Source organism: Aquimarina penaris, from assembly GCF_040786285.1.
Classification (GTDB): domain Bacteria; phylum Bacteroidota; class Bacteroidia; order Flavobacteriales; family Flavobacteriaceae; genus Aquimarina.
This window is the reverse complement of sequence record NZ_JBFMKQ010000002.1, coordinates 783,959-899,301: the sequence shown is the minus strand read 5'-3', so window position 1 is coordinate 899,301 and position 115,343 is coordinate 783,959. Positions and strand designations below refer to the sequence as shown.

At 34.4% G+C, this 115,343-nt stretch carries 73 protein-coding genes (1 of these 73 cut by a window edge); 51 read left to right on the top strand and 22 right to left on the bottom strand.

Annotated features, from left to right (window positions below):
• Positions 1-277: 277 nt before the first annotated feature.
• Positions 278-529 carry a type B 50S ribosomal protein L31 gene (locus ABW637_RS13410; RefSeq protein ID WP_025741669.1) on the bottom strand — a complete coding sequence of 84 codons (252 nt, stop codon included), beginning with the start codon at positions 527-529 and terminating at the stop codon, positions 278-280.
• A gap of 165 nt (positions 530-694) precedes the next feature.
• The gene (locus ABW637_RS13405) at positions 695-1,144 is read right to left on the bottom strand and encodes a hypothetical protein (RefSeq protein ID WP_367585210.1); all 450 of its coding nucleotides are present in this window, start codon (positions 1,142-1,144) and stop codon (positions 695-697) included.
• 330 nt (positions 1,145-1,474) lie between these two features.
• Here ABW637_RS13405 and ABW637_RS13400 point away from each other — a divergent pair, with 330 nt between their 5' ends.
• From ABW637_RS13400 to ABW637_RS13370, 7 genes are all read left to right on the top strand, one after another.
• The gene (locus tag ABW637_RS13400; RefSeq protein WP_367585209.1) at positions 1,475-1,984 is read left to right on the top strand and encodes a DUF4199 domain-containing protein; all 510 of its coding nucleotides are present in this window, start codon (positions 1,475-1,477) and stop codon (positions 1,982-1,984) included.
• A 167-nt stretch (positions 1,985-2,151) separates the two neighbouring features.
• Positions 2,152-2,679: a DUF4199 domain-containing protein gene (locus tag ABW637_RS13395; protein WP_367585208.1), complete on the top strand. Its 528-nt coding sequence runs from the start codon at positions 2,152-2,154 to the stop codon at positions 2,677-2,679.
• 3 nt (positions 2,680-2,682) lie between these two features.
• Positions 2,683-3,630, top strand: a complete 948-nt coding sequence (locus tag ABW637_RS13390; RefSeq protein ID WP_367585207.1) for a glycosyltransferase family 2 protein — start codon at positions 2,683-2,685, stop codon at positions 3,628-3,630.
• Positions 3,631-3,738: 108 nt separating this feature from the next.
• A complete protein-coding gene (locus tag ABW637_RS13385; RefSeq protein ID WP_367585206.1) occupies positions 3,739-5,466 on the top strand; it encodes a phospho-sugar mutase in 1,728 nt (575 codons plus the stop codon).
• Positions 5,467-6,913: 1,447 nt separating this feature from the next.
• Entirely contained in the window at positions 6,914-7,462 is a 549-nt protein-coding gene (locus tag ABW637_RS13380) for an RNA polymerase sigma factor (RefSeq protein WP_445012723.1), read from the top strand.
• Between the two features lie 31 nt (positions 7,463-7,493).
• On the top strand, positions 7,494-8,024 hold the full coding sequence (locus tag ABW637_RS13375) for a hypothetical protein (protein WP_367585205.1): 531 nt from the start codon (positions 7,494-7,496) through the stop codon (positions 8,022-8,024).
• Positions 8,002-8,472, top strand: coding sequence for a hypothetical protein (locus tag ABW637_RS13370; protein ID WP_367585204.1), 471 nt, complete (start codon positions 8,002-8,004; stop codon positions 8,470-8,472). The genes ABW637_RS13375 and ABW637_RS13370 overlap by 23 nt, the downstream gene beginning before the upstream one ends.
• A gap of 57 nt (positions 8,473-8,529) precedes the next feature.
• On the opposite strand, the gene ABW637_RS13365 is transcribed toward ABW637_RS13370, so the two are convergent.
• A complete protein-coding gene (locus tag ABW637_RS13365) occupies positions 8,530-9,594 on the bottom strand; it encodes a WD40/YVTN/BNR-like repeat-containing protein (RefSeq protein WP_367585203.1) in 1,065 nt (354 codons plus the stop codon).
• A gap of 76 nt (positions 9,595-9,670) precedes the next feature.
• Here ABW637_RS13365 and ABW637_RS13360 point away from each other — a divergent pair, with 76 nt between their 5' ends.
• From ABW637_RS13360 to ABW637_RS13320, 9 genes are all read left to right on the top strand, one after another.
• Entirely contained in the window at positions 9,671-10,882 is a 1,212-nt protein-coding gene (locus ABW637_RS13360) for an RsmB/NOP family class I SAM-dependent RNA methyltransferase (protein ID WP_367585202.1), read from the top strand.
• A gap of 120 nt (positions 10,883-11,002) precedes the next feature.
• The gene (gene purL, locus ABW637_RS13355; RefSeq protein ID WP_367585201.1) at positions 11,003-14,704 is read left to right on the top strand and encodes a phosphoribosylformylglycinamidine synthase; all 3,702 of its coding nucleotides are present in this window, start codon (positions 11,003-11,005) and stop codon (positions 14,702-14,704) included.
• A 181-nt stretch (positions 14,705-14,885) separates the two neighbouring features.
• Positions 14,886-16,658 carry an AMP-dependent synthetase/ligase gene (locus ABW637_RS13350; RefSeq protein ID WP_367585200.1) on the top strand — a complete coding sequence of 591 codons (1,773 nt, stop codon included), beginning with the start codon at positions 14,886-14,888 and terminating at the stop codon, positions 16,656-16,658.
• Between the two features lie 192 nt (positions 16,659-16,850).
• On the top strand, positions 16,851-17,306 hold the full coding sequence (locus tag ABW637_RS13345; protein ID WP_367585199.1) for a MarR family winged helix-turn-helix transcriptional regulator: 456 nt from the start codon (positions 16,851-16,853) through the stop codon (positions 17,304-17,306).
• Positions 17,307-17,322: 16 nt separating this feature from the next.
• Complete coding sequence (locus ABW637_RS13340) at positions 17,323-19,728, top strand: 3-hydroxyacyl-CoA dehydrogenase/enoyl-CoA hydratase family protein (protein WP_367585198.1); 2,406 nt, start codon at positions 17,323-17,325, stop codon at positions 19,726-19,728.
• Between the two features lie 80 nt (positions 19,729-19,808).
• Entirely contained in the window at positions 19,809-20,999 is a 1,191-nt protein-coding gene (locus ABW637_RS13335; RefSeq protein WP_367585197.1) for an acetyl-CoA C-acyltransferase, read from the top strand.
• 33 nt (positions 21,000-21,032) lie between these two features.
• Positions 21,033-22,844: an acyl-CoA dehydrogenase FadE gene (locus tag ABW637_RS13330; RefSeq protein WP_367585196.1), complete on the top strand. Its 1,812-nt coding sequence runs from the start codon at positions 21,033-21,035 to the stop codon at positions 22,842-22,844.
• Positions 22,845-23,556: 712 nt separating this feature from the next.
• A complete protein-coding gene (locus tag ABW637_RS13325; RefSeq protein ID WP_367585195.1) occupies positions 23,557-25,818 on the top strand; it encodes a starch-binding protein in 2,262 nt (753 codons plus the stop codon).
• Positions 25,819-25,953: 135 nt separating this feature from the next.
• The gene (locus ABW637_RS13320) at positions 25,954-26,745 is read left to right on the top strand and encodes a sugar-binding protein (protein WP_367585194.1); all 792 of its coding nucleotides are present in this window, start codon (positions 25,954-25,956) and stop codon (positions 26,743-26,745) included.
• A gap of 31 nt (positions 26,746-26,776) precedes the next feature.
• Here the strand turns inward: ABW637_RS13320 and ABW637_RS13315 are convergent, their stop codons facing one another.
• Positions 26,777-28,579 (bottom strand): glycoside hydrolase family 15 protein, encoded by a 1,803-nt coding sequence (locus ABW637_RS13315; RefSeq protein WP_367585193.1) that lies wholly within the window; start codon positions 28,577-28,579, stop codon positions 26,777-26,779.
• Between the two features lie 94 nt (positions 28,580-28,673).
• Here ABW637_RS13315 and ABW637_RS13310 point away from each other — a divergent pair, with 94 nt between their 5' ends.
• The gene (locus ABW637_RS13310) at positions 28,674-30,881 is read left to right on the top strand and encodes a bifunctional alpha,alpha-trehalose-phosphate synthase (UDP-forming)/trehalose-phosphatase (protein ID WP_367585192.1); all 2,208 of its coding nucleotides are present in this window, start codon (positions 28,674-28,676) and stop codon (positions 30,879-30,881) included.
• A 24-nt stretch (positions 30,882-30,905) separates the two neighbouring features.
• The gene (locus ABW637_RS13305; protein WP_367585300.1) at positions 30,906-32,069 is read left to right on the top strand and encodes an MFS transporter; all 1,164 of its coding nucleotides are present in this window, start codon (positions 30,906-30,908) and stop codon (positions 32,067-32,069) included.
• Between the two features lie 20 nt (positions 32,070-32,089).
• On the opposite strand, the gene ABW637_RS13300 is transcribed toward ABW637_RS13305, so the two are convergent.
• Positions 32,090-32,602 (bottom strand): RNA polymerase sigma factor, encoded by a 513-nt coding sequence (locus ABW637_RS13300; RefSeq protein WP_367585299.1) that lies wholly within the window; start codon positions 32,600-32,602, stop codon positions 32,090-32,092.
• Positions 32,603-32,762: 160 nt separating this feature from the next.
• Here ABW637_RS13300 and ABW637_RS13295 point away from each other — a divergent pair, with 160 nt between their 5' ends.
• From ABW637_RS13295 to ABW637_RS13275, 5 genes are all read left to right on the top strand, one after another.
• Positions 32,763-33,932 carry a FecR family protein gene (locus ABW637_RS13295; protein WP_367585191.1) on the top strand — a complete coding sequence of 390 codons (1,170 nt, stop codon included), beginning with the start codon at positions 32,763-32,765 and terminating at the stop codon, positions 33,930-33,932.
• 118 nt (positions 33,933-34,050) lie between these two features.
• Entirely contained in the window at positions 34,051-37,746 is a 3,696-nt protein-coding gene (locus ABW637_RS13290; protein ID WP_367585190.1) for a SusC/RagA family TonB-linked outer membrane protein, read from the top strand.
• Between the two features lie 11 nt (positions 37,747-37,757).
• A complete protein-coding gene (locus ABW637_RS13285; protein ID WP_367585189.1) occupies positions 37,758-39,242 on the top strand; it encodes a RagB/SusD family nutrient uptake outer membrane protein in 1,485 nt (494 codons plus the stop codon).
• Between the two features lie 10 nt (positions 39,243-39,252).
• The gene (locus ABW637_RS13280) at positions 39,253-40,185 is read left to right on the top strand and encodes a substrate import-associated zinc metallohydrolase lipoprotein (protein ID WP_367585188.1); all 933 of its coding nucleotides are present in this window, start codon (positions 39,253-39,255) and stop codon (positions 40,183-40,185) included.
• A gap of 16 nt (positions 40,186-40,201) precedes the next feature.
• Positions 40,202-41,569 carry a DUF4302 domain-containing protein gene (locus ABW637_RS13275; protein WP_367585187.1) on the top strand — a complete coding sequence of 456 codons (1,368 nt, stop codon included), beginning with the start codon at positions 40,202-40,204 and terminating at the stop codon, positions 41,567-41,569.
• Between the two features lie 183 nt (positions 41,570-41,752).
• Here the strand turns inward: ABW637_RS13275 and ABW637_RS13270 are convergent, their stop codons facing one another.
• From ABW637_RS13270 to ABW637_RS13235, 8 genes are all read right to left on the bottom strand, one after another.
• Positions 41,753-43,525 (bottom strand): hypothetical protein, encoded by a 1,773-nt coding sequence (locus ABW637_RS13270; RefSeq protein ID WP_367585186.1) that lies wholly within the window; start codon positions 43,523-43,525, stop codon positions 41,753-41,755.
• Between the two features lie 71 nt (positions 43,526-43,596).
• Positions 43,597-44,805 (bottom strand): DUF4249 domain-containing protein, encoded by a 1,209-nt coding sequence (locus ABW637_RS13265; RefSeq protein WP_367585185.1) that lies wholly within the window; start codon positions 44,803-44,805, stop codon positions 43,597-43,599.
• Positions 44,806-44,808: 3 nt separating this feature from the next.
• Positions 44,809-47,544: a TonB-dependent receptor gene (locus tag ABW637_RS13260; RefSeq protein WP_367585184.1), complete on the bottom strand. Its 2,736-nt coding sequence runs from the start codon at positions 47,542-47,544 to the stop codon at positions 44,809-44,811.
• 32 nt (positions 47,545-47,576) lie between these two features.
• Positions 47,577-48,332: a hypothetical protein gene (locus ABW637_RS13255; protein ID WP_367585183.1), complete on the bottom strand. Its 756-nt coding sequence runs from the start codon at positions 48,330-48,332 to the stop codon at positions 47,577-47,579.
• A gap of 392 nt (positions 48,333-48,724) precedes the next feature.
• Positions 48,725-50,506, bottom strand: a complete 1,782-nt coding sequence (locus tag ABW637_RS13250) for a hypothetical protein (RefSeq protein WP_367585182.1) — start codon at positions 50,504-50,506, stop codon at positions 48,725-48,727.
• Positions 50,507-50,546: 40 nt separating this feature from the next.
• Complete coding sequence (locus tag ABW637_RS13245) at positions 50,547-51,797, bottom strand: DUF4249 domain-containing protein (RefSeq protein WP_367585181.1); 1,251 nt, start codon at positions 51,795-51,797, stop codon at positions 50,547-50,549.
• 4 nt (positions 51,798-51,801) lie between these two features.
• Positions 51,802-54,582 (bottom strand): TonB-dependent receptor, encoded by a 2,781-nt coding sequence (locus ABW637_RS13240; protein ID WP_367585180.1) that lies wholly within the window; start codon positions 54,580-54,582, stop codon positions 51,802-51,804.
• A 1-nt stretch (position 54,583) separates the two neighbouring features.
• A complete protein-coding gene (locus tag ABW637_RS13235) occupies positions 54,584-55,312 on the bottom strand; it encodes a hypothetical protein (protein WP_367585179.1) in 729 nt (242 codons plus the stop codon).
• 469 nt (positions 55,313-55,781) lie between these two features.
• Between ABW637_RS13235 and ABW637_RS13230 the strand changes: the two genes are divergently transcribed.
• A complete protein-coding gene (locus ABW637_RS13230) occupies positions 55,782-57,122 on the top strand; it encodes a M28 family peptidase (RefSeq protein ID WP_367585178.1) in 1,341 nt (446 codons plus the stop codon).
• 33 nt (positions 57,123-57,155) lie between these two features.
• Positions 57,156-58,091 carry an alpha/beta hydrolase gene (locus tag ABW637_RS13225; RefSeq protein ID WP_367585177.1) on the top strand — a complete coding sequence of 312 codons (936 nt, stop codon included), beginning with the start codon at positions 57,156-57,158 and terminating at the stop codon, positions 58,089-58,091.
• A gap of 183 nt (positions 58,092-58,274) precedes the next feature.
• On the opposite strand, the gene ABW637_RS13220 is transcribed toward ABW637_RS13225, so the two are convergent.
• From ABW637_RS13220 to nagB, 6 genes are all read right to left on the bottom strand, one after another.
• Positions 58,275-60,557 carry an eCIS core domain-containing protein gene (locus ABW637_RS13220; protein ID WP_367585176.1) on the bottom strand — a complete coding sequence of 761 codons (2,283 nt, stop codon included), beginning with the start codon at positions 60,555-60,557 and terminating at the stop codon, positions 58,275-58,277.
• A gap of 878 nt (positions 60,558-61,435) precedes the next feature.
• Positions 61,436-62,461, bottom strand: coding sequence for a M12 family metallopeptidase (locus ABW637_RS13215; protein WP_367585175.1), 1,026 nt, complete (start codon positions 62,459-62,461; stop codon positions 61,436-61,438).
• A 52-nt stretch (positions 62,462-62,513) separates the two neighbouring features.
• The gene (locus ABW637_RS13210) at positions 62,514-66,332 is read right to left on the bottom strand and encodes a glycosyl hydrolase family 8 (protein WP_367585174.1); all 3,819 of its coding nucleotides are present in this window, start codon (positions 66,330-66,332) and stop codon (positions 62,514-62,516) included.
• Between the two features lie 117 nt (positions 66,333-66,449).
• A complete protein-coding gene (locus tag ABW637_RS13205) occupies positions 66,450-71,990 on the bottom strand; it encodes a glycosyl hydrolase family 18 protein (protein WP_367585173.1) in 5,541 nt (1,846 codons plus the stop codon).
• A gap of 230 nt (positions 71,991-72,220) precedes the next feature.
• Positions 72,221-74,269 (bottom strand): beta-N-acetylhexosaminidase, encoded by a 2,049-nt coding sequence (locus tag ABW637_RS13200; protein WP_367585172.1) that lies wholly within the window; start codon positions 74,267-74,269, stop codon positions 72,221-72,223.
• A gap of 9 nt (positions 74,270-74,278) precedes the next feature.
• Positions 74,279-76,249, bottom strand: a complete 1,971-nt coding sequence (gene nagB, locus ABW637_RS13195) for a glucosamine-6-phosphate deaminase (protein ID WP_367585171.1) — start codon at positions 76,247-76,249, stop codon at positions 74,279-74,281.
• 362 nt (positions 76,250-76,611) lie between these two features.
• Here nagB and ABW637_RS13190 point away from each other — a divergent pair, with 362 nt between their 5' ends.
• Complete coding sequence (locus ABW637_RS13190) at positions 76,612-79,908, top strand: VCBS repeat-containing protein (protein WP_367585170.1); 3,297 nt, start codon at positions 76,612-76,614, stop codon at positions 79,906-79,908.
• Positions 79,909-79,996: 88 nt separating this feature from the next.
• On the opposite strand, the gene ABW637_RS13185 is transcribed toward ABW637_RS13190, so the two are convergent.
• The 3 genes from ABW637_RS13185 to ABW637_RS13175 all read right to left on the bottom strand — a co-directional run bounded on the left by ABW637_RS13185 (position 79,997) and on the right by ABW637_RS13175 (position 86,619).
• Positions 79,997-81,835 (bottom strand): Ig-like domain-containing protein, encoded by a 1,839-nt coding sequence (locus ABW637_RS13185; RefSeq protein ID WP_367585169.1) that lies wholly within the window; start codon positions 81,833-81,835, stop codon positions 79,997-79,999.
• A 155-nt stretch (positions 81,836-81,990) separates the two neighbouring features.
• Positions 81,991-83,607 (bottom strand): RagB/SusD family nutrient uptake outer membrane protein, encoded by a 1,617-nt coding sequence (locus ABW637_RS13180; protein ID WP_367585168.1) that lies wholly within the window; start codon positions 83,605-83,607, stop codon positions 81,991-81,993.
• 9 nt (positions 83,608-83,616) lie between these two features.
• Positions 83,617-86,619: a TonB-dependent receptor plug domain-containing protein gene (locus tag ABW637_RS13175; protein WP_367585167.1), complete on the bottom strand. Its 3,003-nt coding sequence runs from the start codon at positions 86,617-86,619 to the stop codon at positions 83,617-83,619.
• 238 nt (positions 86,620-86,857) lie between these two features.
• Between ABW637_RS13175 and ABW637_RS13170 the strand changes: the two genes are divergently transcribed.
• From ABW637_RS13170 to ABW637_RS13050, 25 genes are all read left to right on the top strand, one after another.
• A complete protein-coding gene (locus ABW637_RS13170) occupies positions 86,858-87,907 on the top strand; it encodes a sensor histidine kinase (protein ID WP_367585166.1) in 1,050 nt (349 codons plus the stop codon).
• Positions 87,904-88,629: a LytR/AlgR family response regulator transcription factor gene (locus ABW637_RS13165; protein ID WP_367585165.1), complete on the top strand. Its 726-nt coding sequence runs from the start codon at positions 87,904-87,906 to the stop codon at positions 88,627-88,629. The genes ABW637_RS13170 and ABW637_RS13165 overlap by 4 nt, the downstream gene beginning before the upstream one ends.
• Positions 88,630-88,640: 11 nt before the next feature.
• Positions 88,641-90,581, top strand: a complete 1,941-nt coding sequence (locus tag ABW637_RS13160; protein ID WP_367585164.1) for a sodium:solute symporter family protein — start codon at positions 88,641-88,643, stop codon at positions 90,579-90,581.
• Positions 90,582-90,690: 109 nt separating this feature from the next.
• Positions 90,691-92,313 carry a M1 family metallopeptidase gene (locus ABW637_RS13155; RefSeq protein ID WP_367585298.1) on the top strand — a complete coding sequence of 541 codons (1,623 nt, stop codon included), beginning with the start codon at positions 90,691-90,693 and terminating at the stop codon, positions 92,311-92,313.
• The gene (locus ABW637_RS13150; RefSeq protein WP_367585163.1) at positions 92,313-92,855 is read left to right on the top strand and encodes a DUF2867 domain-containing protein; all 543 of its coding nucleotides are present in this window, start codon (positions 92,313-92,315) and stop codon (positions 92,853-92,855) included. The genes ABW637_RS13155 and ABW637_RS13150 overlap by 1 nt, the downstream gene beginning before the upstream one ends.
• A gap of 4 nt (positions 92,856-92,859) precedes the next feature.
• Complete coding sequence (locus ABW637_RS13145; RefSeq protein ID WP_367585162.1) at positions 92,860-93,666, top strand: arginase family protein; 807 nt, start codon at positions 92,860-92,862, stop codon at positions 93,664-93,666.
• 3 nt (positions 93,667-93,669) lie between these two features.
• The gene (locus ABW637_RS13140; protein ID WP_367585161.1) at positions 93,670-94,593 is read left to right on the top strand and encodes a carbon-nitrogen hydrolase family protein; all 924 of its coding nucleotides are present in this window, start codon (positions 93,670-93,672) and stop codon (positions 94,591-94,593) included.
• Positions 94,594-94,619: 26 nt separating this feature from the next.
• Positions 94,620-95,531 carry a hypothetical protein gene (locus ABW637_RS13135; protein WP_367585160.1) on the top strand — a complete coding sequence of 304 codons (912 nt, stop codon included), beginning with the start codon at positions 94,620-94,622 and terminating at the stop codon, positions 95,529-95,531.
• 32 nt (positions 95,532-95,563) lie between these two features.
• A complete protein-coding gene (locus ABW637_RS13130; protein WP_367585159.1) occupies positions 95,564-96,085 on the top strand; it encodes a GNAT family N-acetyltransferase in 522 nt (173 codons plus the stop codon).
• 35 nt (positions 96,086-96,120) lie between these two features.
• The gene (locus ABW637_RS13125; RefSeq protein ID WP_367585158.1) at positions 96,121-96,510 is read left to right on the top strand and encodes a RidA family protein; all 390 of its coding nucleotides are present in this window, start codon (positions 96,121-96,123) and stop codon (positions 96,508-96,510) included.
• Positions 96,511-96,641: 131 nt separating this feature from the next.
• Positions 96,642-97,295 carry a hypothetical protein gene (locus tag ABW637_RS13120; protein ID WP_367585157.1) on the top strand — a complete coding sequence of 218 codons (654 nt, stop codon included), beginning with the start codon at positions 96,642-96,644 and terminating at the stop codon, positions 97,293-97,295.
• A 75-nt stretch (positions 97,296-97,370) separates the two neighbouring features.
• Positions 97,371-97,829, top strand: coding sequence for a cytochrome c oxidase assembly factor Coa1 family protein (locus ABW637_RS13115; RefSeq protein WP_367585156.1), 459 nt, complete (start codon positions 97,371-97,373; stop codon positions 97,827-97,829).
• 271 nt (positions 97,830-98,100) lie between these two features.
• Positions 98,101-99,189, top strand: coding sequence for a hypothetical protein (locus ABW637_RS13110; protein WP_367585155.1), 1,089 nt, complete (start codon positions 98,101-98,103; stop codon positions 99,187-99,189).
• A 9-nt stretch (positions 99,190-99,198) separates the two neighbouring features.
• Positions 99,199-100,629, top strand: a complete 1,431-nt coding sequence (locus tag ABW637_RS13105) for a CHAT domain-containing protein (protein ID WP_367585154.1) — start codon at positions 99,199-99,201, stop codon at positions 100,627-100,629.
• A complete protein-coding gene (locus tag ABW637_RS13100; RefSeq protein WP_367585153.1) occupies positions 100,629-102,923 on the top strand; it encodes a tetratricopeptide repeat protein in 2,295 nt (764 codons plus the stop codon). Before ABW637_RS13105 ends, ABW637_RS13100 begins: the two co-directional genes overlap by 1 nt.
• A gap of 249 nt (positions 102,924-103,172) precedes the next feature.
• Positions 103,173-103,547 (top strand): superinfection immunity protein, encoded by a 375-nt coding sequence (locus tag ABW637_RS13095; RefSeq protein ID WP_367585152.1) that lies wholly within the window; start codon positions 103,173-103,175, stop codon positions 103,545-103,547.
• A gap of 165 nt (positions 103,548-103,712) precedes the next feature.
• Positions 103,713-104,234 (top strand): GNAT family N-acetyltransferase, encoded by a 522-nt coding sequence (locus ABW637_RS13090; protein ID WP_367585151.1) that lies wholly within the window; start codon positions 103,713-103,715, stop codon positions 104,232-104,234.
• Between the two features lie 219 nt (positions 104,235-104,453).
• Entirely contained in the window at positions 104,454-106,604 is a 2,151-nt protein-coding gene (locus ABW637_RS13085) for a molybdopterin-dependent oxidoreductase (RefSeq protein WP_367585150.1), read from the top strand.
• Positions 106,605-106,621: 17 nt separating this feature from the next.
• Complete coding sequence (locus tag ABW637_RS13080; protein ID WP_367585149.1) at positions 106,622-107,158, top strand: sigma-70 family RNA polymerase sigma factor; 537 nt, start codon at positions 106,622-106,624, stop codon at positions 107,156-107,158.
• 58 nt (positions 107,159-107,216) lie between these two features.
• Positions 107,217-108,104: a PhzF family phenazine biosynthesis protein gene (locus ABW637_RS13075; RefSeq protein ID WP_367585148.1), complete on the top strand. Its 888-nt coding sequence runs from the start codon at positions 107,217-107,219 to the stop codon at positions 108,102-108,104.
• A 155-nt stretch (positions 108,105-108,259) separates the two neighbouring features.
• The gene (locus ABW637_RS13070; protein WP_367585147.1) at positions 108,260-109,528 is read left to right on the top strand and encodes an alpha/beta hydrolase; all 1,269 of its coding nucleotides are present in this window, start codon (positions 108,260-108,262) and stop codon (positions 109,526-109,528) included.
• A complete protein-coding gene (locus tag ABW637_RS13065) occupies positions 109,521-110,099 on the top strand; it encodes a YdeI/OmpD-associated family protein (protein WP_367585146.1) in 579 nt (192 codons plus the stop codon). The genes ABW637_RS13070 and ABW637_RS13065 overlap by 8 nt, the downstream gene beginning before the upstream one ends.
• A gap of 70 nt (positions 110,100-110,169) precedes the next feature.
• Positions 110,170-113,487: an amidohydrolase family protein gene (locus ABW637_RS13060; protein ID WP_367585145.1), complete on the top strand. Its 3,318-nt coding sequence runs from the start codon at positions 110,170-110,172 to the stop codon at positions 113,485-113,487.
• A 75-nt stretch (positions 113,488-113,562) separates the two neighbouring features.
• Positions 113,563-114,627 carry a proline iminopeptidase-family hydrolase gene (locus ABW637_RS13055; protein ID WP_367585144.1) on the top strand — a complete coding sequence of 355 codons (1,065 nt, stop codon included), beginning with the start codon at positions 113,563-113,565 and terminating at the stop codon, positions 114,625-114,627.
• Between the two features lie 19 nt (positions 114,628-114,646).
• Positions 114,647-115,343, top strand: the 5' portion of a protein-coding gene (locus ABW637_RS13050) for an amidohydrolase family protein (protein WP_367585143.1). The gene runs 680 nt beyond the window's last position; 697 of the gene's 1,377 nt are visible here — the first part of the coding sequence; it begins with the start codon at positions 114,647-114,649; its stop codon lies off the right edge, out of view.

Genomic DNA, 115,343 nt, shown 5'->3' with positions numbered 1-115,343 from the left:
CAAAAATAAGGACGTTTGTAACAAAAATAATGTGGTTAAGCTATTTTATTTGGAAAATATTACAATACTGAACCCTGAGCGTAGTCGAATGGTTACTCTACTTAATGAATCGCCTCGGCTACGCTCAAGCCTCATTGTAAGTCCGCCCTTCGAGTACCTCAGGGCTCGGTAACATATTAAACTAACTATCAAGCGCCCTGAATGCACTCAAAGCAAAGGGCAATAAAAAAGCCTTTCTACATAGAAAGGCTTCTTATACATATATTGTATAACTAAATTACTTCTTGAATTTAGCATATTTGTTTTTAAACTTGTCAATACGTCCTGCTGTATCGATAAGTTTAGACTTACCGGTATAGAATGGATGAGAAGTTCTAGAAATTTCTAATTTTACTAGCGGATACTCTACACCATCAACTTCAAGAGTTTCTTTAGTATTCGCCGTAGACTTAGTTAAAAAAACTTCATCGTTAGACATATCTTTAAACGCTACTAATCTATAATTTTCTGGGTGAATATCTTTTCTCATTATATTAATCTTTTCTTTTTTCGAGCTGCAAATTTACAACTATTTTATTAAATGCAAAACATTTTTAAAAATAAAGTAAAGAAACTCGAATTCATTGCACTTAGACTAGAAATAGCAGATAGCACTGATTTTTCATCTAGTACTTATGACACCACTAGGTCATTTTTAGTTGCTAGCCCCCCTCTCGGTTACCCAATCTTTTATAGCGCACGCAAGTTCACCATAATTACAACTTCCAGATGAACTCTTACCAAGACTAATTCCTATATCCAATCTCAAGTATTCATACTGATCTGCAATACTTTTAAATTCTTCACCTGTCATATTAATAGCCTCGAGTTGATAATACAAATCCAAAAAGGTTTGTGATTGTTCTCCCAAAAACTCCTGGAACAGCGCTTCAACATCTTGTCCACTCGCAGTTTTTTGAGGTACAGATGTCATAAATTGCTGAAATTTACCTGTTTCAATAGCACTTTTATTAAACTCGATTATCGTTTGTTTAACGAGAAGTTCCTTTTCTTCTTGAGAAATTTCGAGATGCTCTTCATCTTTTGTACAAGATGTAATCCCAATGAGAGAAAAAATAAGAGTAAAAAGTAGTAATTTTTTCATAAACAATGATTTTGTTAATATATTTTACACAATTTAAAAATTGGGGTATGTACTCTAAAAAAGGTTATGATTTTGTTTTCTGTATCATTCTTAACAATCAGAAATCCTCATTTTCAACCCTTTAATCTTTTATGTCTATTTCAAGGTAAAACCCATATTTCACACTTGTTAAGACCATTTTTGTATTACGGAAAAACCGTAATTATTTTGTAAATATACGATAAAAATGTATATTAACCCGATAAAAAGCCGCATTTCTTGCAGTTGCAACATTTATTTATAGTATTACACCGGTAGTTTAACAACTACATAAAAAAACATTTTTGCTATATGAAAGAAACTACTATTTCTGTTAAAAAATACATTTTGATCTATGGGTTTATTCTTGGCCTTATATGGATTATTTATGGGGTTCTTCGTCATATTTCAGACACTAAAACTACAGCAAATTGGGCGTTGTCAATTTTCGAATTATTCCTTCATATTGGAATTATAGCGTACGGTATTTACAGATTCAAAACTAAAAACGATGGTTTTTTAACCTTATGGCAAGCTTTCAAAATTGGAATTGGAATTGTCTTAATCTGCACCCTAATGCAACTAATCTGGGACATTATTTTTGTTAAGGTAATTTCACCAGAAACTATTCAGGACATTATTAATTCGACAAACCCATCGACGTCAACAGCTTCCCAAGAACAAAATGGACTATTAAGTAATGAAAACAACTACCTTTTTAATAGATTTTTGACTGGTTTAATTTTTCATTCAACATTAGGTACTTTAGTGTCATTACTGGGAGGAGCCTTTATGCAAAAAAATCGTGATCCTTTTCATTAATAAATTATTAAATAAATCGTTTTACTTACATAGCACCAACACTACTAAAATTTTTAAGATGTTATAAGGTCACATAACATCAACTCTAAATATATTTCCTTGCACTTGTAACATTTTAGTATCTTTGAGCACTTATGGTTATATAAATAACCCAAACGATTTTAATTATGGAGGATGTAAAAATATCCGCAAAGAAAATTATAATAAATTACGGGGTACTACTAGGAGTAGTATCCATATTGTTTAGTGCCATTATTTACGCTACGGGTATGTATAAAGACCCTCATTGGTCTGTTGGAATATTAGGACTTGTGATCATGCTGGCAGCATTAGTTTATGGGATTAAAGCCTATAAATCTGCTAATAATGGTTTTCTTAACCTTACCGATGCGCTAAAAGTAGGGATCGGCATAGCCTTAATAAGCGGAATTCTTTCTGGTATCTGGAACCTTACATTAACCACAGTAATCGAACCTGATTATTCGGAACAGGTTATGGAAATCCAAAAGGAGAAACTCTTAAAAGAATCTCCCGATATGACAGAAGAACAAGTAGAAGAAGTATTTGCAATTACCGAAAAATTACAAAGCCCGTCAATAAGTTTTGCTATAGGCATTATTGGAAGCCTTTTTATGGGATTCATTATTTCTTTGATAACAGGATTGGTAATGCAAAAGAAACAAGAGTTATATTAACCTATGAATATATCTGTGGTCATACCGCTGCTTAATGAGCAGGAATCACTCAACGAATTATACGATTGGATTGCAAAAGTTATGCAATCCAATTCTTTTTCTTATGAAATTATCTTTATTGATGATGGTAGTACCGATGAATCCTGGAACACCATTTCAGAATTATCAGAAAAAGATCCAAATGTAAAAGGGATTCGGTTTCTAAGAAATTTTGGAAAATCGCAAGCCTTGCATGCCGGTTTTGGTGTTGCGCAAGGAGAAGTTGTAATTACTATGGATGCCGATCTCCAAGACAACCCAGAGGAAATCCCCGAGCTATATGAGCTTGTCGATAAAGAAGGATATGATTTGGTCTCGGGCTGGAAAAAGAAACGATATGATTCGGTTATTGCTAAAAACTTACCGTCTAAATTATTTAATGCCGCAGCAAGAAAGACATCTGGGGTTAAATTACACGATTTCAACTGTGGGCTTAAGGCATACAAAAACATTGTCGTAAAAAATATTGATGTTCATGGCGAAATGCATCGTTATATCCCAGTATTAGCCAAAAATGCAGGATTTACTAAAATCGGTGAAAAAGTAGTACTTCACCAAGCTCGGAAATATGGTAAGACAAAATTCGGGATGAGCCGTTTTATCAATGGTTTTTTAGATCTGGTTACTATTTGGTTTATGTCCCATTTTGGTAAAAGACCTATGCATTTTTTTGGTCTCATAGGTACCTTGCTCTTTATTATTGGTTTTGGTTTTTCATTATACCTCGGGATTGATAAGCTTTTTATAGAAACCAAAGGCAGGTTGATTGCCCAAAGACCCGAATTCTATGTTGCTCTAACTTCGATGATATTAGGAACGCAGTTTTTTCTGGCTGGATTTTTAGGCGAAATTATCTTAACCAGCAAAAGAAGTAAAGAAAGATATAGTATTTCTGAAAAGATACACCTCTAATTATTTTGAATAAATAGTAGTATTCTGCAAGTATTAATACAATATACTTTGTATCCCTAAAATTTTTTACCAAAATTAAATAGTATTTTTGCCACTAAAATTACAAGCATGCAAATCACAAATTCTGATATAAAAGCAAGGGTCGAAGAATGGCTTACCCCTATCTTTGATAACGAAACTCAACAAAAAATTAAGGGCTTACAAAATAAGCCCGAAGAATTAAAAGAAAGTTTCTATAAAGATCTTGAGTTTGGTACCGGCGGTATGCGCGGTATTATGGGAGTGGGCACAAATAGAATCAATAAATATACTTTAGGTAAAAGCACCCAGGGATTAAGCAATTATCTAGTACAACAATTCCCCGATGAACAACCAAAAGCTGTAATAGCTTATGATTGTAGACATAATAGTGACACCCTGGCTCAAATAGTAGCCGATGTATTTTCTGCAAACGGAATTAAAGTTTATCTATTCACCAGCCTTCGTCCCACGCCAGAACTATCATTTGCTGTAAAAGAATTAGGATGTCATTGTGGTATTGTACTAACTGCAAGCCATAATCCCCCAGAGTATAATGGATATAAGGTATACTGGCAAGATGGTGGGCAACTAGTTCCTCCCCAGGATCATGAAATTATTTCTGAAATAAATTCATTACAATATTCTGATATAAAATTTGAAGCCAATTCTGCTATTATTGAAGAGATAGATACCGAAATAGATACTATATTTATTGACCAAAGTGTAAAAAATGGGAGCTTTGTTGCATCTCAAGAAGCAAAAGACAATACAACAATTGTTTTTACCTCTCTTCATGGTACTTCGATTACTGCTGTCCCCGAAACGCTAAAAAAGGCAGGGTACAAAAATGTTCATATCGTAAAAGAACAGGCAGAACCCGATGGTAATTTCCCAACGGTTACATCACCAAACCCCGAAGAACCAGAAGCTTTAGTTATGGCGATGCAACTTGCAAAAGAGGTTAATGCAGATATTGTTATTGGTACAGATCCCGATTGTGATCGATTAGGAATCGCCGTTAGGAACAATAAAGGAGAACTACAGTTGCTAAATGGAAACCAAACCATGCTAGTAATGACTTGGTTTCTTTTGGAGTATTATAAAACGAAAAAAGGGGTCAAAGGTAATGAATATATAGCCTCGACTATTGTATCCACACCAATGATGCGAACTCTCTCTGAAGCCTACGACGTAGAATACAAAGAAGTATTAACTGGTTTTAAATGGATCGCTAAACTAATAAAAGATTATCCGGATAAGCATTTTATTGGTGGAGGCGAAGAAAGTTTTGGCTTTATGGTTGGAGATTTTGTAAGAGACAAAGATGCCGTTACCTCTACCCTATTGGCATGTGAAATTGTAGCACATACAAAAGCCAATAGTAGTTCATTCTATAATTCACTTTTAGAGTTATATACCCAATATGGTTTTTATAAAGAAAATCTTATTTCTTTAGTAAAAAAAGGTATTGATGGAGCCGAGGAAATTAAACAAACCATGGTTACTCTTAGAAGTAATCCTCCTCAATATTTAAATGATGAGAAAGTGATTCTAATTGAGGATTATCAAACTAGCATTGCAAAAAACATACAAGACAATACCGAAAGAACAATTGATATCCCAACATCTAATGTATTGATATTTTATACAGAATTAGGAAGTAAAATTGCTGCAAGGCCCAGTGGCACTGAACCTAAAATAAAGTTTTATATCAGTGTGCAAGAGCCTTTAAAAACGATAGCTCACTTTGATAAAACACAAGACCTGTTAGACAATAAGATAGCTGCCATAAAAAAAGACTTAGAATTAACTTAAAAATGAAATCTTAAAGTTTTAAAATACCTCTCTTACATTAAAAAGTTATTATTTTAAAATAAACGAATGTAGTTCATCTATAAAACAAAACATTTAAGCAATTTTATAAAAGGCGAAATACATTTTAAAACCGCATTACCCGAAAACACAGTAAATTTAATCTGTCGATTATAGAAGTTAGTTAACTATCAGATTTAAAACCAATAAAAAAGAGTGCTTTCGCACTCTTTTTCTTCACACAAATCATCTTAATTTAGGGGCTTACTCTAAAATTAAAACTCACTTTTATTAAAAACTTCCATCTTGGGGGAAATGAAAGCGTTAACTCATTTTTACTTTGTAAAGATACACATTATTTTTAATTCTCCAAACAAAAAATGTATTTTATCTAAAAAAAAAGCACTTTAACTTAAAAAAGCGATCTAAATCATGCGAAAAGTAGTCTTTTACTTACAAATATTGTTTTCTCTTAAAAATAACCTACTAAAGTCTATAAATGAAAAAAGAGTGCTCTCGCACTCTTTCTCTTCACACAAATCATCTTAATTTAGGGGCTTACTCTAAAATTAAAACTCACTTTTATTAAAAACTTCCATCTTGGGGGAAATGAAAGCGTTAACTCATTTTTACTTTGTAAAGATACACATTATTTTTAATTCTCCAAATAAAAAGTGCTTTTTATCTAAAAAAAAAGCATTTTAACTTAAAAAAACAATTAAAACCATTCAAAAAGTAGTCCTTTACTTACAAATATTATTTTCTCTTAAAAACTACGTTACCAAAGTCTGTAAATGAAAAAAGAGTGCTCTCGCACTCTTTCTCTTCACACAAATCATCTTAATTTAGGGGCTTACTCTAAAATTAAAACTCACTTTTATTAAAAACTTTCATCTTGGGGAGAATGAAAGCGTTAACTCATTTTTACTTTGTAAAGATACACATTATTTTTAATTCTCCAAATAAAAAGTGTAATTTATCTAAAAAAAAAAGCATTTTAACTTGAAAAAATGATTTAAATTATATAAAAAGTAGTCTTTTACTTACAAATATTGTTTTCTCTTAAAAACTACGTTACCAAAGTCTGTAAATGAAAAAAGAGTGCTCTCGCACTCTTTCTCTTCACACAAATCATCTTAATTTAGGGGCTTACTCTAAAATTAAAACTCACTTTTATTGAAACTTTCATCTTGGGGAGAATGAAAGCACTAACTCATTTTCACATTTCAAAGATACAAACTTTTTTCAATCAACCAAACAAAAAGTGTATTTTATCTAGTAAAAAAGTGTATTTACCTATAATTTAACATTTATTCTTACATAAATTCCTACAAATATAACTGCAATTAAACTTTTTTTAAACTTAATTAAACCTTTTTTGTGTACATTAGTCTAAGTTAAGATAGGAGTAAAAACTATTACCATATAATCAACATAATTACTATTAACTTTGAATACCCAAGAAGAAGAAAACTTACTTACCACACTTCAAACCGATCAGGATATTAATATAGCCTTTGGTAAACTTGTTCAATTATATCAACAACGCCTTTATTGGCATATAAGAAACATGGTCAAGAACCATGATGATACAGATGATATATTACAAAACGTGTTTATCAAAGTATATAAGAATATTAAAAAATTTAAGGGTGATAGTAAACTTTATTCTTGGCTGTATCGAATCGCAACTAATGAATCAATTACATTTTTAAATCAAAAGGCCAAAAAATATAATATTAGTAGTGAAGAACTTAATCACCATTTAATACAAAATTTAGAAGCAGATACATACTTTGAAGGTGACGAAATACAATTAAAACTACAAAAAGCTATCGCTTTACTACCGCAAAAGCAGCAACAAGTATTTAATATGAAGTATTTTCAGGAACTAAAATACAAGGAGATTTCAGAAATTTTGGAAACAAGTGAAGGGGCCTTAAAAGCCTCATATCACTTAGCAACTAAAAAAATCGAAAAGTTTTTAAAAAATGATTAAACCTTTTTACATTTAAAGAGTCATATAACTAGTGAAAAAAAATAACTTAAATAAAGATAATGGTGGGTTTAAAGTACCAAAAGGTTACTTTGAAAGTTTTGAAGACAAGCTTTCAAAAAAATTAACTCATAGTACTAAAGAAGACTCTATGTTAAGCACCCCTAAAAACTCAGGATTTAAGGTGCCAGAAGGCTATTTTAGCTCTTTCGAAGATGATGTATTGCAAAAAATAGAAGATCAAAAACCTAAAGGAAAAGTAGTTTCTTTATTCACTAAAAGAAATCTCTTATACATTTCTGGTATTGCGGCTATGATTGCAGTTATACTTTCTATATCGATTAATAAAACATCCAGTGTAAATTTTGACGATATTGAAATCGCAGACATACATGCATATTTTAATGATGGGAATATTGAATTAAGTGATGAAGAAATAGCTTCTCTAATAGGAGAAGATGTAAGTTATGCAGAAACCTTCGAAGAAGAATTATTAAATGATCAAGATCTAATAGACTATTTATCAGAAGAAAATCTTGCAGATGAAATTATATTTACAGAATAAAATGAAAAAGATAGTATTACTTATATGTATTGTTTGTAGCGCCTTTGGCTCTTTTGCTCAAAATGGGCCAAGAGAAAGGATGAAAGCCTTTAAGGTAGCGTATATAACAGAACAACTAAACCTAACGAGCAAAGAGGCTCAGCAATTCTGGCCTATTTATAACAATCACGAATCTGTGGTCGAAAACTTAAAAAGACAGGAACGCATGCTCATTAAAGGCATTAAAAGTGCTAATAATGGTCCCGAAGGTTTAAGTGATAAACAAGCTGGAGATTTTTTAGATAAATATTTAGACGCTGAAGAACAAAAATCTCAATCTCGACGAAAACTAATTACGGATTTAAAGAAGGTTATACCTAACAAGAAAATTTTAAGACTTATAAAAGCAGAAACAGATTTTAATAGACGTATTCTAGACAGGATCAGAGAGAGAAGAAAAAAGAATTAATGATTTTTGTATTACAAAGTATTTAACAATAAAAGAGGTCTAAAACACCTCTTTTATTTATTTAAAAATCACTTTTGCAATCCTATTCTTACCAGCTGCTATGGCGATACTATCATTGATAAACCTCAATGTATAAAACCCTTGCTTACTAATTTCTTTCCAATGTTCTCCAGAGTTATTTGAAATTGAAATACCCGTAAATCCAACAGCGACTAATTCTTTACCTCCTCCATTAGGTATATAACGCACACAACTTTTATATCCAGGACCATTTTCGCTAGACATTAGTTTCCAGGTTCTTCCGCCATCTATTGTTATTGCTTTATTAGCACTATTAACTTCTGGTTTGGTATAGTCGCCTCCATAAATAACTCCGTTATTTTCGTCATAAAAATGTATCGAGTAAGCTCCACTTGTAGCGCTACCCTGAACAATAGGAGTTTTAAAAACCTCCCATGTTTTCCCTTTATCAGGAGAATAAAACACCCTAGATTTCATACCTCCAGAAACAATCCAGGTCTTATCCCCTACTATAGAGATATTACCATTACTAGCCGCAAATGCAGCTTCTCCGTCAAAAGTCTTGGGTAAATTAGTACATGGAATTTTATTCCATGTTTTTCCTGCATCTCGTGTGATGATTACAGACAAACAACCATCAGTGGGATCTCCCATAGCAATACCTTCTAAATCATTCCAAAAAGCAATGGCATCATAAAATGCCTTTTCGTGTGTTTCGGTATATACTATTTTTTCTTTTCTATCTTTTAAATCGATCTTTCTTAACCTGGCCGGAGAGCCAATACCAAGGCTAAAAAAAGAGTGATCATTAAAACATATTGCACGTTGCTCTGAAACCCAATTAGTACTTTCTTCAGCTACATCATTAGCATTCAGCTGATTAAGACAACACTCATTAGTAGTAAGGTTTATAAAGCCATATCCTTTATTAAACCCAAAACCTAATAATGTGTCCTTATATATAGATATAGCTCGAACACGTATAGAATCTTCAAAAATGACTTCAATGTCAATATCAGAAAAATTATGACCAACTGTATTCTTCTCTTTTTCACAAAAAATAAAGGTCAAAGCTGTAAACAAGATGATGATCATTCTCATTCTTAATAATTTTAATCAAATATAACTGTATTTGATAACAAAGGTCTACCTTTGCAGACCTTAAAAAATTAATGTAATGCGTTTACACAGAAACCTTGTCTTTGCGGTCATAGATGGATTGAATGAAATATTCAATAAAGGAGCTTATGCAGATAAAGTTGTGCAAAAATTATTGAAACGAGATAAACGATGGGGATCTCGTGATCGTAGCTTTGTTGCAGAGACAGTATATGAAATCGTAAGATGGAAACGCTTGTATGCAGAAATTGCCGAAGTAAAAGAGCCTTTTTCTAGAGAAAATCTATGGAGAATCTTTGCTGTTTGGGCTACATTAAGAGGGATCACATTACCAGATTGGAGACAAATTGAACCCACTCCTACCCGACGTATTAAAGGACGATTTGATGAGTTAATCAAGACTAGAAAGTTTCGAGAATCTATACCAGATTGGTTAGATGTGCTAGGTGAAAAAGAATTAGGAGCAAAATGGGACAAAGAAATCAATGCTTTAAATCAACAAGCTCCTGTAGTATTAAGAGCAAATACTCTAAAAATATCACGAGATAAACTAAGAGGAGTACTTGAAGATGAAAATATAGACACAGAATTTATTAAAGGATACTCTGATGCCCTCAAACTGGTTGAAAGAACTAATGTTTTTAGTACCGAAGCCTTTAAAAATGGATTCTTCGAAGTACAAGACGCCTCTTCTCAATTGGTAGCAAATTTTCTAGATGTACAACCAGGACAACGTGTTGTTGATACTTGTGCCGGAGCTGGTGGTAAAACACTTCATCTTGCTTCTTTAATGGAAAACAAAGGGCAAATTATAGCCATGGACATCTATGAAAATAAGCTTAAAGAGTTAAAAAGAAGAGCTCGAAGAGCAGGAGCACATAATATTGAACCTAGAGTTATCGAAAGCACAAAAGATATTAAGAAGCTTTATGGTAAAGCAGATCGAGTCTTGATCGATGCTCCTTGTAGTGGTTTAGGTGTATTAAGTCGTAATCCTGATGCTAAATGGAAATTACAACCAGAATTTCTGGATACCATTAAAAATACGCAATCAGAAATATTAGAGAGTTATTCTAAAATGGTAAAACCAGAAGGAAAACTAGTATATGCTACATGCTCTATACTACCGTCTGAAAATCAGGAGCAGGTTAAAAAATTCCTTTCCACAGAGGTTGGAAAAGATTTTACATTAATTAAGGATAAGAGAATACTTTCGCACCAGTCTGGTTATGACGGTTTCTACATGGCTTTATTAGAAAGAAAAGCTTAATCATCCTAATTGTTCAAAATTTGGTGGATAACTCTAGTATTGAATCTTAATTTTATGTAAAACTTTACATAGAAAACTGTAAATTTGCTGCTTGTTCAACACAACACAATTATCCAAAAAATGATTCATTTCTTCGGAAACCAAAACGAGAAAGTATTTGCAGTTCAGACCACCAATGAAATCTCAACTTCAGCCATTAAAAAACTTGTCTGGTTATTTGGCAACCAACCTATTATATCTGCGGCGTCTATTGACGCTTTTTTTGTTGGTCCTCGTGCCGCTATGATTACTCCCTGGAGTACCAATGCAGTAGAGATCACCCAAAATATGGGTGTAGAAGGAATCATACGTATAGAAGAGTTTAATTCTGTTGCCAAAGATTTTACCGATTTTGATCCAATGCTCTCTCAAAAGTACAATGGATTAAATCAAGAGATATACACTATTGATATAGAGCCAGAACCGATTCTCGAAATTGATGATATTTCTGCATATAACGCCAGTGAAGGACTAGCACTTAACCACGAAGAAATTGAATATCTCGAAGGTGTAAGTAAAAAAATAGGAAGAAAGCTAACCGATTCTGAAGTATTTGGGTTTTCGCAAGTAAATTCAGAACATTGTCGTCACAAAATATTTAATGGAACTTTTATAATTGATGGAGAAGAACAACCCACTTCGCTTTTTAAACTTATAAAAAAGACCTCAGAAACCCATCCCAATACTATTGTCTCTGCATACAAAGACAATGTTGCCTTTATAAAAGGACCAAAAGTTACTCAGTTTGCTCCAAAAACGGCAGACAAGCCGGATTTCTATCAAGAAAAAGAATTTAATAGTGTGATTTCGCTCAAAGCAGAAACGCATAACTTTCCTACCACAGTAGAACCATTTAATGGCGCAGCTACAGGATCAGGAGGTGAAATAAGAGATCGACTTGCAGGAGGAAAAGGTTCTTTACCTTTAGCAGGGACTGCGGTATACATGACTTCATATTCTAGATTAGAAGAAAAACGTCCTTGGGAACAAGCCATGAAAGAAAGAGATTGGTTGTATCAAACACCAATGGATATTTTGATCAAAGCGTCTAACGGTGCTTCAGACTTTGGAAATAAATTTGGACAACCCCTAATTACAGGATCTGTACTTACTTTTGAGCACGAAGAGCACTTCGACAAGCCCAGTGGAACACCTCGAAAACTTGGTTTCGACAAAGTAATCATGCAAGCCGGTGGAATTGGTTATGGTAAAGCAGAGCAAGCAATAAAAGCCACTCCAGAAGCAGGGGATAAAATTGTCATCCTTGGTGGAGAAAATTATCGAATTGGTATGGGTGGTGCTGCAGTATCTTCTGCAGACACAGGAGAATTTAGTAGTGGTATCGAATTGAATGCCATACAACGCTCTAATCCAGAAATGCAAAAACGTGCTGCCAATGCCATTCGTGGTATGGTAGAGAGTGAAGAAAATACTATTGTTTCTATTCATGACCATGGTGCAGGAGGACATCTTAACTGTCTATCTGAGTTAGTTGAAGAAACAGGTGGTAAAATAGACTTGGATACATTACCCGTTGGTGATCCTACATTATCTGCAAAAGAAATCATTGGTAATGAGTCCCAGGAACGCATGGGATTGGTAATTGGCCAAAAAGATATCGATACATTAGAACGTATAGCAGAACGTGAACGTTCTCCCATGTACCAGGTTGGGGATGTGACTGGTGATCATCGTTTTACTTTCGAATCAAAAACCAAAGGAGATAAACCTATGGATCTTGAGTTAGAGGATATGTTTGGCAGCTCTCCCAAAACCATAATGAAAGATCAAACGATTTCACGCAACTATGCCGAGCTACACTATACTATAAATGATTTTCAAGAGTATTTAGAACAAGTACTGCAACTAGAAGCGGTGGCCTGTAAAGATTGGCTTACTAATAAGGTCGATCGATGTGTTGGTGGTAAAGTAGCTAAACAACAATGTACTGGCCCTTTACAACTACCGCTAAATAATTGTGGTGTTATGGCATTAGATTATACTAGTAAAGAAGGGATAGCAACTAGTATTGGCCACTCCCCTATTTCTGGATTAATCAATCCCGAAGCTGGGAGTAGAAATTCTATTGCCGAAGCGCTAACAAACATTATCTGGGCACCTCTTAAGGATGGGCTAGATTCTATTTCTTTATCAGCCAATTGGATGTGGCCTTGTAAAAATGAAGGTGAGGATGCTAGACTGTATAAAGCCGTAAAAGCCATTTCGGACTTTGCCATTGATTTAGGAGTTAATGTCCCTACGGGTAAAGATTCTTTATCAATGAAACAAAAATATCCTAATGATGAAGTTATAGCACCTGGAACAGTAATTATATCTGCTGCTGCCAATTGTAATGATATCAATAAGGTAGTAGAGCCCGTTCTTCAAAAAAATGGTGGAGAGATATATTACATTAACCTCTCTAAAGACACACACCAGCTAGGAGGTTCCTCATTTGCACAGGTGATTAACAAAATTGGTTCTGAAGCTCCAAATATTAAAGACGCAGCTAGTTTTAAAAAGACATTTAATGTTATTCAAGATCTAATTCGTGATCGTAAAATTGTTGCAGGTCATGATGTGGCTTCTGGTGGATTAATTACTACCCTATTAGAATTATGTTTTGCCGATGTAAACCTTGGAGCAGAACTTGACCTTACGGCTATTGGAGAATCTGATTCTGTAAAATTATTATTTGCAGAAAATTCTGGAATTGTTATACAGAGTGCTCTTAATTCGAATATTGAAGCAGTGTTTTCTGAAAACAATATTGAATTCTTTACCATTGGAAAAGCAAAAGAAGGAACTTCAATTTCGCTCAAAAACGGAAACGATTCTTTTGATCTAAATATCGCAGAACTAAGAAATACCTGGTATAAAACCTCATTCCTTTTAGATCAAAAGCAAACTGCAAATAATTTAGCACAAGACAGGTTTGAAAATTTTGCTAAACAGCCTTTACACTACGAATTCCCAATTCATTTTATGGGAAGAAAACCTTTACTTGACAATTCAAAACCAAAACCAAAGGCCGCTATTATACGTGAAAAAGGAAGTAATTCTGAACGCGAAATGGCCAACGCCATGTATTTAGCAGGTTTTGATGTAAAAGATGTACACATGACCGATTTAATTTCGGGTCGTGAAACTTTAGAAGACATTCAGTTTATAGGTGCAGTTGGTGGTTTTTCGAATAGTGATGTATTAGGCTCTGCTAAAGGATGGGCTGGTGCCTTTTTATATAACGAAAAAGCAAATACTGCCTTAAAAAACTTCTTCAAAAGAGAAGATACCTTATCTGTTGGAATCTGTAATGGTTGTCAGTTATTTATGGAACTTGAGGTCATAAATCCAGAACACAAGGTACATGGTAAATTAGTCCATAACGAATCTGGTAAGCACGAAAGTGGATTTACATCAGTTAAAATTCAAGATAACAACTCGGTAATGTTATCTACCCTAACCGGAAGCACGTTGGGCGTTTGGATTTCTCACGGAGAAGGTAAATTTAACCTCCCACTTCCTGAAGATAACTATAATATCGTGGCTAAATATGGATATAAAGCCTATCCTTCGAACCCAAATGGATCAGATTACAATACTGCAATGCTGACCGACAAAAGTGGTCGACATTTAGTAATGATGCCACATATAGAACGTTCAATTTTTCAATGGAATTGGGCTCATTATCCAAAAGGCAGAAGAGATGAAGTATCTCCTTGGATAGAAGCTTTTGTAAATGCAAGAAAATGGATAGAAAACAACGATAATGTTAAGTTTTAAAAGCTTAAAAGATAAATATATCAACAAAAGCAATAAAAAAATAAGGAGTTATCAAATTACAGCTCCTTTTTTTTATATATTAGAGTTGTGTATTATAAGATTTTTTATAATTTGCGAAACTATGCATGCATAATAGTTATTTGAAACTCTCAAAAACTATTTAGAAATATTAAAACAACTTATGACGACAATTACTAGACTATTTGATTTTCCACATTATCAACTTAAAAAATTCAATTTAGATAAATCATTAATTACTAAATACGATGGCGAATGGATTGCTACCTCTTCTGCAGAATATGTAGAAAAAGCGAACCAAATTAGTCGTGGTCTTTTACGGTTAGGTGTAAAACCTAATGATAAAGTTGCCATCATATCTTCTAATAACAGAACAGAATGGAACATAACCGATATAGGTGTTCTGCAAATTGGTGCACAGGATGTTCCCATTTATCCAACGATTTCGCAAGAGGATTATGAGTATGTTCTAAACCACTCAGAATCTACATATTGTTTTGTATCTGACGAGGAAGTATATCAAAAAGTTAAAAACATTCAAGCCAATGTACCTTCGTTAAAAGAGGTTTTCTCTTATAATGACATCAAAGGTTGTAAAAGTTGGAATGAAGTGCTAGATCTTGGTAAAGACGATAGCAATCAAGAAGAAGTAGAAAAGATTATGGATTCGGTAAAAGAAGATGATCTTGCTACCTTAATATATACATCAGGAACAACAGGTAGACCTAAAGGAGTGATGCTTAGCCATAAAAACGTGGTAAGCAATACATTAGCGGCTTCTACTCGATTCCCTTTGGTTCCGGGTGATATTAAAGCACTAAGCTTTTTACCCGTATGTCATATTTACGAAAGAATGACTATGTATCTCTATCAATACCTTGGAGCGAGTATTTATTTTGCAGAATCAATAGAGGCAATTAGCGATAATCTAAAAGAGGTATCTCCTGAAATTATGACCGCGGTTCCTAGACTACTTGAGAAAGTATATGATAAAATTATTGCAAAAGGAGCTGACCTTACAGGTGTTAAAAAGAAATTATTCTTCTGGGCAGTTGATTTAGGGTTAAAATATGAGCCTTACGGAGCAAATGGATGGTGGTATGAAAAGAAACTTGGTATTGCTCGAAAATTAATCTTTAGTAAATGGCAAGAGGCTCTTGGAGGCGAATTAAGAATAATTGCATCTGGTAGTGCTGCCTTACAATCTAGATTGGCAAGAGTTTTTAATGCCGCCGGACTTAGTGTTATGGAAGGATACGGCCTTACTGAAACCTCTCCCGTTATTTCGGTAAATGACGCTAGAAATAAAGGATTTAAAATAGGTACGGTAGGAAAAATACTTCCCGATACTGAAGTCAAAATAGCTGATGATGGTGAAATCCTTGTAAAAGGCCCACAAGTAATGCAGGGGTATTATAAAGATGAAGAAAAAACCAATGAAGCTTTAAAAGGTGGATATTTTCATACTGGCGATATCGGAGAAATTGATAGCGAAGGTTTTTTACGAATTACAGATCGCAAAAAAGAAATGTTCAAAACTTCTGGAGGTAAATATGTTGCCCCACAAGTCATAGAAAATACAATGAAACAATCACGTTTTATTGAACAAATTATGGTGATTGGTGAAGGAGAAAAAATGCCTGCTGCCTTTATACAACCCAATTTTGAGTTCTTAAAAGATTGGGCAGAGCGTAAAGGTCTACAAATAGGGAGTTCTGTCGAAGAAATGATTGCCAATCAAACGGTAATCGACCGTTATCAAGAAGAGGTTGATGAACATAACGAACGATTTGGAAAATGGGAACGGGTTAAAAAATTCGAACTTACACCAGACGAATGGAGCATCGATGCAGGACACCTTACTCCTACCATGAAGCTAAGAAGAAAAATAATAAAAGAAAAATATACAGAATTATACTCTAAAATTTATGGCTAATTCAATTCACTGATTATAATGTAATACGCGTATAAGCTTAACAGTAAATCAGTAAACTCCTCATTTTATGGGGAGTTTTTTTATTAATTCAATAGAAAAACGTAAATTACTTCAGCTTATCTTAAATTTTTACAATATTTATTATGCATGCATAGTAAATTTTCTTATCTTTACATTCATAATAAATTTTGAATGAGAGAAAAGACAATAGATTATGCGCTTAGAGCTACCTGGATGGCAGTAGCAAAGATGTATAATGAAGAAGCGGGCAAAAAAGGTAGCACTATGGCTACGGGATTTGCTTTGCTTAGTATAGATCCAGAAAGTGGCACTCCTTCAACTTCATTAGGCCCCAAAATGGGTATGGAAGCCACAAGCTTATCACGCACTTTGAAAACCATGGAAGAAAAAGGGTTGATTTTTAGAAAAAAAAATCCTCAAGATGGACGTGGTGTACTTATATATTTAACACCTTTTGGAGTAGAAATGCGCGATTTTTCGAAAGAAGTCGTCTTTACGTTTGATAACACGGTAAGAAAACATATTCCAAAAGAGAAGCTTGATATTTTCTTAGAAGTTTTTCAAACGATCAACGATCTTATAGCATCAAAAAAAATTTATCCAAAACAAGAATCTATAACACCTTAACAACTTTAAGTTAAAAATGAAAAGAATCATTAAAAAAGTTGCAGTCGTCGGCTCAGGGATCATGGGGTCGGGCATTGCATGTCATTTCGCCAACATTGGTGTCGAAGTACTTCTATTAGACATTGTTCCTAGAGAACTAAATGACAAAGAAAAAGCTAAAGGCCTTACTCTAGAAAGTAAAGTAGTTCGCAATCGGTTAGTAAATGACTCTCTTACCGCCGCTCTTAAATCTAAACCCTCCCCCATTTATCATCAAAAATTTGCAAATCGCATCACAACAGGAAACCTGGAAGATGATATTGCAAAAGTTGCCGATGTAGATTGGATTATTGAGGTCGTTGTAGAAAGACTTGATATCAAAAAATTAGTTTTTGAGAATCTAGAAAAACATAGAACACCAGGTACATTAATTACTTCTAATACCTCTGGTATCCCTATAAAGTTTATGAACGAAGGTAGAAGTGAAGATTTCCAGAAACATTTCTGTGGAACTCACTTTTTTAATCCAGCTCGTTATTTAAAATTATTCGAAATTATCCCAGGTCCTAATACCTCTCAAGAAGTATTAGACTTCCTTAATGGTTATGGAGAACAATTCTTAGGAAAAACATCTGTAGTTGCTAAAGATACTCCTGCTTTTATTGGTAACCGAATTGGTATATTTAGTATCATGAGTCTATTTCATATGGTCAAAGATATGGGGTTAACTATAGAAGAAGTTGATAAACTTACTGGCCCTGTTATAGGTCGTCCAAAATCGGCAACTTTCCGTACCGTAGATGTCGTAGGACTAGATACTCTAGTACATGTTGCTAATGGTATTGCAGATAATTGCCCCGATGATGAGCGTCATGAGTTATTTAAACTTCCGGCTTTCATCAACACCATGATGGAAAACAAATGGTTAGGAAGTAAAACCAAACAAGGGTTCTATAAAAAGAACGTAACCGCAGAAGGGAAAAAAGAAATCCTTTCTTTAGACTTAGATACCTTAGATTATAGAGCCAATAAAAGAGCTTCTTTTGCTACGCTAGAAATGACTAAAACTATCGACAAAGTGGTTGATCGTTTTAAAGTATTAGTTTCAGGAAAAGATAAAGCAGGTGAATTTTATCGTAAAACCTTTGCCGCATTATTTGCATATGTTTCTAATCGTATTCCAGAAATTACAGATGAATTATACAAAATCGATGATGCTATGAAAGCTGGTTTTGGATGGGAACATGGTCCTTTCCAGATCTGGGATGCTATCGGAGTAGAAAAAGGAATCGAAATTATGAAAGCTGAAGGTCTTGAACCAGCAGCTTGGGTAAATGACATGATTGCTTCAGGTAGTACTTCTTTTTATACCATAAAAGATGGTGCTACACATTCATATGATATTCCTAAAAAGGCACAAGAAAAAATTCCTGGCCAAGATGCATTTATCATTTTAGATAATATCCGTAAATCTTCTGAAGTTTTCAAAAACAGTGGCGTTGTTGTTGAAGATCTTGGAGACGGTATCCTGAATGTCGAATTCCAAAGTAAAATGAATACTATTGGTGGAGATGTACTTGCAGGATTAAATAAAGCAATCGATCTGGCTGAAAAAGATTTCCAAGGACTAGTAGTAGGTAATCAAGCTGCAAACTTCTCTGTGGGAGCCAATATCGGAATGATCTTTATGATGGCCGTAGAGCAGGAATATGATGAGCTAAACATGGCTATAAAATATTTCCAGGACTCTATGATGCGCATGCGCTATTCTGCTATTCCAACAGTTGTTGCTCCTCACGGCATGACACTGGGTGGCGGATGTGAAATATCACTTCATGCAGATAAAGTAGTTGCTGCGGCAGAAACATATATGGGATTGGTTGAATTTGGTGTTGGAGTTATCCCAGGTGGTGGTGGTTCTAAAGAAATGGCACTAAGAGCTGCAGATCTTTTCAAGAAAGATGATGTAGAACTTAATGTGCTTCAAGAGCATTTCTTAACCATTGGTATGGCTAAAGTATCCACATCGGCTTATGAAGCCTTTGATACAAATCTACTTCAGAAAGGAAAAGATATTGTTGTTGTTAATAAAGACAGGCAAATTGCTACGGCTAAAGCTTATGCTAAATTAATGGCCGAACAAGGATATACACAACCTCCACGTCGTAAAGACATAAAGGTTTTAGGTAAACAAGCATTAGGGATGTTCTTAGTAGGTACCGACTCTATGGAAGCTAGTAAATATATTTCTGAGCATGATCATAAAATAGCGAATAAGTTAGGTTATGTAATGGCTGGTGGAGATTTATCCGAACCAACTCTGGTTACAGAGCAATACTTATTAGATCTAGAACGTGAAGCTTTCTTGTCTTTATGTACAGAACGTAAAACTCTTGAGCGTATCGAGCATATGTTGAAGAAAGGAAAACCATTACGTAATTAGATTACTGGATTGTTGGATTGATAGATCATTAGAAATCCAACCAGTCTAAAAATCGAATAATCTAAAAATCTATTTAAAAAATGAAAACAGCATATATAGTAAAAGCATATAGAACAGCCGTGGGGAAAGCCCCTCGCGGAGTATTCAGATTCAAAAGAACAGATGAATTGGCTGCAGAAACCATCCAACATATGATGAAAGAGCTGCCAAACCTTGATAAAGACCGTATTGATGATGTTATTGTGGGTAATGCAATGCCAGAAGGCTCTCAAGGATTGAATATGGCACGTTTAATCTCATTAATGGGATTAGATTCTATCGATGTTCCTGGAGTAACGGTAAACAGATTTTGTTCCTCAGGAATTGAAACTATTGGTATCGCTACTGCAAAAATACAAGCAGGAATGGCAGATTGTATTATTGCCGGTGGTGCAGAAAGTATGAGTTCGGTACCGATGACCGGTTATAAAACAGAACTTAATTATGATCTGGCCAAATCAGGGCATGAAGATTATTATTGGGGAATGGGTAATACTGCCGAAGCCGTTGCACATCAATTTAAAGTATCTCGTGAAGATCAGGATGAGTTTGCTTATCAGTCACACATGAAAGCTTTAAAAGCACAAGCCGAAAATCGTTTTCAAGATCAAATCGTGCCTATTAATGTTGAGCAGATTTATGTTGATCAGAACGGAAAGAAAGCATCAAAATCATATACAGTTACAAAAGATGAAGGACCTCGAGCTGGTACCAGTAAAGAAGTTTTAGGCAAACTTAGACCTGTATTTGAACTAGGAGGAAGTGTAACCGCGGGTAATTCATCTCAAATGAGTGACGGTGCCGCTTTTGTAATGGTAATGAGTGAAGATATGGTTAAAGAGCTTAATCTCGAGCCTATTGCCAGGCTTGTAAACTATGCAGCAGCAGGTGTTGAGCCAAGAATTATGGGTATTGGTCCGGTTAAAGCTATTCCAAAAGCTTTAAAACAAGCAGGATTAAAACAAGATGATATAGAGTTAATCGAGCTTAATGAAGCCTTTGCTTCTCAATCTCTTGCAGTAATGCGCGAACTTAATATCAATCAAGATATTGTTAATGTTAACGGAGGAGCCATAGCTCTTGGTCACCCGTTAGGATGTACGGGAGCAAAACTTTCTGTTCAATTGTTCGATGAAATGCGCAAACGTGATATGAAAGGTAAATATGGTATGGTAACCATGTGTGTAGGTACTGGGCAAGGTGCTGCCGGTATTTTTGAATTTTTAAACTAAAACAACAGAGCTAAGAAAAAATAATATAAAACGATGAGTACAGAAACTATGAACAAAGATATTCTTAGAGGAGGTCAATTCCTTGTCAAAGAAACCAAAGCTGAAGATGTATTTACTCCAGAGGATTTTTCTGAGGAGCAAAAGATGATGCGTGATAGCGCAAGAGAATTTGTTGACCGTGATCTATGGGCACATTGGGAAAGATTTGAATCAAAAGATTATGCATATACCGAAGCATGTATGAAGAAAGCCGGTGAGCTTGGTCTTCTTGGTGTAGCCGTTCCCGAAGCTTATGAAGGATTGGGTATGGGATTTGTATCTACCATGTTAGTATGTGATTATATTTCTGGTGCTACAGGATCTTTTAGTACAGCGTTTGGAGCACATACAGGTATTGGTACAATGCCTATCTCATTATATGGTAATGAAGAGCAAAAGAAAAAATATGTTTCTAAATTAGCTACTGGTGAGTGGATGGGAGCATATTGTTTAACTGAGCCTGGTGCGGGGTCAGATGCAAATTCTGGAAAAACAAAAGCTGTTTTATCTGATGATGGAAAGCATTACTTAATTTCTGGTCAGAAAATGTGGATCTCTAATGCAGGATTCTGTGATGTAATGATCGTTTTTGCACGTATCGGTGATGATAAAAACATTACAGGATTTATTGTAGAACACGATCCATCTAACGGTATTACTTTAGGTGACGAAGAAAAGAAACTAGGTATTCACTCCTCTTCTACTCGTCAGGTATTCTTTAGTGATACAAAAGTACCGGTAGAGAATATGTTATCAGAAAGAGGTAATGGCTTTAAAATTGCAATGAATGCATTAAATGTAGGTCGTATCAAGTTAGCTGCTGCTTGTTTAGATGCTCAAAGAAGAGTGATCGGAGAAGCAACTAAGTATGCTAATGAGCGTATCCAGTTTAAGACTCCTATTATGAACTTTGGAGCTATCAAAGCTAAGATTGCTGAAATGGCTACCAATACATATGCTGATGAATCTGCAAGTTACAGAGCTGCCAAAAATATTGAAGATAGAATTGCTATCCGTCAAGCGGAAGGAAACTCTCATCAAGAAGCTGAACTTAAAGGTGTAGAAGAGTACGCTATAGAGTGCTCTATTCTTAAAGTTGCAGTTTCTGAAGATGTTCAAAGTTGTACCGATGAAGGTGTACAAATTTTTGGAGGTATGGGATTCTCTGCTGATACTCCTATGGAATCTGCATGGAGAGATGCCCGTATTGCTCGTATTTATGAAGGTACAAACGAAATCAACCGTATGTTAGCTGTAGGGATGTTGGTTAAAAAGGCTATGAAAGGACATGTAGATCTTTTAGCTCCAGCCATGAAAGTTGCCGATGAACTTACTGGTATTCCTTCGTTTGATACTCCAGATTACTCTCAACTATTTGCAGAAGAGAAAGAGATTGTTGCAAAAATGAAAAAGGTATTCTTAATGGTTGCCGGAGCTGCTATGCAAAAATTCGGACCTAAATTAGAAGAGCACCAACAATTATTAATGGCCGCTTCTGATATCTTGATAGAAATCTATATGGCAGAATCTACCATATTACGTACAGAGAAAAATGCAAAACGTTTTGGAGAAGATTCTCAAGAAACTCAGATTGCAATGTCTCAGTTATACCTATACAATGCGGTAGATATCGTTATCAAAAAAGGAAAAGAAGCCATCGTTTCTTTTGCTGAAGGTGATGAACAACGTATGATGCTAATGGGACTTAAGCGTTTTACTAAATACGCTAACCAACCAAATGTTGTGGCATTAAGAACTAAAATCGCAGACAAAATATCTGAAGAGAATGGATATTACTTAGGATAATCATATTGCCCTCCCAATGGCATTAAACTAGGGAGTTGTTTAATTTTGATTTAAAAAACCGCTTTTTCATTGGGTAAAAGCGGTTTTTTTATTAGATGTGATTTTCTTTCAATTCAATTCCTTAAAAAAAGGAGTTCCTATGCTAAATTTGATAAAATTTCAAGGTGTTTTTTTCGCATACAATATCATAAAAAACTAGATTACAATCATTTATATTGCTAATTCAACCCTTTTTTACCACAAAAATTAACAATTTATCAACACGAAAACGTTGTAGTTTAAGACTTATCCTACAAAATTGAATATTTCGTAATAACTTAGTAGAAATTTAACACAAGAAACGCTTTTATAAACAAAAACTACTTATTATGAAATCAAACTCTCCACCAGCGAAAATTTTAGATGTATTTGAAGTCTTTCAATCCAATTCATCATTAAACTATATTCTAGTTTAGATTAAGAATTCATTTAGTATTACATTCGGATTAGTCACCAAGGAAATATTACGATTAGAAATAAATTACTTCTCAGTACATATTAGCATGTTTTGATTACAAACACTGCTTAGAAAGGCAAATTTATTAATATCTAACGCCTTGTTCATCCTTAAAGACTTTCCGATTACCCTCAACGTAATTTCATTCTTACGTATGAATACAAACTCAACATGATGATATCAGCTATCATCAAACTAAACTTAAAAGATTGCAAAATGAAACGAAAAAACGTAAAATCAATTTTAGTAGCTTTGTTGCTTTGCATTCCTTTCCTAGGAATCCAGGCACAAGACGAAGATGTACTATTCCAGGCTTTTGATTGGAATGTACAAAACCAACCGGCTGGACAAACCTGGTACGATGTTGTATCACAAAACAGAAACCTTATCAAAGATGCCGGAATAGATATGATATGGATGCCGCCTCCAAGTAATTCTGCGGCACCACAAGGATATTTACCTCGAGAACTAAACAATCTAAATAGTGCATACGGTACGCAAGCACAATTAATTAATCTGATCAATCAATACCATGCTCTTGATATCAAAGTCTTAAGTGATATTGTAATTAATCATCGTGTAGGTACAAATGATGCTGTTACATTCACCAATCCAGCATGGCCAACCTTTTACATCACAGCAGATGATGAAGGAAGGAATTTCGTGCCCGGCCCTGTAGAATTTAGTATTAACGGAGATTACGTTCCTGGTTTTGCCCTAAAATCTGATGGATCTAACGGAACTTTTGCAGCCGCCAGAGATCTGGATCATAAAAACCCTGCTGTACGAGCAGAAATCATTAAATGGATGAATTTCTTAAAAAATGACATCGGTTTTGATGGATGGAGATATGATTTTGTACATGGATACGATCCCATATACAACAAAGAGTATAATGATGCCACCAACCCATATTTTGCCGTTGGAGAGCTTTTAGAAAGTAGTAGAGTACAGACAAATAACTTCGTTAATTTTGCACAACAATCCTCTTCTGCCTTTGATTTTAACACCAAAGTTAGTTTACAAAATGCTATACGAGATAATAACCTATCCTACCTCAGAGATGGCCAAGGAAGACCTTCTGGGATGATTGGCATAAACCCTTCAAAATCTGTAACATTTTTAGATAATCATGATACAGGATTTGCGCAGCAATGTTGTGGATCAGGATATGTATTCCCTGGAGGAGAAACTAATCTAAGAAAAGGATATGCTTATATTTTAACACACCCAGGTAACCCTGCTGTTTTCTGGACTCACTTTATGGATGGTGGATCAGGAGTGCGTAATGCCATTAAAAACCTTATTACGGCAAGAAAGAGTGTTAGAGTACATTCTGCTTCGACAATTAGTATTGCAGAGGCAAGAAACGACCTTTACGCCGCTTATATTGATGGTAAAAGTGGTACACTAGCAATGAAATTAGGTAGCGGTAATTGGTCTCCAAACGGAAATGGTTGGGTATTACAAACCTCTGGAACCGATTATGCAGTTTGGACCCAAGGTGGAAATACCGGAGGAGGAGAAACTGTTGTTCCATTTACCGTAAATTTCAAGAAACCTAACGGATGGGGCAACAATATAAACGCCTATTTCTTTGATGCATCGGCAAATGCAACTTTACCAGGCACTTCAGGATGGCCAGGGCAACAAACAACAAACATCTCTGGTACACCCTGGTATTCTTATACTGTTAGTCCGCAAGCAGGTACTTCGGCAAATAACATAAGAGTAATATTTAATGACGGTAATGGTAATCAAACCGGAAACTTATCAAGAAGCACCACTGGATGGTATACTAATGGTACCTGGACAAATGCATGTCCGTCTGATTGTAGTGGATCTTCAACTCCAAATCAAGTTACCCTAAATTTCCAAAGACCAAATGGCTGGGGAAATAACACCAATATCTACCTTTATAATAAAGCAAGTAATCAAACTCTTTCTGGCACATCAGGGTGGCCAGGGCAATCTATGAGTAATCTAAGCGGTACTTCATGGAGTGAAAGTACTTTTACATTACCTAATGGGGTATCAACAAATGATGTTGGCGTTGTTTTTAATAATGGAAATGGTCAGCAGACCGTTGATTTAACAAGAGGAACTGATGGATGGTTTAGAGTAACAGGAACTAGTAATGGTAAGAGAACAGGAACATGGTCTGGTAGTTGCCCTAATAATTGTCCTTCTAAAATTGGCTTGGCTCTTACAGAAAAATCGAATAAGAAAACTACAATTTCACCGATTCCTCTTTCTGACAATAGTAAATTATATGTATCAACCTCGTCTAGAGGAGTATTACAAGTAACTGTATCAAATCTTTTAGGGCAAACAAAAACTGTTTACAGTCAAAACACCCCATCAGGAAACCATGCCATTGATATTAAAAGTGGTGATATAAGTCAAAAAGGTATATATTTCTATACTGTAAAGTTGAATGAAAATATACTAAATCAAATAAAGGTTGTTAAAATGTAACCCCCTAACCTCTTTATTTTCTCTTTCAATAAATACTTATTAGAAAGTATGCGGTTGTTACTTATACATGAGTAGCAACCGCATTTTAAATTTTGTTTATTACATTTATACCTAATTATACTGCCAAATCTTACTATGAAAAAAATCATATTCTTATTTAGTATAGCATCTATAATAGGTTGTGCGAAAAGAGAAAAAAGCACGAATATTGACACTTCTATTGCAATGGTATATCAAAACTCTAATGAACAAAATAAAAAAGATCATCAATTAAGAGAAGTAAAAAAAGCAGTTATAGTACCTCGATTAGATGGTAATATGGATGATCCGATATGGAAAGAAGTAATATGGTATGGTTTAGATCAAAAATGGCTTGGGGCTCCATATGAATTTAATGATTTCTTTGGTCGATATAAAATCGCCTGGACCCCAGAAGCATTATATCTTTTAGTAGAAATAAAAGATGACATCTTATACGATCAAAATAAAGACCCTTTAAAACTATGGTGGGATGATGATTGTGTCGAAATCTTTATCGATGCAGATAATTCTGGAGGGGATCATCAATATTCTAACAATGCTTTTGCTTATCATGTTGCATTAGATGGTAATGTTGTTGATCTTGACCAAAATAAAAACCCCGTACTCTATAATAATCATGTAAGCACAAGGAGAGTTACAAAAAATGATGTAACCATATGGGAGTTTGAAATCACTATCTATGATGACACCTATATAGACGGGCAAGTTAATGATCCTGTAGTTTTGAGCAAAGATCAAAAACTTGGTTTTGCCGTTGCCTACAATGATAATGACGGCAGTACAGAACGAGAAAACTTTATCGGTTCTGTTTTTATTCCTGGGGAAGAAAAAAACCTAGGCTGGATTAATGCCGATGTTTTTGGTACTATTATTTTGAAAGAATAAACAAAAAACAACCCCAAACTTCAAAATATGGTTAATGGATTGTTTCCATCAACTCCTCTTCTTTAGTTATTCCGCCAGAAAAGTTTGCCGCAGTTTCTATAAGTGCTAAATGTGAATACGCTTGTGGGAAATTACCCAATAGTCTTTTGGTTTCAAAATCAATATCTTCACTAAAAAGTCCCAAATGATTACTATAAGAAAGCAATTGATCAAAAAGTTTCTGCGCTTTTTCTCGCTCTCCGATCTTGTACAAGCTATTAATAAACCAAAAACTACAAATAGTAAAGGATGAAGAGGGTAATCCAAAATCATCTTTATTCTTGTATCTGTATAATAATCCATCATTACATAACTCTATTTCGGTAGCCTTAACAGTACTTATAAAACGAGGATCTTTAGCTTTTATAAAACCATACGATTCCATTAACAAGGTAGAAGCATCTAAATCAGATACCCCATATGATTGTGCATACGCTTGTTTTTCTTCATTCCATGCATTTTTATATATGTCATCATGTATACGATCCCTAAGTTGTTTCCAACTTTCGTTTTTATTTGTCTTACCAATTAACTCTCCTATTTTTATAGCTCTATCCACGGCTACCCAGCATAATAGCTTAGAAAATGTAAAATGACGTTCTTCGGTTCTAAACTCCCAAATTCCTTTATCCGGTTTTTCCCAATTTACATTAACTATATGTACAATACTCTTACTTATTGTCCATAAACCTTCACTATTATCCAGATCGCAATCAAATTTCATAAACTGCTGATAGATAACATCCATAAGGATACCATAAATATCATTCTGTTTTTGATGGTAAGCAGCATTTCCGATTCTCACTGGGCTTGAGTTTTTATATCCATTAAGATGATCCAATGTTTTTTCGGTTAATTTCTTCTCTCCGTTTATTCCATACATAATTTGGATTTTCTCATCCTTATCAGGTATAATATCAATGATAAACTGAAGAAAACGCTCAGCCAGTCTTTTATGTCCTAAATTAGAGACCACTTTGATTACCATAGAAGCATCACGTATCCAACAAAATCTGTAATCCCAATTACGAACTTCTCCAATCGTTTCTGGCAGTGATGTTGTGGCTGCAGCTAGCACTGCTCCGGATTTATCGTAACTCAATAATTTTAAAACCAATGCGCTTCTAAGAATTTGATCGTTGTAGTGTTTATACGAAGTTGTATTTTCGCACCAATTAAGCCAATATACTCTTGTGCGTTGCATTTTGAGGTAGCATCTTTCGAGAGATTGTTTCAATATTTTTTCGTGGTAACTAATCAAAAAATAGGCATGATTTTCAAGAATAATTTCTTCAGAATTTAGAATAGATTCAAAATCAAGATCAGAGTATAGGTATAGAGTATCATACTTCTCTTCATTAGTAATGCTCTTAATGTAGTCTGTTTTAACTTCAAGATCTGTTTTACCCATCGCATATTCGAGCTTTGGATCATATTTAACTCTAAATTTTGGTTTCCCTGAAATCAATTTTACATATCTCACAATGTCCGATGGGGAATAAAAAGTACCATCACCATTTTTATATCGAGGCATAAAATCTATGAATTCAAAAGCATCAGTCCCATTATTAAACTCGGTAACCAAAATATTCGTTCTATGTATGTACTTTTGAGAGATTTTATAATCATCACTTACTATAATCTCAAAGCTACCACCAATTCGTTCATCTAAAATTTTTGCAAAAACAGAATACGAATCAAAATTTGGCAGACAACACCAATCTAAAGATCCATATTTTGAAATAAGTGCTGCGCTTTGACAATTTCCGATAATTCCATAGTCGAGGTTATTCATAAATCCTAAATTTCTTTTAAATAGCCGTTTTTTTAATCTTCTTTTCCCTAATTTAACAAAAATCAAAAAAAGTTAACCAACTTTAAACCAATTTATGAGTAAAACTATTATAATCTCAAATAGACTACCCTTACAATTAAAGATTCATAATAACAAAATTGAAACAACACCAAGTGTTGGAGGGCTGGCAACAGGGATGAAATCTGTTCACTCCCATAGTAATAGCATATGGGTTGGTTGGAGTGGCCTTACCGAAGAAGAATTTAATCTAGAATTAAAAACCCAAGTTAATACAGCGCTCCAAAAACATCAATGTGTTGGTGTACCGCTAACAGATAGTGATATTGATGGGTTTTACTATGGTTTCAGTAATAATACACTTTGGCCTTTATTTCATTACTTCATGGAATATACCGAATTCGAAAAAGAAACCTGGGAAACTTATAAGTCTGTCAATCAAAAATTTGCTGATGTAGTACTTCAAAACCTTGAGGATGGAGACACCGTATGGATACATGATTATCAATTATTATTATTACCAGGATTAATACGTAAGAAAAAACCAGACGTATCTATAGGTTTCTTTTTGCACATTCCTTTTCCTTCTTATGAGGTTTTTAGAACAATACCGTGTAGAGAAGAATTGTTAGAAGGCATGCTCGGAGCTGATTTGTTAGGATTTCATACCTATGACTACGAACGGCATTTTTTGAGCTCTGTACAAAGAGTTTTAGGCCATGAGATAAATTTTAATAATATACACCTTGATAACAGGATCGTTAAGGTAGACTCTTTTCCTATGGGGATTGATTATAAGAAATTTCATGAAGCCGCAGAATTACATGACCAAAAGGAAAAAAAGGATCAAACCGAAATACAACAAGAGATTGACAAGCACTTAAAAAAAGGTAGTAATCAAGCTAAACTTATTCTTTCGATTGATCGACTAGATTATACTAAAGGTATTGCCAATCGTTTAAGAGCATTTGAGTATTTCCTTGAGAAATATCCTCAGTTTAAAGGCAAAGCAAGACTGGTTATGCTAGCAGTCCCGTCGAGATCTAATGTCCCACAGTATCAACTTTTAAAAAATGAAATTGATCAATTAGTCGGAAGAATTAATGGGCAATTTGCTGAAGTAAGCTGGACTCCCATTTGGTATTTTTACCGTTCTCTTCCTTTTGAAAACCTTATTGATCTATATACCTCTAGTGAAGTTGCTTTACTTACACCAATTAGAGATGGTATGAATCTGGTAGCCAAAGAATATATAGCTTCACGAGTAGATAAAAAAGGGGTTTTGATCCTGAGTGAAATGACCGGAGCTTCAAACGAAATGAGCGAAGCCTTGATTATTAATCCAAATAATTTTGAAGAAATTGCAGACACACTAAAATTTGCTTTAGAAATGCCCGAGGAAGAGCAAATCAAGCGAAACAATGCTCTTCAAAAACGTCTGAAACGATATAATGTTGAAAAATGGGCGAACGATTTCATGGAGTCTTTGAAAGCAACCAAAGACGACACTAAAAAGTATACCTTAAAAAAAATAAGTCACATTATAAAAGAGGAAATTGCGACAAAGTTCAGTACTTCAAAAAACAGGATATTATTCCTTGATTATGATGGAACTATGGTCCCTTTTGAAAAATTACCAGAAAATGCGAAACCAACCCAAAGAGTTTTTGATATCTTAGATGCATTGTATCAACAACCAAACACCAAAGTCATTATTATTACGGGTAGAGATAGAGATACCATTCAAGAATGGTTTGGGCATAAAGAATACACTCTTATAACAGAGCATGGAGCATGGTTAAAAGAAAAGAATAAAGATTGGGAGTTAATGGAGCGGGTCGATAATAAATGGTTCGAATCTATTGCACCCATTCTTGAATCATTTACTGATCGAACCCCAGGGTCTTTAGTAGAAGAAAAAAGGTATTCGTTGGCCTGGCATTTTAGAAACGTTGATCCCGATTTAGGTAAAAAAAGAGCTAATTCTCTAAAAACTACTATTCAGCAATTGATTGCTAATCATAATCTAGAAATTCTTGAAGGAGATAAAGTATTAGAAATTAAGGTAAGTGGAGTAAGTAAAGGAAAATCAGCCTCTAAAATGTTACTTGATGCATCATATGATTTTATTTTTGCTATAGGTGATGATTGGACAGATGAGCATATGTTTAAAGAACTACCCACAGATGCCCATACCGTAAAAGTGGGATTAAAAAAAACAGTTGCTCAATATTATGTAGAAGATATTAATCAAGTTTACGATCTTTTAAACGCATTTAAATAGTATAAACATCTTAAGAAATAGTACATACTCCTGAAACCAAAATTCTACATACTTCCGGTAATTATTCTTTCGCAATTTTTTTGTACCTCTCTTTGGTTCGCAGGAAATGCAGTAATCGATGATCTTGCTACCCAATTTGACTTTGGTTTTAATATTCTGGGTTACCTCCTATCTTTTGTTCAATTTGGTTTTATTATCGGCACATTAACTTTTGCTCTATTAACTCTTGCAGATCGTTATTCGCCATCCCGTATATTTATGATTTGTGCTTTTTTAGGAGGAATCTGTAATTTATCCTTACTTATCCCAAATATTACCGTGTTCAATTTACTAACAGCGCGTTTTGGTACAGGCTTTTTTTTGGCAGGAATTTACCCGGTAGGAATGAAAATTGCCTCAGATTACTATAAAGGTGGTCTCGGAAGAGCTTTAGGATATTTGGTCGGGGCCTTAGTACTAGGAACGGCTTTTCCTCATTTTATTAATGAATTTTCCTGGAGTAGTGATTATACAGCCGTGATAATTAGCACAACACTATTAGCTTTCTTAGGAGGACTAAGTATGTGGCTTTTAGTTCCCGATGGGCCATATAGAAGACCCGCCACCAAATTACAATTAGGAGTGGTTACACAATTATTCAATATTCCGCACTTTAGAAAAGCAGCTTTTGGATACTTTGGGCATATGTGGGAACTTTACGCTTTTTGGGGGTTTGTTCCTGTAATTCTAAAAACTTATGCTAATCGCCAAGGTATTGACCTTCAGATATCATTTTGGTCTTTTATTGTCATCGGAATAGGAGCTATATCATGTGTGCTGGGAGGTTTAATTTCGTTAAGAAAAGGTAGTAGAAAAGTTGCTTATAATTCTCTTTTAGTATCTGGGATACTTTGTTTGGCCTCTCCACTATTTTTTAGTCTATCTCCTCACTTATTTATTGTATTATTATGTATCTGGGGAATGGTAGTGATATCAGACTCACCACAATTTTCTACCATGATAGCTTCCTCTGCACCTCCAGAATTAAGAGGAACTGCCCTTACCATAACGAACTGTATTGGATTTGCAATCACCATTATCAGTATTCAGTTACTTTCTTTTTTAACAGATAAAGTAGATACTACACTCTTATACTTATTTTTAAGTATTGGACCAATTTTTGGACTCTATGCGTTACGAAGGACATAGTGATCATGTAAAACAACACATTAATTAGCGTCTAATGCTTCTTTAATTCTGGTCATAGCCTTGGATAACTGAGCTTCTACCGTTTTTACAGAAACACCTAATTGTTCTGCCACTTCTTTATATTTAAACCCCTGCATTTTATTTAAAACGAAGACTTCTTTACATTTTGGAGGAAGTTTATCAATCTCATCTCGAACTTTTTTTATCTGATTTTTTATAAAATCAGTGTCTTCTTCAATAAAAACTTCTAAAACAGAACTTTTAATCTGTTCAATATAATTCAGCTCTTTTTTATTTTTCTTGAAACTATCTACTAATTCATAATAGCAAGATTTATATAAATAACTTTTAATTGAAGTATTGATATTTAGTTTTTCTCTATTCTTCCAAATTTTGAGCATGACATTCTGGACAACATCCTCTGCTTGTTGTCTATTCTTTGATAAGCTATATATATAAGAGCATAGTTCGTTATAGTGCATTTCATATAAATACCTATATACAAACTCATTACCTTTTTTAAGCTCCTCTATTTGAGTTTTGTTCTCTATAGCAACTTTTTTTTAACTCATTTTTAACCCCTATTCGAAGACAATTAACAAAAACTTTACATAAATAATAAAAAAAGTACTCTTAAAAGTAAGGGTATTTTATTTTTTTCAAGTCTTACTTAAAAATAACCTAATAATTCGCATGAAAAAGAATACAGATTTAGATATAAACCAAATACTAAAATATCTAAATGATGAGATGACAAAAAGTGAACTTGTAGAGTTCGAAAACTTATTGAAATATCAAAAGAATTTAGACCTATTCAAAAAATATAGTGTAGCAAATCATTACGTTCAATTAAGTAAACATGATTTTGATGAACAAAAAGCACTATCATCATTTAATAAACATACCCAAAATACAAAATCTTCGACTAATACACGTAAGAATCGAATCCAAAATTATTTGAAATACGCTGCGGTTTTTATTGGAATATTACTTTCTTCATTATTCTTTGTTAACAATAATCTTTTTGGTCCTGATAAAAACATAACAGAAATAACCTTACAACAAGGGGATGGAAGTTTAGAAACCATAAAAGATGATGATCCTTTTAAAGAAATTAAAAATGAAAATGGTGCTGTAGTAGGTATTCAAGAAAACAATAAACTGGTATACAAAAATGAAAGCATTACCAATCCTGAAGAAAAACTTGTTATAAACACATTACGAGTTCCTTATGGGAAAAAATTCCAATTAGTATTATCAGATGGTACCAAAGTTCATATTAATGCTGGTTCTACCTTAAAGTTCCCTGAAAAATTTATTCCAGGACAAGTTAGAAAGGTAGAATTGTCTGGAGAAGGATATTTTGAAGTAGCACGAAATGAAAAAGATCCCTTCATCGTATCTACCAATGGTTTGAATACTGAAGTTTTTGGAACTAAATTTAATGTTTCTTCATACCCAGACGATACATTTTCGGAAGTTGTCTTAATCGAAGGAAGTGTTGGTGTTTTTAAGGAAGCTAATCGATTTAACAAAGATAGCGGTTTAAAACTTCAACCTAATCAAAAAGCCAGTCTTACAAAATCAAATAAGAATTTAAGTATGTCAACTGTAAAAACCGATCAATATGTTGCTTGGGTTGATGGTATTTTACTTTTCAAAAATGAGAGCTTTGAAAATATCATGAAAAAACTTGAAAGGTTTTATGACAAAAAAATAACCATCAATTACCAAAAAATAAAAACTGAAAAGTTTACAGGTAGGTTTGATGTAGAAAGTATAGAAGATGTATTAACAACATTTAGTAGTAATACACCTTTTAATTTTAGTCTGAAAAAAAGTAAAATAATTATTAATCCCTAAAACAAAAAAATGAGTAAATGATCTACTAAAAAAACAAAATCGAGAAATGCGGCAACATTTCCCGATTTTAGAGTAAGCTAATTTAACAATGGTTCAATCATTAAATCATATTAAAAATATGAAAAAAATAACACAGTACTACAATAATAATGTAGTTAAGTTAAAATTTAATTTAAAAATGAGACTTACAGTACTTCTAATTATAATGTCTCTCTTTAGAATAAATGCAAGTACATATTCTCAAAACACTAAGATTTCCTTAGATGTAAAGGACTTCACCGTTGAGAAGGTATTTGATCTAATCCAACAAAAAACAGAGTTTAAAGTATTTTTTAAAGATTCTGAAGTAAACACTCAGAGAAAGATATCTCTTACTGCTATAAATAAGAGAGTAGAGTATATTTTGGATAGAATCTTTAAAAATACAAATGTTTCATACAAAATAGTAGACAAGCAAATAGTTCTTGTTAAAAAAACTACTAAAACAAAGGTTCCAAAACAACCACAATCTGCTTCTGTATTACCTCAGAATGGATTTGAGATTAATGGTACAGTTACCGATAAAACTGGTTTTCCGATTCCAGGTACTACTATATCTGTTGAAGGAACTTCAAATGGTGTTGTAGCTGATTTTGATGGAAATTTTACAATTAGAGTTTCAGTATCAGATGTTCTTAAAATTGAGAATTTAGGTTTTGAGAGTCAAAAAGTTACAATTACAAGTAAGAGTAAAAAGAATTATACTATTGTACTTCAAGAATCTGTAGAAGCTTTAGATGAAGTGTTAATTACGGATGGGTATAAAAAAGTTGATAGACGTCTATTTGCCGGAGTAGCTACAAGACTAAATCTTGAAGATGTAAAAATTGACGGAGTATCAGATGCATCCAGACTTCTTGAAGGTAGAGATGCGGGTGTTGTAGTAGATAATGTTTCTGGTTCTTTTGGTGCTTCACCAAGAATTAGAATTAGAGGTAACACATCACTTAATGGTAATAACAATCCAATTTGGGTAGTTGATGGAGTAATTCTTGAGGATAATGTAGAACTAAATCAAGGTGATTTAGCATCGGGAGATATCAACTCATTAATCGGTTCTTCTATAGCTGGATTAAACCCAGATGATATCAAAAGTTTCTCTATACTTAAGGATGCTTCAGCGACAGCCTTATATGGTGCACGAGCTAAAAATGGTGTAATTGTAATTACCACCAAAAAAGGTAAAAAGGGAGCGTTAAGAGTAAATTATAGTAATAACTTCTCTTATAGGCTTAGACCAAGATATACTAATTTCAATGTTCTAAACTCTCAACAAGAATTATCTGTATATGCCGAATTGGTTGAGAAAGGACTTGTAGATCTAACTACTGCTCAACGAGCAGAATCTTATGGGGTCTTAGGACAATATTATAATTTAAGACGAACAAACGATGTAGAAATTGGAGCAAACGGAGAATTAGCTGATAGTTATTTTAACAGATATCAAGTAGCTAATACAGATTGGTTCAAAACACTTTTTAATGATTTTTCATTACAGCAAAATCACTCGTTAAGTATTTCTGGAGGTAGTGATGATGCGATCTATTATTTCTCCTTAAGTTACTTAAATGATGAAGGACAAACTATTGGAGACGATGCTCAACGATATACTACTAAATTAAATACAAGATTTAATCTAACTGACAAGTTTTCAATTGGCACCACATTAACCGGAAGTTTTAGAGATCAAAGAGCTCCAGGAACCAATGACAGATCGTTAAATCCCCTTACAGGAGAATTTGATCGTGAGTTTGAAATCAATCCGTATGATTATTCTTTAACCAATAGTAGAAGTGTGACTCCATTCGATGAAAATGGAAACTTAGAATTTTTTAGAAAAAACTATGCGCCTTTTAATATCATACATGAATTACAAAACAACTATATTAATATAGATGTTACTGATATTTCTTTCCAAACTGATTTAGATTATAAGCTAACAGATAATCTAACCGCTAATTCTACGATAAATTATCGTAAAGCAATAACGCGAAGAGAACATATCATTGGTGATAAGTCTAATCAAGCCGAAGCTTTTAGAGCCGATGAAGGTGTTTTAGCTAATATAAACCCTTTCTTATATCAGGATAGAGACAACCCAACACGTCCACCTTTTTCTATATTACCTGAGGGAGGTATAAATATTTATAACGAAGATGTTCTGGATTATTTTTATTGGAGAAATTCTCTTTCATGGAACCCTCAAATAAATGACAATCATCAATTTACATTTCTTTTAGGACAAGAAATCAAAACATCAAATAGGGAAAGTAGAGAATATAATGGTATTGGTATTTCTTATGAGAATGGATACCTTATAAATACTAATCCGGATGCTATAGATCAAGCTATAGATAATGGAGATCAGTACTTTGATATTTCCAATTTCAGAGATCGTTTTGCAGGGTTTTTCTTTAATACAGGATATACATTCAATAACAAGTATACACTTAATGGTACTCTAAGATACGATGGTTCTAATCTTCAAGGGTCAAGTCCAGATGCAAGGTATTTAACTAATTATAATATTAGTGGTGCATGGAATATTGATAAAGAAAATTTTATAAATGCAGATTGGATTAATCTTTTAAAATTAAAAGCTACATATGGGTTATCTGGTGGTAGAGGTCCTTTAACTAGTGCTTCATTAGATCTTAGAGGACAAGTTCCACTGCGCCCTCAGGATATCGAAAGTATTATAAGAATAAACTCATTAGAAAATTCAGATTTAACATTCGAAAAATTAAAAGAGTTTAGTACCGGTCTTGAGTTTTCTTTCCTGAATAATCGAATTGCTGGAGAGATTGGCTATTATCAACGTGATTCTTTTGACTTAATTGGAAACATCAGAACTAGTGGTGTTGGAGGAGAGTCTATTAAAACAGGTAATTTTGCAGATTTAGAAGTTGAAGGATATGAATTTGCTCTATCTACTGTGAATATTAGAGCTAAAGATTTTGAGTGGTCAACTAACATTAATATTGGTTATAACACAGAAGAAGTAAAAGAATTAGAGTTTAATCCTCGATTAGTTGATCTTATTTCTCCAACTGGAGCTCCATTTACTGGTCGTGAAATATCGGCTCTATACTCTGTTCGTTTTGCAGGATTAAATGAATTTGGTATACCAACATTCTTTGATGCCGATGATAATAGGGTAACTAATCTCGATCTTCAAAACAGAGAAGATATTGAAAAGATATTAAAATATGAAGGCCCTACCCAACCGCGAGGAGCCGGTGGTTTTAACAACACATTTACGTATAAAGGTTTTACATTATCTGCCAATGTCTCATTTAAATTTGATTATAAAATCCGTTTAAATAGTAATTTTGCAGCAACATATACCGATTTCAACTCTTTGCCGGGTGAATTAGTAAACAGATGGGTGTTACCAGGAGATGAAAATGTTACAAACATTCCAGCTATTATTGAAAATAGAACTTTAATTTCTGAATTGAACGCTGTAGTTAATGCTAATGGATTAGTTGTGGGAGGAGATAATGCTTATGAACTATATAATAATAGTGATTTAAGAGTAGTTGATGGTACTTATGCACGTATGAGATCTATTGCTCTTGGCTATACTATTCCTTCAAATTATGCAGAAAGGTTAGGTATAGCTTCAGCACGAATTCGTTTGCAAGGAGAAAATTTATTCTTACTCTATTCTGACAAAGACTTAAATGGCCAAGACCCGGAGTTTTTCAATTCTGGTGGAGCTGCGCTACCTGTACCAAAAACAGTGACCCTTTCACTAAATGTTGGATTTTAAAAAGATTAATTATGAAGAATAACACATTAAAATTATATATAGCATTACTACTTCTTACCATTGTAAATGTAGGATGTGAAAATTATTTAGAAGAATCACCAGATGATCGATTAGAATTAGACACCGTAGAAAAAGCTGCCAAAGTTGTAGCTGATGCCTATTCACAAGCGAGTTATGCATTTACAGATATGTATACTGATCTAGCTGGCCCAGTAGGTCCTGAAATAAATGGAGTTGTACAAAACACTGGCGGAAATACTATAAGCATACAGGATATGCAAACCTATACATGGAGTGATGTTAATGAAATCTTCCAAGATTCGCCAACCTACTTCTGGGATCAAACATATGAAGCTATTGCTCAAACCAATGAGGTATTAGCCGTGATTGATAATCTTCAAGGGGATCAAAAACAAAAAGACGCTGTAAAAGGAGAGGCTCTTCTATCAAGAGCATACAACCATTTTATGTTAGTTAACCTTTTTGGGTTACACTATGATGAAAATGCTACTACCAATTTAGGAGTACCTTATGTGCTAGAGCCTGAAACTGAATTCTTACCTAGTTACGAGCGCAATACTGTAGCGGAGGTATATGATCTTGTAGAAAAAGATTTATTAGAAGGATTAGCCCTTATTAACGATGATTTTTTCTTTGGTACGAAAAAATATCATTTCACTAAAAAAGCAGGTCAGGCTTTTGCATCAAGGTTCTATTTATGGAAAAAGGATTATCAAAATTGTAAAAAATACAGTGATCTATTTCTTGGCGGATCTCCTAACATTTATGTAAAAAATTATGACAATATCAAAGGAGCTACACCAGATGATACAGGAGATAATTATAATGATCCTGAAGACGACAGTAACTTTCTGTTGATACAAAAATTTAGTAATCATCAACGTGTTAACAATGGTTACAGGTTAAATTTTTCAGATTTTCAAAATCTATTCACAAGTATATTTGGTGGATTTAGAGAAGATGAACGAACTAGTATAGATGTTTTTAATTTTGGAACCGATGCAGTTCTAATACCTAGATTAAGGGAATTCTTTTTTAGAGAAAATCTTAGCTCAAATTCTGGATTACCTTATCATATCGCTGTAGAGTTTAAAGGAGAAGAGGTTTTATTAAATAGAGCAGAAGCTAATTTATTTCTTGGGGACCAAGCTTCGTCATTAGTCGATATTAATGTGCTTGCAAGAGCAAGATACAATGATAATGAATTTAATGATATTCCAACCATTGTATCATTTTATAATGTCGGTAATGAAACTGAAGGAATTTTAGAATTAATTTTAGATGAGAGAAAGAAAGAGTTCTGGGATCATGGATTACGCTGGTTTGACATTAAACGTTTTAATTTACCCGTAACACACATTGTGCCTGAAAGTGAAGGTGGCGGCACCTTCGAATTAACGGCTAATGACCTAAGAAAAGCAATTCAGATTCCTAGTGATGCATTATCATTTGGACTAACTCCTAACCCTAGATAAAATATTGACTATGAAAACACAAAATATAATAGTACAAAAAATATTATTACTTCTTGTTAGTTTATCAATACTATCAGGATGTGAACGAGAAGAAACTTTAAAGCCAACTCCTATTTTTGAAGCTGGTATAGAAGAATCAACAACAGAACTTGATCAATTTCTAAAAACAGAATTTAGAGATCCTTATGGAAGTGTAATTATTTATAAATTTGTAGATCGCTATATTGATCCATCAAAATCTGCGGTTCCACCTCGTTTAGAAGTTGTACGCCCTGTTGCCGAACTTATCAAACAAGCCTGGATTGAGCCATACAATAAAGCATCAAATCAAGGGCAAGAATTCTTAAGACAATATTTTCCTGGCGAAATTGTAATTTTAGGATCTCCTATATTTAATAGTAATGGAACCATAACTTTGGGAATAGCAGACTCGGGTGTTAGAGTTACTCTTACTCAAGCAAATGAATATGCCCCGGGTAATACAGACTGGATCATACAAACTTTTAGAACCTTACACCATGAATTTGCGCATATTGTAGATCAAAACTTTAATTTTGATGTTGAATCTTTTTACGAAATTTCAGGAGATGATTACACTTCGCCTAATACATGGACTTCACTTATCGAAAATGGAAGTGAAGAAAGTACAACATCAATAGAAAATGCTATAAAACGAGGAATGGTAACCCCTTACGGAACTTCTGCCGTAGGAGAAGATTTTGCTGAAATTATTGCTCGTATTATAACCACTGATCCAATGGTATTTGAAGCTACTTACTTGACTCCAGAAGATTGTAGTGGACAAGGCCAAGATTGTTTAGATAGAAACGAAGGAAGGGCTCGAATACAACAAAAATATGATGCTGTTGTTAAATACATGCAAGATGATGTTGGTATTGATTTATTTGTCTTAAGAGATGAATTTTTAAAAAGTATTAACTAATTAAATTTAGAGTAACATGTTAAAAAACATTAAAATATATACATTATTAGTTATCTCTTTAGGTTTTATTGCCTGTAGTAGTGATAATGAAGTAGAACCGCTATTTGATCAAGATGTAGACAGTCGCGTCGACGAGACTTTAAAAAATTATAAAGAAACTCTTGTTAATTCGGAATTTGGATGGAAAACAGATTATCAACCAGAACCAAATACAGGTATTTATAATTTACATCTTCAATTCAATAACGATAACACAGTCGAAATAGTTTCAGATTATAACAATGGTAATGCTGACTTACCTACTACCTTCAGAGTAGGAAAAAATCAGTTTCCAGAATTAGTGTTTGAAAGCTTCTCTACACTACATAGCTTATTTGAAGCTGAAAGATTTAGGTTAGGAGCAGAATTTGAGTTCATAATTGAAGAAGTTTCAAGTGAATCTATTATCCTTAGAAGCAAAACCGACCAGGGAGATGAAAAATCAACACTTACTTTAGTAAAAGCTACAGCGGTTGATAAGGAAAATGTACAAAAACTTCAAGGCTTAGATGAAAGAGTTGAAAATGGGCATTTAACTAATCTTCCTTTTAGGGGTATGGTTGTTAAAAATGCTAGTGACGAAACTTTGTTTTCGAGTTCATTTTCGTACGATCCACTTACTAGAATAGCAACAATTGTTTACGAAGATTCGGAAAATAATGAAATAACAAAAGAGTACCCAATAGAATTAACCGAAGACGGGTTTAATTTTATTAATCCGATTGTAATTTCTGACAGTGAATTTCAGCTGTTTTCTTATAACTCTGGCAACAATCAATTTGTCGCTAGTAATAATGGTAATACCGCTATTATTCTTCATGATAGCTTGCCTTTATATATAAATAATGATGTTTTTGACATAGGCGAAACATTTACCACTTATATATATCGCCCTTCGTTAGGTGCAAATCCATTAACTTCAACTGGATTTGATAATATCATAAGTCAAATTAATACAGATATTTCTGGATTTGGATTTTCTTTTTTCCAGTTTGTATTGATTACTAACCCTAGTGTCGATGGTAATAACACTCAACTTCTTGTTGATTTTGCCGATCCATCTGGCGCAACTCTTACCGTATATTATGATTTTAAGGCTAAAATTGAAGATAAAAAACTAAAACTAGAATATGTAGGACCAAGTACTGTTGATGGAGTCCCTGGTAATAATGCATTTTTAGAAAGTATAGTACAGCCATTAATTGATTTTTATGGAAATATTGATGGCCTTATTTATACTAATAGAGGCTCGTTTCAATCAGATACTGCTGCATTTTCAAACTTATCAGGAGATTTCCTTAATGCTAATGACGCTTCAATGAGTGTCTATGGTGTTTGGCTATAAAAAGATTAACTCTCTATTGCATTTATGCAATAGTCTATCTAACTCAACTTGCGAAAACCCGGAACTAATGTTCCGGGTTTTTTAATGATGTACCATCTATTGTCTAGAAGTTAACATGATTATCGCATTACATGTAGTTAAGAATGATCGGAAACTTTAAAAACTTTCAGAAAATGAAGGATTTTATTCTACTTTAAAATTTTGTGTAATTGATACTGCATTCCCACTTTTAGTAAGCCCTTGTAGGATAACCTCAAAATCACCAATAATATCGGAAGTATAAAATTCTAATATTATATCCTCTCTATCTATTTCAAAACTAGGAGACCATAACAACTGAAGTCTATAGTCCGGAATTCGATTGTTTTTGTTAGACGTATCATATACTTGTCTATAATATCTTTTCTTTTCTAATAATTTCAAATCATTAAATTGAATAAGGTCTTTCTCTTTCAATTGCCCCCAATAATTTTCTTTTAATGTTTTAATTTCTAAAATACCCTCAAAGACTTTAGTTCCTATATAATATCGATCTTTGATAAATCTAATATTCTTTATTTTTCTTGGATCATAATTGATAACATCTTCATGATCTTGTACAATTCCACCATCAACCAATACCAATGGTAAATAATTAGATTTTGCACTTCCAACATGGTCCCCATAAATACTAAATACCTCTTTTCCTTTTTTATTTTTTCTTATTCGAACTCCTTCAACAACCTCTACAATAGTTTCTTTAATGGTTGAAAACCTTGTATATTCATCTAAATCATAGCTAACATAATCTTTACCATAAAAAGAAGAAATCAGTTGACTTTCTTGTATTGTATCTGGTTTTAAATTATAGAAACTATTTTCTATTTGATTGTAAATACTTCTTTTTGTAATTTCATCTAATGACTTTTGCTTAATTTTAAAAGAATAAAAATCCATTGCACCTGTATCGGTTTCAGGAATAGTATCTATTAAAATGGTATAATTTGTTTTATCCCCATCCTGAACCTCCATCATTACTCTATCTTCATTAAAATGTTGATCAAGACACATAATAAAATTTCCTTTGTTGTCTGTTGATACAATTTTAATATCACTTGCTTTTCCTGAAATAGACAACCCCACATTTAGTTGCGAAACCGAAAAGGTTGAATCTTTTGGGATGATTCTTCCATATATCAATTCTCCTCTCATTTCTGGAAGAAAAATAGAATCTCCTACAGACCTAATAGCATTCCTTTTTGATTTTGAATCAAGCTTAAAAAAATCTTTAGTCGTAATACCTTTTGCTTTTTTAAAATTATCTGTTTTCCTCACAGAAATAGAATAATTCCCCTCGGGTAATTGGTCTTTTTGAATATTAAACCGAACACGACTTCTTTTTGAGTAAACTTTCTTCTCTACAAGAATAGGATGGTCATTTTTAGCCTCAACATTATTTCTGTTTGTTATTTCATTTTGTGTATGTTTTTCTGAAGTTTCTTTTCTATGATCAGTTGACAGAATTTCACTTTGATCTCCTTGATAGGGATTAATTATACTAACATCTCCTCGAAAAAAATCAGATTCTATAGAATTAAGCATCCATTGTGTATATCCTATTAACTTATAATTTCCAGAGGGGATCGAAACCGGAATAAAAAAATCCCCTTGCCCAAGGCCTTTTTCCAGTTTAATTTTATGTTCAAAAACAGATTTACCCTTGTCATCAATAAGTTTAACATAAGCAATTTTACTTATAGTACTTAACAAATCATTCTTGTCATTGACGCAATACAAGCTATAGTATAAATATTCTCCCGCAAATAGTAATGTAGTATTGTAATGTATAAATACATTTTCTTTAGGTATTTGATTATATCCCATTACATCTTCGACTGTTTTTAAAACAGATTTTCGTTGGGCTTGTATACCAATTGCACAGAAAAAAACTATGTATAATAAGGGTTTAATGTTCACACTTTTAAATTTCTGAATATTAGGTTTTAAATTATTAACTATATTCTATTTAACAATTGAGCAACGATGTATTAATCTTCCCAAAAATCTGGAATTGTACTTTGTCCATAAACTGTACAATCCCCACAGCCTCTGGGAACAAAAACATACGTACGCCCACTTTCACTATTCGGATCTCTTATTTCTTCTAAAAATTTAACATTACCAGATCTTATTAACGCCCGTAAACGACTTAAAAACTCATCTTCAGTTTCAGTAGATTCTTGCCTGGGAATAACACGATCACATGTTGGAGAAAATCTTGGTAGATCGCTAATAAGGTCTTCACGACTAAAGAACATACGTTTTTCGGTAACCGATGTCACTTCAAAAAAACCTAAGATACGTTCATTTTCATTTAGGGTTGAAAAAATATTTCCACTCACAAAACCCGGTTGAAGTTGAGAAAACAGACTTTCGGATTCTGAAAAATTATTTATCGTATTATAAAATCCATACGCCTCTCTTGATTGCACAAATTGCCTTACTAAAATACTATATCGATCAGCTACACGAATGTCTTCGGCATCAATAAACCTAAGCAACAATCCACTTACTTTATCTTCGAGTAAACTACTGGTGTCGGTAATAATAATTGTATTAGATGCACCACCATTAAAGCATCTTTCCTGACCATCAGGTCGATTTACATATTCTAACGAGGTGGTTAAATCTACACGAGCCCAAAAATCAGCGGTAATTCTATAGGTTTCTTCGAATTGATAACGGTAATACTGCGAATTTCCTGTTACATCATAACTATCTATTAAAATCCCTACTCCTTCTATCCCATTATTGTTAAACATACGCTTCGGGTATACTTTGTCGATAATCGAATTTTCTGAAGGCAGTACTTGTTCTTCAGACATGTAGACTCCCCCATCTCTAGTCTCAATTGATAATTGATAGTTTTTGTTTGGTTCTGCGCTAAATTCTTGTGTAGATTGATACGTTCCTGGAAATATTTCTTCGAATATGTATACTACATTAGTATTTTCAACTACCTTAACTGTTGCCCCTTGCTCAACCAATGGGCCATCATCCTCAAACTTGTACGTTCTGGAAAGCTGTATTCGATGATATTTTTGTTCATTAGTAATAGAGGCTTTTATAACTAAAATGCTTTCAAAATCTTCGGTCTTAAAATCAAATTCTTGTACACAATTTGATACCATTATGCATAACAGCAGCATGAAAAACATCCTTCTTTTACCCCAAACATACTTATGAAAAGATATCATTTTTTAAAATTTAAAATTATACGTAATTGAAGGAATAGGAATAGAAAAAATAGAACTTTGCAATCCTTTTACTTCTCCATTTTCTGTTACAAAAAATACAGAAAACGGGTTATTGCGACCAAGAACATTATATACTGAAATAGTCCAAAAACCATGAGCAGTTTTTTTCTTTTTATGATTTCCTTCAATATTCAATCCAATATCCAATCTATAAAAATCAGGGATCCTAAATTTATTTCTATCGCTAAACACTGCAAACTCTGCTCCATCAAGACTAAAGTTTCCTATTGGAAAAGTAACAGGCCTTCCCGTTTGGTATACAAAGTTGGTGGTCATGCTAAATCGTTTAGTAAACTTGTAATTGGCCACAACACTAAAATCATGTGGTTTATCAAAATTTGAAGGGAAAAACATACCATTATTTACACGTTCTTCTCGAAACTGGCTGTCTAATTGTAAAAATGATCTCGAATAGGTATATCCCAACCAACCATAGAGTCTTCCTTTTTGTTTCTTAAGTAAAAACTCTACTCCGTATGCTTTTCCATTTCCTTGCAATACCTGAGTTTCAATATTCTCGTTCAATAATATTTCAGCTCCGGTTTTAAAATCAAGTATATTTTTTGATCGCTTATAGAATCCTTCCAAACTTAACTCGTAGGCACTTTCATCTAAGTTTGCATGTAAACCAAGGGCATACTGTTGTGAGCTTTGGGGTTTTATGTTAAGATCAGATAATTTCCAGGTATCAATAGGTGATACCGTAGTATTATTAGATAAGGTATGAATAAACTGAAACGTTTTGTTATAAGAAGCCTTAACAGAAAAATTATCTAGAATCAAATACCTACCAGATATTCTATATTCTGGCCCTCCGTAAGTCTTTATAACTTCATTTCTATCAAAAAACAATGTCTCTTGAATGCTAGCCTCCTCTTTTGGTACTCCATCCAAGAAAACATTTTGAGAACTTTCTCCCAAGGCATTATACATAGAGTAACGAATACCGGCATCTACCTTAATTTTATTTGATACATCTATTTCGGCTCCAAGAAATGCCGCAGACTCTAATGCCCTTTCTTTCTCAATTTTTAGAGGCTCGACAATAGATATGAGGTTAGCTGGTTGTATTTCTCCCGGATTCACTGCATACAACTTACTAGACAGTCCATAATCAAATTTAAGTTTGCTATTGTAAACATTCCTAAATTGAAATTTCACCTCGGTCTCATTAATGCTGTAGCCCAATTCAAAATCAGTATCAATGTCTCCATCGAATTCTATATCAAAACCATAACGGCTGTTAGATAGATTTAGTTTGCCACTGTTTTTTTCATTAAATCTATGATCCCATCGTAGAGAAAATGCTCTGTTTTCATAAATATATAAAGAATCTGAAGTAATACTAAAATCATCCTTACTCCAATATAGTGTAGCTTCTATTTTCGAGTTTTTGTTTATTTGATGATTATATTTTGCAATGGCATCATAAAATGAAGCTTCACTATTTTCTAATGATTCTTCATCTAGAGAATTCAAAATCCAATTTGCATATGCCCCTCTACCTCCTATCATAAGTCCTGCTTTATCCTTAACTACAGGAATTTCAAATAGTAAATTTCCGGTTACAGGACCAACAGAACCTTCAGCCTTAATTTTATCTAAACTAGCATCTTTAGTCTTTAAATCAAAAACCGAAGATAATCTTCCTCCGTATTCAACAGGAATAGTCCCCTTATAAATATTAGCTTCTCCTATGGCAAAAGGGTTAAGGGCCGAAAAAATTCCGAAGAAATGTTGAGGGCTATATATTACTGCATCGTCTAGTAAAATTAGATTTTGATCAGATCTTCCTCCTCTCACATTATACCCTGTCGAAGCCTCTCCCGCAGTAGTAATACCAGGTAATGTTGTTGCTACCTTTAAAACATCTCTCTCTCCTAATGCCAGAGGTATATTTTTGGATTCCTCTACATCGATCTTAGTTTTAGTAACCACTTCATCTACATTCTTATTTATTTCAGATTGTAACACAACTTCATCAAGCAGTTCTATTTTTTCATTAATCGTAAAATCTAATTTACCATCACTATAAATGATTAATCGATTCTTGACCTCTTCCATTCCGAGGGCATTTATTTCAATAATATGACTGCCTGCAATCAATTGCAATTCATAAAATCCATCGGGATTGGTTCGAACACCAATATCATTGCCATTTATTGCGATAATTGCATCAACCAAAGGTTTTTTAGTTTGATTATTTGCAACGTATCCGGATAATTTAAAATTTTGGTTTGTATTTCCTTGTACAGCTTTACCAATCTTGAAAGTTTTTAAAGCCGCCCTACTTGAAGAATATATATCATTTGTAAAAGTTATTGACTTATTATTCAATCCTTTATAATTTACTCTACTATTTGTAAGAGATGTATCTATCAAAAAGCCATCAGGCAGTGTATCATATATAATATTGTTTTTAGTAATAACAACACGGTTATCGAAGATAAAGAAGTTAAGTAGCGTCTCTTTAAAAACAGCTTCAAGTATTGTATTAATATCTACTTCTTTATAATTTCCTGATAATTCTTTATACTCATTAATCCATGAATCTTGGTAAAAAAAGCGATGGTCAGAAATGGTTTCTATTTGTTGTAAAACGGATCTTAGATCTTGATTTTGGTAGGATAATGAAAGTAAAGTATCTTCTTGTTGTGCCCAACTATACTGTAAACTCAAAAAAACAAATATTAGAATCCTCTTTATCATTTTTATAAATTGTTTTTTGAAATTGACAGATAAATAACATCTTCAAGCAATTGTTTCATAAAAGCGTCAGGATTCGATTTTCGTAAACTTTTTTGAGTGCTGTAAAATGACTTTATTCCTTGCTTCACTTCTGGAAAAATAGAAATAAAATCATCTTTACTATTAACTTCATGATAGGTTTGATCGATAAAAAGAATGTACTTATTGTGTGCAGTAAATTCATAATAGATTTTACTCCCTCCTATATCTTCAAGGCGTTTTTTTCGATTTTTTTTATTCTTTTTATATAGTACAAATTGAGGTTGCTCGGTAATGATTTCAAAGAATCCAGAAATTGGATATTTTGGATCTAGAGTAGTATCTAAGCTTACAAATTTATGTTTCTCAATATAAAACGATGTTATCTTATCTGCAATTAATTGAATAACCGAAGTAACAGTGCCCGGTTGAAGGTTTACTATAACTTGTTCTGTTTCTAAATTGTATTTGATTCCTAAATTATAATAGGTTTGTCCATTATAGGTGATCGAACCAGATAGTACCTTATCAGACAGAAAAAAAGAATGCTTATTTTCAAATATTTTATTGATATCGGTATCAATATACTGTCTACCATTATAGAGTCCTGTGCATTCTTCACCCAACATTCTATCAAACCAATCATAATATGCAATCTCATCATCGTTTGCTTGGCCATAAAATAAAAATGGAAGTATTAAAAAAGCTAAAACGCTCTTTTTCTTATAAGCTGAAAACATATCCCCTATCTGTTTGTGTAAAATCAGAATTCTTTTTCTGTATATCCCTCTTCTAAAATTTTAAGAAGTCCCTATAAACTAAGATAAGAGGAAATATTCGAAATTCATGTAGCACACAAAACCTACAACGTTTTCGTGTTAATAAGTTTACTTCAGAGTGTTTTTTAGATTTACCTAAAACTATTCAAAAACAATTGGAAACATCTAATACGAGTATAAAAAAGGAATTTATCCACCATCATGATGGTTATGAAACTTATTTAACACCAATGGTCACTGAAATTCAGATGTTGATTACAGAAGTGATGAATACAGTTGAAAAATGAAAAATTGCAAAAATATTTTTACATCTTAATACTTTCTATAAGGGTATTTATGCATCTAAAAAAATGCTACTCTACCTTAAATTGTTTTTTTAAAGATACCGGAACCCCATCATTTGTAAATCCCTCAAGAGATATTTCATAATCTCCGGCTACATCAGAGGTAAAAAATTTGATTGTTTTAGTATCACTTAAAGTAACGCTAGGTTCCCATAGTAATTGAGATCTAAAATCAGGAATACGATCATAATCATTAATTTCTTGACCATATTGTTGTTTATAATAATTTTTGTGTGCTAACGGTCGTAACAATTCAGTTTTCAATAAATACGCTTTGTTCAAATTCTCAGAATAATTACCTTCAATAGTTTCAAAAATTAATACGCCTTCAAAAATTTTAGTTCCTAAAAAATATCGATCCCTAACCAGACTAATTTTCTTAATCTTTCTAGCATCATACTCCATAAAGTCCTCATGTTCTTGTTCTACAATACCATCTATAATAACTAGAGGTTTATAACCATAATCTTCTTGAGTAGGGTAATATCCTCTAACTGCAAATACTTTATCTCCCCCAGCATCTTTTGTCATCCATACATCATCTACAATTTCTACTATAGTTTCTCTTACTGTAGCAAATCTGGTATATTCATCAAGGCTATATGTGGTATAATGATTTCCATAAAAAGGCAAATAATTACCGGAGTCTTGAATAGTATCTGGTTTAACGGTAAAAAAACTATTATCAATCTGATTATGAACACTGCGATCAATGATATGATCCTTTAATTCTTGGGTTAATTTAAACTTATAAAAATCAAAATTGGGGTAATCAACCTCAGGAATTTCACTAAGCTCAATGCGATAGTCATTTCTATTCTCTCCTAAAACCTGAAACACAAACTCATCTTCGCTATAGGTTTTATTTAAGTTAATCATGAAATTTCCTTTATCATTAGTAGACACAATTTTTATATCATTTGTTTTACCCGGTATAGACATTGCAATTTGAACAGATGAAACCGGAAACGTTGGTTCTTTAGGTATAACTTTTCCGTACATCAATTCTCCACGCATTTCGGGTAAAAAAATAGAAGAGTTTACTGATTTCATTTTATTCTTAATATTTTTAGAGTTCAAAATCGAAAAATCTACCGTAGAAATAGCTTTCGCAGAAACATAAGAATTCTTTTTACTGACCGAGATTGAATAATCACCAGATTGATTAATAGATTCGTGCTTATCAATAGTTAATACTACAGGACTTCTTTTTTTGACAACTTCTTTATTTAGTGCAAGTGTTATCCCTGCACTTACTTTTGACTTTATTATTTGTGATTTAATTGGATTAATATTACCATTGATAGAAGATTCCAAAGAATTATTAGAAAGAATTGCTTTTTGATCTCCTTGGTAAGGATTTAGTATGGTTATATCCCCTTGAAAGAAAAGATTACTTTCTGCATTGAGCATCCATTGTGTATAACCTATCAATTTATAATTTCCAGATGGGACAGAAACCGGAAGGAAAAAATCACCTTGCCCGGAACCATTTTCAAGTTTAATTTTATGTTTGAACACGGCTTTCCCGTTTTCTCCAATAAGTTCTACATAACCTATCTTACTTATATCACTTAAGTGATTATTTTCAATATTTAAACAGTACAACCTGTAATACAAATACTCCCCTGCAAACAACAATGTTGTATTATAATGAATAAACATCTTTTCTTGAGGGATTTGATTATAGCCAAACGAGTCTTCTATTGTTTCTAAAACATACTGTCTTTGCGCCTGAATTGATGATATAAAAAGGAGCAGAAAGAGATATACTAATGGTTTTATTTTCACAGAAATAATTTTACATTAAACATTTTTACAAGTCTTGATTTTATTCTACCCAAAAATCTGGGGGATCACTTTTTCCTAATGCAGTACAATCACCACATTGTCTGGGCACAAAAGTAAAGACACTACCTCCTGGAGAGCCTCCCACGGAAACTAAAAACTTTAATCTATTACTATTAATGACCGCCCTTAATCTTCTACGAAAATCTTCTTCAGGCTCAAAAGGAGCAGGTGCTATTGTAACTTCAAAACATTCGAGTTCAAAACTTGGTAGCTCTTCTCTTAAAATATCTCCTCTATTAAAAAATATCCGTTCTGTTGCTATAGAAGATATCTCAAAATATCCTAAAACTTTCTCATCAGGATTGGTTTCTGAAACTATATTACCTCTAATAAATCCTGGTTGTACTTGTGAAAACAAACTTTCTGATTCTGAAAAATTATTAAGGGTTTCATAAAACTCATTCGCTTCTCTTGATTGCACAAGTTGTTTAACCAAGATGCTATATCGATCTGCAACTTTAACATCTTCGGCTGGGATAAATCTGAATAAAAAGTCAGTAAGCCTATCTTCCGAAAAGTCATTTGTATCGGTTATAATAATTTCATTAGACAGATCATTTCTATAACATATTCTTTCGCCTAGAGGCCTTACTTCAAACACAAAACTAATTTCATCTTCTCCCTCTTCATTCGTTTCTTTAATAGCTCTTACATCAGTTTCTACCCAAAACGGCGCTTCAAACCTAAACGTTTCTTCATATTCATACCGATAGTATTTAGAATTACCAGTAGGATCAAAAGTAGTTACAAATATCCCTACTCCTTCTACCCCTTGGTCATTAGTTATTTGTTTTGCATATACATTTTCAATAGATGTTTGTTGAGGTAATGAGGCTTTATCAGAAATATAGGATCGGCCATCTGAAGTTTTTATGGATAATGTATATTCTTTATCAGGTTGTATGGCAAATTCTTGCTCTGAAATATAGGTTCCGGGAGTTTGATTTTCGGCACTAAAGAGATATTCTACACCAGAACCTTCAATAACTTTGACTGCAGCTCCATTCTCTGGGGGTGGTATACTGTCCTCAAATCTAAATGTTCTTGATAATAGAACTTTTTGATGTTTTACTTCATCGGTCATTGTGGTATTGATAATCAAAATACTCTCAAAACTCTCTGTTTCTATCTCAAAAGGATCCACACACTGAGACATCATACTACTGATCAAAAGCAAAATTAAAATATTTGCTATTTTTTTGTATTTGAATAACCTAATATAGAGTTTCATTATTTTAAAATTTAAAATTGTATGTAATAGAAGGTACCGGGATCGAGAAAATAGAACTTTTTAATCCTTTTACCTCGCCATTTTCGGTAACAAAAAATACCGAAAAAGGATTATTACGTCCTAATACATTATAAATTGATATGGTCCAGAAACTATGAGCCAATTTATTTTTCTTATGATTTCCTTCTATATTAAATCCAATATCTAATCTATAGAAGTCAGGGATTCTAAACTTGTTTCGCTCACTAAATACTGTAAAATCTGATCCATTGAAAGAAAAACTTCCTATTGGAAAAGTTATAGGCCTACCCGTTTGATATACAAAATTTGTAGATAAGCTAAAACGTCTTGTAAGCTTATAATTAGCCACTAAGCTAAAGTCATGAGGTTTATCAAAATTAGAAGGAAAAAAATCACCATTGTTTACCCTTTCTTCTCTAAATTGACTATCTAACTGTATTAAAGAACGAGAATACGTATAACCCAGCCAACCATAAAGCTTTCCTTTTTGTTTTTTAAGCAAAAATTCTACTCCATACGCCTTTCCTTTTCCTTGTAACACCTCGGTTTCTACATTTTCGTTTAATAAGATTTCTGCACCTGTTTTAAAATCTAATATATTATCTGAATTTTTATAAAATCCTTCTAAACTCAATTCGTACGCATTGTCATCAAAATTTTTATATACTCCTAAGGCATATTGTTGAGAACTCTGTGGTTCTATATTAAGATCTGAAAGTTTCCAGGTATCAATTGGTGATACAGTAGTGTTATTAGAAAGCGTGTGTATAAATTGAAACGTTTTGTTATATGACGCTTTTACCGACAAATCCTCTCCTAATAAATATCGCCCGGAAACTCTAAATTCGGGTCCTCCATAAGTTTCAATGACTTCATTCTCATCAAAAGATAATGTTTCTTGTACCGTACCTTCGCTTCTTGGAGTTCCTTCTTGATATATATTCTGTGTACCTGCTCCAAGTGCATTAAAAACAGAATACCTAATCCCTGCGCTAAGAGAAAGCTTTTTAGTCAAATCAATTTCTGATGTTAAGAAAACGGCAGATTCAAGTCCTCTTTCTTTATCAACCTCAAAAGGAGAAATAATAGATTCTGCTCCTTTAGGGTTAATCTCTCCTGGTCTAACATTATATAGTTTACTAGAAACACCATAATCAAAATTCAATTTATCACTATATAAATATTTAAACTGAAGTTTTAATTCTGTTTCATCGATACTATACCCTAATTCAAAATCATCATTACTTTGTCCATCAAATTCGATATCAAATTTATACTGACTATTAGACAAAGCTAATTTACCAGAATTCTTTTCGTTAAATCTATAATTCCACCTTAACGATAAGGCTCTATTCCCATAGACATATAATGAATCTGAAGTAATACTAAAATCATCTCTGCTCAAATATGCCGTTGCTTCTATTTTGGATTTTTCTGTAATTTGATGATTATATTTTGCCACAACATCATAAAAGGATGCTTCACTATTTTGAAGAGATTCGTCATCTAATGAGCTTAAAATCCAATTAGCATAGGCTCCTCGCCCACCTATCATTAATCCAGCCTTATTCTTAATAATAGGTGCTTCTAACAAAACATTTCCTGTAACGGGGCCTACAGAGGCTTCTCCTTTAAACTCCTCAACACTTGCATCTTTTGTTGTTAAATCAAAAACAGAGGATAATCTACCCCCATATTCTGCAGGAATACTATTTTTATATATACTTACATCTCCCAGAGCAAATGGATTTAGTGCCGAGAAAATCCCAAAAAAGTGTTGAGGATTATAGACCACCGCATCATCTAAAAGGATAAGGTTTTGATCTGCTTTTCCTCCTCTTACATTGTATCCTGCAGCTCCCTCACCAGCAGTACTAATTCCTGGCAAAGCGGTGGCAACTTTAAGAACATCACGCTCACCCAAGGCCAATGGTATATTCTTAGATTCCTCTACATCTACTTTTGTTTTTGTTACTACTTCTTCTACATTATTATTAATCTCGGTCTGAAGAAGCACTTCGTCCAGCTGCTCTATTTTTTCATTAATAGAGGTATCATATCTGCCATCACTATATATAATTATGTTCTTTTTAAAACTCTCCATCCCCAAAGAATTGATCTCAAAAACATTAGTTCCAACTTCCAATTCTACTTCATAAAACCCATTGTTATCGGTTACAACTCCAACATTATTACCATTTATGGCGATAACAGCATTAGGTAATGGTTTTTTAGTTTGTTCATTTGTAATGTATCCTGATAGTGTAAAGTTTTGCTTTAAATTTCCTCTAAGTGCCTTACCTATTCTAATGGTTTCTATCCTAACATTTTTAGCAGGGCTTTTACTGGTTGCAAAAACTGGTGAAACCCTTTTATACCTTCTTTTTACCTCTTGTTCAATACTATCTCTCGGTTTTCCGAAAAAGTTTTCAGGAAGGTTGTCATATATAATATTATTCTGGGTAAGAATCACTTTACCCTCTTTCATTATATAAAAATTAAGTACAGTATTCTCAAAAAGATCATTCAATACATCGGTAATCGAAACATTATTATAATCCCCAGACATATCGCTATACTCTTGTAACCAGGGATCAATAAAATAAAAACGATACTCTGTTTGACCTTCTATTTGAGTAATTACAGAATTCAGGTCTAAGTTCTTAAATGATAGCGTGATTAATGAATCCTTTTGTTGTGCCCAAATGCCCGAAACAAACAACAAAAAACTCAGAGCAAAACATCTTCTTATATTAAAATTCATATTATATCGAGGATGAGGATGGATTAACAATTTTTTTAAATAGCCTTTGCATAAACGTGTCTGGTTCTGATTTTCTTAATCTTTTATAAGCCTCATAAAACTGTTTAATCTCTTTTTTATGTTCAGGAAAGATTTTAATTATATCTGCTTTAGCAGTTGTTACCTTTTTATACTTCTTATTCATCAACAAAATATAACTATTTGCACTTGCAAATTCATAGGATAACAACCTACCTGCTTGTATATTTTTTCTTCTGTTCTTTTTATTTTTCTTCAACAACGAAAAAGAAGAATCTTCTACTAACACTTCATAAAATCCATTAATTGATGTATTATCTTCAAGTATATCAGTGATTCTAATAAATCTATATCCATCAATTGTAAACTCATCTATTTTATCCCGAATCAATTGGATAATAGAAACCGTAGTACCCGATTTTAAGGTAACCAAAAGTATATCCTTCTCAAGATTATACTTCATCCCAATATTATGATACGTTTGACCATCATACATAACAGAACCGTTCATAACTTTATCCGATAAAAAGAAAGCATTTTTATTATCGTGAATTCTGTTAATATCAAGATCAACATATTGCTTCCCGTTATATAATCCCGTATGTTCTCGCCCTAGTACTTGATCGAACCAGTCATAATAAGAACTCTTCTTATCAACATCTTGCCCAAAAACGGCAAATGGTAACAAGAAAAAAACAAGATTTTTTTTCATTTTGTTGATTGTATCCATACTCTTTATAAACTTTAAAAGAATTAAAGGTTAAATGTTTTAATGGAAATATTAACTCAAAGGAAATGACAAGTTAATTTGTTTTTTCTATCGGATTGCTAAAGGTTTTAACAAGAAAAACGATTATCAAAAAATGAGCTAGTAATTTAGCATGAAGTAAACCACTAGCAAAAGCCCCTATTATAAATTTTCCCAAAAAAAAGTTTTCCTTCAGAATTGAAAAAAAACTTCGTGTCTAATATATTACTAATTCTTTAACTGAACCAGTAGCAACACTTTCAAAACGTATTTATTAATAAATAATTAATATAATAGTCATCCAATCTTACCTAATTTACACATAAATAGCAGATTAAAATAAAATCAAAAATAACTGGTAATCTTATAAATTTGTTAAGGATCCTGCCTGCCTAGCCCCTTTTAGTTAAATTAGGCGATCAAAATCATCAATATGAATACATTTCTCACCTCTATTTTACTCTTGTTATCCACTTTTATAATTGCACAAACCGATCAAAGAATCTATGAAGTTATTGATGTTGTATCGGCCGATAGAATCGAAAAAGACATTAAAACTCTTGCTGGTTTTGGTACACGACATACCCTTAGTGATACAGTTTCTAAAACCAGAGGGATTGGTGCCGCACGACGATGGATCAAATCTGAATTTGACAATATTTCAAAAGAATGTAGTAATTGTTTCGAAGTGTTTTATCAAAAGGATTTAGTAAAAAAAGGAGCAAATAAACGTATCGTAAATGATGTTTGGGTGGTTAATGTAGTGGCCATTCAAAAAGGAACAAAATATCCTAATCGATATATCATCATGAGTGGAGATATCGATTCCCGAATATCTGACCCTACCGATTATACGAATGACTCTCCCGGAGCTAATGATAATGCTAGCGGAATGGCAGGAACTATTGAAGCTGCTAGGGTTCTTTCTAAATATAAATTCGAAAATAGTATTATCTATGTTGGGCTATCTGGTGAAGAGCAAGGCTTGTTTGGTGGTAAAGGATTAGCTAAACATGCCAAAGATAAAGGATGGGATATTATCGGTATTATGAACAATGATATGATAGGCAATATTAAAGGTGTAGACGGAGTAATTGACAATAGAACATTTAGAATATTTTCAGAACCTGTGCCCCCGACAGAGACAGAAGAGCAGCGTAAATCAAGACGGTTTTATGGCGGCGAGGTCGATGGTATCTCACGTCAATTGGCACGTTATATTCATAAAACGGTAAAAACGTATATGCCCGAAATGAACCCAATGCTAGTATATAGACTCGATCGTTTTGGGCGAGGTGGTCATCATAGACCTTTTAATGATGCAGGTTATGCAGGAATTCGAATTATGGAGGCTCATGAAAATTATACGCAACAACACCAAGATATCAGAGAAGAAAACGGAATACAATATGGCGATGTAGTAGAACATGTTAACTTTGATTATGCCGCCAAACTTACCGCGGTTAATGCCATTAATCTAGCAAGTATCGCATGGGCTCCCCCGGCATTAACCGAAGTTGAAATAGGCGGTATCGTAGCACCTTCAGCAAAATTTAAATGGAAAAAAATCGAAGACCCTAATATTAAAGGGTATAAGATTTATTGGAGAGACACCACCTCACCTACCTGGGATCATAGTCGCTTTGTCGGAAATGTAGATAGTTTTACTTTAGAAGGAATAGTAATCGATAACTACCTCTTCGGTATTGCTACCGTTGGAAAAAATGGGTTTGAAAGCCCTATTACTTTTCCATCAAAAATTTTTAGAGATTAATCATAGCTATTACTAACCAATTAAAAACCTATAATGAACATATTAAAATCAATTTCGGTTATTGTTGTACTTGCAATAATTATATCGTGCAAACAGCAAGCCAAAGAGAACGAAAATCAAGTTGCTGAAACCACAGAAAAAGCAGTAATAAAAGAAAGTGAAGTTGTGGTATACGAAGACTTTAAATCAAAATATGTAGATGCACGCCATGTCGAAGTCTTTTTACCCGAAGGGTACAATGCTACCACCACAGAAAAGTATAAAGTGCTATATATGCATGATGGGCAGAATGTTTTTAATCCAAAAACTTCATATACAGGAATCGATTGGGGTGTCGACGAGACCATCGACAGTTTGATAAAGCTAGGGAAAATCAAAAACACCATTGTCGTTGCTCCCTGGAATACAGTAAAAAAACGCTTTTCTGAATACATGCCTAAAGCTCCGGCAGAAGTAAGTGAAAATCCACAGGCAAAAGCATCTCTAAAAGAAAACACAGGGTATGATGCCCTCTACTCTGATGAGTATTTAAAATTCTTGGTTGAAGAATTAAAACCTTTTATTGATACAACTTATAATGTATCTACCAAAACCGAAGATACATCTATTATGGGATCATCTATGGGTGGACTCATCTCATTATATGCCATATGCAAATACCCCGAAGTATTTGGAGCAGCAGGATGTGTATCTACACATTGGCCTATCCCTATTTTAGGAGAAGCTTATATAAAAACACTACCCGCAACACTACCCGATCCTGCGACACATAAAATTTATTTTGATTTTGGAACCGAAGGTTTAGATGCACAATACGAACCGTTTCAGAAACAAGTAGATGAAATGATGGTGACTAAAGGGTATGCTGAAAGCACTAATTGGATCACTAAAAAATTTGAAGGAGCCGACCATAACGAGAAAAGCTGGAATGAAAGAGTTCATATTCCTCTTGAGTTTTTGTTGAAGTAATACTCGCATTATATATAAATAGATTGATATCCTATATCGTAAACCTGTATTATTGGTAATCACAGACAGAACTACATTAGTAACAATGCCAGAAAAAATAGTAGATAAATAAACAGAACATATCTATCAAAAAATAAAAAGGAGGCTATCAAATTTCAATAGTTATTAGATAAAACAATAACCCTAGGTTTTCCGATCAGCAATATGATAATGTGCTACTGGATTGTGTACATGAATTAATATCCTTCCACCTCCTTGCACCTCAATAGGAGTGCCATCTGGTTCAATGATAGTTACACTGGTATCTAGCACGAAACAAGCCAAACCTATGATTGCATCGGCTGCTGGTTTATTAAAGTTTGTGGCAAGATTAGAAAGTACATTCTTCACTTCTTCTACTGAATAAATTGTATACTCGTTAATCCAATTCTGGGCATTAACTTCATGAGTAAGTGCATTAATAAGAGTATCGATGATTTCATCTTTGGACCGTCCAGTAACTACAGAAAGAGCTCCTACCATGCAAAAACCATCTGGTTTAATCCAATGTAATACAAGTTGATGTGCTTTCATACGATTAATCTGAGTCTGAGTAGGAAAATAGTCTTTGCCATACTTAACTCTTTTTTTCTTTGTTTTTTCAGGGGCTTTTTCAGGATCTTTTCTCCACTCTTCAAATGGATCGAAAGGCTGCATAGGTTTGTTTTTTTTGCGGCGACCTCCCTTCTTATTTTCAAATTCATCATCACGAGTACCCGTCTTATCGACAAGATCGTATATTCGAGTTTCTGCAGCATCTAATATATCACCCATCCCAGAGCCAACATCGCGTGCTTCAAACAAGACCTTATCATTATCCATTTCATACATACCCATTGCATATTTCATTTGTTGGTTATCCGGATTATCTTCGTTATATTTATCTACTTCGTGATGCATATCATAGGTCGGAGGTGGAGACATTTCATCTTTGGGTACTCGGGTACCTTTTCCATCAATAATACGTCCTTTTATAATCGAATCGATCCATTCTGAAACGGTCAGGTCAATACTCTTAATTCCTGGAAAGACCTGTTTCTTAGCTCCATACACTGAATAAACCAAATCCTTCATGTCTTTATTAAATTGGAGTTTCTCTTTTTTATCAAGTTCTTGGAACATGCTATGAAAATCGGTTCGAGCCATCAAGGTGAACGCATACTTTGGTCCATCTTCCTTTTTCTTTGGTTTAAATGCTTTTGCATCATCCAGATACATCATTATTGTTGAAAATATACCACGTACCTTAGTTTCTTCAGGCTCCTTATATTCTATTTTGCGTTTTTTAGTTGGGGGTTCCAGATCCTCTTCTTCTTCCAATCCTTCCGAAAGAACAGCTGGAAGTCCTTCCCAAGCCTTGCTGTGTAAATCCTTTATCAATAAAGGAAGCTTCTTAAGTGTTACCCCTTCAGTATACTGAAGTTTAAATGTCGGCTCTATAGAGCCTCCCTTGATAGTACAGTCTTCCACCCAACCGTCGCCCTTTGGAACATTAAATGTTCTTTTGTTATTTGCTTTTTTACGTAAGCCGACCAATATGTTAACCACATACCGGATTTCCGCCATACAAGCATCGACCTCTTTACGATTTGATAAAGGGTTGGTTACTATTTCTAATTCAGGTTTACCATCGCCAGCATCTACTTCAATTTTAAAAAACATCCCTGAGTAAGCAACTGCCTTGGAGTCAGGGTTCTTAGTTTCACCAATTTTTTCAATCGTCCAAGTTGATTGCATCTCAAAGCCTACACTTCGTTGAATAGGTGCATTTGATCCATGATATGTTTTAATAATAGCAGAACTACTTCTTCCATTGTTGTTTAATTGTAAAGCTTTGCTTCCCATGATATCAGCCTCTGTCTCTAACTCTTCATCATCATTAATATTCACGTTGTCTTTCATCTGCACAGTCGGTTTTACCCGTCCCTGCTTTTGCTGCACCACATGCCAGGCTTCATGGGGTAAATGTTTCTCCTGTCCTTGCCCTAAATGAATATCTGTACCTTGTGCATAGGCTTCTGCTTGCAACTGAGTTGGTTTATCAGAGTTACGATGTACCTTAACATCATCCATAGAAAAGCCAGAGAGGTTCTCTATTCCTGTTTTTAGATTGTTGGGTAATCCGGTTTTGTTTTCCTTTTGACTCTGTTCAGGGGTAGCTTTTTTTTGAATGGGCACCTCTTTCATTTGCACCTCTTCCTCTTCTGTGCTTTGTTTTTGCACAGGAGGTGTTAGAGATCGACTTTTAACGGGCTTAAAAAAAGGATTACTTGGTGTTTTGGTAAAAAAAGGAGATTCATTTTTTTGAACCATACTTGTATTTAAAAAATCAGAAGTATCATCAAGAAAAGGCTCTGGCTCATTATTATTCTCGGTAGAAGGACTTTTTTGATAGACGGTTGAGGACTTAGACGCTTGCTCTTTCATCAGTTTGTTTTTTATGTATTGCCTATAACAATTGTATCAGTTGTTAACTGATGATCACACCCTCTAATTTTTATACATAAATTTACAAAAATAGCCTGAGAACCAAGTGTTAAGAAGTTTACAATTTATACCTAACAGACTATATAATTGTGTTAAAAAAACACATCTTAATTCTAGTTGTTCGATCCCGAAGCATTGAGAGAAAATTATATAGAGCAATATGTTGGTATAGGCATCCATAGGTTTCCTCCATTTTTAGTTATTTGAACTGCCCTTGATCCATAAATATTTATCATTATTTTTTTAATATAGTACAGTCACTTTCTAAATTAAATTACTCATAACCCCTTTAATTATTATCATCCATTTATATGTTGATAGCAACAAAATGCCCAATATAAATATCCCCCACAAGTATCGCACCCTTCCCCGCAGGTATATTTTCTTTCCCCGCACTAGTTTTAGGTTTCCCCGCAGGTGTTATGTCTCTCCCCGCACATCTATTGTACTCCCCCGCAGGTTTATATTCTTCCCCCCACCATTTTTAGGTTTCCCCGCAGGTGTTATGCCTCTCCCCGCGCATCTATTGTGCTCCCCCGCTGGTATATTTCTCTTCCCCGCACTAGTTTTAGGTTTCCTCGCACATCTATCATACTTCCCCGCAGCGAGGAAACATAAAATTGGTGCTGGGAATGGCTTCAATGATGCAAGTGATAGGTTAGTCTTATGCAAGGAAAAAGAAAAAGGCCTCGGGGATCAACATAAATCATTCAGGGAGTTGTATGTATCATTAATGAAAACATATACTTCTATCTTTTTTATAAAAAAACCCGAACTGCTCAAGCAATTCGAGGTTTTCAACAATTCAAAAGCAAAGTTTAACTTATATAATACCAAGTAGTTCCTCTTAATTCTACACGTCTCCAACGATCTTGACTATTATCATAATACCACCATACATCACTGTATCTATATACTCTTACCCCATAAATGGTATAATAATTCCCGTTTTCGTATACTTCGCCCCCACCAGTACCTGGGTACATTTTATTAATTCCGATAAGGTCATCAGAAGATAATGCATTACGTTGTGTGCTATATCCACTACCATCTTTTTTAGTAATGGTTCGTTGACCATTTTTTGAAAATGCTCGAGAGCTATACATCATGATCGATCCAAAATCTAGAGTATTGGTATATTCACGACCATCTCTACCTCGCTGTACATAGGTTTGAAAGTTATGTTCCTTACCAGATTGAATGTTTTCGAAACGTACCGTAATATAATTGTTTCGATCTGCTCGACTCTGCTCATGCCATAACCCAACCGCATGTCCAATTTCATGAATAGTACTTCCTGTAGAACAGCCATCTGCCAAGTTAATATTTTGGCGGCCACCTACCATACCTACGCTAGATGAGCAACCTGATCCTTTTCTAAATCGTATATAATTCGATTGATTTGTACGTTCTACAAAGCGTAAAGAAGTATTGGCTTCCCAATGAGCAATTGCATCAGATACTCGATATTGTTTGGGTAAACCACTCTCGATAGTATAATACACTGTGTTATTTGGCCATCTCGCACCCGTTCTACCGACACTCTTATTTACTGGCACTTCTTCTCCTTCTTCGAACACTAGTTTTTCTGAAGATATTGATAACATATCCTTTTGAAAGATAATATCTCCTTCATAGATAAATTCTCCATTAATTTCTTCTACAGGAATTTTTGTGCCTGCATAATACATATCGACTACCTTACCTGTGGTTTCGGGATATGCTACTTCTATTTCTTCAGAACTTTCTTCTGTTACTTCAGAATTTTGATCAAATTCTTCTGTTGCACATGCTGCAAACAGTAATGCAGCCATTGATACTTTAAAAAACTGTTTTTTTTTCATAATTAGATGAGTTTGTGTTTATATTTAATTAGTTAGGTTGTAGGTCTAAGAGTTATTCTTTGATGACCCTACCAGAATAGGTTTGACCTCCAACATCAAGGGTATAAAAATATAATCCCGATTCTAGCTGGTTTATATCCACTGCCGTGGAAGTTTGCGTTTCTTTTTGTTCCTTTTTATGAGTGAATACCTTTATGCCCAAATGGTTATAAAATTCGAGAACATAGGTCGCATTTATATCGAGTTGAATATTTAATCGTTCTTTCATAGGATTAGGATATAATAATACCTCTGAGTTTTTTGGTAGTATAGTACTCAAATTATTGTTTCTTAATGTTAATCCGTCCAAATACGCTCTAATCGACGTTGAAAAAGAGAGGTTTTCAAAACTATCCCAATTAATCGACCAGCTCATTACTCCACGTAAATCCGGATAGGTTTGTGATAGCTGATATTGTCCTCCAAAAGAGTTACCATTGATCAGATAATCCAGTGCATTGATGACGCCCTGGGTTCCGATATGTCCTCCACCGGCACCCACCGTTGCCGGTACTCCAATCAATACCTGATCCTGGCGAAGTGCAGGAAAAAACTTGCTCGAATCTTTAGTGATCGGAAATCCTTTGAGCAACATATCTACCAGAGAAACATAGAAATCTGGTCCTGATCCCGGGATATAACCTTGATCATCTAATGCCGTTATAAAACCAGAATTATAATATTGCACCTGCAAAAAAGTGAGCTTATCTCGCAGTGCATGTATCAAGGGTAAATAGGCACCCGATCTCCTATCTGCACCAGTTGAGATGCCCCCATAGAATTGGTATCCCAATTGCACAAAAAATGTTTCGGGTGCCATGGTTAGAATAAAATCATTTCCAAAGTGATTGCAAACACTACGCACAGCATCAATGGTATTGACAATCACTGGTGTAGTAGGGTTTCTAAAATCGGTGTCCCCTAATTCAAAAGAAAGTGACTGTCCTTCAAAATCAATATCCATTCCATCAAAACCATAGTCTTCGATAATAATAATCATAGATGATATGAACTTATCTCTTGCCGCTGTAGTATTTAGTTGCACTTGTCCTTCTGCTCCTCCAATAGAAATGATGATCTTTTTGCCCTGACTCTGTAATAATTGAATGTCTGATCTAAATTCGGCTTCTGTATAATTAATCGCATCAAAATCCGATGATAATTCGAATCCTATCTCGCCATCTGCAGCAGAAAATTTGGGTACTGCAAATGAGACATTGATCACATCCCAGCTAGGAGAAACATCCTTAAGCTTTATTAAATTAGTGCCATTAAAAAAGTTGTGCCAATACCCATTCATGATTCTAACCGGTAAACCCGAAGGTGGTGGATTGGTAGTCCCAACAGAAATATTTACTGATGCAGATTCTGTGGTTACATTTTCATTATCGGTTGCTGCTGCTGTTAGTATATAATTTCCGGTGGAAACACTACTCCAGCTATAACTGTACGGACTTGTTGTATCTTCTCCTAATTTTGTACCGTTACCAAAAAATTCAACCTTGGTAACATTTCCATCTGTATCTGAAGCATTAGCGTTAATAGTAATCGTACTTCCTACAGCAAAGGATTGCCCATTTGTTGGATTCGTAATTGATACCGTTGGGGGTTGATTTCCTCCCGGAGGGTTTGTTCCGCCATCACATTCACCTACCAACGTCCAGGCATCTTCCCAATAGGTTCCTTCTCCTGGTGCATAGGCCCATGCAGCACCATTACACCATCCCGAAAATGGATACGGTTTGCATTCATAAACGTTACCATTATTTTGTACCTGACTGCCTTCTACATAGCCTCCGTCTTCAATATAGGGTGCTACATCGCAATTGCCGGTTCCGGTACCCGATGTATTAACTGTAATGGTTACCGCGGTGGAGACTGTGGTATCTCCATCATCATCAAATGCCTTTGCGGTGATTACATGATTGCCTACCGATGCTGTATTCCAATTAAAGGCATAAGGTATTGTAGCATCGGTGGCAAGCAATATGTTTCCGTCATAAAATTCAACTTTGGTGATCGTACCATCTATATCAGATGCTGTAGCATTTATGGTGACTGTATCTCCTTCGGTAAACGTTTGACCATTGGTTGGTGAAGTTAAATTGCAAATCGGTGCCTGATTAGGATCTGGGGCTATACCCTCATCTTTAATGATCAAATAATCGATATTAAAATCATTCGTATCCATGGCTACGCGCAATACCTGGGTACCTTGTGATAAAGTCATCGTACTGGTAACAGTTTGCCAATTTTGCCAACCATTGGTATTGGGTACATTAATCGTACCACTTACATTCTGCTTATTGACCTCGATATGAAAGTTCCTACCAGAAGAAATAGCAGCTACGCTACACTCGAGTGTATATGTTTTTGAAGCCGTAACATCTATGGTATACTCTAACCACTCACCGGCCTGTATCCAACCTACATTATGACCTCCTGCGGTACTAGGTTCAATATCTACAGCATCATTGCGATAAGTACCACCCTGGTTTGAAGCGGTCACATCATTAAATGCAATGGTTTGTCCACCTAAATCATAATTTTCGGCTTCAATTTTACCCGGAATAATAACCGGTGTGCCCGCATAAGGTTGTTGATCGGGTGAAGGATTTATGGTTTCTGGTTCGGGTACCCACCAGTTCCCCGAAATAACCAGCATACTTAATAGATTGATACTCGTACCATAATAATCTGTTTGTTTGTTTTTAATATAATTCCATCCGGTATTTAAAAAACTTTGGTTTGCGCTATTGGTAATAGATGCCACAACTAAGGGAGCCACGAAAGCTGTTGGACCATATCGGCTACCTACTATTTGCCCATTTACAGTGTATCCAGAAGCGAAATTTCCGAAGTTGGTTCCGATATCTGTTTTTGCCCAGTTTACAAACCTATTAGACTGTGTTCTTGCATCTGGTGTTCCATAATGTGCAAAATCGGTTGCAATTCGCCATGGAGTTCGGCAAGCATTCCAATAATAATCTTGAGAATTAGGCTCACCAGTTGCATTATTAGTGTCTGGTATAGCGGGATTGCCATCTACAAAATCGGGTAAAATACCAAGATTATTGGTATTTAGCTGATCCACCATTTGATATACTTTGTTAGCAATATTGTTCCAAGAATTATCTCCGGTGGCTTTTTGGTATGCTCTAAAATGTGCAGTCATCCAATCTGAAGACCGAGTCTCTAAAGCATTATTATCCCAGTCACCCATCATGACCCGAAGAGATGATGGATGAATCAAAGAAGCTTTAATCCCATTGGTAATCACATCCTTCGCTTCTTGCAAATAATTAATTGCACCACCAGATCCCCATTGATAATGAGCTAATAATAAAGCATAGGCAATATCCATATCACCATCAGCCGCAGAGCTAAATGCATTAGTACGCTCATCAACAGCAACATTCCAGCCCATTAATTCTGAGTTAATAGTACTTCGGTGTGTGTCAAAAAACTTGTACAGTCCATCGAAATAAGTTTTGGACTGGGTATCATATCCTTCCATCAAGGCAGTAATGATCATACCGTATCCATGTCCTTCAGAGGTTCCTTTACTAGGCACTGTACATCCAGTACACCCACCATTTATGTAATATCCTCCCTGTAAATTGGTAGGTTTTAGAAAATTAGATTTCCAATAATCATACATGCCCTGTACAGAGCTATTCATTTGTTGTTGAGATACATTGTTGGGTTTAATACACCCATTCCAATCTTTTTGTTGAGGAAAAGGTCGGTTTTGGGCATTAGTTCCTAAAAACGAACCCAAAATGAAAAGGTAACAAAAGCATATTTTTAGTATTGTAGCTTTAATCTGCATAATTTTAGGTTTTAAGGTGAAGAAATACATCATAAAGCAAAAGAAGCTTTATGAAATAATAAAACCATCCGATGCCATTGGTAACAATGATCATCGGATGGCTAAAATACAAAGGGCTTAACGTTTTATAAGTTTACCGGTTGTTTTGCCTTTGGGTGTGGTAATGGTATAGAAATACAATCCTTCTTCTAACTTACTTACATCAAAAGTATTTAGATTATCGCCTTTTTGGATTTTGGTTTTCCTGAAATCTAAGACCTTAATACCACTAGAATTAAATACCTGAAGATCGTATGTGGTGTTTTGTATATCACTTTCAACATTTATATTTACAACATCGCCAAACACTGGATTAGGAGATAGCTTCACAGTACTTACATCATTTTGAATAAGTGTCGCTCTACTATCCAATCCATCCAGATATGCTCTATGGGGGTTAGAAAACCCGGAATTACTTGCTTTATCCCAATTAATAGACCAAGTCATTAATCCTCTAAAATTGGCATATCCCGAAGGATTACGTAAGGTATATCTACCTCCAAAAGATTGCCCTTTGATAATATAATCCAATGCTTTATGAACTTCTGCTGGTGCAGTATATCCACTACCCGCAGCACTACCAGTAGCTGGTAACCCAATTGCAACCTGATCTTGTCGCAATGCCGGGAATTGTGCTCCACCGGCAACAGGAAACCCTTGCAATAACATATCTGCCATCGCCACATGAAAATCGGCATTAGCTGAAGAATAACATAATCCATCTAACCCTAACATGCACCCGGTATTATAATGCTGAACATGAATATAATCCATATCATTACGAAAAGCATATATTATAGGAAGATAGGCACCAGCCGGGCCTCCGTAAGAACTAAAACCTCCCTGTACAAATAAAGTTTCTGGTGCCATAGATAATATGAAATCAGAGCCAAATTGTGATAATATTGTTCTAGTGGCGCTTATAAGATTTACAATCTTAGGAGATGTTGGGTTTTTAAAGTCTGTATCACCACCGACAAGAGAAATAGACTGCCCCTCGAAATCAATATCCATACCATCAAAACCATATTCTCTAATAATATTGATCATAGAACTACTAAACGCCTGAGCATCTGCCGGGGTATTTATACCTACAACACCCGTTTCACCACCCATAGAAATTAAAACTTTTTTCCCTCTGCTTTGAAGACGTGCTACATCATTCTTAAATTCTTGCACGCTTGAATAGATTGCAGGATCTGGTGTAAATGTCATTGCAGAACCAACAGGAACTGTAGGAACCGCAAAAGCTATATTAATTACATCCCATTTATCTGAAATTTCGCTAAGCTTCATTGGACCCGCTGGATTAATAAAGTTATGCCAGTATCCTACTAAAATTCTCTTCGGAAGATCTCCTCCTGGATTTGGTGGATTTACAGATCCTACTGAAATAGAAACGGCAGCAGAATCGCCAGTCGTATTCAAATTATCGGTAGCCCTTGCCGTGAGTGTATGGTTTCCTTGGGTAGCAGTCCAATTGGTGCTATAAGGAGAAGACAGGTCTTCTGCAACCTCAACTCCGTCTACAAAAAATTCAACTTTTGTTACCGAACCATCTTGATCATTTGCAGTGGCCATAATATTAATCGATTGCCCAACCTCGAAACTTGAACCATTTGCTGGATTGGTAATAGATACTGTAGGAGCTTGGTTATTAGGAGGGTTTCCTCCGCCACATTCACCTATTAGTGTCCAGGCATCTTCCCAATAGGTTCCTGTACCCGGAGCATAGGCCCATGCTGCGCCATTACACCAACCACTATTCGGGTAATCACGACATTGGTATACATTTCCTACATTTTGTACTTTACTTCCGGCTACATATCCCCCATTTTCAACATAGTTTGGTTCATCACAACTACCTCCAGTATCTGTTTGTACAGTAATACTAATGGCAACAGATGTAGTGCTTGCATTATCATTATCTGTAGCTATTGCAGTTATATCATGATTACCAGCTGTCGAGGCCCAGTTTGCTGTGTATGGTGCCGAAGAATCTTCGCTGATCATATTTCCATCAATATAGAATACTACTTTGGTAATATTACCATCACTATCAGAAGCATTTGCTGTAATTTCTACATTGCTTCCTACAGTATACGATGCTCCGTCTTGTGGAGAAGTAACAGAAACAGTTGGTGGGGTATTATTTCCTCCACAAGGGTCGCCCACAACCTGATTAATTGCTGTTAATAATGATGTTTGTTGATCACTAGTATCATGCGAGAGTTCCCACATCATAATCCCACCACCTCTTTGCAGTGCCATCTCGGTTTTAGCCTTTATCGTTGGGATCCCATTATAATTATTTCCTTGAAAAGAATCACTATTGGGGCTAGCACCTTGAGCCAATAATGAAGCGTAACTTTGTGCTTGTGGGCGACTATAGAAAGGTACTCCCAACACTGCTTTGGATTTTGGTAATCCTCTACCGAGCCAATAATCCAATCCACCTGTGGCTTGTGCCATAGAACCATGAGATGGTCCGTCATAAGCCATTATATTCAAGAAATCTACATCATCAAAAACTCCGCTAAGTACACCATCAGCATTCCATCCAGAGACTACCACAGCAGCAGTTAGCAATTTACCTCGACTATGCATTGCCTGTCCGAGTTCTTGCATTAGTAGTTCATAATGTTGAGGCTCATTACCTTCGCGAGGGTACTCCCAATCCATATCTACACCATCAAGATTATGTTGGTTTACAAAATTGACCAGGTTATTTATGAAAGCCGTTCTTGTTGATGCATTGGCGGCAAGTGTCGTAAACGGAGAATCATTACCATCCATCCAACCGCCTACAGCGATCAATACTTTAACGCCTTGTGCATGACCCAATGAAACAATCTGTTGCATCATAGCTAAATTGTCTAAAGGACGTAGACTTCCATCACTATTTGGTAATAGGAAAGAATAATTAATATGAGTTAATTTATCATATTGAATAGCACTCGCATTACCTTGCCAACTCGGCATATAGCCAACTACTTTAAAACCACTATTATCGCATCCACCACCGTCAGAAGTAACATTTATACTAATCACACTAGATGTAGTTGATTCGTTGCTGTTATCTGTTGCTTTTGCAGTAATACTATGACTACCCAAAGTAGCTGTCCAGTTTGTTGTATAGGGTGCAGTGGTATCTTCACCGATCATATTTCCATCTACATAAAATTCGACTTTAGAAATAGAGCCATCTGCGTCTGAAGCGTTAGCACTTATTGCAATAGTATTTCCCTGGATAAAAGATTGACCACTGGTAGGAGAAGTGACAGTAACTTGTGGTGCTTCATTACCACCGCCGCTACATGGGCCTATCAATTCCCAAACATTTTCTCTATTGGTAACCGGGTCATTATTTTGTGTCCACCACTTGGCTTTGTACTCATTTCCCTGATAAGAAACCACATCACCTCTTGTATATATTTGTCCGGGAACATAGGCTGGTGCCGTACAAGAGCCTCCACTTCCGTTTACTGTAATTGAAACTGATTCGGTACCCTCTCCTCCTTCATTATCAAAACTTTTTACAGTAATGGTATAGCTACCCTCGGATACATTTATCCAACTGTAGCTATAAGGAGAACTCGTGTCTTGCCCTAATAAAGAAGACCCATTATAAAATTCTACTCTTTCTATTGTCCCATCACTATCGGATGCATTTGCTATGATATCGATAGTAGCACCGGCAGTAAAAGTGGCTCCAGATTGTGGTGACGTTATAGAAACTGTCGGTAACTCATTACCACCTGATCCATTAACCGTTATTGAAACCGATGAGGTTGCACTAGCTCCTTCATTATCATAAGCTTTTACGATAATCGAATAACTTCCTGCAGAGACATTAGCCCAACTATATGCATATGGCGCACTATCATCTTGCCCTAATAAAGAAGATCCATTATAAAATTCTACACGAGTAACATTACCATTGCTATCATTTGCATTTGCAGTGATATTTATATTTGATCCGGCCGTAACTATTTCGCCTTGCGCGGGAGAAGTAATTGAAACTGTTGGAGGAGGATTACCAGTACCTCCCGAAGCAAATACTTCATTCATTTTGTTTATTAATGGTGATTTCACACTAGACCATCTTTTTAATTTTGTACCAAAAGATTGCGCCGAACCACTAAATTCAAGATCTCCAAAGACAGTCCATACAATAGTACCTGCCAAGTTGTTATCATTAATGAATTGAGCTTTGATTCCGATGGATTCTTCGTCATCATAACTTAAAAAGAAATTTCCTTTAACCATATAAGGCACTTTGGCCTGATTATCCCATTTTCTAGTCCATCCACTACCTGCACCTGTCTTCTGCTTGATAAAAAAGTGATTTGGTGTACCATCATATACTTCTTGTGGCCAATTGGTATAATCGGCTGCCGTACTTACTGGGCCATCTGGTTGTATCGTGACATTTCTTTTTACAGTTGGAGTATTTAGATCTGCTGTTCCATCAGTCACAACACCTCTACCATAAAACGGGGCTCCAAAATTAATTTTATTTGAAGGTACCCCCATACCTTTCATCTTATTTAATAATGTTTGCCAATTAAAATCAGGTGCTTCTGCTCCATCATAAGGATATACTGGTGCATTATGTCCCGCTATATTAGACCATCCACCATTAAAATCATAAGTCATCATATTGAAGTAATCCATCGTGTTGGTCAATTTTGACCAATTGAACCCTTCTATTTTTTTATAATCTGCTGCCATAGCTGCAGTAATCAGTTTATCAGGTCCAATAGCATTTCTAATTTCCTGAACCAAGTTTTCAAAATTTGCATAATCCGCATTAGTTCCTGTAAAGTTCATTCCAGGAAATGGTCCTGGATATTCCCAATCCAGATCTATTCCATCAAATCCCATATTAATAAGTTTCTTGCAATCTTCGATAAAACGAGCTCTCTTTACGGGGTCTGCAGCCATTTCAGGAAAATGCTTACACATACTCCACCCACCTATAGAAGCCATTACTTTTACTCCATTTTGATGAGCTAGCTCTAATAATCCCTTAGCGCCACTACCTTCTTTTGGTAGTGGTAATGGTAATTCTCCGCTTAGTCCCCATTCTGGGTGAGTCCACGTGTTTTCTCCCACGGTAACCTGATACCCTAAGGCTTCTGCTCTTACTTTTACAGCTTCGTTAATCCATTGTATAGGTTCTATTTCTCCAAAAAGAATATGAAAATCCCAACTGCTAAAAGGGTCACCGTATAAAAGATCGGCTGGTTGTTGCACTGCTCCTGGTTGGTAAATTTGCTTATTACGAAGATCACCGCTATGTAATGATCCATCAACTGCTACTCCAAAAAAGGAATAGTTTAAAATGGTATATTTCGAATAATCGATATTTAATTGTGTCAACGCCCCAGCTGATGGTACACCCGCACTAGCTGCTTTCCAGGCATCCCAATTAGTAATATATCCTATAACTTGTTTGTTATGGTTAGCAGTAGTAGCACTACCGCCTGTATTTACTTGGGCCACCAGAAAATTGATTCCTAATAAAAAGAATAAGATGATGTACCAGTTAAAGGTCTTTTGTTGGGTTTGGAGAAAGAAATATCTAGCCCACCCTTTAGTGAAGATTGGTTTCATGAGTTTATATGGTTTGTGTTTGTATTAAGTCAGTTAAAAATATCAACAACATCTGCCAAACCGTAATTTTTTATACGGATGTCATTAAAATTGCTCTAAACGACTTTATTTCTATTATCAATAGAGGTTATTTAAGACTTACATATTGATCATGAAGACAATAATTGATCAACTCTCTAAACGCTATAAACTACTTATAATCATTATTTAATACGGGATGCCCTGTTTTATTAAAGTTCATTCTTCTTTACATATTCGAATAACTTTATAAAGGAATCATTAAGAACTAATTCTACGTCTGCATGAGGTTGTTTTGCTTCTTCAATTAGTTTTAAAAATGTAGTATGATCAGTCTTGGACACCCCTTCCTGCTTTATGATTTTTAGTAGGAATACGGATAATTCTTTAAGTGCAAAAGATAGTTCCATTACATCATTTACAAGTGGTGTAGTACCTTTAAGAGCTTGTACATCATTATGGTTTTGAATCCAGGAGTTCAAGACTATTTCTATTGATTTTTTTGATTTTTTTGAATCAACAGTATAAGCATCCACCAATTTTTCGAACAAAATTGCATCATGTGCATCTGTGGTGCAAGCATCTGCAAATAACGTAAAAGGCGAATATGATTTATACTCGGTCCCTCCTTTATTACGCGTATAAACTTTTAAAGGCTGACAAACCTTTGTTAGTTTAATTAAGCCATCAATGGTATTACCATTAGCAATATTTCTAAGAATCACATCACGGTTTTTAAGGTGTGTTAGCCCTAATTCTTCTAAGCGAAAGCTTACCGCAGAGAGCCTCTTTTTCATATGTTCTATATTACTTACCGATCTTGGTGACCAAAAACGTTCTGCAATTGCAGCTGTTCTTGGCCATATTCTTGAGTCTAATGTTAAAGGCGTAACCAGCTCCCCCCACATGGTTACCTCACCTCCTAAAATATGTTTTTGCTCCTGATCGGTTAAATCCGAAGAATTTGGTATTGGATCTATCAAGTAATGATCTTCAATATTATGCATACGATCAATGTAATATCCTGTCGATAATATACCATGATGGCCTTTTTTTGAAGCTTGAATGAGTGAAGATCCTGGTTGGACTCCTTCATTTATCCCTCTCCATGAATGTATTACTGCAGTAGTTGGCATTTCTGGTGTCATAATTTCTTCCCAACCCACGAGTTTTTTCCCTAGTTTTTCAAGTATTTTTTGAATTTTAAGATTAAAATATGTTTGTAAATCGTGATTAGTTTTGAAGCCATGTTCTTTCTTAAACGCCAAAATTTTCTCGTTCTCATCCCAATGCTTTCCTTCATTTTCGTCGCCACCTATATGAAAATACTGATCCGGAAACAATGTTGCCATTTCTGTAAACAAATCAGTCAATACCTGGTATGTTTTTTCATTCGTTGGATCTAACGTAGGGTCAAAAACTCCGGCATGCCGTTCTATTTGATAGATCGTATCTTTACTTCCCAATTCTGGGTATGCAGTTAGTATTGCTGTAGCATGACCCGGCACATCGAACTCCGGCATAACTCGTATTCCTCTATCTGAAGCATATTGTACTATTTCACGTATTTCATGATGTGTGTAGTACTGACCATCAGAACCTAATTCATGCAATTTGGGGTGGGTTTTGGATTCTACTCTAAACCCTTGATCATCTGTTAAATGCCAGTGAAAAACATTCAGTTTTACAGCAGCCATGGCATCCAAATTCCGTTTCAGAACATCTACAGGTTGATAATGCCTGGCAACATCAATCATAAGACCTCTCCAGGAGAACCTAGGAGAGTCTGTGATCGTAACGAATGGAAAATAAAAATAATCTGTATTGGCTTTTACCAATTGAAGAATAGTTTCTAACCCTCTTAATGCTCCTATATCTGTTTCTGCTATGAGTTGTATCCCTTCTTTACCTACCTCAATCACATAGGATTCATCTTCAAATAATTCTAACCTAGCTTCTCTTTTAATTTCAATTTTTAGAGAAGATTTATCATTGGCCACCAATGGAAAACCATGTTCCAGAAATACTCCCGTTCTCCCACTAAGGCGTCTAATAAATCTAGTTGTGGCATTATATAATCTATCTGTTGCATCTTTTTGAATGGATACCGTAAAATTTTCCTTAACTATAAAATTGCCATCCAGAGAGACTATTTCTTTTGGCCAAGGCATTAGACTATATCCGTTTTTATCAATTGATTGTGCATTAATCAACTGTATAGCCCAAATAGTGATAAGGGCACTAATAAAAAGTTTTTTCATTCAATTTTTTTAAAAATGATATCTTTTAAAGGCTTCTATGGCTTCGTATTCTGCAAAACCTAATTCATGATATTTTTTTGCCGTTTGCTGGTTACGCTCTTCTGCCCTAACCCAAAACTCTCTAGAATCATCGCCTTGAAACATTACTCCATCTTTTTGAGATTGATGAAAAAATATAGCCTTGCGCTTTTTCAGGACCTCATCAGGACTTAAAGGAACAGCCATTTCGATGTCATGAATATCCCATTCTTGCCATGCTCCTCGATATAACCAAACCCAGCAATCTTTTATAAATTCTTCTTCTTTAATGTTGTCTAAAACCTCGAACAATACATCTAAGCAAACTTTATGAGTCCCATGAGGATCTGCTAAGTCTCCAGCGGCATATATTTGATGTGGTTTTATCGTTTTGATAAGTTTTGAAAGAGTTTCAACATCTTTTTTTCCATAAGGATTCTTTTTTACAGAACCCGTTTCATAAAAGGGCATATCTAAAAAATGTACATAGGCATCATGCAGTCCCAAAAATCGTGTAGCTCCAAAAGACTCTCCTCTACGAATCAATCCTTTTAGGTTTCTAACTTCTATGGTATCTATAGCATTTTCCTTTTTTTTCTTGAGATCTGTAATGATGGTATTTATAGCATGTTTTTCTTCTTCTGAAACAATATTTTTGATTACTTCTGCATACTTTATTGCTTCTTCATCAGATACTGCTATATTACCAGAGGTCTGATATGCCACATGTACTTTATGTTCTTGTTCTATCAAACGAAGAAACGTACCTCCCATCGAGATCACGTCATCATCAGGGTGTGGGCTAAGAATCAAAACACGTTTTTGATGAGGTGTATTACGTTCTGGTCTATGGGTATCGTCTGCATTTGGTTTTCCTCCGGGCCATCCGGTAATCGTATGCTGGAGCTTATTAAACATTCTGATATTTAGTTCGTAGCATGATCCTTCTTCTGCTAAGAGACCAGACATTCCATGATCATTATAGTCCTTATCTGTGAGTTTCAATATTGGTTTTCGTACCTCTTGACTTAACCATATAATTGCCTTGCTTTTTATTTTATCATTCCATCTACATGGCCCTACCAACCAAGGAGTTTTGATACGTGTTAACTCATCGGCAGCTTCTTGATCCAGAACGAATGTTGCATTTTTATGATCCTGAAGATAGGAAGCAGGAACTTCTGATGTAATTACTCCTTCTATGGTTTCTTTTACAACATCTGCTTTTTTATGCCCCCATGCCATAATAACAACTCTCCTTGCTTTTTGAATGGTTCCTATCCCCATGGTAATTGCCTTTTTGGGTACGTTCTCGATACCAAAAAAAGCAGGGGCAGCATCAGATCTGGTTAAATGATCTAATGTTATACTACGAGTAACCGAATTATAATGAGACCCTGGCTCATTAAACCCAATATGACCCGTTCTACCAATTCCCAACAATTGAAAATCCAAACCACCAGCTGCATTAATTTTTAATTCGTAATCTATACAATATTGATGCAAATTTTCTTGAGAAATCGTACCATCGGGTATATGAACATTTTCTGGTAAAATATCTACATGATTAAATAGATGTTCATGCATAAAATAATGGTAACTCTGTACATTACTTTTCTCCATAGGATAGTATTCATCTAGATTAAAAGTAATTACATTAGCAAAGCTCAGCTCTTCTTCTTTGTGCATTCTTACTAACTCTTCGTATACTTTGATAGGTGAAGACCCTGTAGCGAGGCCCAAAACACAATATTCTTGTTGAGCATGTTTTTCTTTAATTAATCTGGCAATTTCTTGTGCTACAATTATAGAGGCATAGTTCGAACTTTTGAAAATTACATTATGGATCTTTTCAAATCGGGTTTCTTCAAATTTACCAGCTTCTCGATAACTTATATCTCTATAATAAGGCACTGCATTGTTCTGATTTAATGCCGCATCATATTTCGTGTCTGAACTCATTCTTTATATAAAATTAGTTGTTTAATGCTTATAGTATAATGAAGCTATCACCAATATGGTTTTTATAAAAAGTTTTTCGACAGATGACATAAAACGAATTATAAATGACTCAAAAAATCAATTGTATAGCTTTATCAATATCGCTATGTATTTTTATGAAAGTGCCTCAAGTTTTAATTCTTAAAGAGTATAACCATGGGTACGCTACTAATTTTCTTAAGAATCCTGTTATTTGTCGATGATATGATGTTGTATAGAGGATAAATTAAAGATCAAAAGAAATGTTTTATATTTTAAATTATTCATCAACTATGTCCTAAACGGGGTCTATATAAAAATACTGAAATTCATACAAAAAAACTATGCGTAAGCACATATATATGTTACTATTCATATTAACCTTTGGTTGTTCCGAAGAAAAAAAAGAAGGTTCATCATCAATAGTCGACGATCAAACTCACTTGTTTGAAAAACTTTCTGAAACGCACACTAATATTTATTTTAAAAATACTGTTTCTGAAACCTTGTATTTTAATTTTCTTAACTATTCTTACATCTATAATGGAGGAGGAATTGCTGTTGGTGATATTAATAATGATGGTTTAGAGGATGTATATTTTGGTTCTAATCAAGAAAGCAATAAACTCTATCTTAATAAAGGAAATTTCATTTTTGAAGATATCACACAAAGAGCAGGAGTACTAGATGATATTGGTTGGACGACTGGTGTTTCTATGATCGACATTAATGCAGATGGCTGGTTAGATATTTATGTATGTAAATCAGGATCTCTGCGGAATAATCAAATCAGAAAAAACAAATTATATATCAATCAAAAGAATGGAACCTTTATAGAGCAAGCAAAGTTATATGGCTTAGACTCTGAAGCCTTCTCTACTCAAGCATACTACTTTGACTTTGATAAAGATGAAGATCTGGATATCTATTTGGTAAATCACCGCCCCGACTTTAATAATAATACCACCGTTGATCCCAGGATACAACTCGACATTAGACCCGAAAGTACTGATCAGCTTTTTGAAAACGTTGATGGTGTATTTAAAGATATTACCTCAACATCAGGAATTCTAAATAAAGCATGGGGATTAAGCGCTTCTATTGGTGATTTTAACGAAGATGGCTGGCCCGATGTTTATGTAGCCAATGATTTTTTAGAACCAGACCTTCTATATATTAATAATGGTAACAGTACTTTTACAAATAGAATCCTTGAGTTTTTTGACCATATATCTGCCAATAGTATGGGTTCTGATTATGCCGACATAAATAACGATCTAAAACCAGATCTCGTTGTCCTGGACATGCTGGCAGAAGATCACCAAAGAAGTAAGGAAAATATGGCAACTATGAGTACAGAAAATTTTAATCATCTCGTAGCTTCTGGATATCATCACCAATACATGTCTAATATGTTGCAACTAAATTTAGGAAAAGGAATATATAGTGAAATTGGGCAACTAACCGGTATTGCAAAAACCGATTGGAGTTGGGCGCCTTTACTAGCTGATTTTAATAATGATGGTTTTAATGACCTTTTTGTTACCAATGGTATAGAACATGACCTATCAAATCAAGATTTTAGAAACCAGATGAAAACCAATATTCGCAATCGAAAAAAAGTAAGCCTTGAAGAAGCAATTAGTATGATGCCTTCTACAAAATTGCAAAACAAAATTTTTGCTAATAACGGTAATTATTCTTTTCAACCCATTACAAAAGAATGGGGACTACAACAAAAAGTTAATTCTAATGGTGTCGCTTATGCCGATCTAGATAATGATGGTGACCTTGATCTTATTCTTAATAATCAGTCTGACCTGGCTAGTATTTATAAAAACAACCAATCTAATCACTTTATCTCCTTTTCTCTTTTAGGAAAAAAAAACAATCCAAATGCCATTGGTGCAAAGGTGAATGTTTATGCCAAGGACCTAAAACAAGCTAAAGAATTATACACTTGCAGGGGGTTTCAATCTTCTGTAACTAATAGATTATATTTTGGATTAGGTAACACAACTCATATTGATAGCATCCATATACAATGGCCAAAAGGGGCATTAAGTATATTAAACAATGTGATTAGCGATCAAAATCTCATCGTACCACATCCTAATAAACAGAATCAATATCACACCTCTATAAAAAAGACACCTGAGTTATTTACATTAATACAGGGTGAAAAACTCGGGATTACCTATAAAAATAATGAATCCATTTTTGATGATTATTCGCATCAATTACTTTTACCACAAAAACAAAGTGAAAAGGGAGCTGCTTTGGCGGTAGCCGATGTAAATAATGATGATAGAGAAGATTTCTTTGCAGGTAATGCCAAAGGAGCCTCGGCAGCACTTTATCTTCAGAATAAAAATGGCACCTTTAGCAAGTCTAATACAAAGGTTTTTGAAAATGACATCAATCTTGAAGATAATAAGGCATTATTTTTTGACATAGATGCTGATGGTGATCAGGATCTATATATTGCTACAGGAAGTTATGAGGATATAGATAATAGCTCTTCGCTTCAGGATAGGATATATATAAACGATGGGAAAGGGAATTTTTCTAAAAAGGAAGTTTTACCTCAAATGACTTCTACATCAAATGCAATAGCGACAACCGATTTTGACAAGGACGGTGATCTTGATCTTTTTATAGGCGGTGGAGTAATCCCAGGTAAATATCCTTTATCATCACCTTCATATTTGTTAAAAAACGAAAATGGAAAATTTATAGATGTTACCAACAAAATATCTGAAGGTTTTGATCAATTAAGGATGGTAAATGATGCCGTTTTTTCTGACTATGATAACGATGGTGATAATGACCTCTTAATTGCCGGTGAATGGATGCCTATCTGCATTTTTGAAAATGAAGATGGCATTTTTACAAGATCTACTAACACAAAACTAGACAACTATATAGGGTGGTACTTTAATATCCAGGCAACCGATATTGATCAGGATGGAGATATGGATTACCTGGTCGGAAACTTGGGGCAAAACAATAAATTTCACCCTAATCAAAATAAACCATTGCATATCTATGCAAAAGATTTTGATGATAATGGCTCGTTTGATATCATACTGAGCAAAGAAGCCAAAGATGGGATTTTACTACCCATAAGAGGAAAAGAATGCTCTTCTGAACAAATCCCAAAACTTACTCAAAAATTTAAAACGTACAAAGAATTTGCTTCAGCTTCTTTGATCGATATTTATGGAAATAAAGATTTAAAAGAAGCTACACATTATAGTGTAACAAACTTCAGTAGTATACTAATCATTAATAAAGGTGATGGTAATCTTGATATTCGGGAATTACCAAAATCTGTTCAATTTGGCCCCACAACAGACTTTTTAATTGCAGATTTCAATGCTGATGGACACAATGATATTTTTGGTATCGGTTCATTATTTGAAGCAGAAGTAGAAACCATTCGATATGATGCTTCTAAAGGATATTTTCTTTTTGGCAATACCGAAAAAGATAGCATTAAATGGTCCTCTTCGCTTTCTGCTAATTTGAAAGGTTTACAAACAAAAGCAGCAGAATTAATTACTATTAACGGAGAAGAATATATACTTCTTCTTAGTAAAAATAGCGAGTTAAAACTTATAAATTGGGATTTTGAATAAGAAAACCTTGATAATAGCTGCCACATAGCTACGACCAAGGTTTCTAAAATCAAAAACTAAATATATGGGGAAATTTCTGATTACATAATTAATTACATGATCCAATAGTTTTCCACCAATGCTCACCACTTCCCGGAGTCACCCATAATGGACCTGTTTGTGCCTCGTATAATGTTCCCTGATATACAGCACGGTCTCCTTGATTATAAACTTTTGGATATGGTTCCCAAGCCGCTACTCCACTACAAGAACCTCCACCACCACCCGAAGACTGAACTGTAAGCGCAATCGAAGAAGATGTTGAGGAATCACCATCATTATCCGTAGCTATTGCTGTTATCGTATAATTCCCTACAGAAGCATTAGACCAACTATATTCATAAGGGCTCGATAGGTCTTCGCCTAATTTAGTAGTACCCTCAAAAAATTCTACTTTAGTTATACTACCATCAGGATCAGATGCATTTGCAGATATCAAGATAGTTTGCCCTTGATTTGTAGTGGTATTATTTGAAGGAGACGTAATACTAACAGAAGGAGGTTGATTGTTACCTGTACCTCCACCACAATCTTGTATAAATTCCCATGGATTTGGATCTGTATTTGCCGAAGGAACATCTCCCATAGTCCACCATTTTGCTTTGTAAAGCTTGTCTTGATAAACTGCTTCTTTACCCGCAGTATATGTGGTAGTGGCACTCCATTGTGCCGATTCACAACCTGTTCCATTGTTTCCTCCACCACCGCCACCGCCAGAATATGGTGATTCTGGGTAATTCTCTGCATTAGCTATGGCTTGAGATTGTGAAACCCCGTTAAGTACCTGACTAGCAACATAAAGGTATCCATATGCTGAAGATGAAGTATCCCCTAATAACAATTGCCATATCATTACACCATCATTATTAGAGTTATTGGCAGCTATATGACCAGAAAGATCGGCTACATTCTGATACGTATACGTATAATAGGGACCCCAAGGCTCATTTGGATAATGTGTCCCTGCGGCTATAGAAAACCCATATTGATTCGCATAATGTTTGTATGCGTCATACATTATTTTTCTATTACTAGCGGCACCTGTATTATATCCTTGGTATGCTATTAAATCTATTTTACTTCCAACAGCTTCCATCACAGGTATCATATGACCGGTAGTAGCAAATCCAAATAAGCTAATTGCCTGATTAGGTGAAGTAGCGTTATACAAATTAGCATCAGACTCTCCTGTCACCGCATTTCTTTTGCTAAAGGCATACGGAGATGAAGGATCGTTATTATTTACACCACCCAAGGCACCAACTCCAGCCGGTGCACAAGCAATAAGATATTGCCCTTTAGGCATTATAGCTCTAGAGTTGTTAAAAAAGTCGATAAATCGCTGCACATTTATTGGATCTCCAATAGTGGCAAAGCTTCCATTAGGTTCAAAATCCCAATCAATTCCTTCGAAACCCATATCATCTACCAGGTCCTTTATTTGCTGATAATTGATATCATAAGCCGCATTTGTACCCCAATACGTCTCACCGCCAACAGATAAAATTACTTTGATCCCTTTTGATTTTAGTATAGAAACCGATTCTTTTAATGTTTCACCACCATAAGGAGTTTGAATTCCTGTACCAGCAATATCCAGAGATCCTTTTTGGTATCTCAAATTAGGTTTTGCAAATGCCAAAAACACATGAGTTATATGTTCAGGAATATCTCTTAATTTTGATCCTTGCCCAGTAGTGGTCCAGCTTTCTGACCATGAAGGAAAATATCCTAAGACAATAGGCTCGGTAAGAACAGATTTGTTACCATCTAATGATTCTGTAGGATTCGTCGTTTCTAATGTTTCCTCTAAAAAACTTTCGTTAGAGCATGAGCATAAAAACGCACATAATGCTATGACGAATGTGGTTGTTTTTAATAATTTCATGAGTTATTAATGTTTGTGTTAGGTAATCTTTTCTCATTTATAATTTTCTACAATAGAACAGGTTATTATTAATTATATTTTACTTTTCGGTAAAAAGAGAGAAATCAAACTTCTATACTTTGTTTCTCTCTTTTTAAGATTAACAGCAATTCAAATTAAAAATTCCCGCCGGGAACATCCCACCATAACCTGGTACCTCCAGTATCTGGGCCTCCCAGTTTATTTACTGCGTTTGCAACACCAGCGGCGTTTGTAGCAAGCTCACTATCTACAAATGGAATTCTACGAATCTGAAGATCAGTATCGATAGTACCTCCACTCTGATTATTAACCACAGGAAATATCTTTGGATACCCTGTACGTCTATACTCACTCCAAGCTTCTTGCCCTTCTGGAAACATGGCAATCCATTTTTGTGTAATAATACGTTCTAATTTTTCTTCATTAGAAGCAGCATCGTCCCAGGCAATAGTTATTGTACTCAAGGCTGCAATATTATTTGACGGATTAACAGGGTCTACATAGTCTTTAGGCGTTAATATATTGTCTGTAGTATATGAAGTAACTCCAGAAGCTTCGTGTTGCTGAAATGACGTTGAAATCCCTAACTCATAGTTTGTTTTTGCGTCACCTGCACTACTCCAACCCCTTAGTGCTGCTTCAGCTTTTAAGAAGTATACCTCTGCAGCGGTCATTAACTGTACACTAGGGGTTAATAAATCTTCATGAATAACAGCAAACCTAATATAATCGGCCTTTTGTGCCAACTCATCTGCATACCCTGGTAATAGAGGTAATCCATTACGAATTCCTTTTAATGATCCCGGTTGGATAGGTACAGTCTCGGTATCTGTTACTACTTTTTCTCTAAAGTAGGATGTTGCTCGTGGATCTTCATAACCAATTAATATAGATTCCATAGATGCATTCATCCTAATATCTCCCCAAGAATTATTAATCGTTTTTACAGGATGATCCAGAGTACCATTTACAAAAAAACCTTCAGGATTGATTTCGATGAGCCCCATTGGGTGATTAAGGGATTTTTCTCCTTCAGTTTTTGCTTTATCAGGATCTACTTTTGAAATACGAATTGCCAAACGTAACCTTAGTGAATTGGCATACTTTATCCAGTTTGTATAGTTTCCATTGTATGCTAAATCAAACGGCTGAAATCTTGAACTACCAATATTATCAGACAAAATCTGCATCGCCTCTTCTAAATCATTGAAAAAAGCAGCGTAGACTTCTTCTTGGGAGTCATACTCACTCGTAGTTTCAGATGCTCCAAATTTTGTATATACAATGGGTCCAAAAACATCAGATACCCTGTGCATTGCACTAACTTTAAGGATTTGAGAAAGCGCAAAAAATTCAGGAAATTCGTCCCTTGTTGCATTTTCTATAGTTTTTGCATTGTTCATTACATTAGAATAAGGAACACTCCAAATAAAATTATTCCATCCTCCCACCAGATTGTATGTAGTATTATTTGCTCCTGCAACAAATGGTCTTGGATTGGTCATGTATCCCGAAAAGACATCTGCATTTAGATTTTGTTGTAATTGAAATGACCATGGTGGATCATATTGATAGATACTTTGAAATATTGGTCTAAATGGAGCCCCTATATCCTGAAAATCGATTTCAAGTTGTTGATCACTAATATCTCTGGCGTTACCATCAATCCCCTCTAAATCATCACCACATGAGAGAAACAACATCGAGCATATGATTAAGCCAGATAGAAGTATTTTATTTATATTTTTCATAGTTCTTTTTTAAAAAGTTAAATTAATATTCAATCCCCAGCTTCTTGTAGAGGGAAGCCCTAAAATATCAACTCCTTGCAATGCGTTTCCGGTACTTAATGTAACGTTAGGATCATGAGGAGCATCTTTATAGAAAAAAAATAAATTGTTACCAATTAAAGATGCTTTTATATTCCTGAAAAAGGAAGAGTCTGATAATTTAAAATCATACCCCACTGCTAATTCTGCTAAACGAACATTTGTAGCACTATATACATACTCTCCAGAAAAACCATTTCGACCTCCTGCTAGACCATAATACTCTTGGGCAGAAAGTGTAGAAACATCTCCTGCTAGATTTACTACTTCTATAGTACCATTATCTGTTTCTCGTTGTGAATTGTTACTTGATCCTTCTACAACGGCCTCAGTTATACTAACCGTTTCTCCTCCAAATTTTCCATCGATTAAAAAATCTAAACTTATATTCTTATACGTAATAGAATTATTCCATCCTAGAGTAAAATCCGGATTAGCGTTACCTACTTTTTCTAAACCTTCTATAACATTATCAGGATTTTCGTCATTAATAACAATAGCCCCATTATCTACGACAGGACGACCATTGGCATCGCGTTTTACTACTTGAGCATAAATATCACCATAAGAACCTCCTTCGACAAGATATGATGCAAAGGTATTAACCCCTTTAGGTGACACTTCTGTAAAACCAATTTGCACATCTTCTGAAGGGTTACTAATTTCTTTTACTTCATTGTCATTCGTTGCAAAATTAATATTTGAGGTCCAGCTAAATTTTTCGGTTTTAACAGGTATTACGAAAATAGCTCCTTCGAAACCTGTATTAACAATATCTCCTGAGTTAACTCCAACTGTAACAGATCCTGTACCTGTAGAAACTGGCACCTGAAAATATTGATCAATTGTACTTGTTCGGTAATACCCAATATCGAAACCGAATCGATTATCAAAAAACTTCCATTCTGTTCCTATTTCATAAGACGTTTGTTGCTCTGGCCTAACTTCTCCGAGAGGGCGTACTGGATTTAATGGATTCAAACCACCTCCAAATAAAATCTCTCGTTCAGGAAAAACTGTATTTGCAGGAACATCATTACCAACCTCGGCATACGACCCTCGTATTTTGGCAAATGAAATTTTATCTCCCATATCAAAAACTTCACTTAAAATACCTGTCACCCCAACCGAAGGATAAAAATATGAGTTGTTACTTGATGGTAAAGAAGATGACCAATCATTACGAGCGGTAAGATCTATATATAATTTCTCATCAAACCCAATAGTCGTACTTGCAAATATCGAGTTTATCTTTTTTTCTAATGATTGCTGAGAAATAGACACTCCTGGATTGGCATTAAAATTTTGAATAGAAAAAACATTAGCAAATTGCAATCCACCATTGGTGCCTGAATCTGCATTAAGAATTTCTGTAGTTGTTCTTGTAGTACTCGCTCCAATATTGGCCGATAAAGAAACTTTATTAAATTGTTTATTTATGGTGGTAATTATATCTCCATAAATCTGTTTTATATCTTGCTCATTATAAATATATCGACCTGTACTGGGAGCCAATGTTGCTTCGGTGGTAGCATATATTTCTTTATCATACCCAAGAAGGGTTTGATCATAAGTCCCTCGGGTTTGTAGTGATATCCAATCGCTAATTTCAAACTTCAAATTCAAAGAGGCTAATAACTTTCTATTAGTATCCTCACTGGCATTTCTTTCTAATATCCAAAATGGGTTTTGTTCAATATCAGAGGTGCCTCTAAACCAACGCTGTGTTTGAATTCTTCTAACGGGATCAAATGCCTCAAAATTCTCATAATCAGAAAGCTGTTCTCCCGGCGCATCAAAATTATAGGCACCCACTAATGGATTAAAATATAATCCTGATACCGGTCGATTATCAATAGTTTGTGTTGTTGCCAAAACACTAGCATTGGCAGTCACAATGTTATTAAAAAATTTAGCTGTCTCCCTAATATTAATGGTATGTTGTTTTAAATCATTAGTCGGAAGTACGCCAGATGCAAAAGTGTTAGAATATGAAAAATAGGTTTGGGCATTCTCTGAACCTCCAGATACAGATAGGGATGTTATCGAGGTTAACCCAGTATTAAAAAAGTCATCTACATTACGTTCTGCCTCATCATTCAAATCTAAATAATACGCTGCATTTTCTACCAAAACATTAGAAGAGAAATCTACTATAAAGCCTCCCGCTTTACCTTTTTTAGTAGTAATCAATATAACACCGTTTAAACCAGCACTTCCATATAATGCTGAAGCTGAAGCCCCTTTTAATACGGTCAATGATTCTATATCATCAGGGTTTATAAGTGACAAGACATCACCTCCGTCTCTGTTTCCTCCATTAAGATCTCCAAAAGTGTTATCAGGCTGACCTCCTGTTGGATTGGATAATGGAATACCATCAACAACATAGAGAGGTTGATTGTTCCCTAAAGAAGAATTACCTCTTAATGTAACCTTTACCGATCCTCCTGCTCCAGAAGAGCTTCGATTTATAACCACTCCCGATACTTTTCCTGATAAACTGTTTACAGGATTGGTTTGTTTAACCTTACTAAGCTCATTGGCATTAATATCCTGAGCGGCATATGTTAGCGATTTCCTGCTTTTTTGAATCCCCAAGGCAGTTACCACTACATCGTCTAATTGCTCTAAATTTTCTTCCATAGAGACATCGATTGTACTCGATGCGTCTACTGTTACAGAAATTGATGTAAGCCCCAAATAACTGAACTCTAAAATTTCTCCTAATGATGCTTCAATTGTATATCGCCCATCAAAATCTGTTTGTACTCCTCTTGTTGTCCCTTTTACTATAACATTAACTCCTGGCAGAGGTACTGAATTTGCTCCTGCAGAAGTTACTGTTCCAGTAATTACTTTTTCCTGTGCTTTTACTTGTTGAATAATCAAAAAGGATAAAAAAGCAGAGAAAACTAAAATACTTTTTCTCATGTAGTTTAAGATTGATTTGTTTGTTTATTAAGTTTTAAAGGTTTTATGAATTAAGTTGAAAAAGAAATTAAATATCCGAACAACATTAAAAAAACAACAAACAACATATTTTCGTATACCAGCGTTTTTAGAAATAAACACATTTTTAAATATTTGGCAAAGTATTTTGTTTTTAACAAAAAAAACACATAATTTTTTCACGTTTATTAACAATTTTTCACAAAAAGAATAGTAATCAATGCCAAATAAAGTACCCAAAACATATTCATATAGAATTCCGATAAAGTATCATTTCTTCTTCTGGATAGGGTATTTTGTCATCAATTTTGTTCGTTGGGGAAGTTATTTTGATGACTATGTGTATTCTTTAAAATCAAACCTTGTAGAATTTACAATACATATTGTTCTTACATACTTTCATATCAATTATCTAATCCCAAAATTCATATTAAAAAGAAAATATACCCTCTATTTTTTCTCTGTCATTATTTCTCTTGCCGCGGTCTACGTAGCAAGAACAGGGCTTAATCTATTATTGGTAACAAGTAATATTTGGCCTGAAGCTATAGGCGCACAGAAAGCTTTTAGCTTTAACCACATTGTAGCGGTTACCATCGGGGAAATTTATGTAGTTGCACTGGTTACTGCCATAAAGCTAGCAAGTGATTGGATATATGAACGTAAAAAGAATGAATCTTTACAAAAACTTCAATTACAGACAGAACTGAAATACCTTAAGTCTCAAATACAACCACATTTCTTTTTTAACACATTAAACAACCTATACTATTTGACTATAGAAAAATCTGAAAAAGCCCCTGATGTAGTCTTAAAACTATCTGAGATCATGCAATATGTACTTTATGATGTAAAAGAACCCAAAATAGGTTTATTAAGTGAAATCAACTATATTCAAAGCTATTTGGAACTCGAACGAATGCGGTATGGTGATAAGGTAACTTCAGAAATTCAGATTAAAGGAAATATAGATGATATTGCAATACCACCACTTTTACTTCTTCCATTTATTGAAAATTGTTTTAAGCATGGAAGTAAAAATAATGATACAGTATCCTTAGACATTCAATTCGAAAATAAAAAAAATGAACAACTCATCTTCTCGGCAACCAACAATTTTAATACAAATACCTCTAAAGAAAAAAAACATGGTATAGGAATCGAAAATGTTAGACGACGACTAGAGTTACTTTATAAAAACAAGTATTCTTTAGAAACCAAAATTATTGATAATACGTTTAACGTATTACTGAAAATCCCCATATTATGAGTATCAGATGTATAATTATTGACGACGAACCTTACGCTATAAAAATTATAGAATCTCATTTAGCTTCTTTTAAAAACATCGAACTATTGGGCTCTTTTAACAATCCCATAGAAGCAATAGAAATTATTGAACGCGGACAGGTAGATGTACTATTTCTAGACATTAACATGCCAGAAATGAGCGGCTTAGACTTTATTAAAAATAGCAAACACGATTATCAGGTTGTTATTACGACTGCCTATAGAGAATATGCCGTAGAAAGTTTTGAATTAGATGTTTTGGATTACCTGGTTAAACCAATACCTTTTAATCGATTTTTGAAAACCATTAACAAACTAAATCAGGTTATTAATCAAAGTCAATCTAAAAAAGGAGAATATACAGGAAACAAAGAACCTTTTATTTTCCTGAAAGTCGACAAAAAACTAGTAAAAATCCTTCTAAAGGAAATCTTATATATAGAAAGTCTTAAAGACTATATAAAAGTTATTACCATACAAGGTAATTATCTTGTTCATAAATCACTTACCGGAATTACTGAAGAGTTGCCTAACTCTAATTTCATGCGTGTTCACAGATCATATACTATCGCCATAGATAAAATAAAATCTGTAGAAGGAAACTTGGTAGAAATCGATTCTAAAAAAATTCCTATCGGGCGCAATTATGTAAAACATGTAAAAGAAACCATTTTTAATAACAACAAAGATTTACACATTTAAAAATCATCTGAATGATCACATTATCAAATTTAGACCTTATTCTTATATTTTCATTTTTCACCATTACCCTAGTCATCGGAATTGTAGTTTCCAAAAAATCTGGAAAAAACACAAATGAGTTTTTCCTATCCGGAAGAAATATGCCATGGTGGCTTTTAGGATTATCAATGGTGGCAACAACATTTTCTACAGACACCCCTAATCTTGTTACAGATATTGTACGAAAAGGTGGTGTATCTGGCAACTGGGCTTGGTGGGCCTTTTTAATTACCGGGTTATTAACTGTATTCGTATATGCCAAACTTTGGAGAAAATCCAATGTAAATACAGACATCGAGTTTTATGACCTTAGATATGGGGGTAAACCTGCACATTTTTTAAGAGGTTTTCGTGCCATATATTTAGGAGTCATATTTAACGTACTTGCCATGTCTGGGGTTACTCTAGCTGCCATAAAAATTAGCCAGGTAATGTTAGGGCTTGATCCTTTATACACAGTTGGTATTGCTGCGGTGATCACAGTAATTTTTAGTGCTGTTGGAGGTTTTAGAGGTGTAGTATATACCGATTTTGTTTTGTTTTTTACGGCAATGATTGGGGCTATTGGTGCAGCTTATTACTGTGTTAATCTTCCCGAAGTTAATGGTGTTTCTAACTTGATCACCCACCCTCAAGTTATTGATAAAATATCGTTACTCCCTGATTTTGATAATACAGAATTATTAATCACGCTCTTGATCATACCTTTGGCTGTACAATGGTGGAGTTCCTGGTATCCCGGGGGAGAACCAGGAGGTGGTGGATATATAGCGCAACGAATGTTAGCAGCAAAAGATGAAAATCATGCCATAGGCGCTACTTTTTTCTTTAATATTATGCACTATGCATTGAGACCATGGCCTTGGATTTTAGTTGCATTAGCTTCGTTAGTATTATATCCAAAAGACGATGCAAATACCATGGAAGCTGCAAAACACAACTATGTTGAATTACAAAAATTAGAGGAAACCAGAACACTTACAGACGAAGAAAAAGAAAGAATGGATACCTACTATTTTGCATCTGAAGGACTTACCGCTATACGAGAAGCTTTTCCAGAAGAAAAAGTGCAAAAAGATAAAATCGGACATGATCTGGCATACTCAGCTATGCTTACTCGATTACCTTCTGGTTTATTAGGACTTGTATTAGCTTCACTAATCGCTGCTTTTATGTCTACAATTTCTACACATCTCAATTGGGGGTCCTCCTATATCGTAAATGATTTTTATATACAACAAGTCAATAAAAATGCTTCAGAAAAAGAATTAGTCCTGGTAGGTAGAATTTCTACGGCCGTTTTAATGATTATAAGCACTGTTTTGGCACTTAAACTAACTAATGCCAAACAAATTTTTGACTATATCATTATGTTTGGTGCCGGTACAGGTTTAATATTTATTCTACGATGGTTTTGGTGGCGCATCAATGCATGGAGTGAAATCTCCGGAATGTTCGCCTCGGGTATAGTATCTATTATTTTTAATTTAGAATCTGTTAATCTTGCCTTATTTGGTGAAGGAATGCTTCCGGGATGGTCTAAGTATCTTCTAGTTGTTGGTATTACCTCAATTATTTGGATCGTCGTCACCTATTTAACAAAACCAGAAGACGATAAGGTACTATTTGATTTTTACAAAAAAATTCAACCTGGTGGTCCGGGTTGGAAAACAACCATTAAAGCAGCCGAACAACAACAAGTAACTATCAAAAACGATTTTAGCCAATGGAGTGTACCTTCGGGTATTTTGGCTATGCTAGTGGCTTGCGTTTTAATTTACGGAGTACTTTTTGCCACAGGGTATTGGATCTACGGCAAATATACGCTAGCTATTATTCTAACTATTGTGGTCATTAGCGCAGCTTACATTTTAAGTAAATTATGGAAAAAAATTAGAGCAAACATTTTATAAATTATGAGTTAAAGAAGTATCAAAGCAACTAAGATAATCACAACTATTATTATCTTAGTTGCTTTACTTGTTTTAACTTTAATTCCTCTAGAATACTAATTTCATGATAATGCACAGATCGGTCTTTTTATTACTATGTATACTTCAAACATTATTTGTATTTGCTCAAGAATCAAAATTCACCAGGCAAGACACATTGCGCGGATCTATAACACCCGAGCGAGAATGGTGGGATTTAACGTACTATCATCTAGATATTAAAGTAGATCCGGATACTAAAACAATTACAGGAAAAAACACGATTCAGTATAAGGTGTTAAAAAATCATGATGTAATACAGGTGGATCTGCAACCGCCTTTAAAAATCGAAAAAGTTCTTCAGAACAATAAAGAGTTAAATGTAAAATCCGAGGGCAATGCGCATTTCATAACTCTTGTCGCCCCTCAAACAGAAAATGATATTAACTCCCTAGACATATTTTACAGTGGAAAACCCAGAGAAGCCATTCGAGCACCATGGGATGGAGGTATTTCTTGGAAAAAAGATAACAATGGTAAACATTTTATTGCCTCTTCCTGTCAAGGATTAGGAGCTAGCGTATGGTGGCCTAATAAAGATCATATGTATGACGAAGTAGATAGCTTGCTTATTAGTGTTAATGTTCCAAAAGATTTAATGAACGTTTCTAATGGAAGGTTACGCAAAGTTGAAGAACATGATAATGACACCAAAACCTTTCACTGGTTTGTTTGTAATCCAATCAATAATTATGGAGTAAATATCAATATAGGGGATTATGTGCATTTTGGAGAACAATATACAGGTGAAAAGGGCACGCTTGATATGGATTATTATGTGTTAAGAGATCATCTTGAAAAAGCCAAAAAACAATTCAAAGATGCGCCAAAGATGATGAAAGCCTTTGAGCATTGGTTTGGCCCCTACCCTTTTTATGAAGATAGTTTTAAGCTTGTCGAAGTTCCTTATCTGGGTATGGAGCATCAGAGTTCTGTAACCTACGGAAACAAATATGCTAATGGATATCTTGGTACCGATCTTTCGGGTTCTGGATGGGGATTAAAATTTGATTTTATTATTATTCATGAAGCTGGTCACGAATGGTTTGCCAATAATATTACTTACAAAGATGCTGCAGACATGTGGGTACATGAAGGTTTTACTGCCTATTCTGAAAATTTATTTCTTGATTATCATTACGGAAAACAAGCATCTTCAGAATATGTAATAGGAACCAGAAGAAACATACAAAACGACAAACCCGTTATTGGATCCTATAATGTAAACAATGAAGGTTCTAGCGATATGTACTATAAAGGCGCAAACATGTTGCATACCCTTCGTCAACTTATTGAAGATGATGAGAAATGGCGATCTGTTCTTAGAGGGTTAAATTCAGAATTCTACCATCAAACCGTTACCACAAAACAAATCGAGGATTATATAAGTAAGGCTACCAAAATAGATCTTACCGAGTTTTTTGACCAGTATCTGAGAACAACTAAAATTCCAACCCTCGAATACTCTTTTAAGCAAGGCAAGTTAACATACCGCTATGTCGATATAATTGAAAAATTTGATATGCCAGTTCGCCTTTTTATCGATGATAAACCTGAATGGGTTCAACCTAATGCCGAATGGCAAACAAAGGAATTAAAAGGAGAGAAACTTAGTGTAGACCCCAATTTTTATGTAAATGTGAAGCCTTTGTGATGAAAATTAAGAAAATAGCCTTTCCAGAGAATTCAATGTTATCAAAAATCAAATATGATTATGCGGATAGTTATTTCGGCCAAATTCAAAAAGAAAATAATAACATATCTATAGAAGAAATAAGCAAAGCATTTCTCACTTCCTCTCCCAGATGGATAGATCTGTTAATGGTATTTCGAAATAAAATAGTTTCGATCTTTGGATTAAAAACGGGTAACACTCTTCATAAAAAAGACATACTTTCTAACCACTTTACTATTGAAAAAGGAAAACGAATAGGAATTTTTAAAGTGTATGAACAAAATGAGGGTGAATTAATTCTTGGCGAAGATGATCATCATCTTAATTTTAGAGTTTCACTTTTGTTAGAACCTGCTGATCGAGATCAAAAGGAATTAATTATTTCAACCATTGTCAAGTTTAATAATACATTAGGTAGATTGTATTTCTTACCTGTAAAGCCATTTCATAAATTGATTGTCAAAAATATGTTGAGAAACACAATTAAAGAAATACATAAATTAAATACTATCACAACCTGAAACAATGAAAATCTATTTTCCACAATGGCAGGGATCTGGTACCGGTAAAGATATCGAATCTGGCGCAAAAGCCATTTTAGAATATCTTAATGATGCAGCGTTCAAAAAAATTCTGCTTTCTGATATTCGAGCAGGAAAAAATGGAACACAAAAATATCATATCAATAATTATGATGCTATTGTAGAACAGTTAATGCGTTTAAAAAAGGAAATAGATCATATTCAACCCAAAAATATCAAAACCATTGGCGGTGATTGTGGGTTAGAGATTGTTCCGGTATCCTATCTAAACCAAAAATATCCCAACCTTGGAGTTATTTGGTTTGATGCCCATGCCGATATTAATCGACCTTGTGATTCTCCTAGTTGCAATTTTCATGGCATGCCCTTAAGAACCCTACTTGGCGAAGGAGAAGAAAATATGAATTCTTTGCTATTCTCAACAATCAAAGCATCGCAAATTCATTATATTGGAGTAAGAGATATTGATCAAACCGAGCAAGAAAGAATAGATGCCGAGAACATTTATGCTCCAATCAATGTAGATATTGTAGATCTGATACAAACATTAGCATCAAAGAAAATTACGCATCTATATCTACATTTTGATTTTGACTGCCTCGAGCCTTCAGATTATGATAAAACGTATTATCAAGTACCCAATGGATTAAAAATAAGTGATGCAGAAAAATATATTACTGCATTAAACACTAACTTTACTATCGTTGGCAGTAGCGTATTAGAATCTATAACCGTATTTCCTTCAGAATTAAAACCAATAAAAAATATAATTAATCTTTTAATGAAATAACCAGTGAAAGTAAAAGTAGGTGTAGTTCAGGAGAGTCCGGTATTTTTTGATAAAGATCAAACCATTAAGAAAGTAGAACAGCTTACCAAAAAATATGCAAAAGAAGGCTGTGAATTACTTGTTTTCCCAGAATCATTTATCCCTGGCTATCCACGAGGATTTTCGTTTGGGGCAAAGGTTGGTAGTAGAACTCGGGAAGGAAGAGCATTATTTTCCGAATACCGTAAAAACAGTATTAATCTTAACAGTGATGATCTTCGACGGCTAGAAAAACTATCAAAATCGCAACATATATATTTGGTTATTGGGGTCACAGAAAAACAAGATACCAATGGCAGCTTATACTGTTCGATGTTATACATTTCTCCAACAGAAGGTCTATTAGGTACACATAGAAAAATTAAACCTACCGGTACCGAAAGAGTTATATGGGGAGAAGCAGATGGCGAATCTTTGGTTACTTTTAAAACGAAAATTGGAAAACTAGGTGGACTTATCTGTTGGGAAAATTATATGCCTTTAGCTCGGATGTCTATGTATCAAAAAGGGGTTGAAATTTATATTGCTCCCACAGCTGATTCTCGAGAACAATGGACCTCAACTATGAAACATATTGCTTTAGAAGGAAGATGCTTTGTCCTGGGATGTAATCAATACTATACCAAATCTATGTATCCTCAAAAATATCAACCACTGGTAGAAAACGAATTCGAAGATATGTGTCCTGGTGGTAGTATTATTGTTTCTCCTTCGGGGAAAGTGATAGCGGGGCCTTTATTTGGCGAATCAGGAGCTTTGATTGCAGAATTAGATCTAGATGAAATTAATCATAGTAAACTTGATTTTGACGTTATTGGACATTATGCAAGACATGATATTTTTAAGTTAGATGTAAAAAATCAACCCGAAACAAAAGAAGAACAATAAGTTAGACAAATAAAATAACTACTAGCATGAAAAAAACGGCCTTTATCTTCCTCTTTGTTATTTCCGCTGGTACCTATTCGCAACAAATTGCAGATAATAACTACCAACCTACAATACAAAATCCAGAATACGAACCTGGAAAAGGACCTGTAGTCTTTATCGATGAAGGTCATCATAATTTTCATACCAAAAACGGAAGATATAAAGGGTTTTCTAATCTTTTAGAGAGCGATGGATATACCGTAAAAAGGTATAAAGGTCTCTTTGAAAAAGAAAAATTAGCTACCGGAAAGATTCTTGTTATTTCTAATGCATTGCATAAAACTAATATTGAAAATTGGTATGTTCCGGTTTCTTCAGCTTTTACAAAATCAGAGATTGAAACAGTCAAACAATGGGTACAAGAAGGAGGAAGCTTATTTCTTATTGCTGATCATATGCCTATGGCTGGCGCCGCCGAAGAATTAGCAGCAGCTTTTAATTTTAGATTTACCAATGGTTTTGCTACGGACACCCTGGTTAAAGGACCGGCATATTTTAGTCTAAAAACGGGAACTCTTATTGAAAGCCCCATCACTAAAGGAAGAAATAGTAACGAAAGTGTCTCAAAGGTTGCCACATTTACAGGACAAGCCATTAAAATACCGGCTAAAGCAAAACCTATTTTAGTTTTCGACCAGAGATATGTGAACAGACTTCCGGATACTGCATGGGTTTTTGACAAGAAAACGACAACATATAATCTAAAAGGATGGTCACAGGGGGCCTATACAAAATTTGGAAAAGGTAGAATTGTGGTCTCTGGCGAGGCTGCCATGTTCACCACACAATTGGCCGGACCCAACAAGAGAAAAGTTGGAATGAATACAGATGAAGCTAAAGAAAACTATAAATTACTACTAAATATAATTCATTGGTTAGATAAAAAATTCGATTAATTATATCTTCTTTATTTTATGAAAATAAAACAATGATTACTACTTCTCCCGTCATAGAAACAAAAAGGCTAACATTACGACCTATAGAAAATGCCGATAGTTACGCAATTCAATTCTTAAGATCTGACCTAACTATCAATCAATATATAAAAAGGCCTAAAACTGATACACTACAAGATGCCGTTAATTTTATTCATAAAATAAAAAAAGGTATATCTAATGGTAGTTGGGTATTTTGGGGTATCACCATAAACAGAAATCCAGAACTAGTAGGTACCATTTGTTTATGGAATTTCTCAAAAGAAAGAAAAACTGCAGAAGTAGGTTATGATTTGCACCCAGAACTACAAGGAAAAGGTATTATGAGTGAAGCTTTGCGATCTGTACTCAAATACGGTTTTGAAACGTTACAGCTTGATCAAATTGAAGCATACACTCACAAGGCTAATGAACCTTCGAAATACCTTTTAAAAAAACACAATTTTAACCATATCGAAAACAGAATAGATAAAGACAATCTCGACAATATTATTTTTACTATTAAAAGGAGTTAATCCGACTAATTATAAATCCTTATTTACAATATAATATGGGCAACAAAAAATATATAGTACAAGGAGAAGGGCTTCCAAAATGGTCAAATCCTATAAGCCATGCCGTAGTGGCAAACAATATGTGTTTTGTAAGTGGTCAATTATCTATAAACACTGATGGAAATTATGTTTCTGGCACAGCATTAGAAGAAGGTCAACTTGCATTTTCTAACTTTTTTGCAGCTCTAAAAAATGCCGGCTTTAATAAAAGTGATGTCGTATTTATTGATATTGCTTTTGATAATTTGGATGACCTTCCTGAAATAAATCAATTATATATAAAATTATTCCCAGAAGGTAAAAGGCCTTCAAGAACAATTTATCAAGCAGAAGCTTTACCTTTTGGAGGAAAGGTGAAAATCACGGGTACAGCTATAAAAACATAAGCCTTACAATACTCATTGTGTTCAAAGACATTATTTTGCCATTCATCCAATAAAAACTACAGTTGGGTAGTCAAACTCTTGCAAATCTCGTTTAAAATAAGATCTTTGATGTCATAACTATAAAACTAACCATGGAACAAACAATTACGATCTTTATATACATTCATGCTTTTTTTGGCGGAGTAGGATTAATTGCAGGAATACTAAGTATAATTACAAAAAAAGGGAGCGCATTACATAAAAAAACAGGAAAGCTATTCTCTATAGGAATGATGGCCAGTTCGCTAATATCCTTACCAATTGCGTGGATGCCCAATCATGAAAACCTATTTCTTTTCTTAATAGGTTTATTTACAATGTATCTGGTTCTTGCAGGAAACAGAGCACTCTCCTTTAAATCCAAACACAAAAAAGAAGCAGACTGGGCAGATAAAACAATCTCTGGGAGTATGTTGTTCTTTTCTGTGATTATGACCACACTTGGTATTTATGGAATAGCTACAGGAGTAACTAATAGTATTCTATTTTTATTCTTCGGTGCATTTGGTCTGTTTATGACTATCAAAGACTTTAGGTTTTTCAAGACTTTTACCAACACCAAAAATTCATGGCTAACCACCCATATTAGTAAAATTATCGGGGCTTTTATTGCATCGATCACTGCTTTTATTGTAGCCGGTTTGGGGATCGGAAGCTTAATTGCCTGGATTACCCCTACAATACTGGGTACTCTATATATCATCTATTGGAATAGAAAAATAAAAGTTAAACCAGTGACTAGATAACCATGACCTATTAGTAAGTTGTTTTGTCACGATTTTAAATTTTAATAGTCAATATAATATATAAAAGTAATGGCTATGAATGATGAGGCAAAACTCGAAAGAAACTGGTGGAAAAGAAATTGGAAATGGGGTACATCAATTACATTACTCTTTTTTATTTGTATGTGTATACTGTCAATTATTTCTTCCTTAGGTGTTGGGGATAATATTATTGGTTTTGGCGAAGTACTCTCAGACTCTTCTATTTATGATAATGCATTAGAAAAGGCTCGCAAAAATGAAAGGGTAATCGAAGTAATGGGTGAACTTGACCCTATTTCTAGTTTGGCAATTATCGAAGGAGATGTTGGATATACAAACAATAAAAATTCTATAGTAGTAACAATAAAAATAACAGGTAGTAAAGCAAGTGGTTCTATAGATATTATTGCAGATAGAAATGGTATCGAATGGCAATATCGTAAGATCAATATTCGTATTAAAAACCCTAAAGAGAAAAAAGAAACTATAGAAATAATTAATTCTACTCAATAAGTTTCTAATTCTATGTCTTATGAATTCCTATATGGATTAAATATCGAATCATGATATAACCCTTTTTTTATCAAAATTATAAATCATTAAAGCCATAAAAAAAAGTAAATCTTTTTTATAACACAAAATACAAAACCACATTAACCAAAGGTTAAATACCTGGAAAACAGATGTTAAGTAAATAAAATTCATTAACTTTATAGTAGAAACTACCCCCGCGTTACCCCCACAAAGAAAACAGAAGCAATATAAAACCTAAAATATCGCGATTATGGGATTTAACGAACTATGGGGAAAGATTAAGGGAACAAAAAGTTATCGCCCTGCAAGAATCATTATTCCTCAAAAAAACATTGAACCAAAGCTTAAGAAAACGGGGCCTTTTCAAAGGCATAAACAATATTTTGAGGTAACTGTTAATGAAATGTACTTAACTTATCAAAGGAAATGGTTTAAAGAATGGGAACCGATTGTTTTTGTAGGCTCAAAATTCTTATATGATGGAAAGTTTCAGGAAGTTCCTTTCTTCGTTGGTCAAAAAATGCTTCTTGAGGGGAAAAAGGATGATACGCTCCCAGGAGGTATGATCTTTAAAGACACCAAAGTGGCTGGCTTACATCCTTATCGAGGTGGAAATTTTTCAATTTCAATAGTACTAGGGCGTGCTGAAAGAAACGACTATCTGAGAAAAGTCTTAAACCTTATTGAAAATACCTCAAAAACATATTTGAGTAGTTTCGGGACCTCGGTGCTCCCCTATGTAAAAGCAGCCAAAATAGTATTAGATGGTTATGAAGACCTGGTTGATTCTAAAGATGTGGAGCCACTTATTGGCCATCAAATTACACTTAATCCTGATACTCAAGAAGATTTCTTTCCAGGATACTTCGCATTGATTAATGAGCCTGAAGAAAGCATTAATCCCAACGACTTTTTTGTTATTAATGGTAAACTACACCATGGTATAACCAAAGATAAAGCCACTCGCTATGATAAAGATGACTATGTCTTATACAGCATTTTGGCAACAGGTGATAGAAGTGATATAGAAGCTCTCCCCTACTATGAGCATTTTAAGAAGATTCAGGAACTCATTTCGGGTATGGGAGAAATAAAGAATGAACAAATGAACCTAATCAATGCAAAATTATATGCGTTGTCAAATATGGTACGAATGAGTCCTGACTTAATCCGTGATCAGGTAGATGATCAAATTGCAGACTTTCGACATGAACTAAAAGAAATGGTCGATGATCGAAAACCACTTTCTGGTGATAAAAAACAACTTCAAGACAAGAGGGATGACTGGGAAAAGAAAATGGATATAGAGCTACTTTCTATCTTGACTAACAAAAAATAAAGATATAGTATGGCTGAAAATGATGTGAGATATTTACTTATAGAGTTTACCAAGGATCAGATAAAGTATACAAAACCTAAAAAAAAACTTAAGAATAGTTCTGCTACAGATCTAAGACAGGATGGCCTGGAATTAGAACTTACAGTAAGTCAGATTTTTCATAAGGCCCTTAACAGAACCAGGGTCGAAGGCATTTTTAAAAAGAACGATTTTGAGGTCCTAGGCAAAGTTCTTTTCAAAATACTTTGTCTTGTCGATATCCCTGAGGTAAAGAACTTTGTATACAGTGACTTGTCTTACATCCTGAGATCTGATGAAGCCAGGTGCATTATTGTATTATTGTTTGATAAAGATACTCGTAATTTGGCCATGCTTCCTTGGGAGTATTTACAGATTATGGATGATAATTATGATAACGATATAGAAGAACCCTTTTATATCGCTGCGCAAAAAGATGTTAAATTCGATCTTGTACGGTATATTGAGTATTTGGATGGAAAAGATAGCGAACACGACTATTCTCCCCAGGAGCAGAAGAAACTAAATATAATAACGGTCATTTGTAGCCCTGAAAACGATAATCTTAATACTGCCGATTTTGAAAAGTGTTTTGACGATCTGAATAAAGAATTCCAAACTGAAAATAACGAAAAGGTAATAGTCGCTAGGCGTTTAAAAAATCCCAGTTGGGAAAAATTCGTTGAAAAGTTTAAAAAAGAAGTAGAACCAAAACTTGATGGAGAATACATACTTCATTTTTATGGTCATGCCAGAATGGAAAAAGAAAAACCCGAAATCGCTTTTATAGATAATGATGGCCATAAACAATGGGTAAGCCATAAAAAATTTGCTGCGCTATTCGAAAAGGATTTAAATTATAAAAAACCTTTAGCTATTGTAATGCAAGCTTGCGAAAGTGGTCAAACCAATTCAAAAGGACAAGGGTTAGCAGTTAGCCTTATAAAAAAAGGAATTCCTTTTGTTTTGGCTATGCAAAACGAAGTTACACCTCTTACATCTTTAGCCTTTTTTAAGAAGTTTTATCAAGCACTTTTGTCCGGCCATGATTTTTTCAAGGCAGTGACCATAGGAAAGGTATTTCTTGGACGCGAATATGGGATTAAAAATCCGGAATTAGATCGTGAACACCATTACAGCAATAACTCTTTCGGGACTCCTGTGATTTTCACTTCGTCTCTTACCCCTTTACGCTTCTTCCCAGAAAAGGAAAGACAGAGTAAAAAAGATCAATATATATTGGTATGTACAAATCCTGATTGTAAAGAAGAATATCCATCTTATTCAGAGTTAGAACATTGTAATACAGGTAGATGTAGGGAGCGTTTAGAAATAAAGAAATTTATCCGCCAAGAAGAAGTACAAGGCACAGCACCTGTTTTAGAATCAGGGAAAACCTCATTAGACAAAAACAAAATGTAATGAACCTCGATGATAAACATATACGACTTTTGTTAGCCCCTATATATAAAAAGGCATGCCTTGATACTAAAATCAACATGGTAGACCTTGCTAATCTATTAGAATATCTTGCTTCTATGTTTAAGAAGAGTAACCCCCATACCGTATGGAGAAAATTAAAGCTTAACAAAAATAAATATCGCCAACCGGCGTATATAAAATATCTGGTCAAACTAAAGCTTAAATATCATATCACTTTAGCTAAATATACGGCAGAAGAACTTGAAAAAAATTTTCTAGAAAAAAATCTTGAAGAAGCATATCAACTATGGTTTAAAGAATATACCGACGCTTTAGTAAACTGGAATAGTATTGTTTATTCTGATCTATGTAGACAACCATTTGATTTTGCAATACATCAAAAAGAAATTGATAAATACCAACTTTTAAACATCAACATCTTAAAAAGTCGTTGGAGTGATGTACTTCATGAATATCTAGCCTTTGCTAATAACGATTTACTTGACAAAGAGAAACGATGCTCATTTTTCATTTATGCTGGTCAAATAGAGTTATATCACGATTTACCCGATTATGAGATGGCAATGTCGTATTTTGAGCAGGCCTCTCAATTATATCAAAGCTCGATCATTCAACGTGCCTTCGGAGAGTATCATTTAAAACGTGGCGAATATAATAAAGCACGAGAATTCTTTTTATCAGCGATAGATTTAGACACTATGGATTTAGAGAATTATCTTTGTATGGGCGATAGTTATCGTGATCAAGCAAAATATACGACAGCAGAATTATGGTATGATGATGCACTTAATATGAATTTTTTAGATGCCAAAGGCTACTCCAAAAAGATTACCCTCTACAGTTATTCAAACTATACCGAATCAAAAAAAGTAGAAATTCCAGAACTTATAGACTATCTGGAAAAGATTGAGTTCGATCATCCAGACGAAAATTATTTTTATGAAGTATATCGTAATATTGGATACGCTTTTTCAATTTCCAGGCAATATGAACAGTCTGCAAAATATTATCAAAAAGCAATTAAAAACAGCCCAAATTTAATCCTATCCTATATTGATATTGGTTATATCTACACTTATCTCGGAAAATATGACAAAGCAGAAGGCTATTTTATAAAAGTAAAAGATCTTGAGGGTGATTTTTTTGGAACTTATTGGGGATTAGCATATCTATATCAAGAAACCAAGCAACAGTCAAAAGCTATTGAGAATTATCTTAAATGTCTTGAATTACGTCCCTCTCAACCAGAAAAAATATATTATTATCTTGGTAATTTACATAAGGAAACCAAAAACGATACTGAGGCCCAAAAGTACTATCAGCTGGCATTTGATTTAAATCCAACCAATAAGATATACTTTAAAGAACTCAAAATACTCTTAGAAAATAAAGGGGATAAGAACAATCTCCTTAAATTATTAAAAATGGGCATCGCCCATTCACCAGATGACCCTTTACTTCATAATGATCTGGGGTTGTTTTACTCAAAAAATAATGATTTTGATAAAGCGATTCAGTGTTTCTCTAAATCCATAGAATTAAATCCTTCGGAGCCCATATATTATGAAAATAGCGGTCTGACATACGAAAAAATCCCTGATGTTACGAATGCCGAAAAAATGTATCAAAAAGCTGCCGAAATAGAAAAAGAATCAGGTAAATTTCACAATCGTTTAGGTTATTTCTACAGCTCCAAAAACCTTGATAATCAGGCAGTTTCTTTCTACAAAGAAGCTATTCAACGAGAACCAGAGAATATAGTATATCTTAATAATCTGGGGATTGCATACAATCGATTACAAAAGTGGAAGGATGGGGAAATAACCTTTAAAAAAGTAATAAAAATACATGAAGATAATCTAGTGGCAAACCCAGAGCTTGGTATAAACTTAATCTGGCAAAAGAATTATAACGAGGCCGCAAAGTATTTAAAACGGGCACTCAAATTAGATCCGGAAAATCCATGGAGATATGAGCACCTGGGTTTTGTTTATCAAAGTCAATTTAACTATGATAAGGCAATGGATCTCTATAAGCAGGGGCTGGAATTAGACCCTAATAATGATGCACTTCATAATCGTGTCGGAATTATAAAATATGAAATGAAGAATTATCCTGAGGCACTTAAGTACTACGAAAAAGCTATGGCTATAAATCCAGAAAACCCAGTATATTATGATAATATTGGTTTAGTCTATGAATCACTAAATGATACCGAAGCTGCAACCGCTGCATATTCTAAATCAAAAGATTTGAAAATAAGCCAAAAATGAAATAGACAAAGAAATCAATACTATAAAACCTCTAGTGTCGCACCATGCATTTTTTACAACTACTTAAATTACATTGTACACCAACCACCAAGATTATAATATTACATATAGTTTCTACAGAATTAATAACCATTCAATAAAAGAAATAAAAGAATTTTTAATAGCTTCGTATTTCAATATAAAAAAACATTAACCCCCACCCTATTTATGTAATTGCAAGTAACTTATGAATCCGTTAAGCTTTCTTTTATGATATTATCTTTTCAACCCGATTCGAGTTTGTCAGAACAAGATACTGTTATTGTTATTATGATAATAGTAGGTATCTGTTTTTACTTCATACCATCTATTATAGCATTACTAAGAATGAAAAAAAATCTGGTTGCTATAATAGCCTTAAATTTCTTTTTGGGCTGGAGTCTTATTGGCTGGGTAATTTCTTTGGTATGGAGTTTATCTAGCGATAGTAAACCGACAAAAATCATTGTAAATCAACAGCCCGTTAAAGCACCACAAGAAGATAGCATTGATAAACTCACCAAATTAAAGAAACTTTTGGATGAAGAAGCAATAACTCAAGAAGAGTTTAATCAACAAAAGGTTGCTATTCTAAAGAATGGTTAGTTGTTAACTATACGACTCTTTTCTTGCTGGATTCATGATTTACAAGGCAATAACTATAAAATTTTAAATTATAATATCCCAATTTGATAGATGAAATAATAGCAATTTTCGGGTTTCATCAATAAAAGTAACTTAAGATCTTTGCTATATAAAATCATAATCTAAATGAATATCAAGAATAGCACGATAAACGACATCGACGAAATATTTCGTCTCTATAAAATAGCTTCAGAGTACCAGAAAGCAAAAAAAACTGTAGTCGTATGGCCTGATTTTGAACTGACACTGGTCGAAACAGAAATTTCCGAAAACAGACAATGGAAACTACTAATAGATGATCAAATCGCATGTGTATGGGCAACCACATTTAGCGATGAGCAAATTTGGGGAGAAAAAAACACCGATGCCGCTGTGTATATACACCGTATCGCGACCAATCCTGATTTTAGAGGTAATAATTTTGTTGAAATAATTGTGACATGGGCGAAAAAATACGCTCTAGAACATCAAAAAGATTTTATACGTTTAGATACACTAGGCAATAATAAAGGACTTATCAACCATTACACAAAATCGGGCTTTACCTTTTTGGGAATGTTTAATTTAGAAAACACTAAAGGATTACCTGATCACTATCACAATGCTCCAGCATGTCTCTTTGAGATAGATATAAACTCCAACATATAAAGCTCGAACAATAAAACCTGTCATTAAGGAGAAAACTTAATGCCCAAAGATTTGGTTTCTTGTAAGGATTATACGAATGATTATAGTATTTTAGTATCTACTAAGTCTTATCATATAAATTTAGTAGACAAACACTTACGTTTTATAAGATTAGTATAGTATACAGTATACTAATACCGTTTTTATTCATAATTTCATTAATAAACATCTTTACAAGTCATGCCAAATACCATAAAATATCGCACTTGCCACCTTTGTGAAGCTATGTGCGGCTTAGAGATTGAGGTAACAAATAACGAAGTAATCGGTATAAAAGGACATAAAGAAGATATTTATAGTCGTGGACATATATGCCCTAAAGGAATTGCCCTTAAAGATTTACACAATGACCCTAATCGATTAAAACAACCTGTAAAAAAAACAGCCTCTGGCTGGCAAACCATATCTTGGGAAGAAGCCTTTGATATTGCAGAACGAGAATTTAAAAAAATACGAAAAAAGTATGGTAACGATGCTATCGGAACATATACTGGTAACCCAACCGTGCACAATACCGGTACTGCCATAACTTTATACGATACGATAAATGCTCTTAATACAAAAAATCGATTTGCTTCTCATAGTCTCGATTCTGTTCCGGTTTTTTTAGTGAACCAAATGATGTTTGGTCATGCGATGTTAGCGCCAATTCCTGATATTGATCATCTTGACTACATGCTTATCATTGGTGCTAACCCGATGGCTTCTAATGGTAGCTTTATGTCAACACCTAACATTAGAGAGAAAATTAAGGCTATTCAGCAAAAGGGAGGAAAAGTGGTTGTTATTGACCCTCGTAAAACAGAGACTGCCAACAAAGCCAGCGAACATTATTTCATTCATCCAGAAAAAGATGTATTACTTCTATTAGCAATCATAAACGAACTGGTACTTCGTGATGCCATTCCTTCATCTAAAGCGCTTTCACTCGCCGATCATTTCGAGGAATTAAAAAAATTGGTTCAACCCTACTCAAAAGAAAAGGTGGCTCCCATAACGGGTATGAGTACAAAAGAAATCGCACACATAGTAGATGATTTAATACAATATCCTAATAGTGTTGTCTACGGCAGATTGGGTGTTAATACACAATCCTATGGTACCCTTTGCCAATGGTTGATCACTTCTATTAATATTCTACTTGGCAAATTAGATGAAAAAGGAGGGCTACTATTTACACTACCCGCCATAGATTATGTGACTTTAATGGCGCATGAGTCTAAAATGTTTCGGTATAGTAGCCGAGTTAAGTCATACAAAGAAATTGTTGGCGAATTTCCGACAGCTACATTAGCCGATGAAATATTGACTAAAGGTAAAAATCAAATACGGGGATTTATTAGTATAGCGGGTAATCCTGCTCGTTCTGCGCCTAATTCTCAGCAAGTAGAAAAAGCATTAGCGGACTTAGAATTTATGCTAGCTGTTGATATGTATATTAACGAAACCACGCAACATGCAGATCTCATTATGCCACCTGCTGTTGGATTAGAAACTATGCATTATTCGTTCGTACTCCACATGATAGCTACCCGAAATACCGCCAAATTTAGTCCTGCACCTTTATCCATTTCAAAAGAGCAACGCTACGATTGGCAAATTATGAGCGAGCTACAACGACGTTTATTTACAGGAAATATTTTTCAGAGAATAAAAAGCAATATCATGTCTAGGATTCATCCAAAAACAAAACTGGATCTAGCACTGAAAACCGGAGCTTATGGTGTATGGGGTGGACGTTTCTTGAGAAAAGATGGATTGAGTTTAAAACGTTTAGAGAAGCATCCAGAAGGGTTAGAATTATCCTCATTAAAACCAGTTTTTCCGAAGCGCTTGTTTACAAAAAACAAACGAATTGAATTGATGCCTGAGCTTTTTGTAAAAGAAATGGAAAAAGTTAAACAACTTTTAACTCCCGAGGAAGTAGAGCAATATCCATTAAAGCTAATCGGTCGAAGGCATTTGCGAAGCAACAATTCTTGGATGCATAATTTAGCAATTCTAGAAGGAGGTTCGAGAACATGTACCATGATGATTCATCCCGATGATGCTGAAGCCCATAAAATTAAACCTCAGGAAGTCGTAGAGGTATATTCTGATTCTGGCTCGATTTCTATTGAAGCCGAAGTCACCACAGATATTATTCAGGGTACAATAAGTATTCCCCATGGTTGGGGACATCACGGAGAAGGCGTGCAAATGGAAAACGCAAAACGCAATGCAGGTGTTAATATTAATCAATTAATGAATCACGACAGACTAGATCCTTTATCTTATAACATGGCCTTTAATGGTCATCCTGTAGCTATTAGAAAAATCGAATCTTCATAAATAAACGTGTGTCACTAATGAAAAAGGAAATCGAAAATATTTGGATAGACCTAAATGAAGAGCTTTACAGTTTTGTTCTTAGTAAGGTAAAAGATGAGCAGAGAGCAAAAGACATTCTTCAAGAAGTTTTTTTGAAAATTCAAACAAGAATTCATCAATTAAAGAATACTTCAAAGCTTACCTCTTGGGTGTACCAAATCACCAGAAATACAATATTTGATTATTATCGAAAATTGAGTCTAAAAAAAATCCCAATAAATGATCTGGACATTCCCGAAAATGAAAATGATAATTTTGACTATTCAAAATTGAGTAATTGTATCAATCAAAAAATCGAAAATCTTACCGCAAAACATAAACAAGCAATCATACTAACGTCTTTTAAAAACTATTCACAAAAAGAACTGGCAACATATTTAAAAATATCATATTCTGGAACTAAGTCCAGAGTTCAAAAAGCTAGGGAAATTTTAAGAGAAAATATACTGGATTGCCCAAACGTTGAATCCGATACAACAGGTAAATTATTAGATTTTGATACTAATTTAAGTTGATTATACGTCTTTTTATACGTATTCGCGTCCATTAATTATAACGATTAAAAAAAATAAAATGGACAATACAAAAATTATTAATGTACAAATTCTTAATGCCTTTGTTGATCAGGAAAAAGGGGGTAATCCCGCAGGAGTGGTTTTAGATGCAGATAATTTATCTGATAAAAATAAATTAGAAATTGCGGCAAAAGTAGGTTTATCAGAAACTGCTTTTGTTTCAAAATCTACATCGGCAGATTTCAAATTAGATTTCTTCACTCCAAATAAGCAAATAGCTCATTGCGGGCATGCAACCGTGGCAACGTTTTCTTATTTAAAACAGTTGAATATCTTAAAAACTGATCGTTCTTCTAAAGAAACAATAGATGGGAACAGGGAAATAAAACTAATTGGATCATTAGCATTTATGGAACAACTTTCACCTAAGTATATCGATGTAAGTCAGCGGGAGGATAAAATTTTAAGATCGCTGGGGTTAAATAAATCCGACCTCATGAACAATGCTCCAATACAATTGGTAAATACAGGGAATTCATTTATTCTAATTCCGGTAAAAAATTCAGATATTTTAAAAAACATAATCCCAGACTTCAATCTAATAAGTGACATAAGCGAAGAGTATGATTTGATAGGGTTTTATGTATTCTCTACTGATTTAGACTCCCCAGAAAGAGACGCTAGTACAAGAATGTTCGGTCCGCGATATAATATCTTAGAAGAAGCCGGTACCGGAATGGCCGCAGGCCCATTGGCTTGCTACCTATTTGATGTGCTCAAAATTAAAAAAGATAGATTCTTAATACAGCAGGGAGAATACATGAATACTCCTTCGCCAAGTCTAATTATTGTTGACTTAAAAATTGAACATAATAAAATAAAAACTTTAATGGCGGGAGGTAAAGGAATGTTAAAAACACAAATGAAGATTGAAATAAATAACTAAAAAAAGTAATATATAACTCGTGTAAAAAGATAACTTACTACTCTAAATAACATCTATTTTTTACATTTTCACCGTAACATTTAAGATAATTTTCGAGTTTAATTGACAGATATACTATATTTTAGGGGCGAAAACACAATCATCAACTGCAACCAATGAAACCTTATACTCTATTTTTAGTGTACTTTATGGTACTGCTAACCATAAAAACTAATGCACAAACCAAATCTGCGCCCCTAGCGACTATAGATCAACATATAATAGATTCTAAAACTTTACAGCAAGATGTAGCGCTTAATGTTTATTTACCAGAGACCTATAATCAAGCTTCTGATCTACACACCTATCCTTTGATTGTTTTATTAGAGAATGAGTTCTTTTATCAAATTACAGGCATGGTAAAACACCTTAGCTCTGTAAGCAGCATGCCAGAAGCAATAGTGATTAGTTTCCCTAATGGTTTTGAAAAATTCTATGCCCCAAAAGTCTATACAAACAATAGTAGCTTTTGGTCAAAGAGTTGGAAACAAATGCCATTTGACGGTGATCCTGATGTTTTTACAAAATTTTTGAAAGATGAATTATTCGTATATCTGGCAAAACATTATCGCACCACCGATTATAGAATGATATTGGGCACCTCTCTTACTGCCACTTTTTCATTGCATGCTTTTTGTAACAGTCCAGATTTATTTCAGGCACATATAGCCATAGCGGCTGGTAATATATTAGCTATGGGGTATACTCCTGATAAAACTTTTATTGATGCAATTACTGAAAGTATTAAAAGAAACCCTAAACGCAGAGCAAGTTTATATGTAGCTTCTGCCGAGGCCGATACTTTTTCTGATCCGGAAATAGGAATCAATTTAAAAAAATTAAAAAAACGATTATCATCATATGAATCTCAAAATCTAAAACTAAAAGCAGACATATTCCCAAATGAAAGTCACTATGGTGTTGTTTTACCAGCGTTTATTTCTGCTATAGAAACATTTTTTCCAAAAGAAAAATGGAATCCTGATTATAGTAATTTTGAAAAGGAAACTAATAATACTTTAGGTAATATTGATTTATATTATCAAAATCTTTCTGCAGAATATGGTTACACTGTGCTCCCAATAGCCGAACGATGGAATAGTGGTAATAGCCTTCAAGCGATTGCCAATAGACTTCTAAGACAAAAGCGATTTGAAGAATCTATCGAAGTGTATCGGCGCTTGGTAAAATATCGACCAAAATCTCCAGAAGCATTAAGCATCCTTGCATCTGCTCTTGAGGCCAATCATAATTTTAAAGAAGCATTAGTAACGCAACAAAAGGCCATAGAAATAGCAAAACTATATGATAGTGATCATATGACGCACTATCAAGACCAAATAGCAGATATAGAATCAAAGTTGGATGAATTGAAGGATGATTAATAAGCCAGAATTATATTTCAAAAATGATCAAGAATGGCGATCATGGCTTCATGAAAATCATAATAACTCTATGGGAGTCTATTTGATTTTTTACAAAGTAGAAAGTAAACAACCTAGCATGCGATGGGAAGAAGCGGTAAAAGTGGCTTTATGTTATGGTTGGATTGACTCTACAGTCAAAAGACTGGATAATGAACGTCGCCGGCAATACTTCTGCCCTCGTAAACCCAAAAGTGTTTGGAGCAAGGTCAACAAAAATTATATTAAAGACCTAATTAAAAATAACCTCATGCATGAAAGTGGTCTAACTATTATTAAAACTGCTAAAAAAAATGGTTCCTGGGTAGCCCTTGATGATGTCGAAAACGGGATTATCCCTAAAGATCTTCAAACAGCATTTGACCAGCACTCTAAAGCTTTTGAGAATTACCAAAACTTCGCACAAGGATATCGAAAAAGCTATCTATACTGGCTTAATCAGGCTAAGCGACAAGAAACCAGAGATAGACGTATTGTAGAGATTATAAAATTATGCAAAGCCAATCAAAAAACAAGAGGTAATTGGGGGTAAACTCCCTTAACACCACTTTAAGATAATTTATGATTGAATTCCTTATTTTCGATCTCATAAATTACTCATCATGCACAAATACATTATCACATCCCTTATACTGGGATTATTTATCATTACCACTACACAGGCTCAGAAGAATAAAAAGAGCGAAAAAGATAAAAAAGAAGAAGAAAAGTGGGACGTTTCTAATCCAGAGGGAGCTTTTAATTACAAAGATCATAAATTCTCTACCAGCGAAGGTACATGGATGAATCTTGATGTAAGTCCGGACGGAAAAACAATTGTTTTTGATCTTTTAGGTGATATCTACAGTATGCCAATCTCTGGAGGAAAAGCAAAGGTGTTACGTACCGGAATCCCTTTTGAAGTTCAGCCTCGTTTTAGCCCAGATGGTAAGAAAATTTCTTTCACAAGCGATGCAGGAGGAGGCGATAATATTTGGATTATGAATAGCGATGGTAGCAATGCCAAACAAATTACTAAAGAAAAATTTAGATTACTCAATAATGCTACCTGGATGCCAGATGGAAATTACCTAGTTGCCAGAAAACATTTTACCTCGCAACGTTCTCTAGGTGCAGGGGAGATGTGGCAATATCATATCACTGGCGGTACAGGGCTACAGTTAACCAAAAGAAAAAATGATCAACAGGATGTCAATGAACCTAATATTTCTGCAGATGGAAAATACATGTACTACAGTGAAGACGTGTATCCAGGAGGGTTTTTCCAATATAACAAAGATCCAAATAAGCAGATTTATGTTATAAAAAGGTATGAGTTTGAAACTGGTAAGACAATAACGGTTACCGGAGGGCCAGGAGGAGCGGCCAGACCACAGGTATCCAGAAATGGTAAAATGTTAGCTTTTATAAAAAGGGTGCGCACCAAAACTGTATTGTATATTCATAATCTGCAAACAGGTGAAGAATGGCCCGTTTACGATCAACTAAACAAAGACCAACAAGAAGCATGGGCTATTTTTGGTATTTATCCTAATTTTAGCTGGATGCCAAACAATAAAGCTATAATATTTTGGTCTGGCGGAAAAATCAACATCATAGATGTTACCAGTAAAGTAGTTTCAAATATTCCGTTTACAGTAGATGCTACCATCAAAATTGCAGAAACACTTCATTTTGATTCACCTGTAGCTCCAGAAAACTTTACTTCCAAAGTGATTCGTAATGCGGTCACCTCTCCTGATGGAAAAACTATTGTTTTTAGTGCACTGGGGCATTTATGGAGTAAATCTTTACCCAAAGGAAAACCACAGCGACTTACAAGCCAATCTACCTATTTTGAGTTTGAGCCAAACTTTTCTCCCAACGGTAAAGAAATCGTTTTTGTTACCTGGAATGACGAAGATCTGGGCTCTGTAAGTAAAATACCTTTAACAGGAGGAACACCAACCAAATTAACTACAGAAAAAGGAATTTATAGAACTCCATCATATAACTCATCGGGTAATTTGATTACCTATAGAAAAGAAAGCGGAAACAGTGATCAAGGATTAAGCTTTGCCAAAAACACAGGGATTTATACGATGTCTTCTGCAGGAGCAAATAATAAGTTGATAATCGATGAAGGCGAATATCCGATGTTTTCAAAGGACGGAAAACGTATTTTTTATCAAACCGGAGGCACCTATTTTGGTAAATTGACCAAAAACTTAGTCTCTGTAAATCGTAACGGAAAAGACAAGAAAACACATATCAAATCCAAATATGCAAATCGATTAGTTCCTAGCCCAGATAATAACTGGATTGCTTTTACCAATTTACACAAAGCATTTATTGCTCCTTTAGTCTTAAATGGAAAGGAGATTGATTTAGACAACAAATCCAAGTCTGTCCCTGTCTCTCAAATCTCTAAAGATGCCGGTATAAACTTACATTGGTCTAAGGATAGTAAAAAGGTTTTTTGGACACTTGGTGATGAATACTTCTCTAATGATATCAAAGATAGGTTTACCTTTTTACCAAACTCTCCCGAAAAAGTTGGAGAAGTAACCGCTAAAGGAGTAAAAATCGATTTATCAGTAAAAACAGATCTTCCTCAAGGTAGAATTGCATTTACCAATGCAAGAATCATTACTATGGAGGGTGACCAAGTAATCGAAGATGGTACCATTATCATTAAAGAGAATCGAATCGAAAAATTAGGAAACTCTACCGATATTTCTGTTCCTTCGGATGCGAAAGTATATGATGCGAAAGGAAAAACGATCATGCCAGGAATTGTAGATGCTCATGCGCATATTGGTGGTTTTAGATATGGATTAACCACTCAAAAACATTGGCAATTATATACTAATCTGGCTTTTGGGGTGACCACATCTCATGATCCTTCTGCCAATAGTGAGTCTATCTTTACCATGTCTGAAATGATTAAGAGCGGAGAAATGGTTGGTCCTCGTATCTATTCTACAGGGATCATATTATATGGAGCCGATGGGGATTTTAAAGCCGTAGTAAATAAATTAGATGATGCAAGATCATCGATCAGACGAACTAAAGCTTTTGGAGCTAAATCTGTAAAAAGTTACAATCAACCACGTAGAGAACAGCGACAACAAGTGATCCAGGCTGCTCGCGAATTAAAAATCAATGTTGTTCCTGAAGGAGGATCAACATTTTATCACAATATGTCTATGATTATGGATGGGCATACTGGCGTAGAACATAATATCCCTGTAGCTCCTGTTTATAAGGATGTAAACGAATTATGGAAGACCAGTAAAACAGGATATACCCCAACGCTAATTGTAAACTATGGAGGAATGAACGGTGAATATTATTTCTACCAAAAAGATAATGTTTGGGAAAATGAAAAACTTCTAAAATATACACCAAGATCTATCGTAGATGCCCGATCCCGACATAGAACAATGGTACCAGATGAAGAATATGAGAATGGACATATTTTGGTATCTAAGACCTGTAAAGCTCTAACCGATGAGGGAGTTAAGGTAAACCTAGGTGCACATGGACAATTACAAGGTCTAGGCGCTCATTGGGAATTATGGATGCTTCAACAAGGTGGTATGACAAACATCCAAGCACTACAGGCTGCAACTATAAATGGAGCTCAATACATAGGTGCAGGTAATGATATTGGATCTTTAAAAGAAGGCAAGCTTGCAGATTTGATTGTACTGGATAAAAATCCTTTAGAAAATATTAGAAATACTGAAACTGTAAAATACACCATGGTAAATGGAAGATTATATGATACTAATACCATGAATGAAATTGGCAATACGACCAAAGAGAGATCCAAATTCTGGTGGGAGAATAATAAATATAGCCAAGCTTTCCCTTGGCATCAAGAATCTCAAAGCTTTATGAGACCAGGATGCGGATGTCATCTTGGACACAACTAGATATGCAAAACCCTCAAAGGTTTTAGAGAAATTTGGGGGCTTATGAGGATAAAATCTTTAACTAAAATACGTATCATGAGAAATTCATTATACCTCATGTTCATTTTTATAATCGTTTTTCAAAGTTGTACAAAGATCAAAACTGATGACAAGATTGTAAATGAACAAGCAAAGGAAGAGACCAACTATTTTGATTACACCAATAGGGATGATCAATTTATGGGTGGGATTAAAATGATCCCTATTACTACTCCCAAAGGAGAATTTAAAGTATGGACTAAACGAATCGGCAATAATCCAAAAATCAAAGTATTGCTACTGCATGGTGGACCAGGAATGACACATGAAATTTATGAGTGTTTTGATGGGTATTTTCCGCAGGAAGGGATTGAATATTACTATTATGATCAATTAGGTTCGTATTATAGTGATCAACCCAAAGATAAAAGTCTGTGGGATCTTGATCGATTTGTAGAAGAAGTGGAACAAGTACGTATTGCTTTAGGGTTAAATAAAGACAATTTTTATCTCTACGGGCAATCATGGGGCGGCATTTTGGGTATGCAATATGCCCTAAAATACCAACAAAACTTAAAAGGTTTGATCATCTCTAATATGGTAGCTTCTATTCCGGAGTATCAAAAATACTCTGATGAAGTACTGGCTCCAAAATTAGATCCCGCAGTTTTAAAGGAGATTATGAGTTATGAAGAAAAAGAAGACTATTCTAATCCAAGATATTTGGATTTAATTGTCGAACATTACTATACCAAACATGTGATTAGAATGCCTGTGGATCAATGGCCTGAACCTGTTAATAGGTCTTTTAAGCACCTCAACCCAGATGTGTATATAACTATGCAAGGCCCCAGTGAATTTGGAATCAAAGGAGATGCTACGCTAAAAAACTGGGATGTAAAAGATCAGTTATCAAAGATCAAAGTTCCTACACTTGCTATAGGGGCTAAGCATGACACTATGGATCCCAAAGAAATGGAATGGATTGCTAATGAAGTGCAAAACGGCCACTATTTATATTGCCAAAATGGAAGTCATCTATCACAATTTGATGATCAAAAAATCTTTTTTACCGGGCTAATAAAATTTATCAAAGATGTAGACGGTAATACCATTAATTAGAAATAAATACAGCGATCAAATGAAACAACTTCTTTATATCCTTCTTGTTATTTCGATTATATCTTGTTCTCAACCGCAAGCACAAGTTAGTAAAACTGCGGTATTGATTAAAGACGTAAATATTATTAACGTTGTCGATGGTTCAATATTAAAAAATCAATATGTAGTTATAGATTCAGGAAAAATTAAAAATATTACTGATACAATAGAAAATGCAGATAGTTATACTACTAAGATTAATGCTGAAGGAAAATATCTGATGCCCGGATTAGTAGAAATGCACGCTCATATCCCGCCACCATCGGTAAGTAAAAAACGTATTGAAGAAGTCTTGTTTTTATATTTATCAAATGGAATAACTACAATTAGAGGAATGTTGGGACATCCTAGTCATCTCGAATTACGGGAGAAAGCATTAGGTAATCAGATTCTTAGTCCAAGGATTTTTACTTCGAGCCCATCTTTGAATGGAAACTCTATAAGAACAAAAGAAGAAGTAATAACCAAGGTAACCACTTACCAAAAAGAAGGATACGATTTTCTAAAAATACACCCGGGAATTAAGCTTGAGGTATTCGATCAATTAGTAAAAACAGCAAACGAAGTTGGTATTCCTTTTTCTGGACACGTTCCTGTTGATGTTGGAGTGCGCCACGCCCTAACAAGTAAATATGCTTCTATCGATCATATAGATGGATTTCTAGAAGGCTTAGTCC

Bases quoted from the DNA above. Each gene is read 5' to 3' on its own strand.
- ABW637_RS13410 (WP_025741669.1), bottom strand. From the start codon at position 529: ATGAGAAAAGATATTCACCCAGAAAATTATAGATTAGTAGCGTTTAAA.
- ABW637_RS13405 (WP_367585210.1), bottom strand. From the start codon at position 1,144: ATGAAAAAATTACTACTTTTTACTCTTATTTTTTCTCTCATTGGGATT.
- ABW637_RS13400 (WP_367585209.1), top strand. From the start codon at position 1,475: ATGAAAGAAACTACTATTTCTGTTAAAAAATACATTTTGATCTATGGG.
- ABW637_RS13395 (WP_367585208.1), top strand. From the start codon at position 2,152: ATGGAGGATGTAAAAATATCCGCAAAGAAAATTATAATAAATTACGGG.
- ABW637_RS13390 (WP_367585207.1), top strand. From the start codon at position 2,683: ATGAATATATCTGTGGTCATACCGCTGCTTAATGAGCAGGAATCACTC.
- ABW637_RS13385 (WP_367585206.1), top strand. From the start codon at position 3,739: ATGCAAATCACAAATTCTGATATAAAAGCAAGGGTCGAAGAATGGCTT.
- ABW637_RS13370 (WP_367585204.1), top strand. From the start codon at position 8,002: ATGAAATTATATTTACAGAATAAAATGAAAAAGATAGTATTACTTATA.
- ABW637_RS13365 (WP_367585203.1), bottom strand. From the start codon at position 9,594: ATGAGAATGATCATCATCTTGTTTACAGCTTTGACCTTTATTTTTTGT.
- ABW637_RS13360 (WP_367585202.1), top strand. From the start codon at position 9,671: ATGCGTTTACACAGAAACCTTGTCTTTGCGGTCATAGATGGATTGAAT.
- purL (WP_367585201.1), top strand. From the start codon at position 11,003: ATGATTCATTTCTTCGGAAACCAAAACGAGAAAGTATTTGCAGTTCAG.
- ABW637_RS13350 (WP_367585200.1), top strand. From the start codon at position 14,886: ATGACGACAATTACTAGACTATTTGATTTTCCACATTATCAACTTAAA.
- ABW637_RS13345 (WP_367585199.1), top strand. From the start codon at position 16,851: ATGAGAGAAAAGACAATAGATTATGCGCTTAGAGCTACCTGGATGGCA.
- ABW637_RS13340 (WP_367585198.1), top strand. From the start codon at position 17,323: ATGAAAAGAATCATTAAAAAAGTTGCAGTCGTCGGCTCAGGGATCATG.
- ABW637_RS13335 (WP_367585197.1), top strand. From the start codon at position 19,809: ATGAAAACAGCATATATAGTAAAAGCATATAGAACAGCCGTGGGGAAA.
- ABW637_RS13330 (WP_367585196.1), top strand. From the start codon at position 21,033: ATGAGTACAGAAACTATGAACAAAGATATTCTTAGAGGAGGTCAATTC.
- ABW637_RS13325 (WP_367585195.1), top strand. From the start codon at position 23,557: ATGAAACGAAAAAACGTAAAATCAATTTTAGTAGCTTTGTTGCTTTGC.
- ABW637_RS13320 (WP_367585194.1), top strand. From the start codon at position 25,954: ATGAAAAAAATCATATTCTTATTTAGTATAGCATCTATAATAGGTTGT.
- ABW637_RS13315 (WP_367585193.1), bottom strand. From the start codon at position 28,579: ATGAATAACCTCGACTATGGAATTATCGGAAATTGTCAAAGCGCAGCA.
- ABW637_RS13310 (WP_367585192.1), top strand. From the start codon at position 28,674: ATGAGTAAAACTATTATAATCTCAAATAGACTACCCTTACAATTAAAG.
- ABW637_RS13295 (WP_367585191.1), top strand. From the start codon at position 32,763: ATGAAAAAGAATACAGATTTAGATATAAACCAAATACTAAAATATCTA.
- ABW637_RS13290 (WP_367585190.1), top strand. From the start codon at position 34,051: ATGAAAAAAATAACACAGTACTACAATAATAATGTAGTTAAGTTAAAA.
- ABW637_RS13285 (WP_367585189.1), top strand. From the start codon at position 37,758: ATGAAGAATAACACATTAAAATTATATATAGCATTACTACTTCTTACC.
- ABW637_RS13280 (WP_367585188.1), top strand. From the start codon at position 39,253: ATGAAAACACAAAATATAATAGTACAAAAAATATTATTACTTCTTGTT.
- ABW637_RS13275 (WP_367585187.1), top strand. From the start codon at position 40,202: ATGTTAAAAAACATTAAAATATATACATTATTAGTTATCTCTTTAGGT.
- ABW637_RS13265 (WP_367585185.1), bottom strand. From the start codon at position 44,805: ATGATATCTTTTCATAAGTATGTTTGGGGTAAAAGAAGGATGTTTTTC.
- ABW637_RS13255 (WP_367585183.1), bottom strand. From the start codon at position 48,332: ATGTTTTCAGCTTATAAGAAAAAGAGCGTTTTAGCTTTTTTAATACTT.
- ABW637_RS13245 (WP_367585181.1), bottom strand. From the start codon at position 51,797: ATGAAACTCTATATTAGGTTATTCAAATACAAAAAAATAGCAAATATT.
- ABW637_RS13240 (WP_367585180.1), bottom strand. From the start codon at position 54,582: ATGAATTTTAATATAAGAAGATGTTTTGCTCTGAGTTTTTTGTTGTTT.
- ABW637_RS13235 (WP_367585179.1), bottom strand. From the start codon at position 55,312: ATGAAAAAAAATCTTGTTTTTTTCTTGTTACCATTTGCCGTTTTTGGG.
- ABW637_RS13230 (WP_367585178.1), top strand. From the start codon at position 55,782: ATGAATACATTTCTCACCTCTATTTTACTCTTGTTATCCACTTTTATA.
- ABW637_RS13225 (WP_367585177.1), top strand. From the start codon at position 57,156: ATGAACATATTAAAATCAATTTCGGTTATTGTTGTACTTGCAATAATT.
- ABW637_RS13220 (WP_367585176.1), bottom strand. From the start codon at position 60,557: ATGAAAGAGCAAGCGTCTAAGTCCTCAACCGTCTATCAAAAAAGTCCT.
- ABW637_RS13215 (WP_367585175.1), bottom strand. From the start codon at position 62,461: ATGAAAAAAAAACAGTTTTTTAAAGTATCAATGGCTGCATTACTGTTT.
- ABW637_RS13210 (WP_367585174.1), bottom strand. From the start codon at position 66,332: ATGCAGATTAAAGCTACAATACTAAAAATATGCTTTTGTTACCTTTTC.
- ABW637_RS13205 (WP_367585173.1), bottom strand. From the start codon at position 71,990: ATGAAACCAATCTTCACTAAAGGGTGGGCTAGATATTTCTTTCTCCAA.
- ABW637_RS13200 (WP_367585172.1), bottom strand. From the start codon at position 74,269: ATGAAAAAACTTTTTATTAGTGCCCTTATCACTATTTGGGCTATACAG.
- nagB (WP_367585171.1), bottom strand. From the start codon at position 76,249: ATGAGTTCAGACACGAAATATGATGCGGCATTAAATCAGAACAATGCA.
- ABW637_RS13190 (WP_367585170.1), top strand. From the start codon at position 76,612: ATGCGTAAGCACATATATATGTTACTATTCATATTAACCTTTGGTTGT.
- ABW637_RS13185 (WP_367585169.1), bottom strand. From the start codon at position 81,835: ATGAAATTATTAAAAACAACCACATTCGTCATAGCATTATGTGCGTTT.
- ABW637_RS13180 (WP_367585168.1), bottom strand. From the start codon at position 83,607: ATGAAAAATATAAATAAAATACTTCTATCTGGCTTAATCATATGCTCG.
- ABW637_RS13175 (WP_367585167.1), bottom strand. From the start codon at position 86,619: ATGAGAAAAAGTATTTTAGTTTTCTCTGCTTTTTTATCCTTTTTGATT.
- ABW637_RS13170 (WP_367585166.1), top strand. From the start codon at position 86,858: ATGCCAAATAAAGTACCCAAAACATATTCATATAGAATTCCGATAAAG.
- ABW637_RS13165 (WP_367585165.1), top strand. From the start codon at position 87,904: ATGAGTATCAGATGTATAATTATTGACGACGAACCTTACGCTATAAAA.
- ABW637_RS13160 (WP_367585164.1), top strand. From the start codon at position 88,641: ATGATCACATTATCAAATTTAGACCTTATTCTTATATTTTCATTTTTC.
- ABW637_RS13155 (WP_367585298.1), top strand. From the start codon at position 90,691: ATGCACAGATCGGTCTTTTTATTACTATGTATACTTCAAACATTATTT.
- ABW637_RS13150 (WP_367585163.1), top strand. From the start codon at position 92,313: ATGAAAATTAAGAAAATAGCCTTTCCAGAGAATTCAATGTTATCAAAA.
- ABW637_RS13145 (WP_367585162.1), top strand. From the start codon at position 92,860: ATGAAAATCTATTTTCCACAATGGCAGGGATCTGGTACCGGTAAAGAT.
- ABW637_RS13135 (WP_367585160.1), top strand. From the start codon at position 94,620: ATGAAAAAAACGGCCTTTATCTTCCTCTTTGTTATTTCCGCTGGTACC.
- ABW637_RS13130 (WP_367585159.1), top strand. From the start codon at position 95,564: ATGATTACTACTTCTCCCGTCATAGAAACAAAAAGGCTAACATTACGA.
- ABW637_RS13125 (WP_367585158.1), top strand. From the start codon at position 96,121: ATGGGCAACAAAAAATATATAGTACAAGGAGAAGGGCTTCCAAAATGG.
- ABW637_RS13120 (WP_367585157.1), top strand. From the start codon at position 96,642: ATGGAACAAACAATTACGATCTTTATATACATTCATGCTTTTTTTGGC.
- ABW637_RS13115 (WP_367585156.1), top strand. From the start codon at position 97,371: ATGAATGATGAGGCAAAACTCGAAAGAAACTGGTGGAAAAGAAATTGG.
- ABW637_RS13110 (WP_367585155.1), top strand. From the start codon at position 98,101: ATGGGATTTAACGAACTATGGGGAAAGATTAAGGGAACAAAAAGTTAT.
- ABW637_RS13105 (WP_367585154.1), top strand. From the start codon at position 99,199: ATGGCTGAAAATGATGTGAGATATTTACTTATAGAGTTTACCAAGGAT.
- ABW637_RS13100 (WP_367585153.1), top strand. From the start codon at position 100,629: ATGAACCTCGATGATAAACATATACGACTTTTGTTAGCCCCTATATAT.
- ABW637_RS13095 (WP_367585152.1), top strand. From the start codon at position 103,173: ATGATATTATCTTTTCAACCCGATTCGAGTTTGTCAGAACAAGATACT.
- ABW637_RS13090 (WP_367585151.1), top strand. From the start codon at position 103,713: ATGAATATCAAGAATAGCACGATAAACGACATCGACGAAATATTTCGT.
- ABW637_RS13085 (WP_367585150.1), top strand. From the start codon at position 104,454: ATGCCAAATACCATAAAATATCGCACTTGCCACCTTTGTGAAGCTATG.
- ABW637_RS13080 (WP_367585149.1), top strand. From the start codon at position 106,622: ATGAAAAAGGAAATCGAAAATATTTGGATAGACCTAAATGAAGAGCTT.
- ABW637_RS13075 (WP_367585148.1), top strand. From the start codon at position 107,217: ATGGACAATACAAAAATTATTAATGTACAAATTCTTAATGCCTTTGTT.
- ABW637_RS13070 (WP_367585147.1), top strand. From the start codon at position 108,260: ATGAAACCTTATACTCTATTTTTAGTGTACTTTATGGTACTGCTAACC.
- ABW637_RS13065 (WP_367585146.1), top strand. From the start codon at position 109,521: ATGATTAATAAGCCAGAATTATATTTCAAAAATGATCAAGAATGGCGA.
- ABW637_RS13060 (WP_367585145.1), top strand. From the start codon at position 110,170: ATGCACAAATACATTATCACATCCCTTATACTGGGATTATTTATCATT.
- ABW637_RS13055 (WP_367585144.1), top strand. From the start codon at position 113,563: ATGAGAAATTCATTATACCTCATGTTCATTTTTATAATCGTTTTTCAA.